The sequence below is a fragment of the Amycolatopsis sp. NPDC021455 genome (assembly GCF_040640995.1).
Classification (GTDB): domain Bacteria; phylum Actinomycetota; class Actinomycetes; order Mycobacteriales; family Pseudonocardiaceae; genus Amycolatopsis.
Map to the genome: position 1 here is coordinate 190,644 of NZ_JBFACT010000003.1, position 115,343 is coordinate 305,986.

Below are 115,343 nucleotides of genomic sequence, written 5' to 3' on the forward strand. Positions count from 1 at the left end.
ACACCGGAACGACGCTGTCCCGGTGCGGGCGTCTTTGCCGGCGACCGAATGGCTTCGCGCACCGGCTGGCGAACCGGTGTGCGCGATTTGGGATTCCCTGAGAGTAGCCGCATGACCGGCAAGTAACCGAGAGCTGACGTGTAGGTTCTCTCACAAGAACGATAAGGGAATCGATTCAGAAGTCACTTGATCGGTGTATTCGCTGAAAATCTTCCCGTGCGCTGCGACACAGCCGTGACCTGCTCGTTTTCATTGAAGACATGAAGAAAGCCCGGGACTCGCGTCCCGGGCTTTCAAACTATGACCTGGGTCACTTCAGTTCGGCGAAATCCACTGCCCGGTGCCGGAGTCGATGCGCGCGACGCCTTCCAGCACCTGCGTGCCCGCGCCGCCCCACTCGGCGTCGCCCGCCGGGTCGTTCTCGGTCCCGGAGTCCATCAGTCCACTGGAGACTTCGGTCCACTGGCCGTGTCCGGTGTGCTCGAACGTCGTGGTCGTGCCGTCCGCCTCGGTCTGGATCGCGACGTCCGCTTCGCCGTCGCCGTCCTTGTCGGTGAAGGCGATGGTGCCGCCGCTCTTCGTCTCGACGATGGCGGTGTCGTTGTGCCCGTCGTGGTCGGTGTCGATCGTCGCGACCCCCGCGTCGACCTCGCCGTCCGGCATGTCCGCGTGGATGTGGCCGCCGGAGTCGGCGTCCCGGCCGCCGGTGCCCGAGTCGTCGTGGCCACTGCCGTGCGACTCCACCCACTGCCCGCTGGCCTCGTCGTAGACGGCCTGGTCGACGACGTGCCCGGTCGAGTCCAGCACGGCGTACTGGTCGGCCTCGCCGTCGTGGTTCGTGTCGATGAAGGCCTGGGACGTCCCGTCGTCGTGCTCGATGATGGCGGTGTCGTTCACGCCGTCGTCGTTCACGTCGTAGTTGACCTCGGCCTGGTACTCCTGGCCGTCGACGTGGACGGTCATCGCGTCCGGGCTGGAGGCGTCGGTGTCGCTGCCGCCACTCTCGTCGACCCACATGGGAACTTCCCCCTTTGAACCGGGTAACACGCTCTGACCTGCTGTCGGAGGGTATGACTCACCGTAGGCCCGTTCGGTTCCGCTCCACAACCGGACGTGGGTCAGGCGGTCTTGTCCCGCAGGGCGCGGATGCGGGTCAGGAAGGCTTCGGCGCGCTCACGGCCGTCACTGACCTCTTTGAGCCGCTTCGACACGATCGCGATCTTCTTGGCGCGTTCCTGCGCGCCCATCTTGATCGTCTTGTCGACTTCCTTCAGCTCGCCCTCGATCGCGTCGATGCGGCGGCCCAGTGCCTCGTCGAGGGCCATCGACAGCTGCTGCTCGGCCTCGATGAGCTGCTCGGCGACGAGCTGGTCGAGCGTCGAACGGGCGTCCGCGATGGCCTCGACCAGCCACTGCTTCATGTGCTGCTTGTCGGCCGCGTGCTTGCGCGTGCGGGCCATCCACCAGCCGGCGCCGAGGCCGATGATGATCGTCGCGGGCAGCACGACGGGGTTCAGGATCGCGACACCGGCCAGCGGCAGCGCGGCCACCTTGCCGGCCCCGACGCCACCCGAGATGCCCATGAAGACGAGCAGCTTGTCCTCGGCCGTCGGCGGCTTCTTGTCCGGCGGGCGCAGCACCACCGGCGGGCCGCCGGCCCGGGCGAACTGCGCGCGGATGACGTCGAGCTCCTCGGGCGAGAACAGTTCCGCCAGCGAGACGTTGGTGACCTGGTTCAGCCGTTGCGAAAGCAGCATCGAGATCCGCTGCGACGTCGTCTGCAGCGCGATGTCGACCTGCTGCGGCAGCGCGGCCAGCTCGTCGCGCTTGGCCGCGTCGATCAGCTGGCGGAAGTGGGTCTGCGCGTCCCGCATCTGCCGGCTGCTCTCGTGCCCGACCTCGACGCGGGTGCGCTGCACCTCGCCGCGCAGCTTCAGCTGCCAGCCGCGGGTCGACGTCCGGCGCTCGGCCTGCAGCTGGTCACGGCGTTCGCGCAGCTGCTCGGCCTCGGCCTCGCCCGCCGACAGCGCCCGGCTCTCGGCCTGCAGCTTCGCCTTCAGCTCGCCCAGCGCGCTGGACAGCGCACGCAGGGTGTTCGCCTCGCCGAGCATGGCGGACCGGCCGACGAGCAGCTCCTGCAGCGCGGTCTGCACCGCCGCGATGCCGGACTTTTCCCGCAGCATGGCGGCCATCTGCTCGTTGGGCGCCTTCGCCGCCGTCTCGAACATCCGCGCCGACACCGGGTGGAACACCGCGTCCGCGAACCGCGGCGCGTGCTCGCGCAGCAGCTGCCGGTCGGCCTCCATGACCTCGCGCCAGCCGCGGAACATGTCGACCTTGGTCAGCGCGAAGACGACGGTCTCGACGCGCTCGCCGACCTCGCGCAGGAACCGCAGCTCGGTCGAGGTGAACGGCGCCGAGGCGTCGACGACGAACAGCAGCGCGGTCGCCCCCGCGGCGGCTTCCTTGGCGAGCTCACCGTGCATCGAGTCGAGCCCGCCGACGCCCGGCGTGTCCACCAGCGAAAGCCGTTCCAGCAGCGGCACGGGACCGGTGACCTCGACGTACCGCGGCGGGATCTGCCCCGGCGGCAGCTCGTGCGCGGCCGACACCCAGTGGATCAGCTGACCCAGGTCGATCGGCACGGGCGCGAGCTGGCCGGGGTAGCAGGCCTGCGCGCCCCAGGTGTCCGCGTGGTCGAACACCAGGTAGGTGGCGGTGGCGACGTCGGCGTCCACAGGGGACAGTCCCGGCATCGCGAGCAGCGCGTTGACCAGCGAACTCTTCCCGCGGTTCGTTTCGCCGACGACCACGACGGCCGGCTTCTTCGGCCGCGCCTTCCGGATGTCCTCGACCCACTTGGCGGCGTCCGGATCGGCGTCGCGGACGAGGGTCAGCAGCTGGTCTCGCGCGGCGGCGACCTGCGCGGGCAGGCTCGGCGCGGTCGGTGCGCTCACGGGTTCTTCTTCGCGTAGACGGTGACAATGGGGGCACGCAGCAGCCGGTCGTGGTCGGCGAAGCCGGTGACCTCGGTTTCCGCGACGATGCCGTCGAGCGCGGGATCTTCGGTCGGGACCGCGCCGCCGGCTTCGTGCCGGGCCGGGTCGAACCGCTCGCCGTCCGGCCGCAGGGCCTGGACGCCGATCGCGGCGAGCCCCTCTTCCAGGCGTTCGACGACGCCGCCGCTGCGGGCGCGGTCCAGCGCGTAGAGGCACATCCGGATCAGCGCCTGGCGGTCCGCGAGGGCCCGCTCCAGGTCGCTCACCTGCTGCAAGGGGTGCACATCGGTGTCCGACGCGACGGAGCCGCTGTCGGTTCCGTCCTTGCGAAACCAGCCCATGACGACAGTTTGGCGGACTCAGGCGCCGTCCGTTGGCGAAACCGGGCGAAGGAACCGGATCAGGATCGTCCGGAGGATCGCCTGCTCGGCGGCCAGATCGAGGTCGGGGTCGAGGCTCGCCCGCGAAATCATCGCGTCGATCAGCCCGGCGACCCAGCCGGCCGCCGCCCGCGGGGTGACGCCGGAGTCGATCAGCCCGGCGTCCTCGGCCCGCCCGATGAGGACGGCCAGCCCGTCGCGCAGCGCGCCGTCGTTGCGGTGGATCAGCTGGGCGAACTCGTCGTCGCGGGCGGCCTGGGCGGCGGCTTCCAGCACGAGCCGGACGACCGCGGGGTGCGCGAGCTGGCCGGCCAGCTCGGTGACGACGTCGAGCAGCGCCGCCAGGGGGTCGTCCGTCTTCGCCGCGGCTTCGAGGCGTTCGGCCGTCTCGGCGGCGTCGTCGGTGAAGATCGCCGTGAACACCGCGCGCTTGCTGGGGAAGTAGTGGAAGAGGCTGCCGGAGCTGATGCCCGCGGCCCGGCAGATGTCCGCCGTCGTCGTCCGCTCGAAGCCCTTCTCGGCGAAGCAGCCCGCGGCGGCGTCGACGATCGCGCGGCGCTTGGCCGCGTGCTTGGCCGGGTCGACGGTCCTCATCGCTCGACCGGCGGCTCGTCCCGCCAGGGGTAGCCGTGCTCGGCGAAGGCCGGCGCCAGCTCGCGGCCCGGGAGGTCGGTCTTCTCGCGCGCGATCTCCCGGCCGTCGGTCGTGCGCAGGACGAGCTCCTTGCCGTCGAGGTAGACGGCTTCGAGATCGGCCTCGATGCGCCGGGTCTTGTCACCGCGGACCAGCGTGACGCGGGTCGGGGACACCGTGACGACCAGCCGTTCGTGCGCCCAGATCGCGGCGAACACCAGGCCGAGCACGAGCCCGCCGGCGACCGCGGCCGGCGTCGCCCACGGCTGCGGCAGCTTCGTGAGCACCTTGAACACACCTTGGAAGGGGAACGCGGGCAGGTCGCTCACCCAGGCGGCGATGGCCCAGACGCCCACGCCGAGCGCGCCACCGATGAGCGGGCAGCCGACCCAGGACCCGGTGCGCAGCCACGACGGCTCGTCGACGGTCGTCTCCATGCGGTCCATTATTAGACCGCGTACTCGGTTTATGAAAGCGGGGTCAGACCAGCTGGTCGATCACCTCGCGAAGGACCGCCTCCAGGCCCGGGCCGTCCTCGGCCAGGCGGGAGGAGACGAGCAGCTGATCCTCGGCCGTGCGCAGCCAGATCGAGCCGGCGACCGAGATCTCGATGACGTTCAGGCGGAACGGGTACGCGTGCCGGCCCTGGCGCACCTCCGCCTCGCGGACCAGCTGCCGGAGCCGCTCGCCGGCCACGATCTGGCGCCGGTAGAAGCCGGGCGCCCACGGGGTGCCGCCCGACGGCTCGCCCGCGCCACGCAGGGCCGGACCGCGCGCGTTGGCGAAGTGCCGCGCCGCCGGGGCCCCGAAGAAGTCGACCGCCTGCCGCATCGCCGAGCCCTGGGCGAGCGCCGGCCTGCCGTAGCGGTTGCGCGGGCTGCGCGGGTCCGGGTCCTCGCGGTTGCGGAGGAAGGCCAGCAGGTCGACCCACCAGTCGGCCCACTGCTCCTGGACGGCCGCCCGGTCGATCGCGGGCGGGATGTGCACCGGGACCTGCGGCTCGACCGGCGGCAGCACCTGTCCTTCGGAAACGGACAGGGCCAGGGCGTCACGGATGTACAGCGCGACGTCGACCTCCGTCTCGCTGCCCCAACCCGCCCGCCAGGATGTCGTGTATTCCCGTTGCACGTTTCCACAGTACGCGGGAAGACGCGGCTACCAGGGAAAGTCGGCACGGAGCGACAAACTCACCCCTGCGGGTCGCGGACCTGTTGCCAGATCAGGAAGTACGCCCGGTGGACGACGTGCGCGACGCGGCTCTGCGCCGGCGTCGCGCCGAACGACGCGAAGGACCGCCACCAGCCGGCGCGTTCGAGGGCGTGCGCGGCCAGCTCCTGGCGCGGGGCGCCGGGCTTGCCGAGCTGGGCGCCGATGTCGGCGTTGCTGCCCACCCGCAGGACCTCTTCGGTGAGGTCGTCGGGCATGTCGACCGCACCGGAGGCGACCAGCGTCAGGGCTTCGAGCAGCCGCAGCTGGTGGGCCTCGGGCTTGGCGAGCAGGACCTCGATGGCGTCGTGGACGCGCTGGCGCTCGCCCGGGTCGGCCGAGGCGTGCGCGAGCGCGGTGACCGAGGCGAGAGCGGCGGCCGCCTTGATGCCGTCGGCGCGGGCGGCGAACACCACGGCCAGCCGCTGCCGCACCGCCTCCAGGCCCGACGCGTCGAGCAGCGAACGCCGCAGCGCGCCCGCGGTGATCTCCGGCTCCTTGCGGACGACCTCGACGGCGTGGGCGACGCCGAACAGGTCGAGCTTCTCCAGCAGCCGCAGCCGCGTGCCCGCCGGGACGTCGCACTCCCAGCTCGTGAAGATGTCGGCCGAGATCAGCATGGTCTGCAGGACGTCGTCGTCGAGCTCGGCGAGCTGCCGCAGGGCCTCGGCGTCGGCGGAGGTGAACCCGCCGGACTCGGCGGACTCGGCGATCAGCCCGATCACCGGCAGCACGTCGGCGACACGCGGCTTCAGCGTCGACGCCTGCTTCTCGGCGAGCAGGGTCGCGGCCTTCCAGACGTCGCCGCCGGAGCCTTCGACGGACTCGGGCGCGATGGTGTCGGCCTTGTTGAGGACGGCGATCGCGTTGACCGGGCCGGCCTCGCGGCTCGCCGTGGCGGCGGTGAACGCGGCGAGGGCCTGCTGGTCGTCCGCACGCACGCCCTGGGTGACGACGTACAGGACGGCTTCGGCGCCGGCGACGGCGTTGCGCGAAGTGTCGTCCAGCTCGTCGGAGCCTTCTTCCTCTTTACGGTGCTTCGCCGCCCCTAGCAGCTGCTCGGTGCGGGACACCGACGCGGCGTCGAGCGAGCCGAGGCCCGGGGTGTCGATCACCGTCATGCCCTGGAGGACGGCGTTGGTCAGGTACGCCTCGATGTGCGACACCTGGTCGATGTCGACGCCCAGCTCGGCGGGGATCATGCCGTCGGAGGCGAACGGGAGCACCTGCTTGCGGCCGTCGGTGAAGACGATCTCGACGCGGTCGACCGTGCCGTACTGGAACCGGGTCACCAGCCGCGTGCACTCGCCGATGTCCGTCGGTGCGACCCGGCGTCCGATCAGCGCGTTGACCAGCGTGGACTTGCCCGACTTGATCCGGCCGGCGACGGCCACCTGCAGCGGCGCGCCGAGCCGGCGCAGCACCTCGGCGAACCCGGCGGCGGTGCGTGCGGAGACCTGCGGCTGCAGGCGGTGACACAGGTTGGCCACCGACATCGACAGCGGACCCGCGAGCCGGCCCTGCTCCGGTGACGTCACGGCCCCCCTCCCCGTCATACGGACAACCCCTGAATCGTGCCATGCGGCTCATCCCCAGGTCGCACCGAAGGTGGTACCGCCGACCGACGCGCGATCTTCACGGCGCGACCTAGTGTTGTCTCGTGCGACGGCTGAGCCTCTGGATGCGTGCCCACCCCATGGCGGGCGACTCGGTGCTCGCCATCCTGCTCGGCCTGTTCGACCTGCTGCTGTTCGCCGCCGGCGGCCTGGACGAGGCCGTCGGGCTGCCGCCCTGGTACGTCAGCGTGCCGGTGGAACTCGCGATGGTGCTGCCGCTGGTGTTCCGGCGGCGGTCGCCGCTGTGGTCGGCCTACGTCGTGCTGGTGATCGGCGTCGTGCACTCGACGCTGGAGCTGGGCATCGCGAGCATCGCCGGGCTGGCGATGAGCATCTACTCGGTCGTCGTCTACGCCGGACGGCGGCAGGGACTCGTGTACGTCGGTGCCGTCGTCGCCGGGTCCGCCCTGCAGCTGGCGCTGGGTCCGGCGTCCGAGGTCATCCTGTCGGCGCTGTTCCTCGCGTTCGGCATCGCCCTGTGCTGGACCCTCGGCGAGTTCGTCGGGGCCCGGCGCGCCTACGACGTGGAAGTGGAGGCCAGGTTGCACCTGCTCGAGACCGAACGTGACCAGGCCACCCGGATCGCGGTGGCCGAAGAGCGCGGCCGGATCGCGCGCGAACTGCACGACGTCGTCGCGCACGCGGTGAGCGTCATGGTCGTGCAGGCCGACGGCGCGTCCTACGCGATCCAGAGCAACCCCGAGCTCGCTCATCGGGCCCTGCAAACGATTTCCGAGACCGGCCGGGGTGCCCTCGGCGAACTGCGGCGCCTGCTGGACGTCCTGCGCAGCGACGACGCGGACGGCGAACCCCGCGTCCCGCAGCCGGACGCGCACGCCCTCGCCGAGCTGGCCGACCGGATGCGCACGGCCGGGGTGCCGGTGGAGCTGGAGATCGGCGAGCTCGGCGAACTGCCCGCCGGCGTCTCGCTGGGCATCTACCGGATCGTGCAGGAGTCGCTGACCAACACGCTCAAGCACGCCGGGCATGGCGCGACCGCGGCGGTGCGGGTGCACCGCACCGGCGACCTGGTGGAGGTGCTGGTGTCCGACGACGGCGCCGGCCGCGTCCCGCAGCTGACGCCGGCCGGCGGACGGCGCGACCCGCGGCTCTCGGTGCCCGGCGGGAACGGCTTGATCGGCATGCGCGAACGCGCGCACGTGTACGGCGGGACCCTCGACGTGGGCCCGGCTCCCGGTGGTGGATGGCAGGTCCGCGCGGCCCTGCCGGTTAGGTTGGACCAGTGATCCGTGTGGTGGTCGTCGACGACCAGGAACTGATGCGCGTCGGCTTCCGGATGGTGCTCGGCGCACAAGCCGACATCGACGTCGTCGGCGAAGCGGGCGACGGCGCGCAGGCCATCAAGCTCGCCGAGGAACTGCGCCCCGACGTCGTGCTGATGGACGTCCGGATGCCGGTGCTCGACGGCGTCGAGGCGACCAAGCGGATCGTCGCCGCCGGCACCGCACGCGTGCTGGTGATGACGACGTTCGACCTCGACGAGTACGTCTATTCGGCACTGCAGGGCGGGGCCAGCGGGTTCCTGCTCAAGGACACCCAGCCGGACCACCTGGTGTCGGCGCTGCGCGCGGTCGCCTCGGGCGACGCGGTGGTGTCGCCGTCGGTGACCCGCCGGCTCCTGGACCGGTTCGTCGGCTCGGGCGGCTCGCCGATGCGCGACACCGCCGAGCTGGACGTCCTGACCGACCGCGAGCGCGAGGTGCTCGTGCTGATCGCGAAGGGCATGTCGAACCTGGAGATCGCGGAGGCGCTGTTCCTGTCCGAAGCGACGGTGAAGACGCACGTCGGGCGGATCCTGGCGAAGCTGGAGCTGCGGGACCGGGTGCAGGCGGTGGTGCTGGCCTACGAAACCGGCCTCGCCCGCCCCGGCCTCGGCTGACTCAGCGGAAGCCGTCCGGCGGGGTGGTCGCCGGGTCCTTGCCCGCGTGGCGGACTTCGGTGAGCCAGCGGCCGAAGTCCGGGCGGTCGCCGTCGATGTCCGTGTAGCCGTACTCCTTCATCAGGGTCCAGGACGCCAAAGTCCGGCCGGCGAAACGGGAGACCTCGGGGTCTTGAGCGAGGGCCGCGACGCCGCGGGCCAGCAGGTACGGCGTCTCGGAGATCTTGAAGTCGACCGGGGCGAGCTTGCCGACCGCGTCGCGCCAGTTGTCCTCGGTGACCTCGAAGTGGTCCAGCATCGACTCCGAGCGCAGGAAGCCCGGCGTCACCGCGAGGCCGACGCAGTCGTTCTTCTTCAGCTCGACGCCGAGGGCCCGGCCGAGCGCGCGGATGCCGCACTTGGCGAGGTAGTAAGGGAGGCCTGCGCCGACGTAGTCGTCGTTGTCACCGTCGGTCACCTCGAGGACCAGGCCACGGCGGGCGACCACCAGCGGCAGCAGCTTGTGCAACGCGATGAGGTGCGTGTCGAGCGCGTTGTGCGTCAGCTTCAGCGCGTCTTCCAGCGGTGTCTCCCAGAAGGGCGCGTCGAAATGGAAGTACATGTCGCCACCCCAGACGTCGTCGACCAGGATGTCGATTCCGTCCACTTCGGACTCGATGCGGGCTTTCAATGCGTCCACATCGGACACGGAGGTGAAGTCGCAGCGGACCACGACCGCCTTGCCGCCTGCCGCTTCGACCAGTTCGCCCGTCTCTTCGATCGTCTCCGGGCGCTTCATCGGCGACACCGTTTCGCGCGTCGTGCGGCCGGTGACGTACACCGTCGCGCCCGCACGGCCCAGCTCCACCGCGATCGCCCGGCCGCAGCCCCTCGTCGCCCCGGTGACCACCGCGACCTTGCCCTGCAAACTCATGCGTCCTCCCGTCCGCGCCACGCGGAAAGCACCGCGTCGACGTCCTCCGCCAGCCGGTCGGCCAGCCGCCCGTGCGGCCGGATCGACCAGTCGATCGACACCCCGTTGATCACGCCGAGCACCGCACGGGCCGCCCGCGGCACGCTCGGCGCGTTCGGCAGCGATCCAGCCGCCGCCCGCACCAGCCGCCGCAGTTCTTCCTCGACCGCCGTGAAGTGCTCGCCCAGCAATGCCCGCAGCACCGGGTCGCCGATGTCCACGCCGAGCTGACCCAGGTGGTTCGCCGCCTCTTCGGCGTCGCCGAGCACCGCGTAGACCGACACAGCCGCGGCGCGCAGGCCGTCGACCGGGTCGTCCGCCCGCTCGGCGCACTCCCGCATCTGCTCGACCGCCCGCCGCGTGGCCCGCCGGCTCATCGCCTGCAGCAGGCCGCTCTTCGAGCCGAAGCGCTGCGCAACCGTGCCGACCGAAACATTCGCCTCCGCGGCCACCTGCGCGAGCGTGAAACCGGGGCCACAGCGGCCGATCACGATCTCCGCCGCACCCAGCAGCCGCTCGTCGGTGATGCTCCTCGGCCGGGCCACCTCATTATTGAACCACAGTTCATTAATGACGTCGAATCAGGGTCGACTCAGGGTCATCACGGATCGCGCATCGGCCGAAGAGCCAGCAAGGTACTACTCAGGTAGGGGGAGGGGTTCGGCCTCCAGGGTGACGCGCGAACCGCCCCCGACCCGCGACGATGAACGCGTCGTAAGCGAGGGGCGGAAGAGGAGCAGTCATGATCGAGGCAACCGGCCTCACCAAACGGTACGGAAAAACGCTGGCGGTGAACAACCTGTCGTTCTCCGTGGCCGCGGGTCAGGTCACCGGCTTCCTCGGCCCGAACGGGGCGGGCAAGTCCACGACCATGCGCATGATCCTGGGCCTGGACAACCCGACGGGCGGCCAGGTCACCATCGGGGGCAAGAAGTACCACGACCTCAAGGAGCCGCTGCGCACCGTCGGCGCGCTGCTCGACGCGAAGTGGGTGCACCCGAACCGCTCGGCGCGCTCCCACCTGCTGTGGATGGCGAAGGCCAACCGCATCCCGGCGGCCCGGGTCGACGAGGTGCTCGAGATCGTGGGCCTGACCAGTGTCGCGAACAAGCGCGCCGGCGGGTTCTCGCTCGGCATGTCGCAGCGCCTCGGCATCGCCGCCGCCCTGCTCGGCGACCCCGAAGTGCTGCTGTTCGACGAGCCGGTGAACGGCCTCGACCCCGAGGGCATCCTCTGGATCCGGAAGTTCATGCACCGGCTGGCCGAGGAAGGCCGCACCGTTTTCGTCTCGAGCCACCTGCTTTCGGAGATGGCGCTGACCGCGACCAACCTCGTGGTGATCGGCCGGGGGCAGCTGATTTCGCAGTCGTCCACCGAAGACTTCGTCGCCCGCGCGGCGGAGAACACGGTCAAGGTGCGCTCGCCGCAGCTGGCCGAGCTCCGGGACGCCCTGCAGCGCGCCAGCGCCGGGGTCGTCGATGAAGCGAACGCGCTCGTGGTGTCCGGGATGGACAGCGACAAGATCGGCGAGATCGCCGCCGCCAACCGGATCGTGCTGCACGAGCTGAGCCCGCAGACCGGCTCGCTCGAGCAGGCCTTCATGCAGATCACCGGCGACTCCGTCGAGTACCACACCGGTCTCGACGCCGAGGCGCAGCACGTGCTCGAGTCCGCCAAGTAACCGGGGAAACCAAGATCATGAACCTGCTCGCGGTCGAACGCATCAAACTGTTCAGCACCCGCTCGCCGTGGTGGTGCGCGCTCATCACCCTGGCCCTGGCCATCGGCTTCGCCGCCATCTTCTCCGGCGCGTCGCCCGCCGACGAGCCGGTCTCGGTGGCCGCCACCCAGTTCGGCGGCTCCCAGTTCGGCATCGCCGTCGTCATGGTGCTCGCCGCGCTCGCGGTGACCACCGAATACCGCTTCAACACCATCCGGACGACCTTCCAGGCGGTGCCGCACCGCTCGCCGGCGCTGATCGCCAAGGCGATCGTCGTCGCGCTGGTCGCGCTGGTCATCGGCGAGATCGCCGCGTTCGGCGCCCTCGGCCTCAGCATGCTGATGCGGCCGAACGACGGCCTCGGCCTGCACACCACGCAGGACTGGATGAACGTCGCCGGGCTCGGGCCGGTGTTCGCGGTCGCCGCCGTGCTCGCCGTCGCGCTCGGGATCCTCATCCGGCACAGCGCCGGCGCGATCGCCCTGCTGCTCATCTACTACTTGGCCGTCGAAGAGCTGGTGCAGCTCATCCCGAAGGTCGGGCACCACATCCACGAGTGGCTGCCGTTCAACGTGGCGAACAAGTTCCTGCGCGGCTCCGCCGTCGGGGGTGACGGCCCGCCGGCGTCGGACTCGCCGCTGAGCCCGGGCTGGGCGCTGGCCTACTTCGCCGGCATCGCCATCGTGTTCCTGCTCGTCGCGCTCGGGGTCGCGAAGAAGCGGGACGCGTAACGGGGGAACAGGGAAAAAAGGGGAAAACACCGGATCCGGGTCGCGCTGTCGGGGGGCGACCCGGATCCGGTGTTTTCCCAGTAGGCTCGCCATCGAACGGACGGGGGAGCCCATGATCGAAGCGACCGCACTGACCAAGAGGTACGGCGCCACGACCGCGGTCAACGAGCTGACGTTCACCGCGCGGTCCGGGCGCGTCACCGGGTTCCTCGGCCCGAACGGCGCCGGCAAGTCCACGACGATGCGGCTGATCCTCGGTCTCGACACGCCGGACGCGGGCACGGTCCTCGTCGACGGGGTCCCGTACCGGCAGCTGAAAGATCCACTCAGGACGGTCGGCGCGATGCTGGACGCGACCTGGCGCCACCCCGGCCGCAGCGGGCGCGATCACCTGCGCTGGCTGGCCGCGACCAACGGCATTCCGGACAAGCGCGTCGAAGAGGTGCTGACGCTGGTCGGGCTGACGAGCGTCGCCAAGAACCGCGTCCTGCAGTACTCGCTCGGCATGCAGCAGCGGCTCGGCATCGCCGCGGCGATGCTGGGCGACCCGCGCGTGCTGCTGTTCGACGAACCGGTGAACGGCCTCGACCCCGAGGGCATGGCCTGGATCCGGCAGCTCCTGCACATGCTCGCCGGCGAGGGCCGGACCGTGTTCGTCTCCAGCCACCTGCTGCCGGAGATGGCGCAGACCGCGCAGGACCTCGTCGTCATCGGCCGCGGCCGGCTGATCTACCAGGGCACGATGGACGACTTCGTCGCGCGGACGAGCGAACACGGCGTCCGCGTGCGCACGCCCCACGCGGACCAGCTGCGCGCCGCGCTGACCGGACAGGCCGAGTTCACCGAGGACGGCGGCGCGTTCATCGTGTCCGGATTGGACAGTGACCGGATCGGGCAGCTCGCCTTCGACGCCGGCGCGACGCTGCACGAGCTGAAGCCGATCACCGGCTCGCTCGAGCAGGCCTACCTCGATCTCACCCGCGACGCCGTCGAGTTCCCCGCCTCGTCTTCCCCGGGAGCTGCCCGATGATCACCAACCTCCTCCGCGCCGAACGGATCAAGCTGTTCAGCACGCGTGCGCCGTGGTGGTGCCTGGCCATCGCGCTGATCGCCCCGCTCGGCTTCACCGCGCTGTTCTTCGGGCTGGCCGGGCCGGAAATCCCGGCGACCGTCGGCAACACCCAGATCGCCAGCGGCAACGGCCGGACCGTGCTGCTCGTCCTCGCGGTGCTCGCGACCGCGTCGGAGTTCAACTGGGGCACCATGCGGCTGACGTTCCAGGCGGTGCCGAGCCGGGTGCCCGCCCTCGTGGCGAAGGTGGTGGTCGTCGGCGCGGTCGGCACCGTGCTCGGCCTGGTCATCGGCTTCGGCTCGTGGGGCCTCGCGTCACTGATCCAGCCGGACGCCGATCTCGCGCTGCACTCGGCCGCGGCGTGGCGCTCGGTGCTCGGGCAGAGCCTGGCGTTCCTGTTCACCGCGGTGGCCGGCGTCGGCGTCGCGCTCCTGCTGCGCAGTGTCGCCTTCGCGCTGACGGTCGTCCTGGTGTGGACGCAGATCCTGGAAGGCGTACTGGTCCTGATCCCGGGCATCGGCAAGCACATCTACCAGTGGATGCCGTTCCACGCCGCCGACGAGTTCGTCGGCGCGGCCGGCTTCGCCACGGGCCCCCTGCAGCTGCCGTCCGCGCCGCTCGGGCCGTGGGGCTACCTCGGTTACTTCGCGGCGATCTGCGTCGCCCTGTTCGTCGCCGGCGTGCTCGTCACGGCACGACGTGACGCGTGAGGGTGACGGTCGTCTCAATACCTCAAAAAACTGTGTTAACAAAAGGTGAAACAGCTGTGGCTTCCCTCACAGCGACCGGACATACTGCTATGACCAGGCAAGATTCGTAAGAGAGCGCACCGGAACCGTCTGAACTCCCCCTGGAGGTGATCCTTGACGGTGGATACCGGGCAAGATTTGGGTGGCACCATTCCGCGAGCCCGCGTCGAAGACGACGCCCCCCGGCTCGAACCGATGTTGGACCTCGAGTGGTCGCGGGCGATCGAGCTCCCGCAGGCCGCCATGACGGCGGCGACGCCCGCCGAACTCCGCCGGGCGTGGGTGCACCGCGCGCCGGAAGACAGCGTCCTGGCTCTGTTCCGCGCCTCGGCCGGGATGGCGGGACCGATCCCCGCGCCGTGGTGGCTGCGCGCGGTCGCGGACGGCAAGCTCGATTCGCGGGAACAGGGTTTCCGCGTCGAGGACCGGATCGCGCAACTGCTCGGCAGGCGCCCGGGCTGGGAATTCGTCCCGTGGGCCGCGGACGGCGAATCCGGCTACTGGGAGTTCATGCCTTCCGAACGGGGCAAATCCGGTCATGCGATTCCCACGACGGTGATGAACACCGACCGGCACCCGGGCTGGATCGACGTCCTGCCCGCGCACACCGGGCCGACGCCGGACCCGATCCCGATCGCCGGGCTCGCCGGACTCCGGTCGCGTCTCGGGGTGATCGAAGCCGTTCGTTAACCTCGGCGGGTGGAAAACGAGGACGGACGTCGGCTGCGCAGCGTGGTCAGTTACGTCAAGCGCGGTGGCCGGATGACCGTCGGGCAGCAGCGGGCGTGGGAAGAACACTGGCCGCGGCTGGGCCGCACGGTGGGCGAGCTGCCCGAGGGGCCGCTCGACTTCACCGCGTGGTTCGGCCGCGAAGCGCCGGTCATGGTCGAGATCGGCTCCGGCATGGGCGAAACGACGTCGCAGCTGGCCGCCGCGGCGCCGGAGCTGAACTACGTCGCGGTCGAGGTCTACGACCCGGGCCTCGGCCAGCTGATGCTGCGCGCCGAAAAGCTGGGCGTCGAGAACCTGCGGCTGCTGCACGGCGACGCCGTCGTGCTGCTGACCGAGCACGTCGAGCCGGACTCGCTGCACGGCGTCCGCCTGTTCTTCCCCGACCCGTGGCCGAAGAAGAAGCACCACAAGCGGCGGATCGTGTCGCCGTCGTTCGCCGCGCTGGTGGCGTCGCGGCTCGCGCCGGGCGGCACCTTCCACATGGCGACCGACTGGGAGAACTACGCCGAGCAGATGCTCGAGGTCTGCTCGGCCGAGCCGGCCCTGCGGAACCGGTACGACGGCTGGGCGCCGCGGCCGGAGTGGCGCCCGGTGACCAAGTTCGAGCAGCGCGCGGACGTCGAAGGCCGCGTCTCGCACGACCTCATCTTCGAACGGCGCTGATTCAAGAGCGCTGAAGGGGACTTCCTCCGGATCCCCTACGGAGAAAGTCCCCTTCAGCTCACTACCCCCGGTATCCGCCCCTCCCCCGACCGGAGGGGCGAACGCCTTATTCGTCGGCCAGCGGTTCGGCCTGGACCCGCTTGAGGGCGGGCGTGCAGACCGACGCGCCGAGCAGGGCGACCCCGACCCCGAGCACCACCGGTGCCAGGAGCCACGGGCTGATGACGATGCCCCGCGGATCGACCAAGCTGTAGAGCCCAACGCCGACCAGTACCCCGACGATTCCCGCGCCGATGGTGGCGACCAATGCGGGCAGCGCGGCTTCCATCCGCAACGCCCTCGCCAGCACCCGCACCGGCGTGCCCGCGGCCATCAGCGCCCCGAAGGTGCGGCGGCGGTCCATCACCGAACCCGCGGTCGCGACCGCGGCACTGCAGCCGGCCAGGATCCCCGCCGCGACCAGTCCGATCACCGTGACCCGGCGCAGGTCACCCAGCTCGCTCTGCTGGTTGAACAGGCGTTGGTCCCGGCTGCCGATCTCCGCGCCCGCCGCCGGCCCGGCCAGGGCCGTCCGGACGATCTCGCGGTTCGCGTCGGTGGTCGGCGCGACGACGGTGACGTCCTTCAGCGCGAACCCGTCCGGCAGCGCGGCGGGGTCGACGATGAACGTGCCGGAGAGGTCGGAGTCGGGGTAGTGGACGGCTTCCACCCGCGTTCCCGACTTCGGGGCCACCGCCTCGCCCTCCCAGTTGGTGGCGAGCTTGTACTGCGCCAGGTCGAGCGCCGAGTCGCCCAAGACGGCCGGACCGCCCGTGCAGTTCTCGGGCTTGAGCCCGAAGCGGGTCAGCTTGACGGCGTCGGCGCAGGTCATCACCAGCGCCTTGTGGCCGTACCGGTTCGGGGCCGTGCCCCGGACCAGGTAGACCTCGCCGACGGCGACCGCCTTCTCGGCCTGGCCGTACTTCTGCAGGGCCGCGTTGGCCTGGTCGACGATCTTGCCCGCGTGCTGGCCGTCGGAGTCGACGTAGAGCACGGAGTCGGCGAAGGACCGTCCGCCACCGGCCATCGCTTCGAACGTCGGCAGCAGCGTCAGCGCCATCGACCCGGTGAACACCGCGAGCACGATCCCGGCGGACGCGCGGTAGGCGCCCTTCGGGTCGTCCCGCAGGCGGCGGCCGGCGAGCAGCGCGGACGGGCGCCGCCAGATCCGGACGAACGTGCCGCCGACCGCCGACGTCACCCACGGCCCGACGATCGCGGCCGAGCCGACCAGCAGGAACAGCCCCGCCATGACCATGCCGATGCCGCCGCTGTCGGAGTCCTTCGCCGTCGTCACCGCGACGAGGAAGAACAGCCCGGCCGCGGGCAGCGCCAGCAGCCGCCACCAGTGCAACGGCTTCTTCGTGTGGCCGCCCGTCGCGAACAGCGGGTTCTTGAGCACGCGGCGCAGGCCGAGCACCCCGGCCAGCACCACGAGGACCGGGATGGCCAGGACGATGAACACCGTCAGGCCGACCGGCAGCGCGAAGTCGGACGCGAGCCAGGTGCCGCCGGCCCACGGCACGAACGAGGCCAGGCCGTGCAGTGCCGGGCTGATCAGCAGGCCGAGGACGGCACCGATGCCGGCCGACAACGTCGTCTCGGCGGCCACCATGTTCGTGACCTGCCCCGGCGTCGCCCCGGCCAGCCGGATCGCGGCGAGCCGCCGTTCCCGCCGGGCCGCGGTCAGCCGGGCCGACGACGCGACCAGCACCAGGCTCGGCACCAGCAGCACGATGATCCCGACCCAGGACAGCAGCATGAGCAGGGAGTCCGGGCTCGCCTTCCCACTGGGGAAGGCCGCGATCTGGGAGGAGTTCTCCGGCATGGCGTCCGGCGTGTGCCCGGTCAGCGCGACGAGCTGCTCCGGGAACCGCAGGCCGTCCTCGCCGATGGCGCCGACGGGCTTGCCGAACCGGTCGCCGAGCTCCGCGGCCGGGTGGGCCTGCAGCAACCGGCCGAGCGCGGGCGACACGACGGTCTCGCCCGGCCCCGGCAGCTGCGGGACACCGGCGGGCAGCGGGATCCCGGCCGCGGTCGTGCCGGGCGTCAGCGCGACGTCGACCCGGATGATCTGCTGACCGTCGAAGAAGTCCTTGGAGCTGGCGTAGACGAGCTTGGCCGGGCCGTCGGAACCGCGGCTGTAGAACTGTTCGCCCTGCCAGAGGGCCCGCTGCTCGCGGTGCTGGGTGGCGAACGGCAGCGTCGCCAGCAGCAGCACCAGCCCGGTCGCGACGGCCACCCCGATCGCGGTGAGGATCGCCGACGTCCGGGTCCGCCGGTCGACCCGCAGCACCCGCAGGGCGATCTGGAGCGAGTTCACGCCGCCAACCTCGTCGCGATCAGGCCGTCGCGGATGGCGACGGTCTTCGGCATCGACTCGGCCAGCTCGCGGTCGTGGGTCACCACGATCACCGCCGCGCCGGTCTCGTGGGCGGCGCCGAGCAGGGCGTCCATCGTCTCGCGGCCGGTGCGCGTGTCGAGCGCACCGGTCGGCTCGTCGGCGAAGATCACCTTCGGCCGGTGGGTCAGCGCCCGCGCGATCGCGACGCGCTGGGCCTCGCCACCGGACAGCTCACCGGGACGGCGGCGTTCCTTGCCGGCCAGGCCGAGCCGCGAAAGCCAAACGCGGCCGGCCTCGATGGCCTCCTTGCGGCCCAGCCCGGCCAGCAGCGACGGCAGCGCGACGTTCTCCTCGGCCGAGAGCTCCGCGACGAGCATCCCCGACTGGAAGACGAACCCGAACTCGGTGCGCCGCAGCTCGCTGCGCTTCTTCTCGCCGAGGTGGTCGATCCGCTGTCCCGCCAGGAAGATCTGCCCGTCGTCGGCCCGGAGGATGCCGGCCAGGACGTGCAGCAGCGACGTCTTGCCCGAGCCGGACGGCCCGACGATGGCGACGGCGTCCCGCGGCTGGATGTCGATGTCGATGCCGGCCAAGGCGTACTGCGCGCCATAGCGCTTCACCAGGCCGCGGCCGGACAGCACCGAGCCGTGCGTCGCTTGTGGAGGGTTCGGGTCCACGAGGTTCTCCCTGTCGGTTCGGATCTTGGTGCCGATGAGCTTCGCCGAGACCGGGGGATGTCCACTTCGGGCAGAAGGCCAGTCACGCCGGGGCCCGCATCGGCCGATCGGCCGAGGGAGCGCGGGCCACTCGGCCAAGGTGCGGGTCGAGGGGAATCACGTAACGTCACGTTGTGCCCGCCGCGCCCTCACCGAAAACGCTCTACAGCCGCGCCACCGAACTCGTTCGGCGCGTCGGCGTGCCCGCGGCCGTGCTGTACGCCGCGCTGCTGTTCGACGTCATCTACACAACGCAGGCCGCGCTCGACGACACCGGCCCGCGCTTGGTCGACTTCGGCCTGCTGCCGGGCATCTTCGCGATGGCCGCCTGCGGGGTGTGGGCCCAGAAGCGGGCGGCGGTCGCCGGGGTGGCCGGTGGCGGGGTGCTCATCGTCTCCACCCTCTTCATCCACGCGGCCCGCATCCCGGCGTACTCCAGCGTGCTGCCGAAGGTGACCATCACCGAGGTCGTGGCCGGGGTCCTGATGGTCTACTTCGTGGTCCGCCGGGCGCGGGCGGGCGTGGCGTTCTGCGTGGTCGGCTTCCTGGTCGTCGCGGGTCTTGTCGCCGTCTTCGGCCGGTACGGGAGTGTCGCCGACATTTACACCGGCACGGCTTACCAGGCGCTGCTGTTCGGCCTGCTCCTGCTCGTCGCTCCGCTGGTGCCCGCCATCGCGGCGCGCGACCGCGGCCCGCGCGCCGATCCGCGGACCCGGCGGCTCGGCCGGATCAACGAGCTGGCGATGGGGCAGTGGCCGCTGATGGGGCTGCTCGCGTTCGCGCTGCTGTTCGAGTTCGGCTCCACGTATACGAACACCGCCCGCGGCGCCCCGATCCTGCTCTGCTCGATCGTCGCGGCGGTGATCGCGGTGCTGTCGCCGCGGCGGCCCGCGGACGCGCTCCTCGGCCTCGCCGGGGTCATGCTGCTGTCCGCCGTCGTGATGCCGTTCCTCTACCTGCGTTCCTACGACTTCCCGGTGCTGGGCGGCGTGCCACCCACGCAGATCGTCGCCGGCATGGGCGTGGTGGTCACCCTGACCCGGGCCCGGGGACTGAGCGAGTCCTGGCCGCGGGTGGCGGTGCTGTCGAGCGTCGTCGCGCTCGGCGCGATCCTCAACTCGAACGCGCGCGGCGGCCTGCAGACCGACCCTCAGGTGCTGTCGACCCTCGCCTTCGCCGCGACCTTGATGCTGGGCATCTCGATCGCCGTCGGCCTGCTGCTGCGCTCGCGGGACGCCCAGCGCACCCAGGCCGTGCGGTCGGCGGTGACCGACGCGCAGACCGCCGAGCGGATGGCGCTGGCCCGCGAGCTGCACGACGTCGTCGCCCACCACGTCACCGGGATCGTCGTGCAGGCACAGGCCGCGCGGCTGATGGCCGAACGGAACCCGCAGGTGGCGGTCGAGGCGATGGGCCGCATCGAGAACGCCGGCGTCGAAGCGCTCGCGGCGATGCGGCGGCTGGTCCGCTCGATGCGCGGCGACGCACCGGCCGGGTCGAGCGAGTTCAGCGAGCAGGCCACCACCGACCTCGGCGCCGACCTGCGGAAGCTGGTCGAGAGCGCCAACCACGGCGTGCCGACGTCGATGCACCTCGACCTGCCGCCGGACCTGCCGCACGAGGTCGGCCGCTCGGCACTGCGGCTGGTGCAGGAGTCGCTGACGAACGTCGGCAAGCACGCCTCCGACGCGACCGAGGCGTTCGTCGTCGCCGAAGTCGCGGGCGATGAACTGCACTTGCGGGTGACCGACAACGGCCGCGAGACGGTACGTCGTCCGGCCGGCGGATCGGGCGGCTACGGTCTGATCGGCATGCGCGAACGCGTCGCGCTGCTCAAGGGACGGCTGTCGGCCGGACGCGGCCCGGACGGCGGGTGGCGGGTCGAGGCGTGGCTGCCGCTGGCCGCCGGGGAAGGGGACGAGTGATCCGGGTACTGATCGCGGACGACCAGGAGATGGTGCGGATGGGCTTCCGCATGATCCTCGAGTCCCACGACGACATCGAGGTCGTCGCCGACGTCCCGGACGGCGTCTCGGCGGTTTCGAAGGCCCGCGAGCTGCGCCCGGACGTCTGTCTGCTCGACATCCGCATGCCCGGCCTCGACGGGCTGGAGGTCACCCGGCAGCTGGCCGGGCCGGACGTGGCCGACCCGCTGAAGGTCGTCGTGGTCACGACGTTCGACCTCGACGAGTACGTCCACACGGCGTTGCGCAACGGCGCGTCCGGGTTCCTGCTGAAGGACGCGGGCCCGGCGCTGCTGATCGAGGCCGTGCGCGCGGCCGAACGCGGTGACGCGCTCGTCTCGCCGCAGATCACCGTCCGGCTGCTCAAGCACTTCGACGGCAGTTCGGCCAAGGCGCGGGCCACCCCGCCGTCCGAGCCGCTGACCCCGCGCGAGATGGACGTCGTCAAGGCGGTGGCGCGCGGGCTGACGAACACCGAGATCGGCGCGGAGCTGTTCCTGTCGTTGTCGACGGTGAAGACGCACCTGGCGTCGGTGCAGGGGAAGATCGGCGCGCGGAACCGGGTGGAGACGGCGGCTTGGGCGTGGCGGAACGGGGTTGTCTCCTAGTCGGTGTCCCGCCGCCACACGAACAACAGCATGGCCATCAGCGCGAAGACCAGCCCGATGAGCAAGGCCGACAGCCACCCGGGCCAGTGCAGCGACATCCCGGTCAGGGCGACGCCGAGCGCGGCGAGGACCGAGATGCCGACGATGATCGCGGCCGCGCAGGCGTAGGCGATCCGGCCGCCGGCGTCACCCGCGTCGACTTCGCCCTCGGCCTCGCCGGACACCGGACCGAACGCGAACTTGACCCGGCCTCTCACCTTGACCCGCTCGACACGCACCTCGGCGCGCTCCGAGGGGTTCGGCTCAGCCTTGGACAGGTCCGTTTCGATCGCCTCGTCCACCGATCTCCCTCACCTTCCCTGACCGGTGCTGTCGGCGCACCGGACGGACGGTCCCTCTTGGTTGGTCGACACCGTACCACCGATGCGGTGAAGTGATGACCAAAGCAAGTACACAGAGTAATAGAAGATCAATACATCTAACTTGCCTTCCATGCGATTCGTCAGCTTTTTGTCAACTCTCCCTTCTGGATCCGACGGCGGACGGCAGATCCGGCGACACGGGCGATGACAACGTGGTCAGAGCCGTGCCACGCGCACTCCACAATGGACCTTGTAGCACTTTCGCGACCACGAACGTTCAATTGGCAAACAAGGCGAACAGAACCACCCGGTGGAATTGGTTCAGTCGATCACGAGGGGCGTTATGATTACGGACAGCTACCCACGGGTAGGGTGTCGCCATAACATGCATCGCAGATACATCTCTCATACGCACTTCAACTTGACAGCACACAAGCAGTACGCGGATGATGGGAAAGAACCTGGAGGTGCGGGCCTCCGGGTGACGCACTTGTCCGCCGAACGTCGCTTCCGGCGAGTACCGGCTGCGACGACGCAGCTGAGCTCGGCGAAGTGCTCCGAGGCCCGGCCCTTTCTGGGGTGGATGGGGGACTGGCCTCGGCCTACGAAAGGACGGTTGTCGTGACACCGAAGAGTGGGTCGGTAACGAGCGAACTCGGTGAATCGAAAACCGCTCCCGGAAAACCGCCACCGCGCAGCGGCGGTGGTGGCGGCGGCTTGGAGCGGGTGACCGTCAACCTGGTCCCTCGCGCGTCGCGGGCCTTGGACCGGGCCGTCGAACTCACCGGCGACTCGAAGACCGACACGATCAACCGGGCCCTGCAGGTGTACGCCGTGCTGGAAGAGGCGGTGAGCAAGGGCGGCGAGGTGGTGATCCGCCACAGCTCGGGTGAGCAGGAAGTGATCCGCTTCGTCTGAAGCCCGGGCCGGGTTTCCCGGTGCGTAGTATCCAAAGATGCAACGCCGTTTCCACGCCCCTGTCGTTCTTCCCGCCGACCCGTCCTGTTCGCTTCTCCGTGACGCGGTCGTCGATGTCGACGCCGACGGGCGCATCGCCTACTGCGGACCGGCGGCCACCGCCCCCGAGTCCGCCGCACCGGTCACCACCCTGACCGGCATCCTGCTGCCCGGCCTGGTCAACACGCACGCGCACAGCCCGATGACGCTGCTGCGCGGCATGGGCGGCGACCTGCCGCTGCTGCCGTGGCTCAACGAGATCATCTGGCCGGCCGAGGCGAAGCTGCGGCCGGAGGACGTCCGCACCGGCATGCTGCTCGGCTCGGTCGAGATGCTGCGCCACGGCGTCACGACGAGCGCGGAGATGTACTTCGAAGGCGAGCAGCTGGTCGACGCGGTCCTCGCGACCGGCGGCCGCGTGCTGGTCGCACCGCCGGTGATGGAGCTGCCGGGCCTCGACTGGCGGGCGCAGCTGAACGCGATCGAGCGCTGGATCGACACGGACGGCTTGCGCTTCGGCCACGGCGACCGCATCGAGCTGGGCTACGGCCCGCACTCGGCGTACATGCTCTCTTCGGAGGGCCTCCGGGCGACGGCGGAATCGGCTGCCGCGCGGGGTGCGCTGGTCCAGATCCACGTCGCGGAAGCGGCTGCGGAGGACACCGCCGTTCGCGAGACGCACGGCTCGGTGCCGGCGCTGCTTCGTGAGCTGGGCATGTTGGACGGCCGGGTGCTGGCGGCGCACGCGATCCACCTGTCGGACGAGGACATCGCACTCTTCGCGGCCCACGGCGTCGGCATGGCGCACTGCCCGGGATCGAACGCGAAGCTGGCTTCGGGCATCGCCCGCATCCCGGACCTGCGCGCGGCGGGCGTGGCGGTCGGCCTCGGCACCGACGGCCCGGCCTCCAACGACGACATAGACCTGTGGGAGGAACTCCAGCTGGCGGCGATGTTCGCCCGCCTGGCCACGGGCGACTCGACGGTGTTGACGGCGGCGGACGTGTTCTTGCTCGCCACCCGAGGCGGCGCGGCGGCCTTGGGCCGGTCCGACATCGGGGCCCTGGAAGCCGGCCGCTGGGCGGACCTGGTGCACATCGACCTGGACGACCCGGCGTTCGCGTGCGGCTTGGACGTCCCGGACGTGCAGCTGCTGTCGAACCTCGTGTGGGCGGCCGGGTCACGCCGGGTGCGGGACGTGTGGGTCGCGGGCGAGCAGGTCGTGGCGGCCGGGGAGTCGGTGAAGGTGGACCGGGCGAAGGTCCAGGCCGGAGTGGCCGAGACGGCGGCCCGCCTGCGCGCTTGAGTTCCGAGAAGGGCACTTTCACGTGAAAGTGCCCTTCTGCGGTCAGCGGGGGCGGAGGATGATCTCCGTCTGGTGGGCGTCCGGGGTGGCCGACACCGCCGTCACCACCGCCGTCGCCACCGAGTCCGCTTTCAGCAGGTGCGTTGTGTCGTACTCGCGGCCTTCGCCGGCGAAGATCTCCTGCTGCATCTCCGTGTCCGTGCGGCCAGGGTAGACCGACGTCACCCGGAGATCCGGTTCCTCCTCGCGCAACGCGTCGGCGAAGGCGCGGACCGCGAACTTGCTCGCCGCGTACGGGGACCAGCCGGGGCGGGCGTTGCGGCCCGCTCCCGAGTTGATCACCACCACGTGGCCGCGGGCCGTGCGCAGGGCCGGGAGCAACAGGCGGGTCAGCTCGACCACCGCCAGGGTGTTGACCTCGAAGTTGTCCCGCCACGCCGACGCGGGAGCGTCCTCGATGCGGCCCAGGCGTGCCACGCCCGCCGAGTGGACCAGCACGTCCAGCGACGTGATGTCCGCGACCGCCGAGGCGAGCGAAGCCGGGTCCGTCAGCTCCACCGGCCACGGCTTCGCGCCCGGGAGCTCCTTCGCCAGCGCCGCCAGCGCGTCGGCGTCGCGGCCGCCGAGCAGCAGGCGGTGCGTGGGGGCGAGCTGGTGGGCGACCGCCGCGCCGATGCCGCGCGACGCCCCGGTCACCAGGGCGAGGGGAAGATCCGTCATGCCCCCACCGTAATGGCGAACCCGGCGTCCACCGTGCGGTCCTCGCGCTTGCCCTGGCCCAGTTGCCGGACGTCGGTGCAGCCCGTCGCCGGGTCCGCGTCCGAGTCGAGCGCGTCGTCGGCCGCGTCCTTCGGCACCAGGTGCTCGCCCGGCGGCGGGGTGAAGCACACCTGGTACCCGCCGTCCTCCAGGCCGTCGAACGCGTACGCGCCGTCCTCGCCCGTGGCGACGCTCGCCACTTCCGCGTCGCCGCTCTTCAGCGTCACCTTGACGCCCGAGAGGCCGGGCTCGTCCTTGTCCTGTCGTCCGTTCCCGTCGGTGTCCGCCCAGGCGAAGTCGCCGATCCGGTTCGTCGGCGGGGCCAGTCCGAGGTCCACCGTGAAGTCTTCGCGCGCCTTGCCGCCCAGGGTCCGGGGCGCCGCGCAGCCGTCGGCGCCCGCGTCGGAGTCCTTGTCGTCGCTGCCCGCGTCCTGGCGCGTCACCGCGAAACCTTCCGGGAAGCCGTCGAAGCAGACCTGGTACGTGCCGTCCTTGAGCTTCTCGAAGCCGTACTTGCCCTTGTCGTCGGTCGTCGCGGTGCCGACCGTGCCGCCCGCGCCGTCCTTCAGCGTCACCTTGACGCCCGCGACGCCGGGCTCGCCCGGGTCCTGCAGGCCGTCGCGGTTGCGGTCCGCCCAGACGAAGTCGCCGATCTTCGCGATGGCCGGCGGCGGCAGGACGGTGATCGTCGCCGACGCCGTCTTGTCGCCGAGCGTGCCGCCCGCGTAGTGCACGCCGGTGACCTTCGCCGTGTTGACGTGCCCGTCGTCGGCCACCGTGAGGTCCGGGTGCTCGCAGGTCAGCTGCCGGTTCGCGCCCGCGGCCAGCCCGAACGGCTCGAACTTCTCCGCGCACCACGGGTCCTGCACCGCGATCCCCGTCAGGTCCTGCGTGCCCTCGTTGGTCACGGTGACGCGGTAGTGCGCGGTCTCGCCCGCGGTCACCGTCGCGAACGGGCCCCACGCGCCGGTCGCCGGGTTCTGCACTTCCATCTTCACCGAGTACGCGGCGAGCTGGAGGTCGACGCAGTCCCAGCGCAGCCGGTCGAGGCTGGTCGTCGCGAAGAACTTCACCGCGGTCGCCTTCGCCGGCGCGGTCGCCGCCGGGAAGTCCTGCTGTTCCAGGTGCCCGTCGCCGGCGTAATGGCCGGCGACCAGCTTGGTTTCCTGCACCTGGGCGCCCGACGCGTCGAAGAACCGCAGGCCGGTGGCGGGTTCGCTCCGGGGCGCGTGCGAAGCCGTCCAGACGCTGAGCGTGTAGACGCCGCCCGGGACGAACCGCTCGGCCTGGTAGGCGGTGCTGGTCTTGTGGTCCGGCGTCTGGATGACCGCCGACCGCTGCCCGTCGACGGCGTACGCCTGCTCGGTGAGCAGCTTCGGCGTCTTCGCCGCCGGGGTCCCGGGCGGGACCGGCGCGGCCGGGGTGAACACGTACCCGTCCGGGGCGCCGTTGCGCGCGGTGAGCTCGACGCTCGGGTTCGCCGCGACCCCGCCGCAGCCCGGCGGCGGATCCGCCGACGCGGACGCGGGCACCACCGCTCCCGCGATCGCCACCACCGCCACTGCCGCCGCCCGAGCCGAGAAGATCACCTCTCGACTATGACGCGCGGCACGGGCCCGCACCGGCCGAGAACCGTCCACTTAAGAGTGAACCTCGGCCGGGCGGACCCGTGGCCTCAGCGTTCGCCGATGCGGCCGGGCAGCCCGAAGCGGCCCTTCTTCCACACCGAGACGATGGCCGGGCGCGGCTGCGCGGTGCCGCCGTCCGGCCAGTGCGACGTCGGGTTCGCCGAGCTCGCCGCGTTCTCACCCGGGTGCTGGACGGCGACGAGCACCAGGTTGTCGGTCACGACCGGGCCGCACGTCTCGGCACCGACCGGCACCGACAGGAACTGCTTGACGTGGCCGCGCTCCGGGCCGGTGACCGGGACCGAGAACAGGCCGTCGTTCGCGCCGAGGGCGTTGCCGTCGGTGGCGACCCACAGGTTGCCGTGCCGGTCGAACGCGACGTTGTCCGGGCAGGAGATCGGGCTGACCTGGTCCTTCGGGAAGCCGCCGAAGTAGGTGTCCGCCGCCTTCGGGTCGCCGCAGACCAGCAGCAGCCGCCAGGAGAACCGGGTCGACGCCGCGTCGCCGCAGGACTCCTCCCACTCCAGGACGTGGCCGTTCTTGTTGCCGTTGCGCGGGTTGACCTCGTCGACGCCGGCCTTGCCCGCCGCGCCGCGGTCGCTGTTGTTCGTCAGCGCCGCGTAGATCCGGCCGTTGACCGGGTTCGGCTCGATGTCCTCCGGCCGGTCCATCTTCGTGGGGGCCACCTTGTCCGCGGCCTGGCGCGTGAAGACGTAGACCTCCTCGGCGGTGAATCCGTCCACAAAGGACTTGTCGCCGCTGGCCAGCGGGATCCACTCGCCGGTGCCGTCGAACTCGCCGTCGGCGGGCAGCGTGCCCTTGCCGTCGATCTCCGCCGCGGGGCTGTCGCCGGTGAACCGGGCGACGTACAGCGTGCCCTCGTCGAGCAGCGCCGAGTTGTGCCGACGCGCGTGCGCGCTGTTGCCGGGCTTGTACTTGCCCTTCGAGACGAACTTGTAGATGTACTCGAACCGGCTGTCGTCACCGGAGTACACCGCGACGCGGCCGTCGGCGGTGATCTTGATGTTCGCGGCCTCGTGCTTGAAGCGGCCCAGCGCGGTGTGCTTGATCGGCGTCGAGTTCGGGTCGTTGGGGTCGATCTCGACGACCCAGCCGAACCGGTTCGGCTCGTTGGGCTCCTGCGAGACGTCCCAGCGCTTGTCGAACCGCTCCCACTTGCGGGTGCTCGCGCCGCTGCCGATCGTGTAGCGCTTGAGGCGCGCCGCCGCGACCGGGTCGGTGACCTTGTCGGAGTTCGCGAAGTACTGGTCGAAGTTCTCCTCGCCGGAGAGGACCGTGCCCCACGGCGTCACGCCGCCGGAGCAGTTGTTCTGCGTGCCGCGGACCTTGCGCCCGCTCGGGTCGGCCGACGTCTTGAGGTACTTCGAGCCGGCGGCCGGGCCGCGGACCTCGAAGATCGTGTCGAGGGTGATCCGGCGGCCGTACCGGCTGGGGACCACCTCGAGCCCGCCGTGGACCGGGTCGCGGCGGGCCTGCAGCACCGAGAGGCCGTGCGCCGCCCAGGCGATCTTCGCCTGCTCCTCGGTCGGGTTGGCCGGGTCGTACTGGTCGGCCGGGAACATGTGGACCTCGGTCGTGTACTCGTGGTTGACCACGAGCAGGTTCGACAGGCCCAGCGGGTCCTGCGGGATCAGGCCGACGAAGTCGTTGTTGTAGCCGAACTGCTTGGCCTGCGCGGCCGCGGTCTGCTTGGTGAAGTCGAACTTCGGCGCGCCCGCGACGACCGGGTCGCCCCAGCGGACGACGACGCGCTGGGCGTAGCCGTCGGGGATGCTGACCACGTCGAGCTTGTTCGGCGGGACGGCGTCGAAGTCGGTGCCCGGGACGGGACGCGGCTTCGGGCCGTGACCGTTGGTGGTGACGTCGGCCGCGGCCGCGGTGCCGGCCAGGGCGGCGAACCCGCCCGCGGCGGCGGCCATCACCGCACCGGCCTTGAACACCCGGCGGCGGGAGATGTCCTTGACGACATCGCCGAAGTACTCGTTCCCGGAGTCGTTCGCCTCGGGGTGCGCGCACGCGTTGCCGCAGCGGTACTCGCAGGTGATCGAGGAACGGCCGCCCGGATGAGCGGGGAACAGCGGGAGCAGGCGGTCGGGCACAGCGCCTCCATGGTGGGGATTCGGGAACGAACCGAACCTAAGCGCCGAAAACCAGCCTTTCCGGACTTCTGGGTGAACAACGGGTGTACAGCACGATAGCCCCGGGACCGGGATCCCGGGGCTGTCACCGTGGGTGCGGAGGTCAGAACTCTTCGCCGACGAGGACCGCTTCCTTCGGCACGGTGTGCGGGTCCGCCTGCTTCTCCCGCAGCGAGAGCAGCGCACCCGCGACGACGCACAGCACGGCCGAGGCGACGAACGGCGCCTGCGGCGAGCCGAACCACTCGGCGACGTGCCCGACGAGCGTCGCGGCGACGGCGCCACCCAGCCAGCGGCAGAAGTTGTAGCCCGCGCTGGCGACCGGGCGCGGCGCGTCGCTGATCGACATCGCCGTGCCGGTGAACAGCGTGTTCAGCAGGCCGGACACCAGCCCCGAGACGATGATCCCGGCCACGAGCAACGGCTTGCTCGGCACGGCGAGCACCAGCATCAGGACGGCGTAGCCGAAGACGGCGGCCGCGGCGGCGTGCCGTTCACCCAGCTTGGCGGCCAGCCGCGGCGCCAGGGCGACACCGGCGACGGCGACGCACAGGCCCCAGCCGCAGAAGACCAGGCCGACGGCGATCGCGCTCCAGCCGAGGACGAACGGCGACCAGGCGAGCACCGCGAAGAACGCGGCGGTGTACAGCGCCGAAGCGACGGAAGTCCGCAGCAGGCCGGTGTGCTTCAGCGCGCGCAGCGGGTCGAGCAGCTTGATCGGGGTCCGCTGTTCGTGCTTGTCGCTCTTGAGGAACACCGCGCACAGCACGAGCGCGCCCGCCATCAGGATCGCGGTGCCGAGGAACGGGCCGCGCCACGAGATGCTGCCGAGCAGCGCGCCCAGCAGCGGGCCGACCGACAGGCCGACGCCGAGCGCGGCCTCGTAGAGCAGGATCGCGCCGGACTGGCCGCCGGTCGCGGCGCCGACGATCACCGAAAGCGCCGTCGCGATGAAGAAGGCGTTGCCGAGGCCCCAGACCGCGCGCAGCCCGACGAGCTGCTCGATCGACCCGGCGGCCGCACACAACGCGGTGGCCGCGACGATCAGCGTCAGCCCGACCAAGACGGTCCGCTTGGCGCCGAAGCGGGCGCTCGCCGCGCCGGTGACCAGCATCGCGACGACCTGGACGCCGAGGTACGACGAGAAGAGCAGGGTGACCTGCGACGGCGTCGCATCCAGGCCCTTGGCGATGGACAGCAGGATCGGGTCGACCAGCCCGATCCCCATGAAGGCGATGACCGCGGCGAACGCGGTGATCCACACCTGCTTGGGCTGGCCCTTGACGGCGTCCAGCAGGCTCGAGTGGTGTTCAGCGCTCATCGCTGATCAGTTCCTCCTTGTTGGTGTCCACGAGCAATTTGGCGAGGGCCGGGAGGGCGGCTTCGATCGCTGCGCGGTCGGCGTCGTCCATGGCGATGAGCCGCTCGCGGAGGAACTCCTCCCGCGCGGCCACCGTCTCGGCGTAGAAGCGACGGCCTTCGTCAGTGACGTCCACGAGCACCGCGCGGCCGTCGGCGGGATCCGGCGTGCGGGTCGCGAGGCCGAGCCGTTCGAGCCGGCCGACGACGTCGGTCATCGACGGCAGCTTGACCCGTTCGAACTCGGCGAGCGCGCTCATCCGGCGCGGACCGCCGTTGACCAGCTCACTCAGCACCGAGCCCTGCGTGAGGGTCAGCGACAGCCGCGGGGTCTGGCGGCGCACCTGGTGGTACAGCCGGAAGACCAGCGGCCGCAGCCGGTGGGCGAGGTCGGTGATCGCGGAAGTCACTTAGCTAGGCTAACAAAAATTAGTAAGGGTAGCTAAGTAAGTCCGCTCACAGGCTAGGCTCAGGGCATGGACGCGGTGATCTTCGACCTCGACGGCGTGCTGGTGGACTCCGAGCGGATCTGGGACGAAGTGCGGCGCGCGGTCGTCGCCGAGCACGGCGGCACCTGGCGCGAGGAGGCGACGCGCGCCCAGCAGGGGATGAGCACCCCCGAATGGGCCCGCTACCTGGTGGAAGAGCTCGGCGCGCGTACCACGCCGGCCGAGATCGCGACCCTCGTCGTCAAGCGCATGGCCGCCCGGTACGCCGCGGAACCGCCGCTGATCCCGGGTGCGGTGGAGGTCGTGCGCCAGGTGTCGAATCGGTGGCCGGTGGCGATCGCCAGCTCGTCGCCGGTCATCCTGATCAAGGGGTTCCTGGACGTGACGGGCCTGCCGGTGGGGGCGGCGGTGTCGTCCGAGCAGGTGGGGTCGGGAAAGCCGGCACCGGACGTGTACCTGCGGGCGGCCGAGCTGCTGGGCGTGCCGCCGTCGGACTGCGCGGCCGTGGAGGACACCACGAACGGGTTGCGGTCCGCGTTGGCAGCGGGGATGGCCGTGTACGCGGTGCCGAATCCGCACTTCCCGCCGGACCCGGAGGTGCTGAAGCGGGCCACGGCCGTGGTGGAGAAGATCACCGACCTGCCGGGCGCGCTGGGCCTCAGCTGACCTGGAAGCGCAGCGGCGGCGAACCGGCGTCCACTCCGGCCAGGAACACCCGGTCCCGGCCCACCACGGCGACCCGGCTTCCGTGGATCAGGTCACCTTCGGCGTTGTAGAGCAGGAGGTCTTCGTCCGTCGTCCGGACGAGGTAGACCGCTACCCACGGGGGCAACGGGCCGTCGGCCCGCCCCAGGTACCCGGCCCGCATGACCGCGTCCGTCATCGGGACGCAGTCCGGCGACCTCGAACCGAACTGGGGTGAAACGAGGTCGAGCGCCCGGTCCTCGGGTACCGCCGCGACGCAGAACAAGGCATCCCGCCGGCCCGCGATCGGCTCGGCGAGGAACGCGTGGGCGGTCCAGGTGCCGGTCGGGCCGGCGAAGTCCATGAGCCGGACCGGCGCGCTCGTCATCTTCAGCTCGGCCATGGCCCGGTGCCGCGGCGGCGAGAGGATCACCACCTGCTCCGGGTTCGCCGGGGGCGCGGGGGCCGACACCCGGTTCAACTCGGTGGCCAGCAGCACGCTCGTCAGCACCACCAGGACCGCGGCGAGCGGCGCGCTCCACACCGCCACCCGGCGCCGGCGCGGTGGCCGCCGCTGACGGCGTCGCTGCTCCGCCCAGGCCGCGTCGAGGTTCGGCGTGACCTCCCCGGCCTGTTCCCGCAGTGCTTCGGCCAGCTTGCGCTCGAGGTCTGTCATCGCTCGGCTCCCAGGTCGTCCCCCAGGTGCTTGCGCAGGTTCTCCATCGCGTGGTGCGTGGTCGCCTTGACCGTGCCGGGCGAGACACCGAGCGTCTCCGCGATGGCCGCCGTGCTCAGGTCCAGCCAGTACCTCAGCACGAGGACCTCGCGCTGCCGCCGAGACAGCCTGACCAGCACCGCGCGCAGCCGCTGGTGCTCCCAGTTGGTCACCGCCCTGACCTCGGCCGAAAGCTCGTCCGCCGGCCGCTCCTGGACGGCCCGCCGGACGACGCGCAGGTGCCGGGCCCGCGACCGCGACATGTTCACCACGGTCGAGCGGAGGTAACCGGCGACACGGGTGTGGTCCGACAGCGTGTCCCAGCGCTGGTGGAGCTTGACGAACGCCTCCTGCGCGACGTTCTCCGCGTCGTCCGCGCCGAGCAGGTGCGCCAGCCGTGTCATCTGACCGAAGTACTCCCGGAACAGCTCGTGGAAGGTCGGCGCGCCCAGGTCCCCCGGCGCGCTTTCCTCCACGGACGCCCCCACGCCCTCCCCACGCGCACCCCGCCCCACCGGTTTAGTGCAGCACGCGAAAAAGGCCGTCACCAGGGGTGACGGCCTTTTTCGAAGACAGCTTTTACCGCTCGACTTCGCCGCGGATGAACTTCTCGACGGCGTCGCGGGCGGTCGCGTCGTCGTACTGCTCCGGCGGCGACTTCATGAAGTAGGAGGAGGCCGACAGGATCGGACCGCCGATGCCGCGGTCCTTCGCGATCTTCGCGGCGCGCACGGCGTCGATGATGATGCCCGCCGAGTTCGGCGAGTCCCACACCTCGAGCTTGTACTCCAGGTTCAGCGGCACGTCACCGAACGCGCGGCCCTCGAGGCGGACGTAGGCCCACTTGCGGTCGTCGAGCCACTGCACGTAGTCCGACGGTCCGATGTGGACGTTGCCCTTGCCCAGGTCGCGGTCGACCTGCGAAGTCACCGACTGGGTCTTCGAGATCTTCTTCGACTCGAGGCGCTCGAGCTCCTTCATGTTCAGGAAGTCCATGTTCCCGCCCACGTTGAGCTGCATCGTCCGGTCGAGCTGGACGCCGCGGTCCTCGAACAGCTTCGCCAGCACGCGGTGCGTGATGGTGGCCCCGACCTGGGACTTGATGTCGTCGCCGACGATCGGGACGCCGGCGTCTTCGAACTTCTTGGCCCACTCCGGGTCGGAGGCGATGAACACCGGCAGCGCGTTGACGAACGCCACACCGGCGTCGATCGCGGCCTGGGCGTAGAACTTGTCGGCCACCTCGGAGCCCACCGGCAGGTACGACACGAGCACGTCGGCCTGCGCCTCGCGCAGCGCGGCGACGACGTCGACCGGGGTCTCGTCGGACTCCTCGATCGTCTCGCGGTAGAACCGGCCGAGCCCGTCGTGGGTGTGCCCGCGCTGGACGGTGACGCCGAGCGGCGGCACGTCGGCGATCTTGATGGTGTTGTTCTCCGAGGCGAAGATCGCCTCGGACAGGTCGCGGCTGACCTTCTTGGCGTCCACGTCGAACGCGGCGACGAACTCGATGTCGCGGACGTGGTACCCGCCGAAGTCGACGTGCATCAGACCGGGGACGCGGGTGGCCGGGTCCGCGTCGCGGTAGTACTGGACACCCTGGACCAGCGACGCCGCGCAGTTGCCGACGCCCACGATGGCCACCCGTACGCGGCGGTTCTCGCCCATGGGAGGTTTCTCCTTCAATCCGTCTGTCAGTAGGTCTGTGCCGCGACGCTGCGGCCCGGCTTCGCGGCTCAGGTCGTCTCCGGACCCTGCCGTTCGGCTTGTTCGTGCGCGATCAGCTCGTTGAGCCAGCGCACCTCCCGCTCGCTGGTCTCCAGCCCCAGCCGGTGCAGCTCGCGGGTGTAGCGATCGATCCTCTCCTCGGCCCTGGCCAGCGCCGCCCGCAAGCCCTCACGGCGTTCCTCGACGCGGCGGCGGCGGCCCTCGAGGATCCGCATCCGCACGTCGGCCGGGGTGCGCGAGAAGAAGGCCAGGTGGACGCCGAAACCTTCGTCGTCCCAGGTCTGCGGCCCGGCGTCGCCGAGCAGCTCGCCGAAGCGCTCCTTGCCCTCCGCGGTGAGCTTGTAGACCCGCCGTCCCCGCCTCGACCACGCCCGGTCGTCGGCCTCGTCCAGCTCTTCGACCAGGTACCCGGCCCTGAGCAGCTTCCGCAGGGTCGGGTACAGCGAGCCGTACGAGAACGTCCGGAACGTGCCGAGCGTCTCGTGCAGCCGCTTGCGCAGCACGTACCCGTGCATGGGCGCTTCGTGCAGAAGACCGAGGATCGCGAACTCCAGCACACCGCACCCCCTTTCGGGAACAAACCGAAGCGACCGGCGTTGCTCCGATCGATCGCCTCGATCCAACCTACTCAGCCACTATATCGCGCCGATACATCGAAGTGGCGAAGCTAACCCCGTCCGTGTACCCAATGAGGGCGAAATTCACCGGAGAGTTATCGAACGTCCGGCGTGTCCGGCCCGGTCAGCGGACCGGTCGCGCTAGGGGGCGTGGACGGCACAGCAAGAGCCCGTACTCTGTCCTGGTGATTAACCAGCGGCAGGTCGTGGACTACGCGTTGCAGCGCCGTGCGCTGCTCGCCGAAGTCCGCTCCGGGCGCGTCGGCACCTTCGAGGCGTGCGACGCGAGCCCGTACCTGCTGCGGGCGGCGAAGTTCCATGGCCGGGCCGGTGACCTGCCCTGCCCGATCTGCCGTCAGGAGCCGCTGACCCTGGTGTCCTGGGTCTACGGTGACGAACTCAAGCACGTCGCGGGCTCGGCGAGGTCCCCCGAAGAGCTGGCCAGGATGGCCGGCCTGTTCGCCGAGTTCACCGTGTACGACGTCGAGGTGTGCCGGGCGTGCCATTGGAACCACCTGGTGCGGTCATACGTCCTCGGCACGGGGGAACCGGCCGGTCCACGGAGGACCGCGGGCCGGTGAGCTGGAACACAACCGCTGCAGAGCGCAGAACGGCACCCCACCGGGCGCCGGTCTGGGAGGCCCATTCGTGAACGACGACCGCAACCGCTCCTGGCCGGGCCAGGAGCCAGATGCACCTCGCCGTGCCCAGTCAGGCCCGTGGCCGGGGGAGGACCCCGGACCGGCGTGGCCCGGCGATGAAGCCCCCCGCCGTCCGCAGCGCGGCACACCGCCCCGCGGCAATCCCAGCGCCAGTTCGCGCGGCGGGTCGCCGGAGTGGCCGTCCGGCGACGAAGGTGGTCCCCAGTGGCCCGCCGACGAGGCGCCCCGGCGTCCGCAGCGCACCCGCCAGCAGGGCGTGCCGCAGCGGCGCCCGGTCCCGCCGCCCGGCCAGCGCCCGGGACAGGGCGCGCCCGGATCGCCCCCGCAGGGCTTCCGCCAGCCGCCGCCGGGGCGCCGTCCGCCGGCCCCGCCGCCCGAGCGCGAACCGGACCTGATCACCCACCACGCGCACAACGGCACCGACGACTTCGGCCGTGACCCGTACGACGACGGCTACGATGACGCCGCGTTCAACGAGTTCGCCGACGACGTCGAGCCCCAGGAGGAGCTGGACGAAAACGGCAAGAAGGTCCTGACGCCGGCGCAGCGCAAGAAGCGCCGGTGGAAGATCATCCGGCGGGTGGCGTACGCCTTCGTCGGGCTGTTCTTCGTCGTGCCCGCGATCGCGTTCGTCATCACGTACTTCCTGGTCGACGTGCCGACGCCGGAGAGCATCAAGTCCCTGCAGAACCAGCCGATCACCTACTACGACGCGAACAACCAGGTGATGGGGCGGGAAACGCCGCCGAGCGGCGACCGCCAGCTGCTCAAGCCGGGCGAGGTGCCCGAGGTCGTCAAGCACGCGGTGTATTCGGCGGAAGACGCGACGTTCGAGACCAACTCGGGCTTCGACGTCACCGGCATCCTGCGCGCGGTCTTCAACCAGGTGACCGGCGGCCAGGGCGGTGGTTCGACCATCTCCCAGCAGTACATCAAGCAGGCGACGCAGAACGACGCCCCGACGCTGACCCGCAAGTGGACCGAGCTGGCCAAGTCGTTCAAGATGAACAACCAGCAGTCCAAGGAAGAGATCATCACTTCCTACCTGAACATCGTCTACTTCGGCCGCAGCTCCTACGGGATCCAGGCGGCCGCGAAGAACTACTTCAACAAGGACGCCAAGGACCTCAACGCGTCGGAGGCATCCCTGCTGGCCGGCCTGATCCAGGGTCCGGGGCGTTCGGAGAACCAGGCGTACGCGCAGAAACGCTGGACGTACGTGATGGACCAGATGGTCGCCAACCACTGGCTCCCCGCGGCCGAACGGGCGACCGCCCAGTTCCCGACGCCGATCCCGAAGAACTCCAACAAGGAGCAGAACTCCGGGAAGATGACCTACCAGCTCCAGCAGCGGATCAAGGACGAGCTGGCGGCGAAGGGTTACGACGAGAGCAAGCTGTTCTCCAGCGGCGCCAAGATCTACACCACGATCGACCCGGCGGCGCAGGACGCGGCCGAGCAGGCGGCCCAGGAGGGCATGAAGGGCCAGACGGACGAGAACCTGCTCAACGCGCTGGTCGCGGTCAACCCGAAGACCGGCGGCGTGCTCGCCTACTACGGGGGGCCGGAACTGGTGAAGGACGCCAACGGCAAGGACCAGATCGGCCAGGACCGGGCGAACCAGGCGAGAAACCCGGGTTCGTCGATGAAGCCGTTCGACCTCACGGCGTTCCTCAAGATGGGCAAGGGCCTCGGCGAGACGTTCGACGGCTCGAACAACCGGCAGCTCGGCGGCCGCACCGTCCGGAACGCCGGTGACAGCGCCAGCTGCGGCAAGGAGTGCACCGTCGCCACGGCGATGGAGATCTCGGCGAACACCGTGTTCTACGACATGGTCCTGAACGTGACGAAACCGTCGCGGGTGGCGGAAGCGGCGAAGCAGGCCGGGGTCAAGGTGGCGCCGGACGGCAAGAGCGTCCTGTACACCGACGACGCCAACATCTCCCTCGGTGGTGGTGGCACGGCGATCACGCCGGAGGACATGGCGGCCGCGTACGCGTCCTTCGCGAACGGCGGCGTCTACCGCGAGCAGCACTTCGTCGCGAAGCTGACGAACGCGCAGGACGAGGTCGAGTTCGACGAGAACAACGTCACGACCAAGCCGGCGTTCGACAGCGACGCCGGCAAGAGCCAGCAGATCGCGGGCAACGTCACCGAGGCGCTCGTGCCGGTCATCGACCACTCGAAGCTGAAGTGCCCGACGGGCCACGAGTGCGCCGGCAAGACGGGTACGCAGCAGTACACGACGAAGGACGGCGACCCGAAGGCGTACGGCGAACGCAACTCCCAGACGTGGATGGTCGGGTACACGCCGTCCGTGTCGGCCGCGGTCTGGGTCGGCGGCGACGGCAACAAGCCGCTGCACGACCCGAAGAACAAGCCCATCTACGGGGCGACCGTCGCCGGCCCGACGTGGCAGAACTTCATGAACCTCTACCTCAAGGGCAAGCCGGCGGAGAAGTTCGACAAGGTCGCGCCGATCGGCAAGGACGTCAACGACGTGACCACGACGCCGACCAAGCCGTCGGACACGCCGACGACCACGTCGACGCCGACCACGTCGGACACCCCGCCGAGCACCGAGACGTCGGACACGCCGACCGACACGACGTCGAGGTCCCGGACGAGCCGGCCCGGCCCGACGCCGCCGATCATCAACCCCGGCGAAGGCAACACCTCCGGTGGGGGTGGCGGCGGGCTCATCTCGAGACCCGGGCCAGGACCCGGCTAGCGGCTCCTTCGGGGCCCGTCGCGACCACGCGGCGGGCCCCGAACCGTTTCCGGGGTGATCATTCCGGCAACCCACCGGGGTCACGTGCGTCCCCTCCTCTAGAGGGACTGCGACCGTCGCCGTCCCTGCGTTCACTGGAGGACCCCGTGCCCGACGATCGATCCCGCTCCTGGCCCGGCCAGGGTCCCGATCCGCGCCGTCGTGGGCCGTCCGCGCCACAGGGTCCCCACGGCCAGGTGCCCCGCCGGCCGCTGCCGCCGCCACCCGGCCGGCCGCCGCAGCAACCACCGCAGCGTGGCTACCGGCCCGAGCCGCCGCCGATGAGCGGCGGTCCGGAGCTGATGACGCACCACGCGTACGAAGAGCCGTCCGGCTACGACGGCCCGTACGACGAAGACGGCGTCGAGGCGCCGGAGGACGGCAAGCCGGTTCTCACGCCGGAGCAGCGCAAGAAGAGACGCTGGAAGATCGTCCGGCGGGTCTCCTACGCCTTCGTCGGGCTGTTCTTCGTGCTGCCCGCGATCGCCTTCGTCATCACGTACTTCCTGGTCGACGTGCCGTCGCCGACGCAGGTCGCGCAGAACCAGAGCCAGGCGGTGACCTACCTCTATTCCGACGGCTCGCCGATGGGCAAGGACGTGCCGCGCGGCGGCAACCGGGTGCTGCTCACCCCGGAGCAGATTCCCGACATCATGAAGCACGCGGCGATCGCGACCGAGGACGACACGTTCGAGACCAACTCCGGTTTCGACATCACCGGCCTGCTGCGCGCGGCGTACAACCAGGCCACCGGCGGGGTCGGCGGTGGTTCGACGATTTCGCAGCAGTACATCAAGAAGGCCACCGACAACGACGCGCCCACGCTGACGCGCAAGTGGACCGAGCTGGCCAAGTCCTTCAAGATGAACCAGACGTACGAGAAGAAGGACATCATCACCGCGTACCTGAACATCATCTACTTCGGGCGCGGGGCGTACGGCGTCGGCGCGGCTTCGCAGGCCTTCTTCCACAAGGAAGCCAAGGACCTGAGCTTCTCGGAAGCCGCGCTGCTGGCCGGGCTGATCCAGCAGCCGGGCCGCTCGGAGAACCCGAAGGTCGCGCACGACCGCTGGAACACGGCGCTGGACCGGATGGTGAAGAACCACTACATCACCGCGGCCGACCGGGCGGCGGCGCAGTTCCCGACGCCGATCCCGGTGGAGGACAGCAAGCAGCAGGCCGGCGCGCCGCCCGCGTTCATCGTGCAGCAGGTGAAGGACGAGCTGGCCGCGCACGACATCCCCGAGGACCGCTACTACGCGGGCGGCTTCCAGGTGCAGACCACGATCGACCCGAAGGCGCAGCAGGCCGCGGAGCAGGTCGGCAGCGAGGCGCTCAAGGACCAGGTGGACGACAACCTCCTCAACGCGCTCGTCGCCGTGGACCCGAAGACCGGCGGTGTGCTCGCCTACTACGGCGGCAAGCCGATCGTGCAGGTCAACGGGCAGGACCAGGCCGGGCGCGACTGGGCGAACACCCCGCAGAACCCCGGCTCGTCGATGAAGCCGTTCGACCTCGTGGCGTTCCTCAAGATGGGCAAGGGCCTCGACGCGACCTTCGACGGCTCCAACAACCGTGTCTTCGACGGCCGCACCGTGCGCAACGCCGGCCCGAGCAGCAGCTGCTCGCAGCAGTGCACGGTCGCGGACGCGATGATGCGCTCGGCGAACACGGTGTTCTACGACATGGTGCTCAACCAGACCAAACAGGGACCGGTCAAGGAAGCCGCCCGCCAGGCCGGTGTGAAGACCAAGGACGACGGCGGCCAGTCGGTCATCTCGATCAAGGACAACAACATCTCCATCGGCGGTGGCGACACCCAGATCACGCCGCTGGACATGGCCGCCGCGTACGCGACCTTCGCGGGCAACGGCGAACGCCGTGACCGGCACTTCGTGCAGAAGGTGACCAACTCGCAGAAGGAGGTCGCCTACGAAGCTCCGGCGGACGGCAAGGCGGCCTTCGACAGCGACGCGGACAAGAGCAGGCAGATCGCCGGGAACGTCACCGAGGGCCTGAAGCCGGTCATCGACTTCTCGCACCTGCACTGCCCGAACGGCCACGAATGCGCCGGCAAGACCGGGACGCAGCAGCACACGAAGGTCGCGGGCGAGCCGTCGTGGGCGGGGAACATGAACTCGCAGACGTGGATGGTCGGGTACACGCCGTCGGTCTCGGTGGCGGCCTGGGTCGGCGGCGACGGCAACAAGCCGCTGCACGGCAAGAACAACTCGCCGATCTACGGCGCCACCATCGCCGGCCCGATGTGGGAGAAGTTCCTCTCCCTGTACCTGACGGGCAAGTCGGGCGAGCGGTTCGACAAGGTCGACCGCATCGGCGGCGAGGTGGCACCGCCGTCGACCAGCGACGTCGCGACGACCACGGGCTCGGCGCCGAGCACCGAGAACAACGGCGACGAAGGCGACGGCCGTGGTCACGACGGCCGCGGCCACGACGGCGACAACCCCAGCCAGTCGTCGACGTCGTCGTCGAACACGCCGAAACACCCGAAACCGACGACGTCTTCGAAGGAGACGCCGACCTCGGGCGACAACCCCGACAACTAGGGGTCGTGAACCACGGTGGGCCGCGGTACGTGTGCCCTCGGAGGGGACTGCGCCCGCAGCCCACCGTGGTACCCGAGGACGGCCCGTGAACAACGACCGCACCCGCACGTCGCCTGGCCGGCAATCCGATCCACGTCGTCGTGCCCGCCGTCCGGTGCCCCGCGCCGGGCTGCTGGGCGCCGAGCCGGAGCTGATCACCCACCACGCGCACAACGGCACCGAGCCGGACGAGCCGCCCACCGTGCCGATCGTGCGGCCCCGCGCGGGTCAGCCGCCCCGCCGTCCGCGCCCGTTGACCGCCCAGGACCTGCGACGACGCCGGTGGCGCCGGATCCGGCGGATCTCCTACGTCGTCGCCGGGTTGTTCTTCGCCGTCCCCGCGGTCGCGTTCGCGATCACCTACTTCGCCGTCGACGTCCCCTCGCCGGAGACGGTCGCACAGGCGCAGGGCCAAGCCGTGACGTACCTGTACAGCGACGGCACCGAGATGGGCAAGGACGTGCCCACCGGCGGCAACCGGCAGATCCTGTCGCCGAACCAGATTCCGGACGTCGTCAAGAAAGCCGTGATCGCCACCGAGGACGCGTCGTTCGAGACGAACTCCGGTTTCGACGTCGGCGGCATCCTCCGTGCGGCATACAACCAGGTCACCGGCGGTTCCGGCGGTGGGTCGACGATCTCGCAGCAGTACATCAAGAACTCCTCCGGCGACGACGACCCGACCCTGACGCGCAAGTGGCTCGAGCTCGCGAAGTCGTTCAAGATGAACCAGACCTACGACAAGGCGGACATCATCACCGCCTACCTCAACATCATCTACTTCGGCCGCGGCGCCTACGGGATCCAGGCCGCCGCGCAGGCCTACTTCGGCAAGGACGTCGGGCAGCTCGACTACTCCCAGGCCGCGCTGCTGGCCGGGCTGATCCAGCAGCCGGGCCGCTCGGAGAACCAGGCCGTCGCGACGAGCCGGTGGACGACGGCGCTGGACCGGATGCTGAAGAACGGCTACCTGACGCCGGCCCAGCGCGCCTCGGCGAAGTTCCCGACCCCGATCCCGCTGCGGGAGAGCAAGCAGGCCGGCGCGCTGAACCCGTTCCTCAAGAAGCAGGTCAAGGCCGAGCTCGCCGCGCAGGGCATCGACGAGAAGCAGTACTACTCCGGCGGGTTCCAGGTGTTCACCACGATCGACTCGCAGGCCCAGCAGGCGGCCGAGAAGGCCGTGGCCGAGGGGATGACCGACCAGACCGACGACCGGATCCTCAGCGCGATGGTCGCCGTCGACCCGAAGACCGGTGGCGTGCTGGCCTACTACGGCGGCGATCCGATCGTGAAGGGCCCGAACGGCGAGGACCAGGCCGGGCGCGACTGGGCCGACGAGCCGCACAACCCCGGGTCGTCGATGAAGCCGTTCGACCTGGCGGCGTTCCTCAAGCTCGGGCGCGGTCTCGACGCGCGGTTCGACGGCACGTCACCGCGGACGTTCCCCGACGTCCCCCAGCCGGTCCGCAACGCCGGCGACAGCAGCAGCTGCTCGCAGCAGTGCACCGTCGCCGAAGCGATGCAGCGGTCCACGAACACGGTGTTCTACGACATGGTGCTCAACGTGACGAAACCGTCCGGGGTGGCGGAGGCCGCGCGGGAGGCGGGCATCCGGACCACCGAGAACGGCGGCCGCAGCAAGCTGTTCACCGGGGACAACAACATTTCGCTCGGGGGTGGCGACACGGAGGTCACCACGGCCGACATGGCGTCCGGGTACGCGACCTTCGCCGCGGGCGGCGTCCAGCGGGACCGCCACTTCGTGCAGAAGGTGACCAACGCGAACGGCGAAACCGCCTACGAAGCGAAGATCGGCTCGACCGACGCCTTCGCGGACAACGACGCGCAGAAGAGCGCCCAGATCGCCGGGAACGTGACGGCGGCCCTGGCGCCGGTGATCCCGTTCTCGCGGCTGTCCTGCCCGGCCGGTCACGAATGCGCTGGCAAGACGGGAACGCAGCAGCACACCCCCCAGAACGACGAACCGCCGTCGGCGGCGAACGCGAACTCGCAGACCTGGATGGTCGGGTACACGCCGTCCGTGTCGGCCGCGGTCTGGGTGGGCAGTGATGGCGACAAGGCCCTCCGCGCCCCCGGTGGCGGCCCGCTGTTCGGCTCGACGCTCGCCGGACCGATCTGGGACCGCTTCATGCAGCTCTACCTGGGCGGCAGGCCGGCGGAACGCTTCAACCGCGTGGCGGCGATCAGCTCACCGCAGGACCGGGTGCAGGTCCAGGACCCGCCGGACGGAGACCAGCAGCAGCAACAGTTCCAGCAGCAACAGCAGCAGAACTCGGTCCAGTTCGGCGACGGCGGCAACCGGCAGCAGCAACAGCAGCAGCTCGATCAGCTGGAGCAGTTCCGCCAGTTCCAGCAGCGGTTGCAGGAGCTGCAGAACCAGCAGAACCAGCAGCGCGGCCGAAGGAGGCCGTGACCTCGGAGCTGGGGGTCACCGAGGTCACGGCCGGTCAGGGGGTCGTCAGGTCGACGACGGTGCCTTCGACGCCGGAGCGGTGCGCGGCCTCGATGACCCGGAGGGCCTCGACCGACGACGCGGGGTCGACCGGGAACTCGCCTTCGCCGCGCAGCGCGTCGCGGATCTGGGCGTAGAACTGCTCGTAGCGGCCGGTCTCGGTGGGAACGGTCTTGACGTCGGTGCCGACGCCGATCTTCCCGGCGTCCGCGGCGGGTTCCACGCCCCAGCTTTCGTCGCCGGGCCGCAGCCCCGCCTTGATCTGCGGTTCCTGCACGTCGAGGCCGTACTTGGTGAACGTCGCGCGGTCGCCGAGCACCCGGAACCGCGGGTTCTGCGTGCCCGCGAGGGCGGTCGCCCACAGGTGCGAGCGGACGCCGTTCGCGTGGTGCAGCGCGACGAAGACGTCGTCGTCGACCTGGACGCCGGCCCGGCGGCGGTCGACCTCCGCGTAGACCCGCGTGACCGGCCCGAACAGCTGCAGCGCCTGGTCGACGATGTGCGCCCCGAGGTCGTAGAGCAGGCCGCCGGCCTCGGCCTGGTCGCCGAACTCACGCCAGTTGTCCTTGGGCTTCGGCACCCAGCGGTCGTAGCGGGACTCGAAGCGGAACACCTCGCCGAGCTGCCCGGAGCCGAGGACCTTCCGCACGGTGAGGAAGTCGGAGTCGAGCCGCCGGTTCTGGAAGACCGTCAGGCCGACGCCTGCCGCCTTCGCCGCGTCGACGACCTGCTGGGCTTCGGCCGCAGTCGGCGCGAACGGCTTGTCGACGACCACCGGCAGGCCGGCTTCGATCGCCCGCAGCGCGAGCGGGACGTGCGTGCGGTTGGGCGTGCTGACCACGACGAGGTCGAGGTCACCGGCCCGCTCGAACAGCGCGTCGGCGCCCGGCACGACCTCCGCGCCGGGGTGGTCGACCCGTGCCTGGGCGGCGTTGCTCGACGTCGTGATGACCGCCGGGGTCAGCCCGGGCGTCGCCGCCACCAGGGGTACGTGGAAGACGCGGCCCCCGATGCCGTACCCCAGGATGCCCACGCGCAAGTCGTCCGCCATGCCGACATTAAACAACAGCGTTGCCTAACTGACCAGTCGTGCGAAGATCGGAGTCATGGCGGACACCGGGGTGAACCTGCGCGACGTGCGCGAGCACAACCGTGCCCTGCTGCTCACGCACATCCTGCGCGCCGGCGGCCTCAGCCGCGTCGAGCTCGCCGAACGCACCGGGCTCACGCAGCAGGCCGTCTCCAAGATCGTGCCCGAACTCCTCGACGCCGGCCTGCTGGACGAGCAGCGTCAGCCGTCCACGGGCGTCGGCAAGCCCCGCACCCGGCTGACCATCCGCGCCGGCGCCCGCCACGCGCTGGGCGCGCGCCTCGACCGCGACGAATACCGCGTGCTGCGCACCAACCTCATCGGCGAGGTCGAGGAGTCGGCCGGCGGCCCGCTCCCGGTCGGCTTCACGCCCGAGCAGGCCGTCGAAGCCATCGGCGCCACCGCGCTCGAGCTCGCCGACGGCTTCGACGTGCTCGGCCTCTGCCTCGGCGCGGTCGGCCCGCTCGACCACCTCGCGGGCCTGGTCCGCGACGCGACGAACATGCCCGGCTGGCACGACGTCCCCCTGCGTGACCTGCTGGAGAAGCGGACCGGGCTGCCCACAACGCTCGACAAGAACACCAACGCGGCCGCGTTCGCCCGGCTCTGGCCGCACGGCGAGCCGACGGCGACCGCGGTGGTGCTCGTCGGCACCGGCATCGGCGTCGGCCTGCTGATCGACGGACGGCTCTACCGGGGCCCGCGCACCAACGCGGGTGAGTTCGGGCACACCACGATCGCCTACGACGGCCCCCGCTGCGCCTGCGGGCGGCGCGGCTGCGTCGAGATCATGGCCAAGCAGGCAGCCGACACGCGGACCGCCGCCGGCTTCCTCGGCATCGGGCTCGCCGACCTCGTGCAGGTGCTCGACCTGGAGCGGATCGTGCTGGCCGGACGCGCGGTGCGGGACGAGCCGGACGTCCACCGCGAAGCCGTTTCGGAGCGGCTCGAGGAGCTGCTGCCGCTGCCGCATTGGCAGCGCATCGAGGTCGTCGAAGACGGCTCGGGCGAGGAGATCGTCACCCGGGGCGCCGCCGCGGAGGTCCTGGCCTCGTACTACGCGAATCCGGCATGATCACCGGCTTCACCACCGCGCACCCCGATCACCGATACGATCCGCCTCGTGCCAGAGGAGACCACGCGGGAGCCGGAGCCCGGACCCGTGACGCTGACCCCGGCGGAACGGATCGTCCCGAGCTGGAACGACCCCATGGTCGCGGCCGTCACCAGGCCCCTCGGCGGGCCGCTCGGTGAGCACGCGGCGGTCGGCAGGCACTGGTTCTGGTCCCCGCAGCGCGTCGGGCTGCTGCTGGCCACCCTGGCCCTGATGCTCTGCTGGTTCGGCAAGGGCTCGTGCATCCAGCAGTACCAGGACTCCAGCGGCGCGACCCAGCTCGACTGGCGCGCGGGCCGCCCGTTCGTCGCCATGTGCTACTCCGACATCGTGCCGCTCTACGGCGCCGAACGGCTCGACCGGCCGAGCACGTTCCCGTACTACACGTCGTGGAAGGAAAGCTCGCAGACCGCCGAGAACAACACCCGGTACATGGAGTACCCGGTGTTCACCGGCCTCTTCCAGTGGGCGAACGCGAAGCTCGCGGCGGGCTGGCTGAACGTCGCCGAGTCCGGCTGGCTGCCCGGCGCGCTGCCCGTGGCGATCTACTTCGACATCACGGCGTTCTTCCTGTCGGTCGCCTGGCTGGTGACCGTGTGGGCGACCGGCCGGACGCTGAAACGCCGTCCGTGGGACATGGTGCTGGTGGCGGTCTCGCCGCTGGTGCTGGTGCACGCGTTCACCAACTTCGACGCGATCGCGACCGCGTTCACCGCGACCGGCCTGCTCGCCTGGGCACGCAAACGGCCGCTGCTCGCCGGCCTGCTGCTCGGCCTCGGCGCCACCGCGAAGCTCTACCCGCTGTTCCTGCTCGGCGTGCTGTTCGTGCTGTGCCTGCGCGCGGGGAAGCTCACGCCGTTCTGGAAGACCGCGGGCGCCGCCGTCGTGACGTGGGTGGCGGTGAACGCGCCGTTCATCCTCACCGCGACCCGCGGCTGGTGGGAGTTCTTCCGGATGAGCACGCTGCGGCCGATGGACCCGGACTCGCTGTACAACGTGTTCTCGTACACCACCGGCTGGGCCGGGTTCGACGGCGTGCTGCAGAAGAACCAGACACCGACGTACCTGAACCTCACGGTGGCCGTGCTGTTCCTGACCTGCTGCGCGGGCATCGCCTACCTCGCGCTCGCCGCGCCGCGACGGCCGCGCGTCGGCCAGCTCGCGTTCCTCGTCGTGGCCGCGTTCCTGCTGACGAACAAGGTGTGGAGCCCGCAGTACTCACTGTGGCTGGTGCCGCTGGCGGTGCTGGCGATCCCGCGCTGGCGGCTGCTGCTCGGCTGGATGCTGATCGACGCCGTCGTGTGGGTGCCGCGGATGTTCTACTACCTCGGCGTCGACCACAAAGGCCTGCCCGAGGGCTGGTTCCTCGGCACGGTCGTGGTCCGCGACCTCGCCGTCGTCGGGCTGTGCGCGCTGGTGGTCCGCGAGGTCTGGCGCCCGGCCACCGACCTGGTCCGGGCCGACGGCGACGACGACCCGGCGGGCGGCTTCCTCGACGGCGCCCGGGACGTGATCATCCCGAACGCCGTCCGCCGCCGCCGCCGGAAAGCCGTCGCCGTCTAACCGAGCTTCTCCCGCAGGTAGGCGATGTCGGTGGCCTGGCCGTCCGCCGGCGTCTCGACGACGACCGGGGCGCCCGCCGCGCGGGCGACGCCGACCAGCACGTCGGGGTCGATCGTGCCTTCGCCCTCGACGACGTTCGCGTGCCGGTCGCGGGTCGAGCCGAACTCGTCGCGGGAGTTGTTGAGGTGTACCAGGTCGATCCGGCCGGTGATGGCCATGACCTTCTCGACGGCGGTCTCCAGCTCCCAGCCCGCGGCGAACGCGTGGCAGGTGTCCAGGCAGAACCCGGCGCCGAACTCGCCGACCTTGTCCCACAGCCGGGCGATCACGTCGAGGTCGCGGGTCATCGCGTTCTCGCCGCCGGCGGTGTTCTCGATGAGGATCGGGACCTTGAAGCCGCCCTTTTCCTGCTCGCGCTCGAACAGCTTGCGCCAGTTGTCCAGGCCGGCCTCGACGTCGTCGTTCGCGCCGACGTGCCCGCCGTGCACGATCAGGCCCTTCGCGCCGATCGCGGCGGCGCCGTCCGCGTGCTGCGTGACGTTCTTGCGCGACGGGATCCGGATCCGGTTGTTCAGCGAAGCCACGTTGATGAGGTACGGCGAGTGGATGAACACCTCGACCGGGTCGGCCGCGATGGCTTCGCCGTGCGGATGCGGCTTCGGGGCCTTCCAGCCCTGCGGGTCGGAGAGGAAGAACTGGACGACGTCGGCTTTGCGCTCGGCGACCGCGGTCAACGGGTCGTCGTCACGGACATGGGCGCCAATCAGCATGCCGAGCACGCTACTCCGGGCGGATTTCCGCCCGCTGGGACCGGTTGGTGACGCTCGTGGAGTACCGTGAGCGCGTTCCGTGATCCAGATTTGGTCCGACTGCCGGAGGGCATGATGGGGAAGCACGTCGCCCGGATCACCGCACTGGGGTTCACGATCGCCGCGTCCGTCGCGCTGGCGCCGGGCGTCGCGAGCGCCGACCCCACCCTCGGCGGAAGCTGCCAGGCCACGCTGCAGAACAGCGCCGCCCGCACCGGCTCGACCGGCCTCCTGCTGGACGCCGGTGCCCCGCTGAACGCCCCGAACCAGCTCACCATCGGCCTCGACTCGAGCTCGCGGAACACGAACGGCTCGGCACCGCTGCTCACGCTGCCGCTCGGCGACACGGTGAAGGCGCTCGGCATCGGCGAGGTCCCGGTGGTCGGCGACGTCGCGGCGCAGGGCGTCTGCCCGGCCGCGCAGGGCACGGTCAACGCGGTCGGCGACCTGACGCAGGGCGTGGCCGGCCAGCTGCCGCCGCTGCCCCTCCCGCCGAACCCGCCGCAGCCGGCTCCGCCCCAGCCCGTTCCGCCCGGCCCGAACCCGCCGCACCCGGGTCCGAACCCGCCGCCCGGCGACCACACCGGCCCGATCGTCACCGGCCCCGGCAACGCGGCCCTGCCCGGCGACTCGATCTCGGGCATCTTCAGCCACGCCTCCCTGGTGCCGGGCAGCCTGGTGCAGGCGCCGGTGATCGCCCAGGTCATCCCCGGCCAGCAGGTCCCGACGGTCGACGAGCAGAAATCGGGCACCGCGGAGGCACTGCCCGGCGTCACCCCGCCCGCGAAGCTGCCGATGCTGCTCGCGGTCCTGGCGCTGGCGATCGTCGCGGCCGCGCTCGTCCGCGCGTGGATCCGCCGCAAGCCCGCCTGACTTCACCCATCGTGACGCCCGCTTCCACTCGAATGCCGGACATTTCTGAGCGCGCGGGCGTCACCCGGCTGCCCTAACGTCGTTGTCCTGGGAAGAGGCGACGAGACCAGGGGCGGCGAGCATGCAGGATCGGACACGGAGGGCTACGGCGGTCGGAGCTACGGCGTTCGTGCTCGCCGGTTCGGCCGTGCTCGGCCTGCCCGGGACCGCGTCGGCCGAGACGAAGACCGTGCCCTGCGGCAGCACCGTGTCGGCGGCGCCGGGCGACCACATCCAGGGCTCCCTGCTCGGCCTGCCCCTCATCGACCTCGGCGTCGTCACCCAGGCGACCACCGTGCTGACCACCACCGTGGGTGGACTGCTCAAGACCGTCTGCTCGGTCACCGTGAAGGTGGTGAACACCGTCGTCTCGCCGGTCCCGGTGGTCGGCGCACCCGCGGCGAGCGCGATCAACCAGGGCGTCCAAGGCGTGACCAGCGGCGTCCAGCAGGGCTTGAGCGGCGGCGGCAAGCAGCAGTCCCCGCAGCCCGGCACGGGCGGCAACCCGCAGCAGCCGCCGTCGAACGGCGGGACCGGCGGCACGCCCCAGCAGGGCGGAACCCCGGCGGGCACCACGCCGATTCCCGACGCGAACAGCCCGCTCCTACCCGGTTTTTCGAGCGTCCCGGTGTTCGGCGGATTCCCGTTCTCCTTGGGCACGGGTTACGCGCCGATGCGCGACTACAGCGGTATCCCGTTCGCGACGGCCGGGCTGTTCACGCCGTCGCCGGCGATCCGGTACGGCAGCCAGATCCCGGGTTACGCGCCCCAGTACGGCCTCACTGGGCCGGAAGGCGCCTCCGGCGACAACTCCGGCGTCCAGACCGCCGGACGGGCCGAGGCGCTGCCGTCGGGGTCGGACGGCTTCCCGAACGGGTCGAATTTGCCGCTGCTGATCGCCGTCCTGGCACTCTCCGGAGTCAGCGCGGGCCTCGTCCGCACCTGGGTGCTCCGCCGAATGGCCGCTGCGAATTGATACAACTGCCGAGTATCTTTCGCGTATCCCCGTCGTTCATCCTGTTGTTCAGGAAGACGCCCCGATAACGCCACGGAGGAAGTGCTCGTGCGGAAGACCTGGCAGACGACTCGCCGAGCACTGACCGTCACCGCGATCGCGGCCTTCGTGACCGGCGGCGCGTTCCTCTCCGCGGGCTCGGCCGCCGCCGCGACGACCCTCGTCAGCAACAGCTGCACGGGCTCGGTCACCGGGCAGATGGGCGACCAGGTGGCGATCGACGGAGCCTCGGTCAGGACCCTCGTGACCGACGGCGCGAACAACGCCGGGACCCTCGCGATCGGCAGCTGGGCGGGCGATTCCATCGCCAAGAACCACTCGATCCCGGTCGGCCAGATCCCGAACTCCGCGGGCGGCGAGGCGAGCGGCGCCGCGATCGGCAAGGCGGTTCGTACCGCACTGGCGAATTCCGGCACGTGGGGCCTCGGGCTCGACTGGAACAAGACGCTGAACAGCGTGGAGAGCACGGTCGCCAAGGGCTGCGGCCTCACGCTGATCGCCGGCAACTACGTGGCGCCGAGCACGCCGACCCCGGGGAACGCGGGCACCCAGCAGCAGGGCGGCACCCCCGCCGGCGCGTCGGGCAACCTCTCGAACCTCAACCCGGGCACCACCGGCGGCACGGGCGGCAGCGCGCCGATGCGCGACTACAGCGGCATCCCGACGGCGACCGCCGGCACGGCCGTCGCCCCGGGCGTGCGCTACCCGGCGAACGGCATCCTCCCCGGTGACGCGTCGGCCCCGCAGGCGCAGGCCGGCGCGGGCGACCAGAGCGGCCAGGGCGCGGACATCCGCGACGCGGGCAACGCGCAGTCGCTCGCCTCGAACAGCGCGTCGAACGACGTCCAGCTGCCGATGCTCCTCGCGGTGATCGTGCTCGCCGGCGTCACGGCGGGTCTGGTCCGGACCTGGGTCCTCCGCCGGGCCGCCTGACCCCGCCGTCGGGGACTGTCGGTACCCCCAGGTAGCCTTACCTGGACAAACCCTCCTGCCACGGACAGCCCGTGGCCGCGAGCCCATAGGAGGTGAGTGGTTGTGTCACGCCATTACGAGGTAATGGTCATCCTGGACCCCACGCTCGACGAGCGCACGGTCGCCCCCACGCTGGACAACTTCCTCAACGTGATCCGCACTTCGGGCGGTTCCGTGGAGAAGGTCGACGTCTGGGGCCGTCGTCGCCTCTCGTACGAGATCAAGAAGCACGCCGAGGGCATCTACGCGCTGCTCGACCTGAACTCGTCTTCGGACGCGGTCAAGGAGCTCGACCGGCAGCTGTCGCTGCAGGAGACCGTGCTCCGCACCAAGGTCATGCGTCGCGAGGTCAAGCGCGCCGCGGCCAAGCCCGCCGCCAAGGCCTGAGCCCGAGGGGAATCCCGATGGCTGGAGACACCGTCATCACGGTGGTCGGCAACCTGACGTCCGACCCGGAGCTGCGCTTCACCCCGTCCGGTGCGGCGGTCGCGAACTTCACCGTCGCGTCCACCCCGCGCACCCTCGACCGGCAGTCCGGCGAGTGGAAGGACGGCGAGGCGCTGTTCCTGCGCTGCAACATCTGGCGGCAGGCGGCGGAGAACGTCGCCGAGTCCCTGACCCGCGGCGCCCGCGTCGTCGTGCAGGGCCGCCTGAAGCAGCGGTCGTTCGAGACGAAGGAAGGCGAGAAGCGGACCGTCGTCGAGCTCGAGGTCGACGAGATCGGCCCCTCGCTGCGCTACGCCACGGCCAAGGTCAACAAGGTCAGCCGCGGTGGCGGCGGTGACTTCGGCGGCGGCGGCGGTGGCGGCGGAAGCCGTGGCGGTGGCGGCGGCATGCCCGCCGACGACCCGTGGGGTTCGGCCCCGCCCGCCGGTGGCGGCGGTGGCGGCTTCAGCGACGAGCCCCCGTTCTGATCTCGTACACATCCACACAGATTTGAAATTCCAGGAGTAACCAGTGGCCAAGCCACCCATCCGCAAGCCCAAGAAGAAGGTCTGCGTGTTCTGCAAGGCCGAGAAGAAGGGCCGCCCGGAACTGATCGACTACAAGGACACCAACCTGCTGCGGAAGTACATCTCCGACCGCGGCAAGATCCGTGCCCGTCGCGTCACCGGCAACTGCAGCCAGCACCAGCGTGACATCGCCATCGCGGTCAAGAACTCCCGCGAAATGGCGCTGCTGCCCTACACCTCGACCGCGCGCTAAGGGAGGGCACTGACATGGCGAAGATCATCCTCACCACCGACGTGGCCAACCTGGGCGGCCCCGGCGACATCGTCGAGGTCAAGGACGGCTACGCGCGCAACTACCTGCTCCCGCGGGGCTACGCGATCGTGGCCTCCAAGGGCGCGGAGAAGAACGTGCGCACGATCCAGCGCGCGCAGGAGAGCCGTCGCATCCGCGACCTCGACCACGCCAAGGAGATCAAGGCGACGCTGGAGGGCCTCGGCGCCATCCAGCTGACCGGCAAGGCGGCCGAGGGCTCGAAGAAGCTCTTCGGTTCGATCACCGCGGCCGAGATCGTGGACGCGATCAAGGCGGCCGGTGGCCCGCTGCTCGACAAGCGCGTCATCGAGCTGCGCGACCACATCAAGACCGTCGGCAAGCACTCGGTCGGCGCCCGGCTGCACCCGGACGTGAAGGTCGACGTGCGGCTCGAGGTCAAGGCCGCGCAGTAAGGCAGTACCTCGTGGAAGGCGGGCCGCTCCCTGGTGGGCGGCCCGCCTTCACGCGTTTCGGGGGAACCCCGGACACGCGGGCGTCGTCGTAGGACAATGGAGCGGGACGCGAAGGGAGCGCACCGGGATGGGTAACGAGGTCAACATGTCCGCGCCGTCCGGCGGAGGGGGCTTCACGTTCGACGCCGACAAGATCGACGGCGTCATCAAGAAGTGGCAGGACCTGCAGACCGACCTGCAGAACGACGCCGCCGACGCGAACCTGATGGCCGACGTGAAGGCACCCGGCAAGGAGTTCGCCAGCGGCGACTGGGAGAAGCTCGCCAACCCGTCCGGCAAGGCGTTCCTCGAGCAGAACAAGAAGATGCAGGACTACGTGAAGAACTACATCCAGGCCCTGCTCGACGCGAAGAAGAAGATCACCGCCGCGGACGCCGGCCACACCGGTGACATCACGAAGGCGGGGACGCAGGCGTGAACCGTCGGCTCGTCCTGCCCGGCCTGGTCCTCGCGGCGCTCGCCCTCGCCGGCTGCAGCACCAAGACCGACGGCACGGCCAACCCCGTCGCGTCCGGCGGGCCCGGCACCTCGAGCAGCACGAACGGCGACGGCGGCAGCGGCAACGGCGCACCGAAGGTGTCCAGCCCGCTCGACCCGGCGAAGCTGAAGTCCGACCCCTGTTCGGTGCTCTCCGCTTCGCAGCGCTCGTCGCTGGGTGTCGAGGACGGCACATCGCGGACGACGTCCGCCGGCTCGAGCTGCGCCTGGGTGTACAAGGACGACGAAACGCGCAGCAGCCGCGTCGACGTCGCCGCCGACCCGAACACCGACGGCCTCGCCGGCATCTACGACCTCTACGCCAAGGGCGGCAAGGACCAGTACGAGTACTGGGAGCCGACCGAGGTCTCCGGCTACCCCGCGGTGTACGCCGCGACGAAGGACTTCCGCTCCCAGGGCCAGTGCAAGCTGCTGGTGGGCGTGACGGACAGCCAGGCCGTCCAGGTCTTCACGCAGATCGGCGCCGGCCCGGGGGCGACCGACCCGTGCCCGTACGCGCTGAAGACGGCCGAGGCGATGATCCAGACGTTGAAGGAGGGCTGAGATGCTGGAACTGGTGCTGCTCGGCGGTTTCGCCGCGTACAACCTGGCCACCACGCACTCGGACGACCACACTTCGCAGCAGGGCGACCGCAAGATCGACTGCTACGACATCTGGGACAAGATCACCCACGGGCCCGGCACCGGTTCGATCCAGGACGGGCAGGCGGCGGCCAGCCGGCTGAAGGGCGCATACGCGGAGCGGCTCACCACGATCGACGCGCTGGCCAAGGAGATGGACGCGGCCTGGACCGGCGGCGGTGCCGAAGCGGCGCAGAACGCCGGCGCGCACCCGCTGCGGGTGTGGATGGAGGACTCGGGCACCAAGCTGACCGACTCCGACAAGTACCTCGGCGAGCAGAACACCGCCTTCACCACGGTGCACGCGCAGGTGCAGGAGGTCCCTAAGGACCCGCCGAAGAACAATCTGCTCAACGCGATGACGCCGTGGACGACCGACACCGACCGGGCGATCCGCGACTACAACGCCAAGGGCCAGGCGAACGTCGACGCCTTCAACACCTACTTCAAGGCGAGCAACGACAACGGCCAGAAGATGCCGACGTACTCCGCGCTCAAGGGGCAGCAGGAGAACGTCAACGTCGACGGCGGTCAGGACGGCAAGAAGAAGCCGGGCGACGGGACCGGAAACGGCAACGGAAATGGGACCGGCACCGGCACGGGCACCGGGTCGATGCCCGGGGTGAACATCCCGGGTCCGGGCGGCATGCCGAACGTCCCCGGCGGCGGCTTCGACCCGTCCAAGGTGCCGGGCTACGACCCTTCGAAGCCACCGAACTTCGACCCGTCGAAGATTCCCGGCGGCGGTTACGACCCGTCCAAGATCCCCGGCCCCGGCACCTTCACCCCGCCGAACTTCAACGACGGCACGCACTCGTCGGGCTTCACGCCACCGAAGATCCCGGGGCCCGGCGGCTTCGGCCCCGGCGGGTCCGGCGGCGCGGGTGACTTCTCGATCCCGGGCGGTGGCTTCGGCCCCGGCGGGTCGGGCGGGATCGGCGATCCGTCGGGCTTCGGTCCGGGCGGGGCGGGCTTCGGGCCCGGCGGCTCGACCGGCGCGGCCACACCTGGCGGCGCGGGCGCGTCCGGCGCCGGCCGGGGCGGCGTGGGCGGAGCCATGGGCGCGGGTGGCGCGGCGGCGGGCCGGCCCGGCAGCACCGGGATGGGTGGCATGGGCGGGATGGGCCACGGCGCCAAGGGCCAGGGCGGCGGCGACGAGGAACGGACGTCGAAGTACCTGCTCGGCGACGACCCGAACGACATCTTCGGGACCGACGAGCTGACCGCGCCGCCGGTCATCGGCGAGTAGCCCACGCGGGACCGCCGGGCGCGTGCCAAGATGGGCGCGCCCGGTCTTCGAGCTGATCTTCACAAGGGGGAAATGCGGTGCTGGACAGGCAGGTCACGCTCTCGACCGGCACCCTGATCAACCTGATCCGGCGCCGGGGCGGCGAGCCGCACACGGTGCTCTCCGAAACGCCGACCTGGTACAGCGAAGAGGCCCAGCGCGCCGAGGACGAGCGCGTCAACGCCGAGCTCGCCAAGGCCGGGCTGTTCGGCACGCGCGGCATGCACCCCGGCTTCGTCGCGACGGTCGAGGCGATCGCCCGGCCGCAGCTGGAGTACTACGGCTGGGTCGACGGCGGGTTCCAGGGCAAGCCGGTGAGCTACCGGCTGCTGGCCGGCAGTGCCGGCGGCGAGGCGTTCGTGCTGGCCAAGCACGAGGAGCTGGACGTCGTCGTCATCGAGTCGACCCGGCCGGGGGAGCTGCTCGACGACTTCCTCGGCCAGATCCCTAAGCTGGCGCCCGGGCGCGGGACGCCGCTCGCGGTGCCGAAGAGCCAGATCGAGGGGACCGCCCGCCCGGACGAAGGCGGGTTCGCGGTGCTCCGCAACGACCGCCCGGCCGAGGGCTCGCAGGAGGTCGAGGAGCTCCGGCGGATCCTGGCGCTACGCCGAATGGGGAGTGGCAGCCTCTACGTCGCGGCCCGGAGCCGCACCGGCGCGTGGCACCGGATCGAACGCCCGGTGAACTACATCGATACCTCGGAAGGCCGATGGCTGACCGAGGAGATCCCGGGCCGCGGCGAGAACCGCGTCGCCTTCACCCCGGCCGACCAGCGCGTTCTCGCTGACCGGTTACGCAGCGCACAGGGCCGGCTCACCGTGGCCTGACCCCCGGGCCGTTCAGCCCACCGGGTTACCCACCTACCGTCCGTGATTTTCATCCACAGGTCCGGTGGCCCGACGCGCCCGCGTCCATCCACGACACGCCGAAGAACGGACTTCTCGCGACACGCCGGACGAGTTTTCCGAGAGTTCTCCACAGCTTTTACACAGGGGCTGACCTGCATCTTTACCGAAGCCGATCACGCTTGTCCCCAACTTGTCCACAGCTCTCGCGGCACCTGTGACTGGTTACCCCCATTCATCCCCAGGTTGTCCACAGAAGGGTCCCCACCCTGAATTGCCATCGGCCTTCCGGGGGATCTAGCGTGCCCGCTCGGGCCTGTACTCACGGTGGCGCCCGGCGTGCCTCCGAGAGTCGGACGGCGTTCTCGCCGATCATCGGGAGACGCGTCCGGGGGACGGGAGCACGAACCGAGCCGCGTGCTTCGAGAGCGAAGTTCCGGCATAATCGAACGAGTGTTCGACACGATGAGGAGGTGTCCGGAGCGGTGGCGCTGACCGACGACCGCGGTCCGATGTACGCGGAGTCCGACCCGGGTCCGAACGATCCGGGACCCGGCGGCTTCGACCGCCAGCCACCGCAGGACATCGCGGCCGAGCAGTCCGTCCTCGGCGGCATGCTGCTGTCCAAGGACGCGGTCGCCGACGTCATCGAAGCGCTCGGCCCCGACGACTTCTACCGGCCCGCGCACCAGGCGATCTACGACTGCATCCTCGACCTCTACGGCCGCGGCGAGCCCGCCGACCCGATCACGGTGTCGGCCGAGCTGGAGCGCCGCGGCGAACTGGGCCGCGTCGGCGGAGCGCCCTACCTGCACACGTTGATCGCGACGGTGCCGACGGCGGCGAACGCGGGCTACTACGCGGAGATCGTCTCGGAGAAGGCGGTGCTGCGCCGGCTCGTCGAGGCGGGCACCCGGATCGTGCAGTACGGCTACGGCGCGGCGGCGGGCGACGGCGCGAACATCGACGAGGTGGTCGACCGCGCGCAGGCCGCGATCTACGACGTCACCGAGCGGCGGACCAGCGAGGACTACGTCGCGCTGGAAGAGCTGCTGCAGCCGACGATGGACGAGATCGACGCGATCGCGTCGCGCGGCGGCCAGTCCCAGGGCATCCCGACCGGGTTCGCCGACTTCGACGAGCTGACCAACGGCCTGCACCCCGGGCAGATGATCATCGTCGCGGCCCGCCCCGGTGTCGGCAAGTCGACACTGGGCCTGGACTTCGCGCGCTCGGCGTCCATCCGGCACGGCATGACCAGCGTCATCTTCTCCCTCGAAATGAGCCGCACCGAGATCGTCATGCGCATGCTCTCGGCCGAGGCGAAGATCCGCCTCGCCGACATGCGCGGCGGCAAGATGTCCGACGACGACTGGACGCGCCTGGCCCGCCGGATGAGCGAGGTCTCCGAGGCACCGCTGTTCGTCGACGATTCGCCGAACATGACGATGATGGAGATCCGCGCGAAGGCGCGCCGGCTGAAGCAGCGGCACGATCTCAAGCTCGTCGTCCTCGACTACCTCCAGCTGATGACGTCCGGCAAGCGCGTCGAGTCGCGGCAGCAGGAAGTCTCGGAGTTCTCCCGGCAGATGAAGCTGCTGGCGAAGGAGATCGAGGTCCCGGTGATCGCGATCAGCCAGCTGAACCGTGGTCCGGAACAGCGCACGGACAAGCGCCCGATGCTGTCCGACCTGCGTGAGTCCGGCTCACTGGAGCAGGACGCCGACCTCGTCATCCTGGTCAACCGCCCGGACGCCTGGGAGCGGGACGACCCGCGCGCGGGCGAGGCGGACCTGATCATCGCGAAGCACCGCGCCGGGCCGACGGCGACGATCACCGTCGCGCACCAGCTGCACTACAGCCGGTTCGTCGACCTCTCGCACGACTAGCCGAGGGCGCTGTACCCGCGGACGAATGCGGTGAGGAGCCTGCCGAACGTTTCGCGGTCCTCGTCCGGCCAGTCCGCCATCACCTCCGCGAACACCCCGCGGCGGAACGCGTGCATCTCGTCGAGGTGCGCCTGGCCGGCTTCGGTCGGCACCAGCACCGCACGCCGTCCGTCGCGTTGATCGGCTTCGCGGCGGAGCAGGCCTTGCTCGACAGCGCGCGCCACGAGCCTGCTGGCGCGCGGCTGGTCGACGCCCATCGCCGCGCTCAGGGCCGTCACCGTGCTGGGCTCGCCGCGTTCGGTGAGCTCCTCGACGACGTCGAGCAGCTCGTACACCGGGTCGTGCGCGCCGCGGCCCCGCGCCTTGCCGATCCGGCTCAGAGCCCGGCGCTGCTGGCTGCGGCGGATCGCGATCATGGCGCGCTCGACGTCGGCCACCGCGTCCGTCATGGTTGCTCCACCTCCGAACTACATGTACTTTTACATGTAGTTGTTCATCGACATATCGGAGTCCTCATGAAACCCCTCGGCTGGTGGCTCCGCCACCTCCACGAGCTTCTCGAATCCTCCATGGCCCAGGTCCTCGAGACGGAATCGCTGACCCGCCGCCACTGGCAGGTACTCAACACGATCGCCCTCGGCGCCCGCACGCCGGAGGAGGTCGACACGGCCATGGCGCCGTTCGTCATCGCCGAAGGCCCGATGGCGCCGAAGGTCGCCGACCTGCGTGCCCGCGGCTGGGTTGCCGAAGACGGCGCCTTGACCGCCGACGGCCGCGAAGCCCACGCCCGCGTCGAAGCGCGCATCAAGGAGTTCCGCGCGAAAGCCATCGACGGCATCAGCGACGACGACTACCGCACTACGCTGCGAACGCTGGAGCGGTGCGCGGCGAACCTCGAAGCCGCCTGAGGAATATCCCGGGCGCCGGCGTCGTCTACTCTAGTAGTTGAACTTTCAAATACTGGAGCTGTCGATGACCCCCACCCCGGTCCTCTACCTCAGCCACGGAGCGCCGCCGCTCGCCGACGACGCCAAGTGGACCCGCCAGCTCGCCGCCTGGTCGGCCGACCTGCCGAAGCCCCGCGCGATCCTGGTCGTGTCGGCGCACTGGGAGGAGGCGCCGCTGACCATCGCGGCGACGACGACCGTGCCGCTCGTGTACGACTTCTGGGGCTTCCCCGAGCGCTACTACCAGGTGAAGTACGCGGCTCCGGGCGCGCCGGAGCTGGCGGAGAAGGTGCGGAAACTGCTTCGTTCGACCGAGACGCCGGTGCACGACGCACCGGAGCGCGGCCTCGACCACGGCGCCTACGTGCCGCTCGTCGAGATGTACCCGGACGCCGACATCCCGGTGCTGCAGGTCTCGATGCCTTCGCTCGACCCGCGGGAGCTGTTCGACCTCGGCCGCAAGCTCGCGCCGTTGCGCGACGAAGGCGTGCTGATCATCGGCAGCGGCTTCTTCACCCACAACCTGAGCGGCATGGGCCGGTCCACCGACGGGACGCCGCCGGCGTGGTCGGCCGAGTTCGACCACTGGGGTGACGAGGTCCTGCGTAGCGGCGACGTCGACACGCTGCTCGACTTCCAGCGCAAGGCGCCGGCGGCCACGCTCGCGCACCCGCGGATCGAGCACTTCGCGCCACTGTTCGTCTCCCTCGGCGCCTGCTCGGACGAAGGTTCCGGCCGCACGGTGATCGACGGTTTCTGGCACGGCCTGGCGAAGCGTTCCCTGCAGTTCTCCTGACCCCGCACACGAACGAGCCCCAGGAGCCGAGGTGGCTCCTGGGGCTCGTCGCCTCCAGGGAAGGAGAGCTACCGCGATCGCGTGGCCGGGGCGCTCCGTGCGAGGTCACCCTCGCGGCGCGTGGAGCGCCTGCCGCCGTGACAGCGGGGTTCGTGGGCCGGGCGGGTTCGCGCGGAACCCGCCCGGCTGCACTGCACTACTTGCGCTTGACCAGACCGAGCAGCTTCGCGATGAAGCCGGTCGAGTCCAGGCCCGACATCGCCGGCACCTGCGGGGTGCTGTCCAGCACCGGCAGCTTGGCGTTGACCGGGACGGCCGGAACCGACGGCACGTCCGCACGCTCGGTGTGACCCGGCAGGGCGCCACCCAGGGCCGGCAGGGCCGGGACCGCGGGCAGCTTCGGCAGCGCGGGAACGCCACCCAGGTTCGGCAGCGCCGGAACCGACGGGACGTCGGCACGCTCGGCGCCGTGACCCGGGAGACCGCCCAGCGCGGGCAGAGCCGGAGCCGCGGGCAGCTTCGGCAGCGCCGGGACGCCACCCAGGTTCGGCAGCGCCGGAACCGACGGGACGTCGGCACGCTCGGCGCCGTGACCCGGCAGGCCACCCAGCGCGGGCAGAGCCGGAGCCGCGGGCAGCTTCGGCAGCGCCGGGACGCCACCCACGGCGGCCAGCGCCGGCACGCCGGCCAGGGCCGGGAGCGCCGGAACCGACGGCACGTCCGCACGCTGGGTGTTGCCCGGCAGGGCCTCACCCACGGCGCCCAGCCCGGCCACCGTCGACAGCGCCGACTCGGTGGGGAGCGCCGGAACGCCGGCGGCCGGCAGCGGCAGGACCTTCGTCAGCCCGGCCAGCGGGTTGCCCACCGACGGCACGTCGGCGCGCTCGTCGACCGGCGTGGTGCCCGGCAGCGCGGGAATGCCGCGGGTGGGCAGGCCGTGCGCGGGCAGCCCGGCGACCGGCAGCGCGTTGGTCACCCCGTCGAAGGCCGGCAGGCCGCCGACCAGCCCGGCGACCGGGAGCTTGCCCAGCAGCCCGTCCACCGACGGCATCCCGCCCGGGGTGGGCAGGCCGCTCCGGAGCGCGGCCAGCGAGGGCAGCTCGTCGGCCGCCAGCTCGGAACCCTCGATGGGGTACGCGATCGGGTCGGCTTCCTCGTCGATGCTCGTCGCGTCGGTCGCGACCGCGGTGGCCTCGCCGAGCAGCTCGAGGGGCACGCCGAAGATCTGCACCGGCAGCACGAACGGGTGGTACAGGTTGAAGCCCGACAGGCTCTGCTGGTCGCCCGCGGTGACGGCCTTGCCGCCGTTCTCCGTGGTCAGCGTGTTGTGGCCGACGGCGTGCGCGATGCCGCCCACGGTCGCCGCGTCGCCGAACAGCTGCGCGATCGCGGTCACCGGCAGGTCGAGGATGTTGCCGGAGAGCGCGCCCTCGACACCCGAGGTGGTGTCGTCGCCCGCGTTCTCGACCTCGGTCATGTTGACGCCGGTGCCCTTGGCGACACCCGCGACGCTCACCGCGTCGCCGAAGACCTGCGCCACCGGCAGCGCGTCCACGCCGACGATGTTGCCGGCCACGCTGCCGCGGTCACCGCTGGTGGTGGCGTCGCCGCCCGCCTCCGACTCGACGTCGTTGGTGCCCGTGCCGGTGCCCAGCGCCGCCCCGGCGATCCCGTCGCCGAAGACCGAGCCGGCGCCCGCGAGCGGGGCCTTCACGATGTTGCCGGTCAGCGCACCGTCCTGGCCGTCGGTCACGGCGTCGCCGCCGGCCGAGGAGTCGGTGATGTTGTCGTTCTCGCCGGTGCCGATGCCGCCGAGGGCGCCACCGACGCCCATCGCCTGCAGCGGCAGCGAGACCGGGGCCTCGACGATGTTGCCCGCGCCGGCGCCCGCCGGGCCGTGGGCCTTGACGTCGCCGCCCGCGTGGGACGTCGTGTCGGTCGAGCCCTTGCCGTGGCCCTGGCCGATGAAGGCGCCACCGATGTTGGCGGCCTGCACCGGGAGCGACGCGGGCACGGTGCCCAGGTTGGAGCTCAGGAAGCCGCCGTCGTCCACGGTGCTGCCACCGCCGCCGCCGGAGACGACCTTGGTCTCGTCGGCCGCGCCGGAGCCCTGGCCGATGAACGAGCCGCCGATGCCGAAGACCTCGGCGGGGATGGCGACCGGCACCTGGACGACGTTGCCCGAGCCGGACGAGTCCGCGCCCTGCGTGCCGTCGTACGCCCCGGCGGTGACCGTCTTGTCCTCGGTCGCCGAACCGGTCGCGTTGCCGATGTGGCTGCCGCCGATGCCGAAGACCTCGGGCGCGCCCGCGGCCTGGGTGTTGACGATGTTGCCGCCGAGGACGGCGCCGTTGCCCTTGGTGTAGCTGCCGTTGCCGGCGTTGGCGTCGGTCGTGTTGTCGTGCGCGGCGTCGGCCTGGCCGATGTAGGTGCCACCGATGCCGAAGGCCTCGACCGGCAGCGCGACCGACGGGTTGAGGACGTTGCCCGACCCGGTCGAGTCGTCACCGGTCGTCTTGACGAAGCCACCCGAGTCGACAGTGCTGGAGGAACTGCCGGCACAGGGGATGCCCGCCGAGGCGTTGCCGATCCACGAGCCCGCGTTGCCCGCGACGTTCGCGATCGGGGACAGCGAGGCCGCTCCGCCGTTGCCGGACAGGAACGAGTCGTCGCCGCTCGTCTCGAGGTAGGTCGGGATGCCCAGGCTGCCCTTGCGGGTGGCCCCCGCCTTGGCGTCGGCGGAGGTGTCGCAGCCGTCGGAGTTCGACAGCGAGCCCCACACCGCACCGGAGTTGCAGTTGAACTTGACCGGCAGGGCGATCGGCGCGCCGACCACGTTGCCCGACCCGGAGGCCTGGTCGCCGGAGCTCAGCAGCGAGCCGCCGGAGGTGGCGACGGTGTCGGCCGTGTAGCCGTGGCTCTGCCCGTTGCCGAGCAGGTAGGAAGCGGCGTTGCCGGTCACCTGCACCGGGGTGGCGAACTGGCCCGCCACCACGTTGCCGGAGAGCGCGGAGCCGTCGCCGTCGGTGTCGACGTCGCCGGTCTCGGTGGTGCTCTGGCTGGCCGACCCACCGGTCACGCGGCCGGTGCCGCCGGCGACGCCGCCGCCGTTGCCGGCGATCTGGACGGGGAGCGCCCAGTCGAGGACGACGGCGTTGCCCGCGAGGCTGGAGTCCTGGCCCGTCGTCTTGACGTCCTGGTCGTGGCTCCAGGTCTGCGAGTGGTCGGTGCCCTGGACGTGCGCGTCGCCGATGACGCCGACGGCGTTGTCGACGATCTGGATCGGGACGACGACGTCGCCCGTGACCTTGTTGCCCTTGAGGTTGTTGTGGCTCGGGGTGAACTTCGCGCCGAAGGCGCTCTGGCTGATCGGGCTCGCCTCGTCGAACTGCCGGGCGGCCTCGTTCGCGGCCTGGGTGACCGGCTTGGTGCTCAGCTCCGTCTGCCCTTCGGGCAGGTCCAGCTGGCCGAACGGGGTGCCGACGGCGTTGTTGGCTTCCTGGACCGGAGCCGTCACGTTGAGGTCGAGCGGGGACGCCGGGGCGTCGGGGTTGACGTTTTCGTCAGCCGAGGCGATGCCGGTGCCCAGCATCAGCAACCCACCCGTGACCAGCGCGGTCTGGACGCCGCGCTTTGCCCACGTCTGCATGGGGTATTTCTCCTTTATTTCGGGTTCCCTTGCGGGTTCATGGAGGTGCGCGCGCTCGCCGAAGAGGGCCGCACCAGGGGAAGGAACTTCTTGCGGGCGCGACACAGTGTTTTCTGAAAAGCGCGCACCGCCGTGTCACGGGTATTGCGCGGACGCGAAGCCGTCAGAAGAAGACGGACGTGGGCGCGTCAGCGACCCGTGAAGGGAGGTGTTCAGTCAGGAGTGACGCCGGGCTGCTCGCCCGGGGTGCGCAGCGAGTGGCGCAGGCCGGCGCGGCTCATCGCCGCGACGGCGGTGTCGACGGCCTCGGTCGTCCAGAAGGGGACGCCGAAGTTGAAGCCGTCGAGGTGTCCACCGGGGGCCGTGGTGCCACCCGGGGCGGTGGGGACGGCCGGCGCGATCGGAAGCTGCGCCGGGGTCAGCGGCGACGGCAGGTCACGGTGCCCGTCGCGGGCGTGGCCCGCGGCACCGGTGACGTCGTCGTGCTGGAGACCCACCGGCATCGCGAGCGCATCGGCGCGCAACGCGGCGGGAAGTTCGAGAGGGGTGACGGCGGCCGTACCGGCCTGCTGCCCGGCACCCGGGGCCGACGGCTCCTGCCCGGCCGGGGCGAGGCCCGGGAGCAGGTCGCCGTGCGCGGCCGGGTCGAGCAGCTGCCACACCTGGCGGCCGAAGTCCTTGGCCGGCTCGGGGGCGATGGCCTGCTCGATGACCTGGCGGGTGTCCTCGGGCTTGCGGGCGATGTGCTCGACCGCGTCCAGGGTGCGCTCGGCCGGGCTCACCACCGCGTCGCCGGCGAGGTCGGAGACCGAGTCGCCGACGCGCCCGGAGACCTCGTGCCGGAGGGTGTGGCCGCACGCGGTCTGCGGCTCGCTCCACGTCGTCGCGTCCTGGTGGCAAGCCGTACCGGCGAGGTCACCCGCGAAGTGCGTGGCGCCGTGGTCCGCGTCGGCGATGCTGCCGTCGGCGGCCTCGGTGACGGCGCCGACCTCGACGGTGTCGGCGGACGCCGTCGCACCGGAGACCAGCCACGCGGCGGCGGTGCCGGCCACGGCCCCACCGAGCACGAGCAGCGCACGCGACACGAGACGGCCGACGCGCTTGGCGCCCTGCCCCTCGTTCGTCGCTGTGCTCGCCACTCGTCGTCTCCCGTTCGTGATCTCACCGTTGCGGAAGCGACCTAACCAAATCCGCGCCGCGGCGCGCATCCCTGGCACGCCTTGATGCCCCCATCGTGTGAAAGACACACGGTGTAGCCCGATCTGACGTTCGGTGATCATGCCTGGCCGTCGCGTGTGTCGGACGCGGCCGCGGGAAAGCGGCCGAATCGGGCGGTCCAGCCGCTACGGTGAGCCGGTGAGCCACGCGCGACGCGAAGACCCGTTCCTGCCGGAGCACGAGGACATCACCGGGCTGATTCCCCGGGGGCTGCGCATCAGCGCCGCGCTCGCGTGGCGGTTCATCGTGGTGGTCGCCGCGCTCTACGCGGTGGTGTGGGCGATCGGCTACCTGTCCGTCGTCGTCATCCCGCTGGGCATCGCCCTGCTGGTTTCGGCCCTGCTCGCCCCGGCGGTCCAGAAGCTGGTGGCGGTCCGCTTCCCGCGCGGGCTGGCGACGGCGATCGTGCTGATCGCCGGCCTGGCCGTGCTGGCCGGGTTGCTGACGTTCGTCGTCACGCAGTTCTCCAGCGGCCTGCCGCAGCTGCAGAAACAGCTCAACGAGAGCCTCAACCAGATCCGGGACTGGCTGATCAACGGCCCGGCACACCTGCGCCAGGAGCAGATCCAGGACTTCATCAACCAGGTCTTCGGGTTCCTGCAGAACAACCAGAAGTGGCTCACCGACACGGCGCTGACCACGGCGAGCACGGTCGGCGAGATCGTCACCGGCTTCCTGCTCACCCTGTTCATCACGATCTTCTTCCTCAGCGGCGGCGACGGGATCTGGACGTTCCTGGTCCACGGTGTGCCCGCCCGCGTGCGCAATCGCGTCGACGTCGCCGGGCGGCGCGGGTTCGCGTCGCTGGTCAGCTACGTGCGGGCGACGGCGGCCGTGGCGGTCGTCGACGCGGTCGGCATCGGCATCGGTCTGTGGATCGTCGGCGTGCCGCTGGTGATCCCGCTGGCCACGCTGGTGTTCCTCGGCGCGTTCATCCCGATCATCGGCGCGGTGATCACCGGCGGCGTCGCGGTGCTGATCGCGCTGGTCACCAACGGCTTCATCGGCGCGGTGATCGTGCTGGCCATCGTGATCGGCGTGATGCAGCTGGAAAGCCACGTGCTGCAGCCGCTGCTGCTCGGCCGCGCGGTGAAGCTGCACCCCCTCGCCGTCGTCCTGGCCATCACCGGCGGCCTCGTCGTCGGCGGGATCGCGGGGGCGCTGATGGCGGTGCCGATCCTGGCGGTGCTCAACGCGGGCATCCGGTCGCTGCTGCACGAGACCGACCCGGATCCGGCCGAGGTGAACGTCCTCAAGGACCAGGCCGCCCAGCCGAACGACGCCGAACCCGGGTCCGCCGCGGCGGAAGTGCCGACGCTCGGCGACGACGAGAAATGACCGCCGGGAGGACGCCCGACCCGATCACGCCCATGTGGCGGGGGGTGATCGCGTTCCGCGTGCTCACGTGGGCGTTCGCCTGCGGCACGGTGATCGTCCAAACGGGACACTACCGGCGCGAGGGGCTGGCCTGGGCGATCCTCGGCGTGATGGCGCTGTGGTCGGTCGTCAGCAGCTTCCTCTACCTGCGCGAGCGGACGCGGCCGCCGTCGCTGGTCGTCTTCGACCTCGTGTTCACCACCGGGCTGCTGCTCACTTCGCCGTGGGTGCTCAGCGACGCGCAGTTCGCGCTGAACGTCCCGCTCATCACCACGGTGTGGGCGGCCGTGCCGCCGGTCGCCGCGGGCGCGCGGTTCGGCGCGGTGGGCGGCGTGCTCTCCGGGCTGGTGGTCGGGGTGGCGACCGCGCTGGCGCGGGAGAAGTTCGACCTCGACGTGGCCCGCGACGCCGTCCTGCTCGCCGCGGCCGGCCTGCTGGTCGGCATGGCCGCGACGATGGGCCGCCGGTCCGCGGCCCGGCTGGAGCAGGCACTGCGGAAGGAAGCGGCGACGGCCGAGCGGGAACGGCTGGCCCGGTCGATCCACGACAGCGTGCTGCAGGTGCTGGCGCGGGTCCGCAAGCGCGGCAACGAGGTCGGCGGCGAAGCCGCGGAGCTCGCCCGGCTGGCCGGCGAGCAGGAGATCGCGCTGCGGTCGCTGGTGACGACCGAGCCGCTGAAGCCGAACGACCGCGGCACGACGAGCCTGCGTGCCGCGCTGCAGCTGCTCGCGAAGCCGTCGGTGCAGGTCTCGACCCCGGCGGACGACGTCGAGCTGCCCGCGCACGTCACCGGGGAGCTGCTCGCCGTCACCCGCGAAGCGCTGGCGAACGTCGAGAAGCACGCGGGGCCGGACGCCCACGCGTGGGTGCTGCTGGAGGACCTCGGCGACGAGGTCGTGGTGAGCGTTCGCGACGACGGACCGGGCATTCCGGACGGCGTTCTCGAGCGAGCGGCCGCGGAAGGGCACCTCGGCGTGGTGGAATCCATCCGGGGGAGGGTCCGCGACCTCGGGGGCAACGCGACCCTCGACACCGGGCCCGGCCGGGGCACGGAGTGGGAGGTCAGGGTGCCGAGCACGAGGGGTGCGGGATGAGCGAGCCGCGGATTTCGGTCATGGTGGTCGACGACCACCCGATCTGGCGCGACGGGGTGGCCCGTGACCTGACCGAACACGGCTTCGACGTGCGGGCGACCGCGCCCGACGCCGACGCGGCGCTGCGGATCGCGAGGACCGTGCAGCCGGACGTCGTGCTGATGGACCTGAACTTGGGCAGCACGTCGGGCGTGGACGCGACCCGCGAGATCACCTCGGCGCTGCCGTCGACGAAGGTGCTGGTGCTGTCGGCGAGCGGCGAGCACAAGGACGTCCTGGAAGCGGTGAAGGCCGGCGCGTCCGGCTACCTGGTCAAGTCGGCGTCCGCGGCCGAGCTGGTCGACGCCGTCCACCGGACCGCCGCCGGCGACCCGGTGTTCACCGCGGGACTGGCCGGGCTGGTGCTCGGCGAATACCGCCGGATGGCCGACGCGCCGGCGGAAGGGGCCGAGCCGCCCCGGCTGACCGAGCGCGAAACCGACGTCCTGCGCCTGGTCGCGAAGGGGCTGACCGCGCGGCAGATCGCCGAGCGGCTCGTGCTTTCGCACCGCACGGTGGAGAACCACGTGCAGTCGACGCTGCGGAAGCTGCAGCTCCACAACCGCGTCGAGTTGGCCAGGTACGCGATCGAGCACGGCCTCGACGAGGAGTAGCCGCTCAGGGGAGCACCGCGATGCCGTTCCACTGACCTTCCGGCAGCGCGGCCTTGCCCAGCCGCCACGCCGGTTCGCCCGGGTGCCAGGCCGCGAGGACGCCGTCGGCGAGCACGAGGTCGCCCGCGTCGCTCCAGTCCATCCCGCCGCCCTGCTTCAGGTGGTCGGTGACGAACGGCATCCCGGGTGCGTGGTCCCACGCCTGCGTGTCCGGGTGGAGCAGCCAGACGTCCCGGGTCTGCACCGGACCGCGGTAGGACGGGTCGGCGAAGTCGGCCGCGAAGACGGAGCCGTCCCGCGACGGGACGACGACGGGCGGGCCGCCGCCGCTCGCCGGCCGGGTCAGCGGCTTGGTGCTGCCGTCGCGCAGGTTGAGCAGGCTGAGGTCGGTGAAGCCGTCGAGCAGCAGCCAGTCGCCGGAAGCGCCGAGGATCCGCGGGTGCTGGCGGACGGTGCGGCCGGTCGCCGGGTCGATCAGCGCGTCGGTCGACTCGGCGGAACCGGAGTTGATGGTGATGAGCAGGCCGTGCGAGGTCTCGGCCCGGACCGCGGTGCGGCAGCTGGCGGACTGGCCGTGGCCGAACTCCCCGCCGGAGAGCGAGACGTGCTGGAGGCGGCAGTTGTCCGGCCCGTCCTGCCGGACCAGCCAGACGCCGTTGCCGGCGGCGTCCGGGGCGACCGACCAGGCGCGGCCGAGGGGACGCGGCGAGCTCGACGGGCCGGTGTACCCGAGGATCTCGAACGGCTCGGTGCTGTGGGTGTAGGGCGGGTAGACCGTCAGGACGACGTGCTTCCCGACTCGCAGCACGCTCAACCCCTTGTCGGCGGCCGGGTAGCCGGGCGGCGTGGCCGCGGGTCCGCGGTCGGCGTCGAAGAGGGTCGGTCCGGTGGGGAGCAGGGCCGTCACCCCGATTCCCCCGGTCGTCGGCGTGCCCATGAGACCTTGGGGAGGGTCGTGGACGGGATTCGGTGACGCGGTCGTCGACGGCGGTGGCGGTGGGGGCGTTTCGGCGGTGCACCCGCACAGCAGAACCAGTGCCGCGCCGAGCACGGCACCGCGGATTACGGGTCCGTTCAGGGTTTTCCCCCGATCTCCCTGGTGAAATCCGGTTCTACCATCGTGGGCATGGGCGAGGAAGAGACCACGGCGGCGGAACCGGTGACGGAAACCAAGCCGTTGAGCGAGCGCGATCTTCGGGTTTCCGACGACGAGCGCGAGCACGTCGTCGGCGTGCTGCAGAAGGCGATCGGCCGCGGCATGATCGACCTCGACGAGTTCACCGAGCGCACCGACCGCGCGCTCGCGTCGCGGACCCGCGGTGAGCTGAACGCCGTGCTGGCCGACCTCGCCGGCCTCTACCACCCGGCCGCGGCCGTGGCCGCCGCTCCGGCGTACGCGCCCCCGGTCGGCTACGGCGGCTACTCGCGCGGGCAGCGCTTCGAGCTCAACGCGAAGTACTCGTCGCTGGTGCGCAGCGGGCCGTGGGTCGTCCCGCCCGAGATGGTCGTGCGGAACAAGTACGGCTCGACGAAACTCGACTTCACCGAAGCCCAGGTGCAGTCGCCGGTGGTGCACATCGAGCTGGACGCCAAGTGGGGTTCGGTCGAGGTGATCATCCCGGAGCACGCGGCGGTCGACGTCAACTCGATCACCGACATCAAGTTCGGCTCGCTGGAGGACAAGACCCGCAGCAACGGGAGGATGGGCAACCCCCGGTTCGTGCTGACCGGCCGCGTCCACGGCGGCTCGCTGGTCGTCCGGCACCCGCGGCGCGGGCTGTTCGGCTAGCCGGGGCCCCTCTGCCCCCGGCGTCAAGAAGGCCTCCCCACTCAGGCATCGGGTGGGGAGGCCTTCGCCGTTTTCAGGCGGTCCGCAGGTTCTTCGCGACGAACCACACCAAGGCGGCGAACGCGACGGCGGCGAGCCCGGCGACGACGTGCAGCCCGTCGGCGAAGCCGTGGGCGCGGACGACGGCGTTGCCCAGCGTCCCGACGGTCGCGATGCCGAGGGAGTAGCCGAACTCGTTGACGGTCTGGGCCAGCGCGGAGGCAGCACCGGCCTTGCGCGGCGGCACGGATCCGACGACGAGGTCGGTGCCCAGCGCGACCATCGGGCCGACGCCCGCGGACGTCACGGCCAGGCCGATGGCGGGCCAGGCCGGCCCGGCCACGGGGTCGGCGAGGGCGAGGATGGCCATGCCGGCCGCGGCCAGGGCGACACCGCCGGCGATCAGGGCGCTGGGCTTCACCCGCCGGGCCAGGACGGGCGCGGCGAGGAAGCTGACGGTCGAGGTCGCCATGCCGGGCAGCAGGCCGAGCGCGGCCCCGACCGGCGAGAGGTGCTGCACGACCTGGAAGAACTGCGCGACGAACAGCATCGTGGTGCCGCCGAGCATGCTGAACAGGAGCATCCCGCCGAGCGTGGTGCGGAACGCCTTCGCGGCGAAGAGGCTGAAGTCGATCAGCGGGTCCTCGAGCGTCCGCTGCCGCTTCACGAAGACGTACCCGAAGGCGCCGCCGATGGCGAGTGCCGCGAGGGGAGCGAGGTGGACGCCGCCGCGGGCGAGTTCCTTGACGCCGTAGACGGCGGGCAGGATCGCGGCGAGCGACAGGGCGACACTGGGCAGGTCGAGGCGGCCGGCGGTCTCGTCGCGGTACTCGGGCAGCAGCTTCGGCCCGATGACCAGCAGCAGGACCATCGCGGGGACGCCGAGCAGGAAGACCGAGCCCCACCAGAAGTGCTCCAGCATGAAGCCGCCGACCATCGGGCCGATGATCGCGCCGACGGTGAAGCAGCCGGCCCAGATCCCGATCGCCTCGGCGCGCTGCCGCGGGTTCCGGAACATGGTCCCGATGAGCGAGAGCGTGGACGGCGCCAGCGTCGCCCCGGCGACACCGAGCACGGCCCGGGCGGCGATGAGCATGGCGGCGCTGGTGGAGAAGGCGGCGACCACGGAAGCGGCCCCGAAGGCGGTGGCCCCGGCGAGCAGCAGCTTCCGCCGTCCGATCCGGTCACCGAGGGTCCCCATGGTGACCATGAACCCGGCGATCATGAAGCCGTAGATGTCCATGATCCACAGCTGCTGGGTGCCGTCGGCGTGCAGGCCGGCGGAGAGCTTCGGCAGGGCGAGGACGAGGACGAAGACGTCCAGCGAGACGAGCAGGGCGGGCAGGGCCAGCACGGCCAGGCCGATCCACTCCCGGCGCCCGGCCCGGGCCGCTTCGGCCGGCGGCGCTTCGGCCGGGGCGGCGATGGTGGCGGTCATGGTGAGGTCCTCTCGACTCGGTGGCTTCGGTCTCACCACCGCGTCGAGCGACCGTCCCCCGGATCGACAAGGGCCCGCAGGATTTTTCGAGAACGCCGTGAAGGCCACCTCGAGGCCCTTCAAGGTGGCCTTCACGGACTTACGAGAGGTTGTCCACACCCCTCGATCAATGTGGACAACTCCGCCCGTCCAGACTGGCACAACCCGGCACTGTCGGTGATGACCGATAGACTGAAAGTGGGGGGGCGCCCCCAGGTTTCGAGCCGGGTCGAATCAAGCGGGCGGGTCTGCCGCGCAGGTCAGGGGCGGGCGGCCGCGCGGGCCGCCGCCGGGTCCGACGTCGCCAAGGCCGCTTCCGCCAGCGCTTCGCAGTCCGCCAGAGTCGCCGCGGCCAGGCTCGCGCCGACCGTGCGGATCGCCGGGGCGTTCATCGACAGGCTCGTCAGGCCCAGGCCGGCCAGCACCAGCGCCAGGCGCGGGTCCGCGGCCGCTTCGCCGCAGACGCCCGCCGGCTTGCCCGTGGCCTTGGCCGCGGCGCCGATCAGCTTCAGCAGGCGCAGGAGCCCCGGCTGCCAGGGGTCGTTGAGCTTCGCGACCGCGCCCAGCTGGCGGTCCGCCGCGAACGTGTACTGGGCCAGGTCGTTCGTGCCGACCGAGACGAAGTCGACGACCTCGAGGATCTCGCGGGCGCTCAGCGCCGCCGCCGGGATCTCGATCATCACGCCCGCGCGGGCGATGCCGGCGGCGCGGACGCGCTCGGCGAACCAGGCGGCCTCGTCGACCGTCGCGACCATCGGAGCCATCACCGAGACGTCGGCGCCGGAGTCCGCCGCCGCGCTCGCGATGGCCTCGAGCTGGCGGTCCAGCACCTCGGGGCGGTCGAAGGCCACGCGCAGCCCGCGGACGCCGAGTGCCGGGTTCGGCTCGGCTTCCGGGGAGAGGAAGGCCAGCGGCTTGTCGGCGCCCGCGTCCAGGGTCCGCACGATCACCGGCTTGCCGCGGAACGGCGAGAGCACCGCGGTGTACGCCGCGCGCTGCTCGGCCACCGACGGCTCGTCCGAGGCGTCCAGGTAGCAGAACTCGGTGCGGAACAGGCCGACACCTTCGGCACCCGCGTCGGCCGCGGCCCGCGCGTCGGCCGGGGAGCCGACGTTGCCGTAGACCTTCACGCGGTGGCCGTCGGCTGTCGCGCCGGTGCCGTTCCACTCGGCGACCTGCGCCGCCGTCGCCGCGACGACCGGCGCGGACGGGTCCGCGACCTCGACCGTGCCCGCGTCGCCGTCGACCGCAAGCGCTTGCGCGTCCAGCGCGAGCAGCCCGCGTACCGCGACGACGGCCGGGATGCCGAGCGCGCGCGCCAGGATCGCGGTGTGGCTGGTGGGGCCGCCTTCTTCGGTGACCAGGGCGAGGACCTTCGCCGGGTCGAGACCGGCGGTGTCGGCGGGCGCGAGGTCGCGAGCGACCAGCACGCTCGGCGTCGCCAGCTCGGGCACCCCCGGCGGCGCGATGCCGAGCAGCTCGGCGATCAGGCGGTCCCGCACGTCGCGGACGTCCCGGACGCGCTCGGCCATGTACCCGCCGGCCGCGGCCAGCGCTTCGGCGAAGCCTTCGGCGGCCTGGTAGACGGCCCGGGCGGCGGGCAGGCCCTGGGTCTTCACCAGCGTCTCGGCCTGGGAGGCGAGCGCCGGATCGGCGGCCATCGCGGCGGTCGTGATCAGGATCGTCGCCGCTTCGCCGGAGGCGGTCTCGGCCTGCTTCTCCAGCCGCGCGGCGACCGCGGCGGCGGCGGGCGCGATCCGGGCGGCCTCGGCGGCCGGATCGGCCGGGGCGGGGGTGGCGGCGGGCTCGCCCAGCGGCTCCGCGACACGGACGACGGGACCACTCGCGCGGCCGGGGCTGACGGCGACCCCGGAGAGAGACTCAGACGGCATGGTCTAGACCATAGCTCAGATAGGCCTGGATATCTCGTGGTGGCGGGCACAAACCGCGTCGCCTTACCTGCTCGAGCACCGGCCGGACCTCCTCGTGCCACCAGGCGTCGGCCAGTTCGTCGCGGCTGCGCACCGGCCGTCCGGCCAGCATACGGCGGAATCCCCAGGCCTCGGCCGAGTCGGCGAGCCGGAACCAGTCGGCCGGGTCGTCGAGCCACAGGCCGAGCCGGACGTCGTCGGGCAGCGGCACGCGCTCGAGGAACATCCGTTCGGCGGTCTTCGACGGCAGGTCGGCGAGCGTCAGGCAGCGCAGCGCGCAGGCGACCGTGCTGATCCACCGGACCCGTGCGCGGATCGTCCGGGCACCCCGCGCCCGCGCGATGGCGACGCGGTGGTGGCCGTCCTCGACGAAGAACATGTCGCTGAGCCGCACGAGCCGCACCGGCGGGAGGTCCGCCGACGTCCGCGTCAGGTGTTCCCAGCGGTCTCGCAGCGCCCGGTTGCGCGGCCGGAACTCGCGGTCGAAGTCCCCGGCGCGGGCGACCGTGCCGACGACGCCCTCCAGCGGCACGTCGTACACGCCTTCGTCGACCTCGGTCTGCTTGCCGAGCGCCTGGAGGGTTTCGTCGAGCGGCATGATCGCGAGGTGATCGGGACGGCGCGCCTCCGCGATCGCCTTCAGCTGCGCCGCGTAGCCCCGCCACCAGGCCGAACCGAACGAATCGCCCATGTGATGGGCAACCCGTCCGGCCGGGTGATCATTCCCCCAGATCGGCGGCGGTCGGGTAGGACGGCTGCGCCCCGGGCCGCGTCACGCTGAACGCCGCGACGCGAACGGCCCGCTTCGCCGCCGAGACGAGGTCTACACCGTCGGCCAGCGACGCGGCGAGCGCGCCCGCGAAGGCGTCCCCGGCCCCGGTCGTGTCGACGGCCTTCACCTGCGGTGACGCCACCTCGGTGACGCCGCCGGCTTCGACGACGACCGCACCGGCCGCGCCGAGCGTGACGACGGCCGCCTTCGGCCCGAGGTCGAGGAGCCGCCGGAAGTCCGCGCCGGGGCCGGTCAGCCAGGCGGCCTCGTGCTCGTTGACCAGCAGGACGTCGAGCTTGGCCAGCGTCTCCGGGGACAGCTTCGCCGCGGGCGAGAGGTTCAGCAGGACCTTGACGCCCCGCTCGGCAGCCCGTGCGACGGCGTGTTCGACGGTCGGCAGCGGCACCTCGAGCGAGACGACCACGATCTCGACCCCGTCGAAGACGGCGTCGACGTCGGCGGGCTCCAGGCTCGAGTTGGCGCCGGGGGAGACGAGGATCGAGTTCTCGCCGTCCGGGGTGACGGTGATGTAGGCGATCCCGGTCGGCCGGTCGCTGGTGCGCACGAGCCCGGTGTCGACGCCCGCGGCGCGCAGCGAATCGAGCAGCAGCCTGCCGTAGGGATCGTCACCGACCGCGCCGAGCAGTGCGACGTCCGCCCCGAGCCGGCCCGCCGCGACCGCCGTGTTGGCGCCCTTGCCGCCGGGCGCGAGCACCGTGTCGCCGCCCAGCACCGTCTCCCCGCCCGCCGGCCGCCGATCCACCGCGACGACGAGGTCGGCATTGGCGGATCCCACAACGAGCACGTCAGAGTTCATGCCCGCACTGTCCCACGACAGGCGTCCGGACCTGGTCAGCACGGGCCCGGAAGGGGAAAGTGAAGGTTTTTGTAACTTATCCGGGGCTGAGTGCGACAATCATGCGAGCAGCGGATGCCCGTCACTCGATCGGAGGATGTCCGTCCCCCGGCCGTCACTTCGTGGCCCGGTCCCGCTCTCCAGGTGCGTCATCACGGAAACGTGGTGATTTGCCCCAACCGGTGCGAGCCGGGCAGGGCATCGTGTCGCCGGCGCCGATCACGTAGCCCCCCGAGTGATCGGCGTCGGCGGCGCCCCGCTCGCCTCGACGGCGGCGGTGAACTCCCGATACCGATCCGGCCGGAACACGGCCATCGCCGACCGAACTTGCTGTGCGGCGGCGTCGGTGAACGCCTCCGGCAGGCGGTACGCGCCCTTCTCGCCCGGAAGCCGGTGGTCGCCCAGCTGGGCCCCGAGTTGCCACAGCCCCCGCAGCTCGCCGCGCCGGGCGGCGCCTTCCTCGGTGAGGAACAGGTCGATCACGCGCAGGACGAGACCGTCGTGCTCGATCGCGGTCAGCCGGATTTCGGCGACCTCCGCCCAGTCGAGCATGAACGTCGTCTCGCCACGGCGGTACCAGCCGATGCCCTCCGCCGAGATCGTCACCGCCGTCGCGTTGGAGTTCGACCGGTACGAGCGCGGTGTGAAGCAGAAGAGCCAGATCGGCGCGGCGAGGGCCATCAGGCCCAGGGTGGTGAGGATTTCCCGGGCATCGGCCGAGCCGGCGAGCGATCCGGCGATGGCGACGATCGCCCCGGGCACCATGATCGAGCCGGCCAGGCGCCAGTACCGCCGAGCCGACCAGTCGGTGGGGGCGATCTTCCGGCTCCCCCGCCCGGTACCCGGCCCGGCACCGGGGGCGAGCACGCAAACCGGCATCACGAGCCGGGTGGTCGGCTGCCACGGCGTCACGCGGTGACGCAGTTTCCGGCGCCGGCGCAGCGTCGACCAGACGGCGATGCCGAGGAAGAACGCGATGCCCGGCGCGACCGACCACCACACCACGGGTTCTTTGCCCGCGGCCCGCCGGAATCCATCCGAGCTTCTCCAGACCGGCACCGGCTTCCCGGCATCATCCGGCGTGAGTTCGTTCAACTGGAACCGCACCGACCGGATCACGCCTTCATCGGTCGTCAAGTCCGCCGTACAGGACCAGTAGAAACCGATCCCGCCGCGGCTGACCGGCCCGATCCGTTCGCAGGAAGTCTCGCGCGCGATCGCATACGCCCGGTCCGGCTGATCCGGCCCGTGCCGGTAAGTACCACGGGCAACCGCTGTCCAGACCCCGGCCAGCGACACGACGACGAGAGTGGCCGCCAGGACGATCCTTCCCCACTGGGGCCGGCGGACGACGGGAACTGACTCGAAGCCGCGCGACAGCGTTCCCGTGCTCACTCGAGGGATCCGGAGATGCGCTGGGCGCCGGGCTGCCCGGAGAACGGCTGCCCCTCGTTCGCGGTCACCGGGCCGGACCGGGGGACCTTGTCGACCGGGTAGTTCGTCGAGTGGTCTTCCGGGACGATCGAGGTCTGGTCGCGGTCGTGCAGTTTCTGCCCGGGCGACTGACCGGGGCCGGTCGCCATCTGCTCGAAGCTCTTCAAGAGCGCTTCCTGGCCCGCGGCCTTCCCGAAGCCCTTGAACATTTCCCCGGCCGCTTCCACCGCGGCCTCCGGCAGATGGCCGAGGCGGCTCGTCATTCGCTGGGCGATCGGCTCCAAGACACTGCAAATCGACCGCAGGAACTCCCTCGCTTTGGCGAAAGCCCTGGCCAGCTTGCCGCATTCCTCGACCATCTTGCCGCCTTGCTGCACGGCGAAAGGAATCCCCTCCGCGGCCAGTCCGGCCGGGTACGCCGGCGGCGGGTAGCGCAGCAGGATCTTGACGATCTTGGCGAGCGTGTCGGTGATGAGGTCGCGGATGAGCGTCCGGACCACGTCGAGGATCGTCTTGCAGATCCCGATGATCGACGCGACGTTGGTCGCCGCATCCGACAGGGCGGCATACGCGTCCAGCTGTCCCTGCACGTAGACCCGGTACTGGTCGGCGACCTTGCCCTGCCAGCCGAGGCAGTTCTTCCGGACTTCCTCGGTGAGCTTCTCGGCGGTCTCCTGGACGCGCTTGCCGATCGTCTCCCACTTCTTGCCCTCGAGATCGAGGGCGTCCTGGTCGCCAGTGACCCAGTCCAGCGGCTCCTTCAGGAAGTCGACGTGCTCGATCAGCCAGCCGAAACCCCAGCTCATCAGGGTTTCGAACGGGTCCTTGATGGCGTCCTTGATGCCGAACCCCGCGTTCGCGAGGGCGAAGAGCCCTTCGGTCCAGTCACCCTCGAGGATCTTTTCCGCTCCGCCGACGAGGTCCTGGAGCCCGCCCGCGCCCTCGAGGAAGCTGTCCACCTGGTACTTCTCGGCGTCGGTGTCTTCCTTCGCCTCGTCGAGCATGGATTCCTCAGCCACCACGCACCTCCGAAGCGCGCTTCACCAGCGCCGACGCCGACTCTTCGTCCACCCGGCGCGCCTTCGCCCAGGCCTGCACCGCCTGCACGTGGTATTCGGCGCCCTGCACGGCCGATTCCAGCGTCTCCCGGGCCTGCCCGGCCACGTTGCCGCACCACCGGTCGAGGAAGCAGAGCTGTCCGATCACGCCGAAGGCCTCGGAACCGATCGGCTGGTCGTTGCTCAGCGCGGCGGCTTCCTTCAGCACGTCGAACGTCGCTTCGATCTGCTTGGCGTGCTCGTCGATGGCTTCGGGGCTCTCCTCGAACCCCGGTCCGGCCTGTCCGGCCATGGTCTGGTCCCTCCCCGTTCCCGCGGCTCAGCGCAGGTAGCCGCCGTCGCCGAAGTAGTCGTCGTCCGTGCCGCCCTCGGCCGGTGGGCGGGGCGGGCGCGGCGGAGCAGCCGGTTTCGGCGGCTCCTCTTCGGCGATGAAGCGGGCCGCGTCGTCCACCCGGGCTTCGTAGCCTCCTTCGACGAAGCCTTCGGGCTCCGGCTCCGGGTATTCACGGTGCAGGTGGCCGACCAGCTCGGCCATCGTGTCGGTGCCGGCGATCGACGGCACCCCGGACTCGACGGCGGCGGCGAGCCTGCTCTGCGCTACCCGGACGGTGCGCAGGATCTGGTCGGCGAGGTCGGGTTTGTCACGGGCCGCTTGGCCGATCTCCAGCCCGACCAGGTTGCCGAGGTGGTTGACCTTGACGCCGATCTGTCCGTCCTTGCTGCGCTCGGCCACCGAGACGGTCGCCATCTCGGCCCGCATCCGGTCAGCCTTCCGCTGAGCTTCGGCCATCCTGGCTTCGAAGCCCGAGAAGAGCTGCTCAGGGTTCGTCACGCGAACCTCCCCTGTTCACGTCAGTAACCGTACGGCGACCGAGTGTGGCACACGGCACCGACAATTCCGGCCGGTATCGCCGAACTCGGGTTTTCCTCACACCGCCGGGTGGTCAACCGGGTGTTCCGGCTGTTCGGCCGCTCCTAGCGTTCGGTTCCATGAACATCTCCGACTGGAAGCGGACGATCTTCGCGGTCGTCGCGCTGCCCGCCTACCTGGCGGGTCCGGCGGCGCGGCGGCGGCTGACGCGGCGGTTGCTGGACGCCGAGCCGCGAGGCGGCCCCGCCTTCTTCGGCGCGCTCGCCGCCTTCCCGCTCGCGTTGCTGATCTGGTACCTCGTCGGCCGGATCGCGACCTTCGGATTCTTCTGGACCGAGGCCGGCGCCGCCGGGTCGTGGGGCGGCCCGTCGCTGATCGGGGCGTGGGCCGTGCACTTCTTCGGCGCGCTCGGCATGTCCGTGGTGGCCATGTGGCTGCTGCGGCCGTTGACCCGGTGGCAGGTGCGGGAGACCGCGTTAATGCAAGAACTGTCGTAGTAAGCACCTAGACTGTTCGGATGAGCCACCCCACGCGGAGGGGTCGCGCGCGTGCGGCTACCGAACAGGACATCCGGCGGACCGCCCGGAAACTGCTCGTCGAGCAGGGGCCCGAGGCGGTCACGCTGCGCGCCATCGCGCGGGAGCTGGGGATCACCGCGCCCGCGCTCTACCGATACTACGAATCTCGTGACGACCTCGTCGAGAACCTGCGGCTGGACGTCTGCGCCGACCTGGCCGATGAGCTCGCCGAGGAAATCGCCGAACTGCCCGACGACGGGGTGCTGCAGCTGTTCGCCATCTGCAAGGGCTTCCGGCGGTGGGCCCTCACCCACACGAAGGAATTCACGCTCGTTTTCGCGTCCCCGACCGGCGGAGTCGGCTCGACGGCGGGAAGCGCGCTGAGCCGGGTCGACGAGCCGTTCGGGCGGATCTTCCTCGCCGCGGCCGGGCGGGTGCTCGCGCGGCACGACATCGTCCTGCCCTCGGCCAGCGGCGTGCCCAGCGAGCTGCGTGACGACCTGAAGACGTTCCAGGAATCGCTGGTCGCGGTGCTCGTCGAGTCCGACCAGGACGTGCCGGTCGAGAAGATCGACCTCGGCGTGACGTACCTGATGATCCAGTTCTGGGCCCGGCTCTACGGGCACGTCACGCTCGAGGTCTTCGGCAACTACCCGATCCCGATGTCGAAGCCGGACGTCTTGTTCGAGTCCATGCTCATCGACCTCGCCCGGGAGATCGGGCTCTACTCCGGTTAGGCCGCGTGGCCGCCGTCGACCGACAGCGTCGCCGCCGTGATGTAGGCGCTGGCCGGCGCAGCCAGGTAGGAGACCGCCGAAGCGACCTCCGTGGGTGAGCCGTAGCGGTCGAACGCCGTCATCGCGGCCTGGTCGGCCGCATACGGGCCGTCGGCCGGGTTCATGTCCGTGTCCGTCGGGCCCGGGTGGACCAGGTTGACCGTGATGCCACGCGGCCCCAGCTCGCGCGCCAGCGCCTTGGTCAGGCCGACCATCGCCGCCTTGCTGGTGGCGTACAGGGCCATGCCCGGGCCGGGCACGCGGTCGGTGACGCAGCTGCCGATCGTGATCACGCGGCCGCCGTCGGCCAGGACGCCGGCCGCGGCCTGGGTCGCCGCGAACACGCCGCGGACGTTCACCGCCAGCACGCGGTCGACGTCCTCGATCGCGGTCTCGGTGAACGCGCCGACGAAGCCGACGCCCGCGTTGTTCACCAGGACGTCGAGCCGGCCGAACTCGGCGACCGTGGCCGAAACGGCCGCCGACACCGCGGCCGCGTCCGCCGAATCCGCCTGGATCGCCAGCGCGCGACGGCCGAGGTTCTTGATCTCGTCGACCACCTCGGCCGCCCGCGCGGCGTTGTTCTGGTACGTCAGCGCGACGTCCGCGCCGTCCTCGGCGAGCCGCAGTGCCGTGGCCGCGCCGATGCCCCGGCTGCCGCCCGTCACCAGCGCCACCTTGCCGTCGAGGGTCATCCCCGGTTCTCCTTTGATCGAGCCGTTTTCGTTGACTGCTCAATCAAATCGGGAGAACCGGGAAAGCACCGGCGGCTTTCGGCCCTCGCGCTACAGGACGATGTTGACCAGCCGCCCCGGCACCACGATCACCTTGCGCGGCGAGCCGTCGCCGACCATCGCCGCGACCTTCTCGTCCGCCAGCGCCGCCGCTTGCACCTCTTCCTGAGACGCCGAAGCCGGGACCGTCACCCGGGAGCGGACCTTGCCGTTGACCTGGATCGGGTACTCGACCGAGTCCTCCACCAGGTACTTCTCGTCCACCACCGGGAACGGGCCCTGCACCAGCGAGTCCGCGTGGCCCAGCCGGTGCCACAGCTCCTCCGCCATGTGCGGGGCCAGCGGCGCCAGCATCAGCACCAGCGGCTCGGCCAGCTCACGCGGCGTCGACGCGGCCCCGCCGTACACCTTGGTGACGTGGTTGTTCAGCTCGATCAGCTTCGCGCCGGCCGTGTTGAACCGCATCTCGGCGTAGTCCTCGCGGACGCCCGCGATGGTCTTGTGCAGCACCTTGCGGTCCGCTTCGGAAGCGTCCTCAGTGGACACTCGCAGCTCGCCGGTCGTCTCGTCGACGACCAGGCGCCACAGCCGCTGCAGGAACCGGTGCGCACCGACGACGTCCTTCGTCGCCCAGGGGCGCGACATGGCCAGCGGGCCCATCGCCATCTCGTAGAACCGGAACGTGTCGGCGCCGTAGTTCTCGGCCATCTCGTCCGGCGTGACGACGTTCTTCAGGCTCTTGCCCATCTTGCCGTACTCCTGGGTGACCTCTTCGCCGTTGAAGAAGTACTTCCCGTCGCGCTCCTCGACCTGCTCGGCCGGGACGTAGACGCCGCGCGAGTCGGTGTACGCGTACGCCTCGATGTAGCCCTGGTTGAACAGCTTCCGGTACGGCTCCTTGGACGTCACGTGGCCCAGGTCGAACAGCACCTTGTGCCAGAACCGCGAGTACAGCAGGTGCAGCACCGCGTGCTCGACGCCGCCGACGTACAGGTCGACGCCGCCGGTGTCGTCCGCGCCGTACTCGCCCGGCCGCGGGCCCATCCAGTACTGCTCGTTCTCCGGCGCGCAGAACGTGTCGGCGTTCGTCGGGTCCAGGTAGCGCAGCTGGTACCAGCACGAACCCGCCCAGTTCGGCATCGTGTTGATGTCGCGGCGGTACTTCTTCGGGCCGTCGCCCAGGTCCAGCTCGACCTCGACCCAGTCGGTCGCGCGCGCCAGCGGCGACGACGGCATCGAGTCGCGGTCCTCCGGGTCGAACGTCACCGGCGAGTAGTCGGCGACCTCGGGCAGCTCGATCGGCAGCATCGACTCGGGGACGGCGTGGACTTCGCCGGCCTCGTCGTAGACGACCGGGAACGGCTCGCCCCAGTAGCGCTGGCGCGAGAACAGCCAGTCACGCAGCTTGTACTGGACGGTCCCGGTGCCGGCGCCCTTTTCGGACAGCCAGTCGATGATCGTCTTCTTGGCCTCGGTGACGTCCATGCCGTCCAGGAAGCTCGAGTTGATCGCCGGCCCGTCACCGGTGTACGCCTTGCCGTCGAAGCCTTCGGACGGCTGCACGGTCCGGATGATCTCCAGGCCGAACTTCTCGGCGAACTCCCAGTCGCGGACGTCCTGGCCGGGGACGGCCATGATCGCGCCGGTGCCGTAGCCCATCAGCACGTAGTCGGCGACGAAGATCGGGATCTGCTTGTCGTTGACCGGGTTCGTCGCGTACGCGCCGGTGAAGACGCCGGTCTTCTCCTTGTTCTCCTGCCGGTCCAGCTCGGACTTGCGCGACGCGGCGACGCGGTACTCCTTGATCGCCTCGGCGGGCGTCGCCGCACCCCCGGTCCAGCGCTCGTCCACCTCCGAAGGCCACGACTCGGTGACCAGCTTGTCGACCAGCGGGTGCTCCGGCGCCAGGACCATGTAGGTGGCGCCGAACAGCGTGTCCGGCCGGGTCGTGAAGACCTCGATGGCCTCGTCACCGGACTTGAAGGTGACGCGGGCGCCGTGCGAGCGGCCGATCCAGTTCCGCTGCATGGACTTGACCTTCTCCGGCCAGTCCAGCAGGTCCAGGTCGTCGACCAGGCGATCGGCGTACGCGGTGATCCGCATCATCCACTGCCGCAGGTTGCGGCGGAAGACGGGGAAGTTGCCGCGCTCGCTGCGGCCGTCGGCGGTGACCTCTTCGTTCGACAGCACCGTGCCCAGGCCCGGGCACCAGTTGACCGGCGCTTCGGAGATGTACACCAGCCGGTGGTCGTCGATCACCTTCTTCCGCTCGGCGGCGCTCAGCGCCGCCCAGTCACGGCCGTCCGGCGTCGGCCGGGAGCCGTCCGCGAACGCGGCCTCCAGCTCGGCGATCGGACGCGCCTTGCCCGCCTCGGTGTCGTACCAGCTGTTGAAGATCTGCAGGAAGATCCACTGGGTCCAGCGGTAGTACTCGGGGTCGATCGTGGAGATGCGCCGGCGTTCGTCGTGGCCCAGGCCCAGGCGCCGGATCTGGCGCAGGTAGGTCCGGATGTTCTCCTCGGTCGTCTTGCGCGGGTGCTGCCCGGTCTGGACCGCGTACTGCTCGGCCGGCAGGCCGAACGCGTCGAAGCCCATCGTGTGCAGCACGTTGCGCCCGATCATCCGGTGGTAGCGGGCGAAGACGTCGGTGCTGATGAAGCCCAGCGGGTGCCCGACGTGCAGGCCGGAGCCCGACGGGTACGGGAACATGTCCTGGACGAACAGCTTGTCGCTGGGTACCGGCTGTCCCTCGACGGCGAGCGGCCCGACGGGGTTGGGCGCGTGGAAGGTGCCCTGGTCGGCCCAGTGGTCCTGCCAGCGCTGCTCGATCTGCCCCGCCAGCGCCGCCGTGTAGCGGTGCGCCGGGACGTCGGTCCCTGTCGCCTCAGTCATCGCCGTCATCCTTTGGTTTCGAGCCACTCCAGAAACAACTCGACCCCTCAGCCACCAGGGCATGAGGGGTCGCCGCGCCGGCCGGGCCGGGCCCGGTCAGCGCGGCAGGCTAAGGAGCAGCCGAGCCGTGTTCATGTGCACATCGTAACTTGCTGGTCAAAGCCGTTCGGAGGGGACCGCCAGTGCGACGAACTGGGTGACCTGGGTCGCGGAGAAGTTGTTGTCGCTGACCAAGATCAAGCTGCGCTCGCCGTTCGGCAGCTTCGGTCCCCACGTCATGCCTTCCAGGTTGTCCACAGTGGACAAGCCGAGGTCGGCCGCGTCGAAGAGGAACCGCTTCTTCACCGGCTTGACGTGCTTGGCGTCGGCCAGGGACGTGACGTTCAGGACGTTCGTCGCACCCTTCGTGTCGATCTCGTAGACGCGGACCTTGTTGCCGACGCCGGTGCTGAACGAGCGTTCCATCATGAGGAACTTCGTCGGGTCGGCCTGGTCGACGGCCAGCATCGAGGACACGCCGGTGGTGGCGAACGCCGTCGGCGGCACCGGGGCGGCGAACAGCGGCTCCTGGGGGTAGGCGTACTGCGCCAGGACCGGCCCGAACCGCGACTGGAGCGTGATCCGCGAGACCGCGCCGGTGGTCGTGGTCGCCTCCGGGCCGTCCTGCAGGAGGGGACCCTCGACCTCGCTGGCCAGCAGCGAGCCGAAGCCGGTGAAGGTGATGCCTTCGAGCACGAGGTTCTGCCGCGGACCCGCCGTCGGCGTCATCTTCTCGTTCGCGGGAATCGGCAGGTCACGGACGTACTGGCCGTCGCGGCGCGCCTCCCGGATCGACGGGTCGATCAACGTCGTCGCCGTCCGCTCGCCCTCCTGCGACCAGTAGTAGTCGCCGGTCCACGGGTCGACGCGCAGCTCTTCCGGGTCGATCGTCTGCTCGTTCTGCGGTTTCGACGGGTCGTTCTGCGTGAGCGGCGGGTACGGCGTCCCGTCGGGCCGCAGGAACGGCTTCGTGCCGGTGAACGTGACCGGGCCGACGCCGTCCGCGGACACCGGGAAGGTCGCGGTGTAGAAGCGGGCGGGGTTGATCGCCGACCGGTCGTCGCAGATCAGGGCGTAGCCACCGGTCCGCGGGTCGTAGTCGACGCTGGACAGTCCGCCGACCATCGTGCCCTGGAACTGCAGGGCGTTCGGGACGATCTGCTCGCCGAGCAGCCGGATCGGCCGCTGGTGACTCTCGGTGGCATCCGCCGGCGCCGCGGCGAGGATTCCTCCGATCAGGGCAGTGGCCAACACAGTGGGCAGTACGCGCGGTGACATGGCCTGTAGCACAGTCGATCAGGGTATCCGGCAGGTTGCCGGGACGTCACGCTTATCCTTGAGCTCGTGTTCGCTATCGCGCTGGTTCCGATCGTGCTGGGTGTGCTCGTCGGTTTTGGTGGGTTCCTCGGTTTCCGCGAGCGCTTGACGCGCGAGGGCGGGACCGGCGTGCGCACGGAAGCCGCGTTGCGCAGTGAAGAGGCGTTCAAGCTGGCCAACCGCGTCGCCGGCCTGCCGACCATGGCCGGGGGCGCGATCTCCGTCCTCGCCGGGCTGGCCGGGCTCGCGATGCCGACGACCGGCGGCCTGGTCTCCGCCGCGCTCGCCGGCGTGCTCGCCATGCTGGTGCTGGTCATGGGCGGTGGCGTGCTCGGCAACCGGGCCGCGCTGACCGTTCCGGCCCCGGCTCCGGCGGCACCGGCCGGGTGCAGCGGCTGCGCGTGCGGCGCCGGCGGCTGCGGGGTCTTCAAGAAGGACGAGGCCTAATTCCGCTGGAGGTCGCCCGGATGGGTGGCCAGCAGCGCCATCGGGATGCCCTGGCGGCGCAGCACCTGGCTCCACAGGTCGCCGTTCGGCGAGGCCAGGATGTCGCTCGGCAGCGCGGGCACGATGAGCCAGTCGTCCCGCTCGATCTCGCCCGCGAGCTGCCCGGAGTCCCACCCCGCGTAGCCGGCGAAGACGCGCACGCCGCGGACCTTCGGCACCAGCACCTCGGGGTCGGTGTCCAGGTCGACCAGCGCGACCGGGCCGCGGACCGCGATCACGCCCGGCACGCTCGCCGCCGTCTCCCCGGTGCGCAGCGCGGCCAGGCACAACGCCGTCTTCTTCTCGACCGGCCCCCCGACGAACACGGCCTGCGGCTCGGCGACGTGCCCGCCCCAGTTGGGCAGCACGTCGTGCACGGCGACGTCGCTCGGCCGGTTCAGGACCACGCCGAGCGTGCCTTCGTCGCGGTGGTCGATGACGAACACCACGGTCCGGCGGAAGTTGGGGTCGACCATCGTGGGGGCGGCGACCAGGAGCGTTCCCGGTTCAACCTCGGCGTCCGCTGGCACGCGACCCATGATCCCACCCCTGGCCCGGCGAATTACTTCGGCTCGGGAACAATCGCCCCAGCAGCCTCGTTTGAAACAGTGGTCGGCGCACTCCGTGTCCCCCGGGCTCACTGAAGAACCGCCTTTGTGGAATACCGTCCGGCTGGAGCCACACTGCGCATAGCCGCCGAGAGGCGACCTTAGTGCGTCGGCCACCTTCTCCTCAGGATTCCCTGACGTCAGTCGTACTCCCGGGCCTTACCCTGACTTCGTGACGATCAGCGCCCAGGCGGCGACAGAGCGAAGAGGGCCTCGGGAGCTGCTCAAGGACCCCGACTTCCGGCGTCTGCTCTTCACGCGCTTCGCCGCGAGCTGGGGTGACGGCGTCTTCCGCGCCGGGCTCGCCGGGGCCGTGCTGTTCAACCCCGAGCGCGGCGCCAACCCGCTCGCCATCGCCGGCGGGTTCGCCGCGCTGCTGCTGCCGTACTCCGTCGTCGGGCCGTTCGCCGGCGCCCTGCTGGACCGCTGGGACCGCCGGAAGGTCCTGATCTTCGCGAACCTGCTGCGCGGGCTGGCGATCGTCTGCGCGTCCGCCGCCGTCGGCTTCGGGCTCGGCGGCGTCGGCCTGTTTTCGCTGGCCCTGGCGGCGGAAGGGATCACCCGCTTCATCGGCTCCGGGCTTTCGGCGTCATTGCCGCACGTCGTGGAGGAAGAGAGCGTCGTGACGGCGAACGCCTTCTCCACGACGCTCGGCTCGGTGGTCGCCGTCCTCGGTGGCGGCTGCGCGATCGGCCTGCGGGCGCTCTTCGGTGCCGGCGACGTCGGATCCGCGGAAACCACGGCGTTCGCCGTCCTCGGCACCTTGGTCTCGGCCTTCCTCGCGCGCGGCTTCGCCCGCGGCGTGCTCGGCCCGTCGGTGGTCGACGAGCCGCCGAACGCCTTCCTGGCCGTCGCGCGCGGGCTGGCCGACGGCGCTCGCCACGCCTGGCGCGCGCCGAGTGTCACGGCCGGGTTCCTCGCGTTGTTCGCGCACCGGGCGTCGTTCGGGGTGTCGTTGCTGGTCACCGTGCTGCTGATGCGGAACTACTTCACCGACGACGGAGTCTTCCGCGCCGGCCTGCCCGGGCTCGGGCAGATGGCCGCGCTCGCCGGGGCGGGGCTGTTGCTGGCCGGGCTGCTGACCGCGCGGATCATCCGCGTCTTCGGCCGGGTGCGTGCCGTGCTGGGCGCGCTGCTGCTGGCGGCGATCGCGCAGTCCGCACTGGGCCTGCCGATAGTGCTGCCGCTGGCGCTGCTCGCGTCGTTCATCATCAGCGGTGCCGGGCAGGTGCTCAAGCTGTGCGTCGATTCGTCGATCCAGCTCGACGTCGCCGACGAAGCCCGCGGCCGCGTGTTCGCGCTCTACGACACGCTCTTCAACATCACGCAGGTGGCGGCGGTTTCGCTGGCCGCTCTTGTCGTCCCGGACGACGGCCGCGCGCCGGGCGTGCTCATCGCCGCGACGGTCTGCTACCTGGTCGGCGGAGCGGGGTACCTGGTGGCCCGCCGCCGCACGATTCGCTGACGCAAACACCCGAACCGGTCACGGCCACTGCTCCATTGGCATTAGGGTGACGAGCAAGTCATTAGTAGGTTCGAGGGACACCGGGGGCACCTGTGACCACCGCGGGCGACGACCGTGCACAGCTCGAAGCACGCAATGCCGCGATGAAGGACCGGATGGACACCCTCCTGGAGAACTTCGAGCGGCAGACCGCGCAGTTGCGCGACGCCCAGGCGGCGGCCGCCGAAACCACCGCTCAGGTGAGTTCGCCCGACGGGCTGGTCCGCGCCACCATCGACGCCGGCGGCAGCCTCGCGAAGCTCGAGTTCGCCCCGAACACGTTCGAACGCACCACTCCGGCACAGCTCGCGAACACCGTCCAGACGCTCGTGCGGCAGGGGTCGTTGCAGGTCAAGCAGAAGATCGCCGACCTGATGGCCCCGATCACCGAGGGCCTGCCCGACCTCGCCGACCTGGTCGAGGGCGCGCCGTCGCTGGCCGGGCTGGTGCCGCCGATCCCGGAGTTCCTGGACGAGGAGCCCCCGCCGGCGCCGCGTCCCGAGTCGTTCGAAGAGACCGGTTCGATCCTGCGCAACGAGCAGGTCCCGCCTCCGAAGCCCACGCCGAAGCGCGTCCGCCCGCCGCGTGACGATGACGAAGAGCTGCCGTCGTCCTGGATGACGAGGGGCGACTGATGCCGGGTGGGACCGGCTTCACCGCCGAACCGGACGCGGTACTGCGTGCGTCGAACGGCCTGGTCACCGCGGCGGACGGGCTGGAGAACGCGCTGAAGGCGTTGCAGGGCGCGCTCGACGCCCAGGGCGAGTGCTGGGGGAACGACGACTCCGGCAAGGAGTTCGCCAAGGACTACGTGCCCGGCGCGCAGGGTGCGACCGAAGGGTTCGCCAACCTCGTGCAAGGGCTGCGCGGCATGCAGCAGAACGTCGCGAAGTCGATGAAGGCGCTGTCGGGCGCCGACGAAGACGTGACGTCGCAGCTCAGCAAGGGGCAATGACGCGTGGGGATGGAGATGCCCGACGCGGTCAAGTGGCTGCTGCCGATCGTCGTCGGGGAGAGCTGGCCGGAGGGCGACGAGACCAAGCTGCGCGCGCTGCGCGACGCGTGGCACACGGCGTCTTCGGCGATCGGCCCGGCTTCCGACGCGGGCAACCAGGCCGCTCAGGGCATCGGCGACAACTGGACCGGAGACGGCGCGGACGCGTTCGCCGAGCAGTGGAAGAAGTTCGTCGAAGGCGACGAGGCGTACTTCAAGCAGCTGGCGGACGCGACGAAGGCCCTGGGCGACTCGTGCGACCAGACGGCGCTGGACGTCGAGTACACGAAGTACATGATCATCATTTCGCTGATCATCCTGGCGGCCCAGATCGCGGCGATGATCGCGGCGGCGGCGGTGACGTTCGGCGGCTCGACGGCGGGCATCGCGCCGGCCCAGATCGCCACCCGGATGACCGTGCAGATGCTGTTCCGGCAGCTGCTCGAGAAGCTCGCGCAGCAGGGGTTCAAGCAGGTCGCGAAGGAGCTGCTGGAGCGGCTGCTCAAGCAGGGCCTCAAGAAGATCGGCATGGAGGTCCTCAAGAACGAGGCCATCAACCTCGGCATGGACGCGGGCATCCAGGGCCTGCAGATGGCCAAGGGCGACCGCAAGAGCTGGGACTGGTCGAAAACATCGGACGCGGCGATCTCGGGCGCGGTCGGCGGGGTCGTGGGAGCGGCGTCCGGATCGATCGGGCGAGGCGCGACCGAAGGGCTGTCGCACAGCGCGGGCGGCCAGATCGCGGACGCGGCCATGCGCGCGGGGGCGCGCGGGGCGGTCGAGGGAGTCGCGCAGACGGTCGGGCAGGCGGCCGTCACCGGGGATTTGGGGTCGCTGACGCCGGAGCAGCTGCTGATGGGCGCTTCGAGCGGGGCGGTCGGGGGTGCCGTCGGGGGTGCCAAGGAGCAGCTGCACTCGATCCACGAGGCGAACATCCCGCGAACGGAGGCGGGCGGATCCGACGCGGGTGGGTCCGACGCCGGGGGTTCGTCGTCGGAGCCCGAGTCGCGTGGGGAAGGGGCTGGGCGGGAGCCTTCGTCGGAGGCTGAGTCGCGAGGTGAGGAGTCGCGGCGGGAGCCGTCTTCGGAGGCTGAGTCGCGAGGTGAGGAATCGCGGCGCGAGGCGCCCTCGGAGCCTGAGTCGCGCGGCGAGGAATCCTCGCGCGAGGCGCCGTCCGAAGCCGCATCGCGGGGCGAGACCTCCTCAGAGCCTGAATCGCGGGGGGAACAACCGCGGCATGAGGCGCCGTCCGAGACCGCGTCGCGAGGTGAAGAGCCCGAAGCGTCACCGGAACCCGAAGCGCGGCGGGAAGAGCCACGACCTGCGGCGGCGGCCGAGTCGGGGCGGGAGGCACCGTCTACGTCGGACACGCGGACGGAATCCGCGCCGGAGGTCCGGCAGGAGCAGCGCGCGGACAACACGCCGAGCCAGGGGCAGCCGGGCCCGGAACGGCAGTCCGTCGAGCCACGGCAGTCCGTCGAGCCACGGCAGGCACCCGAGCAAGCCGGCTCCGGATCGCCTCAGCAGGCAGAACGTCCGGCCGCGGCGACGAGTGGCGGATACGGCATGGCCCCGCCGCCGGGATTCGGCCCCGAGCCGGGACGGCAGAGCGGCGGACGTCCCCAGGACAACGTCGGAGCGGCCGGGTTCACGGCCGGTGCGAGCCAGCCGTTCGCGGCGGATGCCGGGCCGGCGGGGTTCCAGAACGGACCGTCGCCGCAGCAGGCGCCGCCGCCTCCGGGTGGGTTCGCGCCACCGCTGCCCGCGGGAATGCCGAACGGGGGTGGCCCAGGCCCGCGACCGGGCGGGCCGTCGCCACAGCAGCCGATGCCGCCGCGTGGCGGTGAGCAGCCGCGACGCGTCCCGCCGCAGGATCCACGCTGGATGCTGCAGGGTGGTCAGCCGCCGATGCCACCGGGTGGTCAGCCACCCCACGGCGCCCGTCGGCCGGGAACGCAACCCCCACACGGTGGGCCACCGCCGCTTCAGCCAGGTGAGCATCTCCCGCCGAGCCCGGGCGGACCACCGCCCCACGGCGCCCAAGTGCAGCCTGGCGGGCAACTACCGCACGGTGGACAGCCGCCGCACCCCGCACAACCACTCCACGGCGGCCAACCGCCGCTAGGTGGACAACCGCCGCACCCCACGCAACCACCTCACGGCGGCCAACCGCCGATCCAGCCCGGCGGACAGCCGCCACACCCCACGCAACCACTCCACGGCGGCCAACCGCCGCAGGGTGGCCACCCGTCGCATCAGCCGGGTGGACAACCGCCACACGGTGGGCAGCCGCCGCATGGGGCGCAGCCACCCGTTCAGCCTGGTGGGCAGCCTCCACGCGGTGCGCAGCCTCTGAGTGGGCAGCCTCGCCACCACCCGTCGGGTGGGCAGCCGCCGGTGGGGGGTCAGGCGCCGCAAGGTGGGGTGCACCCGCACGATCCGCGCCGGACGTCGCTTGGGGGGCCGCCCGGTGGGCCTGGGGCGCAGCGTCCCGGGGGGTACCCGAACCAGCCGCGGGGTCCGCAGGGGCCCGGCGGACGGCCACCCATGCCGCCCCCACCTGGTGGACGGCCGCCGATGCCGCCGCACGATCCGCGTGTGGGACCGCCGCAGGTGCCGCCGCCTCGGTTCGGTCCGCCGGCGGAGCACCTGCCGCGGAGCCCGTTCGATCCGCCGCGGCCGGTTGACCGTGCGCCGGAACAGGTGCGGCCTGCCGAGCGGCAGTCCACGCCTGCGCCGGAACACCCGGTGCGGCCGGACGAGCAGCCACTTCCCGGCGCCGAGCGCCCGGACCAGCCTGCGGCAGAACACGCCCCTGCCCAGGAACGCCCGGCCGAGCAACACCCGGCGCAACAGAACCAGCCGCCAGCCGAGCACGCCCCCGCGCAGGAGCAGCATGCCCAGCAAACGCAGGGCCCGCCCACCTCGGACCACGCCCCCGCGCAAGAACACCCTGCCGAGCAGCCCGCCGCAGAACACCACGAACACACCCGAGAACACCCCGGGGCACCCGACGGCGAGCCTGCCCGGCCCGACGAGCCCTACCTCGCCGACCACGCCTTCCACACCGATGATCCCGCCGGGGTCCGGCGGATCGAGGACACCTTCATGGACTCCGGGCGGCACAGCCCGGAGTCCGGCGAGTGGCGTCACGAGCAGGTCCGGCGCGAGGCGCTCGCCAAGCGTGACGAGTTCCACCCCGGCATGTCCGATGCCGGGGCGTTCGCCGTGCACGCCTACACGCGGTACGAGATGGTCGGGCCGCTCAACCGGGCGCTGCGGATGGGGGGTCCGGAGCTCGTCGATCTCGCTCCGCAGGCCGGGGCCCTCGCCTCCGGGCTGAACGAGCTGCCGCCGCACGTCGGGACCGTTTCGCGGCGGGTCGACTTCCACGGCGATCCCGCGCGGCTGCAGGCCTTCCTCGGGCGGTTCCACGAGGGCGCGCACATCACCGAACCGTCGTTCCTCAGCTCGTCGAAGGTCGACGCGGAGCACCCGCGCAGCAACTTCCCCGGCGAAGTCGAGATGCGGATCCAGTCCAGGACCGGCCGGGACGTCGAAGACCTGGCGAGCATCGGGCACGAACGCGAAGTCCTCTTCAAGGCCGGTACGCAGTTCCGGGTCACCGGTGTCGAGATGGGGCCCGGCCACCCCGAACACCCGAACCACAAGCGTGGCGAGCCGCAGTGGGTCGTGCACGCCGAAGAGGTCGCGCCCGGTGATCCGCGGCATCTCGGCGAGGCCGACGCGCGGGACGCGATCGAGCAGCGCCGTGCCGACGAGCGGGCCGAAGAGGACCGCTTCCAGCGCGAGGCCGACGCCGAGCTCGAGCAGTTCTACGCCGAGCACCCCCACCTCAAGCCGACCGGCGACCTGTCCAAGCTGCTCGGCTTCGACCCCGCGGACGCTCCGCCGCCGCCGGAACGGCGTGTGCCGGCCACCGGGGAGCCCGAAGGTGGCTGGTCACGGCTCGCCGAGCCGCTCACCCCTGGCGGTGTGCCCGTGCTGCACGCCGGGTCCGTCGAGACACCGCAGCAGCACGCGCGTCTCGTCCGCGACGCCGTTCCCGAGCTCGGTGCGGTCAACACGCGCAACCACTACGGCCCGGACGCCCTCGAGAACGGCTTCCGGACCAACGCCGCCGAGTCGATGGTCGCCTTCGAACGGCGGATGAACGGCGAGGACGTCGTCGCCGGGCCGGCGGGGGGCGAGCGGCTCGACGGGCCGTGGAGCCACCGGGGCGGCTTCGACGACGTCGCCCGTGACCTCGGCGAACGTCCCGTCGGCGCGCGGTCCGCCGTCGCCTTCGAACACGGTGGCGCGGAACGGCTGGTCGCCGCCGTGCACACCGAGCACGGGGTGCTGTTCGCCGATCCCGTCAGCGGACGGCTGGCCGAGCTGCCGCACGACGCCACCGGGATCCGCGAGCTCCCGCTCGGGGGACACCACGAAACAGCGCCGCACGAAACAACACCGGCGATCGCCGACCGCCTGAACCCCACGCCCGAGCGTGTCCCGCACGACGAGGGTTACCTCTTCGACGGCGAACACCGCGGCACCCCGGCCGACCACGAAAGCATCCGCCAAGCGGTCGGCGACGAGGGCGTCTACCAGCAGATCCACGACCGCGCGCTGGCCCGCCGGGACGCCGCCGGACTGCCTCTGACCGACGAAGGCGCCGTCGCGGTCCACGGCTACACGCGAGGCGAGTACGCCTACGACGTCAACGAGGCCCTGCGCCGCGGCCCCGGCCACCCCGGCTTCGACCTGGCGCAGGCGAACGCGCGTGCCATCACCGACGGCCTCAACCAGGTCCCGCGCACGTCCGGCGAGAGCATCCGCGCCTTCGACGTCGGGGGCGACCCGCGGCTGGCCGAGCTCGTCGCCGGGCCGTACGAGCCGGGCTCGGTCGTCGTCGAGCCGGCGTTCTCCAGCGCGTCGATCAAGACCGACGAGTTCTCCACCAGCAAGTTCGGCGACGACGTCGAGCTGCACGTCCGGTCCGACAACCTCCGCGACATCTCGAAGCTCGCCGAGAACCCGTCCGAGCGCGAGACGCTCTCGCCGCCCGGGACGCAGTTGCTGGTGCACGAGCGGCGGCTGGAGATCACGCCCGAGGGCCGCCGCAAGTGGGTGATCGAAGCCGAGGAGATCGGGCCCGGCCACCCGCGTTACCTCGACCCCGAGGCCGCGCAGCAGAAGATGGCCGAGCGGCGCGCCGAGAACGACCACAACGCGGCCGAGTTCGAACGGCGCCGGCAGGCCGCGCTGATGGAACGCCTCGGCGGCTTCGGCGAACCCGAGCCGGCGCAGCACCACCAGCCGGAGCACCCGTCGATCAGCGACGCCCTCGACGGTTCGGAACCGTCCGTGGTCCCCGAGCCGCAGCCGGACTACTCGCCGCTGGCGCGGGCGACGAACCCGCCGTCCGAGCCGGCCATCCACGCCGACACGGCGACACCGGCGGAGCGCGCGGCCTACATCCAGGACCGGCACCCGCACCTGCGCGACGTCAACCCGGGCTTCCACCAGCCCGGCGCGCTGGAGAACGGGTACATGTCGAACTGCACCCGCGGGCCCGAGGCGTACATGGACCGGCTGCGCGGCGGCGACATGACGGCCGAGCCGATCCTCTTCCACGAGATGGGCACCCGCGGCACGCTCGAGCACATCGAGGGCCGCTTCGGCGAGACGTTCTCCGCGCGCGGCAGCTACGACGACGTCATCCGCGAGATCCGGGACAAGCCGCTCGACCACCACGCCGTGGTCGCGGTGAAGTACGAAGGCCCGAACGGCGTCGTCTACGGGCACGTCGCGATGGTCGTGCACACCCGCGACGGCGTCGCGTTCATCGACCCGCAGTCCGGCGACCTCATGCACCTGCCGCAGCCGCCGAAGAGCATCAAGCTGATGCACATCGGCACGCCGGACGAGGTCCACATCCAGACCGAGCACACCGGCGGCGAGCACGGCGGTTACGGCGGTGCCCCGCAGTCCCGGCTCGACGAGCTCCTCGCGCAGCCGCGGGTCGCCGAAGCGCTCGCCGGCGCCACCACCGACCTCGTCGTCAAGGACCACGAGGGGAATCCGCAGAACCTCGGGCCGGTCGGTGAGTTCGTCCGGACGCGGCTGGCGGAGCACCCGGAGCTGGTCGACCTGCTCCACGACCCGGCCAACGAGTTCCTGACGCGGTCGCTGCTGCGCAAGCCGGAGACGATCGCGAGCCTGCTGGTGCACGACGAGGCCATCCCGATCCTGGCCGACGCCGTGCACGAGGTGCACCACCCGGCCCCGGACGCCGAGCCGGTGGGTCCCGACGCCGAGCCGACGCCACTCACGCCCGAACAGCACGAGGTCGCGGGCCGGGTCACCGAAGAGGCCCGCCAGCACCGGCAGGCGGATCGGGTGCAGGCGCCCTTCGACCCCGCCATGCGGGGCGACGAGGCCTACACGCGCGAGTACCTCGGGCACCGCTACGCAGAGGCGGCACACGCGCAGGAGGTGCTCCAGCGGACCTTGCCGCCGCTGGCGGAGGAGACCAACGGGACCCCGGGTTTCCGCCCCGGTCCCAAGTCGCTCGGCCGGGCCATGGACAAGATCGCCGACTACGGCGGTGACGCGTCCAGGCTGATCGACCTGGCCGGCGCGATGATCCAGTTCGAGCGGGTGCAGGACGCCTACGCGGCCCTCGAACGCGTCGCCGCGCACCCGGAGCTGGAGATCGTCAAGTTCGAGGACCGGTTCGCGAACCCCGCGGAGGCCGGTTATCGCGACTTGCAGATGAGCGTGCGCATCGACGGCCACGTCGCCGAGCTGCGCCTCCACGTCAAGGCACTCGACGAGGTGGCAGCGTACGAGCACGCGCTCTACGAAGTGCGCCGTGATCTCAAGGCGCTCCGGAAAGCCGAAGGCCGAGCGAACTACACCACCGAGGAACAGGCCCTGATCGACGGGCTGATCAAGCGCGAACGGGACCTGTTCTGGGACGCGCTGCAGGGGAGTCTCTAGATGGTCCAGACGCCGTCCTACTTCGAGTACTACGACCACACCTACGTGGTCGAGAGCACGCCCGACGGCGGGCTGACCGGTCGCATCCTGAACTGGGAGACCGGGGCGTTCGAAGAGAAGCCGGACCACGTTCCGGACGTGCTCCTGGGCCACGAAGCCGAGATCGTGAAGCTCGACCGGGAGCGGTTCGTCATCCGGACCGAGGAGGAGCGGCACAACTACCTCCGCGGTGACGGGCCGATCTTCGCGCTCTACCAGACCATCGACGCGATCTGGGCGGCGACCGAAGAGGAGCACCGCAAGATCACCAAGGAAGAGCGTGCGCTGATCGACTCGATCTACCGGCGGACCTTCGAGATGTGGGAGGACGAGTTCGCCCGCCGCGACGCCGGCGAAGCCCCGACCTTCACGTTCACCTCAGTACTGGCGCAATGATTCACGTGGAACATCGACTTTCGCCCGAAGAGCAGCGCGCCGTCCTGGTGCGGCTGGGAAAGCTCGTGCGGCAGCACCGGGCCGACGCCGACGTGCCGGCCGTCGTCGACTTCCGGCAGCTCGGGAAGCACACCGAGATCGCGGGCCACAACACGGCGACGCCGGACGAGCTGGCCGACGTCTTCACCGAGCTGCGGGCCGGGATGTACACCGAAGGCCGCGGGACGTGGCTGCAGGCGCGGTTCACGCTCAACCCCGACGGCACCTTCGACTTCGACTTCGCGCTCGACGACGATCCACTGTGGACGGATCCACCCGAGCCGGCGGCCTACCCGGAGGAGCTCGCGGAGTTCCCGCGCGCCGACGAGCACATCCCCGACTGGTGGCGGCTGCGCGCGCAGCTACCGCTGGGCCTGGTGTTCCGGCACGCCGACGTCGGCGGCCCCGACGTCGAGCGGCCGCCGCTGACCGACACCGAGGTGCCGCTCGTGCTGCAGTACCTCGAGCGCGAAGCCGTCGTCCACGAAGACGGCGACGAGCGCTTCCACACCGACGGCACCTGGATCTGGCACGCGGCGGTGCCGCACCTGCTGGCGGAGTACGGCGTGCCGCCCGAGCCGGACCTCGTCGCGCACATCCGCCGTCACCACTACCAGCCGCCGTACGTCGAGCCGCTGGTCCGGCGGACCGCCGAGGCGGACCTGCTGGGGCAGCCGCGGCCGAAGCCCAGCCGCCGGGACATGAAGCAGACCGTCGGCGACGTCGTCGCCGAGCTGGAGACCACGCCCGACCCGAAGCTCGGCGACGACGAACTGCTGATCGTGCTGGTGCAGCGGCTCGGCGAGCACGGGGTGTGGCCCGAGGCGTACCGGGTCGGGGAGCGGGCGGACGGCACGTGGTGCCTGAACTACACGTCCGACGGCTGGGAGGTCGCCGCGTACGCCGGCGGGGAACCCCGCGAGCCGAAGTACTTCGACCGGCTCGAGGACGCCGCGCAGCAGCTGCTCGGCGCACTCTTGCTGCACCCCGCCCGGATGACCGCCGGCCACGAAACCCCGCTGGAAACCGCGAAGGAACTCGACGACTGGCCGGTGCACCCGGCGCCGGGTGAGCCTCCCCTCACCCTGCTCCGCAACAAGCGCATCACCAGGCTGGTGGCGGGTACGGTCGTCCTGCGCTTCGGCGAGGAACCCGGCAACCTCGTCCACCACGGGGAGGTACGGTTCGCCACGACGTCGCTGCCGCTCGAACGCGAGCGGGTGCGGCGGAGCTACCGGCTCAGACGCCCGCTGCACGTGATCACCGGCATCACGGTTCCGTGGGCGAACCTGCCGGGTGGCGCGGTGGCCTTCGTGCTGCCGAAGACGATCGCCGAGCACGAGTCCGACGGAAGCCTGGAGAGGATCGAGTAGGTGGAAGCGGCGGAAGCGATTGCCAAGGTCGGCCAGTGGCTGCGCGCGGTGCACGGCCCGGACGTCTCCGGTCCCGCGGGCTTGCGGGTGGACACCGAGAGAGTCCTGCGCATCCCCGAGGGCTGGTCGGTGCCCTACAACACCATCGCGTTCCTCGACGAGGGCCGGCCGGAGAAGGAGATCTTCCCGCCGCCGTCGGTGGTGGTCCGCGAGCCGGACGGCGAGCTGCGGCAGGCGCACCCGCACCCGGGCGGGCTGTCGGTGCCGGTGGCGTTCCCCGGCCAGGAGAACTGGCGCGAGGTCGTCGACCCCGAGTACGTGAAGGCCGGGCTCGGTGAGCTGGGCGTGCCGCTGCAGGCCGTCGCGGGCTGGGTGAAGGTCGACGCCGAGGGCAACCAGACCGGCGAGGAGCGGGAGAACCCCGAGTACAAGGCGGGGCCGATCCGCCGCGGCTACCCCAAGCCCGAGAACACCATCGAGACGCTGCTGTCGTTCGCCAGCGTCGGCTGGCTGACCCGCGAACTGCTGCTCATCGGGCTGATCCGCTGCGAGGTGTTCGTCCCGTTGGACCTGGAGACCGGCAAGACCGACCGGTTCTACTTCGCCGAGGAGCGCAACGAGCTCAAGGTCTTCAGCTCGACCCGGAACCTGCCTTCGCGCGAGCACGGCTGGTGGAAGGTCGACGTCGCGACGCTGGCGGAGTTCGAGCACCCGCCGAACCTGGTGATCAACGGCGGCCCGACGACCATCGAGGACGTCTCCAGCGGCGAGCTCGCCGAGATCGTCCAGCGGTTCCCGCGGCACGAGCCGCGGATCGACGTGCACGGCCGCTGCCCGGAGGCCGAGGAGGACCTGCTCCGCGTCGCCGCCGAAACGGCGTCCCGGATGGGCCTGCCCGAGCCGGTCAAGCCGCCGCTCGTCGCGGCCGAGAAGGCCCGGCGGCGGGGCTTCGAGCTGACCGCCGAGGAGTGCGCGAAGACCATCCTGGGCGAGTCCTGGCTGAAGCGGCTGAGCATGCCGGAGCCGCCGCGCAGCAAGCCCAACGACCTGCGCGCGAACGGCTTGGCGCCGACCTACGACAACACCGGCCGCACGGTGCCGCGGCTGGACACGTTCGGCAAGTACTTCGAACGCGACCTCGACGGCTTCCGCTACGGCTGGCAGCGCGTCACGGGCGCGTACGTCGGCTTCGCGCTCGGGGAGGCCCTCGGTGCGGCCGTCGACCGGATGCCCCTGCACGACATCCACGCGAAGTACGGCATCGAAGGCGTCACGGACCTCCTCCCGGCGTACGACCAGCCGGGCCGGATCGGCTCGCTGACGCAGCGGCTGCTGTTCTACACCGAGGCCGTGATCCGCAGCCCGCACCGCGAGCGGCCGGAGTCCCGCGAAGCCGAGCAGCTCTTCCCGGACGTCGTCCGCGGCGCCCTGCAGCGCTGGCTGCGCACCCAGGGCGCGCCGATGGACGCGCTGGACGGCTGGCTCGTGCAGGTCCCGGACCTGCACGCCCGGCGGGACATCGACGACGCCGAGCTCAACGGCTACCACCAGCTCGCGACCGGCGCCGGGGGTGTGCCGATGACCGGGCCGGCCGCGCTGATCCCCGCGTTGCCCGCCGCGCTGACCATGGCCGGGCCCGGCAGCGGGTTCAGCGGCGGCGCGCGGCAGGCCGTGCGCGAGCTGGCCGGCGTCACTCACCCCACCGAGCCCGACCTGGCCGCCGCGACCTACCTGACCTGGCTGTTCGAGCACGCGCTGACCAAGGACCCGTTCAGCTTCCCGATCTGGAACCTCAGCCGCGAGGTGCTCAACCCGGACAACCAGTTCCAGCAGGGTCCCGAGTGGGTGGAGATCGGGGAGATGGTCGCCGAGGCCGTCCCCTTCTTCGGCGAGCACGGGCTGCCGGACCTGCGGATGGCCGAGCTGATCGGCGACGGCAAGACGACGCTGTCGGTGCTCGGACGCGCGTTCGCCGCGTTGTCGGGCTTCGAGAACTACCCGGAGCAGGCGCTGCTTCGCGCCGTCAACCACTCCGGCCGCAGCGCGCTGACCGGCGCGATCGCCGGTGCCCTGCTCGGCGCGCGCACCGGGATCCCGGGGCTGCCGCAGAAGTGGGTCGACCAGCTGGAGCTGCGGTACCTGGTCGAGAACGTCGCTTCGGACGCGTATTGGCACTTCGACCGGCACTCGGCGTTGAGCGCGCTCGGCGACCAGTGGATCGAGCGCTACCCGCGGCACTAGCCCGAGGATGGGGAGAATGACAGAAGAGGGCTTCGTCGAGTGGCGCCCCGATGTCGACCCGGAGTTCGACGAGAAGGCGTTCCCCGGCCTCGGCATCCCGGTGCGTGCCATCCGCGGCTGGGCGCAGTACACGGCGTTCGGCGAGCCGACGGGCCCGCGCCGGGTCAACGAGCAGTACCGCCCGGGTCCGGTGTGGAGCGGCTTCCCGGTGCCGACGTCCGACGCCGAAAAGCTGCTGAACTACCTGGGCGCGAACTGGATCAGCCGCGCCGAGTTCGCGCAGGCGTTGCTCGACTGCGAGGTGCTCGTTCCGTTGCCCGACGGCGAGCCGTTGCTGCGGCCGGTTCCCGGCACGGGCGGGCGAGAGGTCATCGCCTACAGCTCGTCGGCGAAGGTGCCCGGGCGGTACCCGCGCCGGTGGCGGGTCACCGTCCGCGAGCTGCTGGCCGACCGGCCGGGGATCGGGCTGACGCTGGATCCCGGCACCGGGCTCGTCCGCAGCCTCACGGCCGCCGAACTGGGCGTGGTCGAAGACGGTGAGCGCCGCCCGAAAGCCGAGGAGCCCGCGCCGGAAGCCGGGCCCGAAGTCGCCGAAGCCCTGCCCGCGCTGGTCGCGGAGTTCGGCGTCGAGCCGCCCGACCTGCTGGAACGGCACCTCCGGTACGCGGTGGACCACGCCCGCGACCACCACTTCGAGCTGACGCCGGCCGAGTGCGTCCGGTACCTGCGCGGGTTCGCCTGGCAGTACCGCAACGGCGTCCGGCGCCGGGCGGGCCAGGAGCCGGAATGGCCCGCCGACCTGGGTGCCGACGGCCTGATCGCGCACGTCGACGAGGACGCGCAGCCGCGTCCGGTGCCGTGGACGTTCGGGAAGTTCTCCGCCTACGGCACGCTCGCCGCGCGCTTCGCGTGGCACCGGATCGTCGGCGCGTACGTCGGTTTCGCGATCGGTGACGCGCTGGGCGGCGGCGCCACCGGCCCACTGCCGCTGGGCGGGCTGACGCGGAACCTGCTGTTCCACACCGACTCAGTGCTGCGCGGCCTGCCGCCGGTGCCGGCCGGCGAGGTGCCGGCCACCTTGCCCGGACCGGACCCGGACGGCTGGCTCGCCGTCGCGACGCGGCACGCGGGCCCGGCGCCCGCCGAGTTCTCCGCGCTGCTGGCCACGGCGTTGGCGGCGACACCGACCGCCGCGGCCGCCATGGCCGACCTCGACGGCGAGCAGTACGCGAAGGACGTCGCCCGGGAGCTGACCGGCAGCGCGGCGGGCGCGGAGGTCACCGAGGGCGTCGACCTCCTGGTCTCGCTGTTCCAGTCGCTGCTCACCCGGGACGCGTTCGCCGTGCCGGTGCACCTGCGGCTGCGCGAGGTGGGCGGCGATCTGGCGACGTCGGTCCTGGCGTTGCGCGAGGACCGCGACGCCGACGACGTCACGCAGCTGGAAAGCATCGGTGACGGCCGGAGCGTCCGGTCGGTGCTCGGCCGGGCGCTGTTCGCCGCGGCCAAGCGCGGTCACGACCCGGAAACGGCGATCACGCTGGCCGCCCGGTCCGGTCCGGTCGCCGGCGCGCTCGCCGGTGCCGTGGTCGGCGCGCGGCTCGGCGTCCCCGGCCTGCCCGCCGCGTGGGTCGCCGCCCTGCCCGACCTCGGCCTGCTCGACGACGTCGCGAGCGACGTCTTCTGGTACTTCAACCGCAACGGCCTCCAGACGGAGACCGCGGAACACGCCCGCTGGGAGCGCCGCTACCCGAGCGGCCGCTTCACCCCGAAACCGAAGGGACTCTCCTTGCGATCGCGACTGCGCGGCAGCCTGCTGGCCGGGGCGATCGGCGACGCACTGGGCGCGAAGACGGAGTTCGACTCGATCGACCGGATCCGCGACATCGCCGGGCCGGACGGCATCACCGACTTCATCCCCGCGTACGGCGGCGTCGGCCGGATCACCGACGACACGCAGATGACGCTGTTCACGCTCGAAGCGCTGATCCGGGCCCACGCCCAGCAGCGCAGGACCGGGTCCGCCGACGTCGTCCACTCGCTGCAGATGGCTTACCAGCGCTGGCTGCACACGCAGGGCGTCGCGTGGGACCGCGCGCGTGGGCCGCAGTCGGCCGTCGAGGCACCGGACGGCTGGCTGATCACGCACCAGGAGCTGTTCAGCCGTCGCGCGCCGGGCCTGACCTGCTTCGGGGAGCTGGAGGCGTACGGCCGCTCCGGCGTCCGGGGCACCATGGACCGGCCGGTGAACAACTCGAAGGGCTGCGGCGGCGTCATGCGGGCGGCGCCGATCGCGCTGTGGTCGGACGACCTCGCCGAAGTGTTCCGGCTCGGCGCCGAGAGCGCGGCGCTGACCCACGGTCACCCGAGCGGGTATTTGTCGTCCGGGTGTTTCGCGGTGATCATGCACGAGCTGCTGCACGGAAAGCCGCTGCTCGACGCGGTCGCGACCGCACGCGCCGAGCTCGTCAAGCACCCGGCGCACGAAGAGCAGAGCATGGCCCTCGAAGCAGCCCTGGCGATGCCGGGCCCGCCGACGCCGGAGAAGCTCGAGCAGCTCGGGCAGGGCAACGTCGGCGAGACGGCGTTGTCGATGTCGGTGTACGTCGCGCTGACGACGACCGACGCCGACTCGGCCTTGCTCGCGTCGGTCAACCACAGCGGCGACAGCGACTCCACCGGTTCGGTCTGCGGCAACCTCGTCGGCGCGATGTACGGCGAGGAAGCCCTGCGGAAGAGCTGGCTGGACCGGCTGGAGCTCCGCGATGTCATCGTCGGCCTGGCGGACGACGCGCTCACCGAGTTCGGCCCGGATGCGCCGGCCGACGACCGGTGGTTCGCTCGGTACCCGGTCGACTAGGTTCTTGGTTCACGGGGGACGGGGAGGACAAACGTGCGTTACCGGGTTGAAGTGGCCGAACGCCCGGACGGCCTGTACGCGACATGGGGTGAGGGGACCTTCCGCGCGCAGCGGTCGACCACGGACGGCACCGTGCTGCTGTCCGTGCTGCCGGAGGAAGAGGCGCCGGAGGGCTTCGACAAGGAGTTCGAGGGCCGTCCGGCGCGGGTAGTGCCCGCGAGCGAGGTGCCCGCCACGTTCACGCTGCGCACCTTCGCCGAGTACGACGGCGAGATCTTCGAGGTCGCGCCGGGCGACCGGCCGGAGCTGACGCTGCGCTGGGTCCGCGACGACGCCGCCCGCGCGGCGCAGCTGGGGCTGACCGACTTCTCGGTCACGGTGCCCGCCAAGCAGGTCAGCGCGCTCTGGCAGACGCGGCAGGACTTCACCGAGACGCCGGAAGCGCGGCCACAGCCGGGCACCGGCGACCAGAACGCGCTGCTGCGCGCCATCGGCCGGACGCTGCTGCACACCGTGCCCGGCGGCTGGGCGCGGGCCGCCGCACAGTTCCGCCAGGTCGGCGACTACGCGGAGATCGAGGTCCGCGCGGTCGGCGACGAGGACGGTCCGGTGTCGGTGTCGCTGCCCGCGGTGCCCCGCCTCGGCGGGCTCTTCGCGCGGTTGCGGGCGGCGATGTACCAGCCCGAAGCCGGCACCTGGTTCCAGGGCACCTTCACCCTCGACGCGCAGTCGCAGTTCGACTTCGACTTCGACGCCGACCGCGAGCCGGACTGGCGGGTGCCGCCCAACGACGGCGGCCGCCCGTCGACCGCCGCCTACGAGCTGGAGCTGGCGACCTTCCCGCGGACGCCCAAGCACATGCCGGCGTGGCTGACCGCGAAGGCCGGGCTGCCGCTGGACGTCGTGTTCCGGCACGCGCGGGTCGCCGACTCGCACGTCGAAGGCGAACGCCCGATCGTCAACCGGCCGCCGGTGCCGCCGGACCAGGTCCGCGGCGTGCTCGACTACCTGTTCCGAGCGCCGGTCGCCCTGCACCGGCCCGCGCCCCTGCCGGACATCTTCGGCGCGCCGGGCGCGCCGCCGGACGTGCCGAACGCGTTCCACACCGACGGCACCTGGATCTGGCCCGCCGCCGTGCCGCACTACCTGCGCAAGTACGGGGTGCCGCCGGAGCCGGAGCTGGTCGAGCACATCCGCGCGCTCGCGTTCCGGCCGCCGTTCGTCGGCGAGCTCGTCCGCGCGACGGCGGAGGCGGAGGTCCTCGGCCAGCCGAGGCCGCCGCAGACGACCGCCGACCTGCCGGACGACCGGGCGCTGACCCGCGTCGCCCGCGGCGAGCCGGTGCGGAACCTGCGGGGCGCGGAAACCCTGGAGCTGCTCCAGCAGCGGCTCGCCGAGCACGGCGTGCCGGCCGCGGCGTACCGGATCGGTGCCAACGAGATCCCCGCCGAAGGCGTCTGGACGCTGCGCCGCGCGGAGAACGGCTGGGAGGTTTCGCGGCCGCCGACCGACGAGCCGGTCGCGTTCGGCTCGCTCGGCGACGCGGCCCGGTTCCTCCTCGGCGTGCTGCTCATGCTGCCGCCGTGGCCGGCGGAAGAGTCCGACCAGCCCGCCGACTGGCCGGTCCTGCCGCTGCGCGGCGAACCACCGTTGAACTTCTACCGCGGCAAGCGCCTGGTCGTGCTCGCGCCGGGGACGACGGTCGTCCGGTTCGGCAACGAGACCGGCAACCTGGTGCACGCGGACGGGACGCGGTTCGTCGAGACGTCGCTGGCGTTCGAGCGCGAGCGGGAGAAGCGGCTCTACCGGGTGCAGCGGTCGCTGCGGGTGCTGACCGGCGTGATGGCGCCGTGGAGCGCGATGCCGGGCGGCGCGGTCGCCTACCTGCTGCCGCGCCCGCTCGCCCAGCACGTCGAAACGGGCGCCCTCAGCAGGCAGTGATCAGGACGGCGGGCGACCACCAGTAGTCGGCGAGCGGTTCGACGCCGACCTCGGTGAAGCCCGCCGTCTCGAGCTGCTCGGCCCACTCGGCGGCCGGGTGCTCCCAGTTCGTCCGCTGCTGCCCGTCGACGATCCCGAGCAGGACCGGCAGCAGGAAGCCCTGCGCGACGAGCGAGGCATCGTCTCCGTACTCGGCGACGCCGCGCTCGTAGCGCTCAACTAGCGAGCGAAGGTGCTCCGGCGAACCTTCTTCGAACTCGGGGACGTCGAACTCCGCGAGCACCAGCGTCCCGGTCCGCGGCTGCAGCGCGCGGAGGACCTCCGCCCGCTGCTCCGGCTCGATGGACTGCATCGCGAACGTCGACTGGACGAAGTCCCAGCCGAGGTCGTCGCGGGCCAGGAAGTCCTGCGCGGTCGACTGCCAGCACTGGGCCGTCGGCACCCGCTCGTGGACGCCTTCGAGCAACGCGGCCGACGGTTCGACCAGGTCGATCCGCGCCGGAAGGTGCGACGCCTGCTCCAGCGCGGGCACGACGGCGAGGCCGTCACCGCAGCCGAGGTCGAGCAGCGACTCCGGCTTCGCGGCGTCGTACCGGGAGGCCAGCTCGGCACTCAGCGCCCGGTACAGCTCGACGTTGCCGCCGCCGCGGATGAACGCCGTGAACGCGCTCGGCTGGTCGTACACCGGCGCCGAGCCGTCCCCGGCCAGGTAGGTCCGCAGTTCGTCGGCCAGCGTGGAGCCGGCGCGGCCGGCCTGGGCGGCGAGTTCGGCGGCCTGGTCACGGTCACCGGAGCGGTAGGCGGCGAGAGCGTCGGCGAGCAGCTCGATCGAGGTCATGGTCAGGACATATCAGAACGGCACCCAAAGCGTCACTCGAGTGCCCCCGCCGGGCAGTCCCGACTCCACCAGCGACGTCCCGCCGACCTCGGCGAGCCGCGCGGTGATCGACTCGCTGATGCCGAACCCGGCCGGGTGTTCGGCCTTGTCGAACCCCGCGCCGTGGTCGCGGGTGATCACGGCGATCCCGCCCTCGCGCTCCTCGACCCGGACCACGACCCGGTCGGTGCCGGAGTGCTTCATCGTGTTCCGCATCGCCTCGCGGACAGCGTCGCGGATCGCGATCTGCCGGACCTCCGACAGCGTGTCGTCGTCCAGCTCCGCCACCACGAGCTGGGCACGCAGACCGTCGCGCGCCATCTCGGCGGCGAGCGCGGCGAGCTTCTCACCCAGCGGCCGGGCACCCTCCTCGGCCCGCTCGGACGCCGCCGACTCGATCGTCTGCCGGATCTCGATCGCCTGCGCCCGCGCGAGGCGTTGCATCTCGACCAGCCGTTCCTCGGCACTCGAGGTGGCATTCACGGTGTCGGCGAGCGCCATCGCCTCCAGCGTCTGCAGCACGGTGTCGTGCAGCATCCGGTGCTGCTGGGCGCGCTCGGCGAGCCGTCCGTTGCGGGTGCCGTAGGCCAGGGCCAGGCGCGTGCCCAGCCCGGTCAGCAACAGGGCGGCCGTGGCCAGGAACATCTCCACGAGCAGCGCGGAGAACGTCGAGAGCGCCGGCCCGACGTGGAACCGGCCGGTGTTCAGCCAGTTCGCCAGCATCCGCAGCGGGAAGGCGGCCAGCCCGAACACCAGCCCGGTCGGGACGCCGAGCGCGAGCGTCAGCAGCCCGACCTCGCCGAACAGGTGCGCGCTGCTCACCGCGAGCGCGTCGAAGTACGCCTCCGCCGGCACGGCCAGCGCGAGGACCAGCGGCGAGAGCACCGTGAAGACCAGATCCACGGCCAGGAGCTTCCCGGCGTCCCGCCCGCGGAACGGGGCCGAGCGGAACATCCAGCGGAAGCCGACGAGGTTCAGCAGCACCGACAGCAGGGTGAACACCCCGACCGGCACGAGCCCGGTCGTGCCGTGCTGGAAGACGTAGACGCCGAACTGGCCGGGCACGGCGAGCAGCCGGAAGCCCAGCGGGATGAGCACGACGTACCGGGTCGCGCGCAGGAGCAGGGTGTCGCGCTCGGTCGGGTCGATCGGGCCCGACATGCGCGAGATGCGCCGCAGCGCGTGCATCGGGGCGGGGTCGGCGATCTCGTCCGGCAGCTCACTCGTGGCGGTGGCGATGGCGGGGGCGCCGCGCCGCAGCAGCGCGACCAGGAAGTTCCCCCCGCCCGCCACGGCTCACGCGTCCCCGACGCCGTTTTCCGCGGCCCACTTCTTCAGCTCGGCGACTGCTTCGTCGTGCTCCAGCGGGCCGCGGTCCAGGCGCAGCTCCTTGAGGAACTTCCACGCCTTCCCGACGTCCGGGCCCGGCTTGAGGCCGAGCAGCTCCATGATCTGCTCGCCGTTGAGGTCCGGCCGCACGCGGTCGAGATCCTCCTTGGCCTTGAGCGCGGCGATCCGGGCTTCGAGGTCGTCATAGGTCGCCTGCAGGGCGGCCGCCTTCCGGCGGTTGCGCGTGGTGCAGTCGGCACGGACCAACTTGTGCAGCCGGGTCAGCAGCGGCCCGGCGTCGGTGACGTACCGGCGCACCGCCGAGTCCGTCCACTCGCCCTTGCCGTAGCCGTGGAACCGCAGGTGGAGGAACACGAGCTGGGAGACGTCGTCGACGATCTCCTTCGAGAACTTCAGCGCCCGCAAACGCTTGCGGGCCATCCGCGCGCCGACCACCTCGTGGTGGTGGAAGCTCACGCCGCCGCCCGGCTGGAACTCCCGGGTCGCCGGCTTGCCGACGTCGTGCAGCAGCGCGGCGAGCCGCAGGATCAGGTCCGGTCCGGACGTCGGCTCGTGCGTCTTCTCCAGGTCGATCGCCTGGGCCAGCACGGTCAGCGAGTGCTGGTAGACGTCCTTGTGCTGGTGGTGCTCGTCGATGGCCAGCCGCATCCCGGGCACCTCGGGCAGCACCCGGTCGGCCAGCCCGGTGTCGACCAGCAGCTCCAGCCCCGGCCGCGGGTCGGGCGCGAGCAGCAGCTTCGACAGCTCGGCCTGGACGCGCTCGGCGGTGATCCGGTCGATCTCGCCCGCCATCGACGTCATCGCGTCGACCACGCGCGGCGCGGCGGTGAAGCCCAGTTGGGCGGCGAAGCGGGCGGCGCGCAGCATCCGCAGCGGGTCGTCGGCGAACGACTCCTGTGGCGTCGCCGGCGTGTCCAGGACCTGCTCCCGCAGCGCGCTCAGCCCGTCGTGCGGGTCGATGAACGTCTTCGACGTCAGCTCGACGGCCATCGCGTTGACCGTGAAGTCGCGGCGCAACAGGTCACCCTCGATGCTGTCGCCGAAGGTGACCTCGGGGTTGCGGCCGACGCGGTCGTAGCTGTCGGCGCGGAACGTCGTGATCTCGAGCTGCATGCCCTTCTTCGTCACGCCGACCGTGCCGAACGCGATCCCGACGTCCCAGACCGCGTCACCCCACTCGCTGACGATCTTCAGCACGCGGTCGGGACGCGCGTCCGTGGTGAAGTCGAGGTCGCCGGACCGGCGGCCGAGCAGCGCGTCGCGCACGCTGCCGCCCACCAGGTAGAGGCGGTGCCCCGCACTGGCGAACCGTTCCGCCAGCTCTTCCGCCAGGGGAGAGACCCGCATCAGCCCCACCACCTGCTCCTCGACCACGTCGTTCACGAAAATCCCACTACGTTCCAGGTGCGATTACCTCAGGCACCGCCGGACACGGACACGGAGAGCCAGCCTACCGGGGCAACCGTTTGCTCTAGCATCGCAGCATGTCTGGATCAGCCGGCCGCCCCGGCGCCTCGAAGCCGCGCAGGCGGCGCAGGCGTCAGCGCGGCAGGCGGCTGACCACGGTCGACGAGACGTCGGCCGGCGGTCTCGTGGTGGATCCGGGACGCGAACAGGCGGTGCTGATCGGCCGGCTCGACCGGCACGGCAGACTGCTGTGGTCGCTGCCCAAGGGCCACATCGAGGACGGGGAAACGGTGGAACAGACGGCCGTGCGCGAGGTGAAGGAGGAAACCGGCATCTCCGCACGCGTCCTGCACCCGCTGGGCACCATCGACTACTGGTTCGTGGCCGAGAAGCGGCGCATCCACAAGACCGTGCACCACTTCCTGCTCGAAGCGCTCGGCGGCGAGCTGTCGGACGAGGACGTCGAGGTCACCGAGGTGGCCTGGGTCCCGCTGACCGAGCTGGAGTCCAAGCTCGCCTACTCCGACGAGCGCAAGCTCGTCCGGAAGGCCAGTCAGATGATCGAGGAACTTTTCGCGCGCCCGGACGTCCACGGACGAGACGAGCACGCCCCTGAGGGAGCCCCCGAGTGAAGCGGTTCGCCGCAGCCTTCCTGTCCGTCCTCTTCCTGGCCGTCCCCGCCCTCGCCGGAGCCTCGGTGGCCCAGGCGGCGGAGGGTGCCCGCCTGCGGGTCGACCTGACCGAGCTGAGCCCGCGCGTGATCACCGCCTCGACGACGACGCTGACCGTCGCCGGCACGGTGACCAACACCGGTGACCGGAAGGTCACCCGGCCGCTGGTGCGCCTGCAGGTCGGCGAGCGGGCGACGGGCGAACGCGGGATCGGCGACGTGCTGTCCGGAGCGGTCCTCAAGGACAGCCCGCTGACCGACTTCACGCCGGTCGCGGACGCGCTGGAGCCCGGGCAGAGCGCCCCGCTGAACATCACCGTGAACCTGACCGGGACGCGCGCGGCGGCGCTCAGCCGTCCCGGCGTCTACCCGCTGCTGGTCAACGTCAACGGCACGCCGGAGTTCGGCGGCCCGGCCCGGCTCGGCGCGGTCAGCATGCTGATGCCCGTGCTGGCCGGCGCGGGCCGGACGTCCGGCGGTCACCCGGGCGCGCCGAGCATGACGCTGCTCTGGCCGCTGACGAGCAACGTCCCGCACGTCTACGCGGCGCCGTACGGGAGCCCGGTGGTCATGGCCGACGAACGGCTGGCCGCCGAGATCGGCCCCGGCGGCAGGCTGAACGCGCTGGTCACGGCGGCCGCGACGGCGTTGCCGGGCAACTCGGGCCTCGCCAAGTCGATGTGCTTCGCGCTCGACCCCGACCTGCTCACCACCGTCGCCGCGATGAGCCGCGGCTACCTCGTCCACACCGACGCGGGCAACGTCGACGGCAAGGGCGTCGACGCGGCGAAGACGTGGCTGTCCGCGCTGCGCTCGCTGGTCGGCGGCCGGTGCGTGGTGGCGCTGCCGTTCGCCGACGCCGACCTCGACGCGCTCACCCGGATCCGCCCGGGCGACGCCGGCCTCGTCACCCGGGCCGCCTCCGGCGCGGCGGCCATCCAGCAGCTGACCGGGGTCGCCCCGCAGACCGGCGTGCTGTGGCCGGCCGGCACGCCCAGCGCGTCGGTGCTCTCGGCGCTCGCCGAGGCCGGCGTCCACACGGTGCTCACCGACGCGGGCAAGCTCGCGGCCGCCGGCACCGGCGGCGGCGTCACCGTGCAGGGCAGCACCGTCCGCGTGCAGCCGACCGACTCGCTGATCGCCGCCGCGATGACGGGCGTCCCGACCGTGCCGGACTCGGTCACGGTGCCGGCCACGACCGAGCCGGCCGTCGCGAGCCAGAACGGTCTCGGCGCTCTCGCCTTCCGCGCCGGGCTGGGCCAGGCCGCCGGGCAGCAGCGGCCGGACCACCTGCTGGTCGCGCCGCCGCGGCGCTGGGACGCCTCGGCCGAGGAGTTCACCACCTACCTGCGGCAGGTCGCCGGCTTCCTCGACGCGGGCCTGGTCACCGCGACCGGGCTGCCGTCGCTGCTGGCCGACGACCCGGCGCAAGCCGGCGCGGCCGGCGACAGCGGGCAGGACACGGCCGGCATCGACGCCGGCGTCGTCTCGACGCTGTCGGACCTTGACGACCAGGCCGCGGGCTTGGCGGCCGCGATGCAGATCGATCCGACCAAACGGGTGAAACCCGACGACGTCGTGGAGCCGGTCCGGCTGGCCGAGCTGCGCGGCGCCTCCACGGCGTGGCGGGGGCTGCCGGCCGCGGCGGCGATCACGAACGCGCAGGCGGAGCTCGCGGCGATCAGCGGGCGGGTGAGCGTCACGCAGCCGAAGCAGACCATCGCGCTGGCGTCCGGCAACTCGCCGTTGCCGGTGTACGTCAGCAACGACCTGCCGGTCGGGATCAACGCCCGGTTCGCCCTCAACAACAACACCGGCCTGCGCCCGGAGGAGGCCAAGGACTGGTTCTTCCCGGCCAGCGGCGGCAAGAACTACTTCCTCCCGGTGGAGGCGCTGCGGGCCGGCCGGTTCAGCGTCGATGTGTCGTTGCGCACGCCCGCCGGTACCCCACTCGGGTCGTCCGCGCGGTTCGAGCTGACGTCCACCGAGTACGGCGCGATCACCATCATCGCGACCGTCGCCGCAGGTGTGGCGCTGCTTCTGCTCGCCTCCCGGCGGATCTACCGGAGGGTGAAGGACGCCCGCGCCGGACGCGACGTCGTGGACTGATCGCTCGGCCTTTGAGTGTTCCGGGCCGTTCCCGATTACCCTTGGTCCGCACGTGCGCGGCACCGGGCCGCGGCACGGGGGAAGAGCACCGAGGATTGGGCGCGCGTTGGAGAGAGAGCCGGGCTTACCACCCGAGCGTGCGAGTCGTCCTCGGCGCGAAGGCGCCCCACCCCCGAACCGGGGTGAGGGGGCCCCTCGAGCGTCGCAGCCGGTCCGCCGCCAGCCACCACCGCAGCAGCCGCCTCCGCCCCCGGAGCGCGGCCGCCGCCAGCCGCCCCGCAACGGCCACACGCGCCAGATGCCGACGCCGGAGGACGCCCCGGCGCGTGACCCGCGCCCCGCGCGCGGCGGCCGCCCGGCCAGGGACGAGGCGCCGCCGCGGCGACCGGTTCAGGACGACGGCACCGTTCGCGACGGCCGCCCCACCCGCGACGACGCACCGCCCCGGCGACCTCGCGACGACGGGCGTCCCCTCCACGACGACGCGCCGCCTCGGCGGCCGGTCCAGGACGACGGCCCGCGCCCCGTGCGCGACGAACCCCGCGACGGCCGCCCGCCCCGCCGGGTCCCGCCGCCGCAGGGTCCGCCGCCGCAAGGTCCGCCTCCACAAGGCCCCCCGCCGCGCGGCGGGCAGCCACCCCGGGCCGCCGGCGGTCCGGCGCCCACGCGCGTCCAGCCGGTGCCGCCGCCACCGGGCCAGCCGGGCCCGCAGTCGCTCCAGGGCCGGCTGCCCCAGCCCGCCCCGCCGGTCGTGCCCCCGCCGTCGACCCCGCCCCCGGGCAACCCGGTCCCCGGCACGCCGCCGCCCGGCACCCCCGTGCCGCCCCGCGGCCGCGGGTCTCGCCGTCCGGCCCCGGTCCGGCCGTGGCAGGAGGAGGCCCAGCAGGCTCCACGCGACCCGGAGGCGACGCGGTTCATCCCGCGCACCGCCGGCGTCCCGATGAACTCGCGCTGGCCGGTCGCCGACCCCGACGTCATGCGCCCGTACGACGCGCTGGCCACCCAGGTCATGCCGGCGCTCAAGGGCCCGCTGGTCAAGCCCCGGCCGGACGAAGAGGCCCCCGAAGCCCCGGCCAAGGCGCCGTCGCTGGCCAAGGCGTCCGGGCGGATGGCGATCGCGTCGCTGATCAGCCGCATCACCGGCTTCCTGTGGAAGCTGCTGCTGGTCGGCGCCATCGGCCAGGGCATCGCGAACGACTCGTTCAACGTCGCCAACACGATGCCGAACATCATCTTCGAGCTGCTGATGGGTGGCGTGCTCGCCAGCGTGGTCGTGCCCCTGCTGGTGCGTTCCCAGGACGATCCCGACGGTGGCGTGGCGTACACCCAGCGGCTCATCACCGTGGCGTTCGTGCTGCTGCTGGTCGGCACGGTCGTGGCGGTGATCGCGGCGCCGGCGTTCACCAGCCTCTACGTCGACTCGTCCGGCCGAGCCAGCCCGGCGCTGACCACGGCGTTCGCCTACCTGCTGCTGCCGGAGATCTTCTTCTACGGCGTCTTCGCGCTGCTCTCGGCGGTGCTGAACGCCAAGCAGATCTTCGGCCCCACGGCGTGGGCGCCGGTGATCAACAACCTGGTCGTCATCTTCACGATCCTGGTCGTCTGGATCATGCCGGGCGACATCGACACCGGACACGTCTCGATCACCGATCCCAAGGTGCTGACGCTGGGCATCGGCGTCACCAGCGGCATCGTCGCCCAGGCGCTGCTGCTGGTGCCCCCGCTGCTGCGCTCCGGCTTCCGCTTCAAGTGGCGCTGGGGCATCGACCGGCGGATGAAGGAGTTCGGCGGCCTGGCGCTGTGGATCCTCGGTTACGTCGCGGTGAGCCAGGTCGGCTACACGATCAACACCCGCGTGCTGACCAGCGGTTCCCCCGGTGGTGTGACGGCGTACAGCAACGCCTGGCTGCTCTTCCAGCTGCCGTACGGCGTCATCGGCGTCTCCCTGCTGACGGCGATCATGCCGCGGATGAGCCGCGCGGCCGCCGACGGCGACCACAAGAAGCTGATCGGCGACCTGTCGTACGCGTCCCGGATGTCGACGGTGATGCTGGTGCCGATCTCCGCGGTGATGACCGTGGTCGGCGGCTCGATCGGCATCGCGCTGTTCACCTTCGGCAAGGGCACGATCGACACCGCGGAACGACTCGGCGACGCGCTGGCCATCTCGGCGTTCGCGCTGCTGCCGTACGCGCTGGTCATGCTCCAGATGCGCGTGTTCTACGCGATGAAGGACGCCCGCACGCCGACGTTGATCATGATCGTGATGACGCTGGTGAAGGTGCCGCTGCTGTACCTGTGCCCGGTGCTGCTGTCGCCGGACAACGTCGTGCTCGGCGTCATGATGGTCAACGCGCTGACGTTCGTGGTCGGCGCGATCCTCGGCCAGGTTTGGCTCTGGGTGACGCTGGGCAATCTGCGCAGCAAACGGGTGATCGGCGTGATTCTCTTCACGGTCGTCGCGAGTGTGCTGGGCGTCGCCGCCGCGTGGGTCGCGGGCAAGCTCGTGCCGGACGCGTTCGGGCCCAGGTTCGGCGCCTGGGCGAAGCTGCTGCTGCAGAGCATCGTGGGCATCGTCGTCTCGTTCGGCGTGCTGATGGCCCTGAAGGTCGAGGAGCTGAAGCCGGCCACTTCGAGGTTCACCCGGTTGATCAAGCGCGGGTAACGATTGCGGTACGGAAGGCGACGACTCCCGCGTCGTATTCTGGGTAACCTTGGTGCGGGGAGCTAGCGGGAGAGTGCGGGTGGACACGAGGCGGAGCGAACAGGCGGGGGGTGCGAACCACGTGGGCAAGGCCCAGGTCGGATCGCTGGCCCCCGGGCGTGTGGTCGGCGACGGCCGCTACCGCCTCCTCGCGCAGTTCGGCGTGGACGAGCGGGGCGACGCGCACCTTTGGCGTGCGCGCGACGGGCAGCTGAAGCGGGACGTCGCGCTGACCTTGCTGGTCGGCGACCCGGCGGACCCCGAATCCGCCCGGCTGGCCCGGCGGACGCTGGAACGCGCCACACACGCGTCCAAGTTCGGCCACGGCGGCGTCGCCCGCGTGCTCGACGTGCTCGCGCTCGGCAGCGGCGTCACCTCGAGCGAAGGTCTCCTCGGCGTCGTCGTCGCGGAGTGGACCAAGGGCAGCGACCTGGTCGACCTCGTCGCGCAGCGGCCGGTGGCGCCCGCCGCGGCCGCGCGGATGGTGCAGGCGCTGGCCGAAGCCGTCGAACAGGCGCACCAGAACGGGCTCGTCCTCGGCCTCGACCACCCCCAGCGCCTGCGGCTGACGCCGAACGGCGCGCTCAAGCTCGCGTTCCCCGGCCCGCTGCCGGAGTCGACGCTGCGCGACGACGTCAAGGCGCTCGGCGCGGTCCTGTACCTGCTGCTGACCGGCCGCTGGGCGCTGCCCGGCGGCCCGCCCGCGATCCCGGCGGCCCCGATGACGCCGCAGGGCCGGATCGTCCCGCCGCGCCAGCTGGTGCCGACGGTCCCCGCGGACCTGTCGTCGCTGGCCGTCCGCACGATCGAGGACGGCGGCAACGGCGGCATCCGCACCAGCGCCGCCATCCTCCGCGTGCTCGACCAGGTGGCCGAGGAAGAGGAACGCACCCAGCTGATCAAGGCAGTCGGCGGCGATCCGGCCGAGGCCGACGGCACGGTGTGGACGACGAAGAAGCCGGTCAAGGACGTCGCCCGACGGCGCAAGCTCGCGCTCGGCGTCACCGTGCTGGTCGTCGCGACCGTCGTCATCCTCGCCTGGGGCGGGCTGATGCTGATCAACGCCTTCCAGGGTGACTCGAAGGTGAGCGGGCCGACCATCAACGTCGCCGACCCGCCGGCGTCGAGCCAGCCGGCCGGGCAGCCGCCCGCGAGCGCGCCGCCGCCGTCCTCCGCACAGCCCCCGGCCGTGGGCGCCCCGGTGGCACCGCAGTCCGTGGCCGTCTACAACCCCGACGGCCAGGGCGACTACCCCGGACGGGCGAAGTACGCGATCGACGGTAAGCCGGAAACGGTCTGGCGGACGGAGAAGTACAAGCAGCAGCTGCCAGCCGTGAAGCAGGGTGTCGGGCTGATCGTCGCCTTCAAGGACCCGATCACCCTCAGCCAGGTGAAGGTCTCCGGGGGCACTCCGGGCACGAAGGTCGAGATCCGTTCGGCGACCTCGAAGAACCCCGACTTCGCCGACACGAAGGTGGTCGGCAACGGCGACCTGAAGGACGGCGACACGACCATCCCGCTGGCCCAGCCGACGCAGGGCGAGTACTTCGTCCTCTGGATCACTCAGCTGGGCGACGCCGACGGGCAGTTCATGACCCAAATCGCGGACCTGGCCTTCCTGCCTGCGGGGTGACCCACCCGACAGGGTCAGTAGGCTCTCGCGGGTGACAGCTGCAGCTCCCACGGATGCGGATCTGATAGCGGCTCACGCCGCGGGGGACCCTCATGCGTTCAGCGAACTCGTCCAGCGACATCGCGACCGCATGTGGGCGGTCGCCCTGCGCACGGTCCGCGACCCGGAAGAGGCCGCCGACGCGTTGCAGGACGCGTTCATCTCGGCGTTCCGCGCCGCGGGGAACTTCAGAGCGGAGTCGCAGGTCACGACGTGGCTGCACCGGATCGTGGTGAACGCCTGCCTCGACCGGATCCGCCGCCGCCAGGCACGGCCGACCGTGCCGCTGCCGGAGACCGGCTTCAACGAGCCGGCCACCCCGCGTGACTCGATGGCCGAGCGCGAAACCAGCCTGCTGGTGCGCGAAGCCCTCGACCAGCTGCCCGAGGAGCAGCGGGCCCCGATCGTGTTGGTCGACGTCGAGGGATACTCCGTCGCCGAGACGGCGAAGATGCTCGGCATCGCCGAAGGCACGGTGAAGAGCCGGTGCGCGCGGGGCCGCGGGAAGCTCGCGAAGGTTCTCGGGCACCTGCGGAACCCCGATGCGATTGCGAACGTCCCAACTCACGAAAGCAAACGGGCCGGGCGTCAGCCGGGTAGCGGGGAGGGACGATGACGGACGAAAGCCGGGGGATCGGGGGGACCGTCGGTCCGCCCTGGTCTGTCGACGTGCTCGCCGACCTCCACGCCGGCGTCCTGGACGACGCGCGGGCGGCCGAGCTGTGGCCGCTCGTCAACGAGGACCCGGAGGCCAGGGCGATCCTGGACGCCCTCGACGCCACGCAGGCCGACCTGGCCTCGCTGGCGGCCGCGCCGGCTCCGCCGATGCCCGCGGAGTTCGCGGCCCGGCTCGACGCGGCGATCGCCGCCGAAGCAGCGGCCGCCTTTCCTTCCCCGCGCACGGCACCGGAGCAGGCCGGGCCCGGGAACGCCCCGGTGGTGGACCTCGCGGCGGCGCGGCGAAAGCGGAACAAGCGGCTCGGCTGGGCCGCCGGCGTCCTGACCGCGGCCGCGGCGGCGATCGTCGCCGTGACCGTCGCGATCCCGAACACGTCCCAGCAGAGCGGCACCCCGAACGTCGCGGCACCGCCGCCGTCCGGCCCGTCGGTGGGCAGCGACGGCAGTGGCGCCCAGGCCCTGGTCGGCAAGGCCGTCGGCGTCCGCGACTTCGGCCCGCTGCAGAACGAGGACCGCCTCGACGCCTGCATCGCGGCCGCCGGTCTCGACCCGAAGGTGCGTCCCGAGGGCATCCGGCCGGTGAACGTCGGCGGCAAGGCGGGCGTGATGATCGTCCTGACCACCGGCAAGCTCGCCCAGTTCCGGCTCGTCGCCTTCGGCGCCGACTGCGGGCCGGGAAATCCGGCGGTGCTGTTCGACAAGGTCGTCGGGGAGAAGTAGCGGCTGTCACGGCTGGGAACATGGCCACCTACGATCGTGTTGAGCCTGGCACACGGGTCACTACGAGCGGAGGTCACGGGTGGCTGCCGAGGAAATCAGGAACCTGATCATCGTCGGGTCGGGTCCTGCCGGATACACCGCTGCCGTTTACGCGGCGCGGGCCCAGCTTGAACCGCTGGTGTTCGAGGGCACGCAGTTCGGCGGCGCGCTGATGACGACGACCGAAGTCGAGAACTTCCCGGGGTTCCGCGACGGCATCATGGGTCCGGACCTGATGGAGGAGATGCGCAAGCAGGCCGAGCGCTTCGGCGCCGAGCTGCGCGCGGAGGACGTCGAGTCGCTGGAGCTGACCGGGGACGTCAAGTACGTCCACGCGAACGGCAAGCGCTACGCCGCCCGCGCGGTCATCCTCGCCATGGGTGCGGCGGCGCGGTACCTCAACGTGCCGGGCGAGCAGGAGCTGCTCGGCCGCGGCGTGTCGGCCTGTGCCACCTGTGACGGCTTCTTCTTCCGCGACCACGACATCGTGGTGGCCGGCGGTGGCGACTCGGCGATGGAGGAGGCGACCTTCCTGACGAAGTTCGCGAAGTCCGTCACGGTCGTCCACCGGCGCGACGAGTTCCGCGCGTCCAAGATCATGCTCGAGCGCGCCCGCGCGAACGAGAAGATCAAGTGGAAGCTGAACTCGCAGATCACCGGCGTGCTCGGCGACGGCAAGGTCGAAGGCCTGCAGCTCAAGGACACCAAGGACGGCTCCGAGTCGACCCTGGACGTCTCCGGCTTCTTCGTGGCGATCGGCCACGACCCGCGCAGCCAGCTC

General features: G+C 71.4%; 98 protein-coding genes (1 of these 98 only partly in view). 56 read left to right on the plus strand and 42 right to left on the minus strand.

Features of this window, described 5'->3' with window-relative positions:
- Positions 1 to 315: 315 nt before the first annotated feature.
- The 7 genes from AB0G28_RS06185 to AB0G28_RS06215 all read right to left on the minus strand — a co-directional run bounded on the left by AB0G28_RS06185 (position 316) and on the right by AB0G28_RS06215 (position 6,774).
- Positions 316 to 1,017: a hypothetical protein gene (locus AB0G28_RS06185; RefSeq protein WP_361083472.1), complete on the minus strand. Its 702-nt coding sequence runs from the start codon at positions 1,015 to 1,017 to the stop codon at positions 316 to 318.
- A gap of 101 nt (positions 1,018 to 1,118) precedes the next feature.
- On the minus strand, positions 1,119 to 2,957 hold the full coding sequence (locus AB0G28_RS06190) for a dynamin family protein (protein ID WP_361083473.1): 1,839 nt from the start codon (positions 2,955 to 2,957) through the stop codon (positions 1,119 to 1,121).
- Positions 2,954 to 3,340, minus strand: coding sequence for a nucleotide exchange factor GrpE (grpE, locus tag AB0G28_RS06195; RefSeq protein ID WP_361083475.1), 387 nt, complete (start codon positions 3,338 to 3,340; stop codon positions 2,954 to 2,956). Before grpE ends, AB0G28_RS06190 begins: the two co-directional genes overlap by 4 nt.
- Before the next feature lie 18 nt (positions 3,341 to 3,358).
- Positions 3,359 to 3,973 (minus strand): TetR/AcrR family transcriptional regulator, encoded by a 615-nt coding sequence (locus AB0G28_RS06200; protein WP_361083476.1) that lies wholly within the window; start codon positions 3,971 to 3,973, stop codon positions 3,359 to 3,361.
- Positions 3,970 to 4,449, minus strand: a complete 480-nt coding sequence (locus AB0G28_RS06205; protein WP_361083478.1) for a hypothetical protein — start codon at positions 4,447 to 4,449, stop codon at positions 3,970 to 3,972. The genes AB0G28_RS06200 and AB0G28_RS06205 overlap by 4 nt, the downstream gene beginning before the upstream one ends.
- A 43-nt stretch (positions 4,450 to 4,492) precedes the next feature.
- Entirely contained in the window at positions 4,493 to 5,140 is a 648-nt protein-coding gene (locus AB0G28_RS06210; protein ID WP_361083480.1) for a hypothetical protein, read from the minus strand.
- Between the two features lie 59 nt (positions 5,141 to 5,199).
- Positions 5,200 to 6,774 (minus strand): dynamin family protein, encoded by a 1,575-nt coding sequence (locus AB0G28_RS06215; RefSeq protein ID WP_361083482.1) that lies wholly within the window; start codon positions 6,772 to 6,774, stop codon positions 5,200 to 5,202.
- A 140-nt stretch (positions 6,775 to 6,914) separates the two neighbouring features.
- Here AB0G28_RS06215 and AB0G28_RS06220 point away from each other — a divergent pair, with 140 nt between their 5' ends.
- Together AB0G28_RS06220 and AB0G28_RS06225 are read left to right on the plus strand one after the other, a co-directional pair.
- Positions 6,915 to 8,081, plus strand: a complete 1,167-nt coding sequence (locus AB0G28_RS06220; protein ID WP_361084135.1) for a sensor histidine kinase — start codon at positions 6,915 to 6,917, stop codon at positions 8,079 to 8,081.
- Positions 8,078 to 8,734 carry a response regulator transcription factor gene (locus tag AB0G28_RS06225; RefSeq protein ID WP_361083484.1) on the plus strand — a complete coding sequence of 219 codons (657 nt, stop codon included), beginning with the start codon at positions 8,078 to 8,080 and terminating at the stop codon, positions 8,732 to 8,734. Before AB0G28_RS06220 ends, AB0G28_RS06225 begins: the two co-directional genes overlap by 4 nt.
- A 1-nt stretch (position 8,735) precedes the next feature.
- Here the strand turns inward: AB0G28_RS06225 and AB0G28_RS06230 are convergent, their stop codons facing one another.
- Together AB0G28_RS06230 and AB0G28_RS06235 are read right to left on the minus strand one after the other, a co-directional pair.
- On the minus strand, positions 8,736 to 9,647 hold the full coding sequence (locus AB0G28_RS06230; protein ID WP_361083486.1) for an SDR family NAD(P)-dependent oxidoreductase: 912 nt from the start codon (positions 9,645 to 9,647) through the stop codon (positions 8,736 to 8,738).
- Positions 9,644 to 10,231 carry a TetR/AcrR family transcriptional regulator gene (locus AB0G28_RS06235; protein WP_361083488.1) on the minus strand — a complete coding sequence of 196 codons (588 nt, stop codon included), beginning with the start codon at positions 10,229 to 10,231 and terminating at the stop codon, positions 9,644 to 9,646. Before AB0G28_RS06235 ends, AB0G28_RS06230 begins: the two co-directional genes overlap by 4 nt.
- Before the next feature lie 197 nt (positions 10,232 to 10,428).
- Between AB0G28_RS06235 and AB0G28_RS06240 the strand changes: the two genes are divergently transcribed.
- From AB0G28_RS06240 to trmB, 6 genes are all read left to right on the plus strand, one after another.
- The gene (locus tag AB0G28_RS06240; RefSeq protein WP_361083490.1) at positions 10,429 to 11,367 is read left to right on the plus strand and encodes an ABC transporter ATP-binding protein; all 939 of its coding nucleotides are present in this window, start codon (positions 10,429 to 10,431) and stop codon (positions 11,365 to 11,367) included.
- 17 nt (positions 11,368 to 11,384) lie between these two features.
- A complete protein-coding gene (locus tag AB0G28_RS06245) occupies positions 11,385 to 12,137 on the plus strand; it encodes an ABC transporter permease (RefSeq protein ID WP_361083492.1) in 753 nt (250 codons plus the stop codon).
- Positions 12,138 to 12,249: 112 nt separating this feature from the next.
- On the plus strand, positions 12,250 to 13,167 hold the full coding sequence (locus AB0G28_RS06250) for an ATP-binding cassette domain-containing protein (protein ID WP_361083495.1): 918 nt from the start codon (positions 12,250 to 12,252) through the stop codon (positions 13,165 to 13,167).
- Positions 13,164 to 13,919: a hypothetical protein gene (locus tag AB0G28_RS06255; RefSeq protein ID WP_361083498.1), complete on the plus strand. Its 756-nt coding sequence runs from the start codon at positions 13,164 to 13,166 to the stop codon at positions 13,917 to 13,919. Before AB0G28_RS06250 ends, AB0G28_RS06255 begins: the two co-directional genes overlap by 4 nt.
- Before the next feature lie 177 nt (positions 13,920 to 14,096).
- Entirely contained in the window at positions 14,097 to 14,648 is a 552-nt protein-coding gene (locus tag AB0G28_RS06260) for a hypothetical protein (protein WP_361083501.1), read from the plus strand.
- A 9-nt stretch (positions 14,649 to 14,657) separates the two neighbouring features.
- Positions 14,658 to 15,353 (plus strand): tRNA (guanosine(46)-N7)-methyltransferase TrmB, encoded by a 696-nt coding sequence (gene trmB, locus AB0G28_RS06265; protein WP_361083504.1) that lies wholly within the window; start codon positions 14,658 to 14,660, stop codon positions 15,351 to 15,353.
- A gap of 106 nt (positions 15,354 to 15,459) precedes the next feature.
- Here trmB and AB0G28_RS06270 read toward each other — a convergent pair whose 3' ends face one another.
- On the minus strand, positions 15,460 to 17,715 hold the full coding sequence (locus AB0G28_RS06270; RefSeq protein ID WP_361083506.1) for an ABC transporter permease: 2,256 nt from the start codon (positions 17,713 to 17,715) through the stop codon (positions 15,460 to 15,462).
- A complete protein-coding gene (locus AB0G28_RS06275; RefSeq protein WP_361083509.1) occupies positions 17,712 to 18,413 on the minus strand; it encodes an ABC transporter ATP-binding protein in 702 nt (233 codons plus the stop codon). Before AB0G28_RS06275 ends, AB0G28_RS06270 begins: the two co-directional genes overlap by 4 nt.
- Before the next feature lie 173 nt (positions 18,414 to 18,586).
- Here AB0G28_RS06275 and AB0G28_RS06280 point away from each other — a divergent pair, with 173 nt between their 5' ends.
- Together AB0G28_RS06280 and AB0G28_RS06285 are read left to right on the plus strand one after the other, a co-directional pair.
- Positions 18,587 to 20,377 carry a histidine kinase gene (locus tag AB0G28_RS06280; protein ID WP_361083512.1) on the plus strand — a complete coding sequence of 597 codons (1,791 nt, stop codon included), beginning with the start codon at positions 18,587 to 18,589 and terminating at the stop codon, positions 20,375 to 20,377.
- Positions 20,374 to 21,024 (plus strand): response regulator transcription factor, encoded by a 651-nt coding sequence (locus AB0G28_RS06285; RefSeq protein ID WP_361083515.1) that lies wholly within the window; start codon positions 20,374 to 20,376, stop codon positions 21,022 to 21,024. The genes AB0G28_RS06280 and AB0G28_RS06285 overlap by 4 nt, the downstream gene beginning before the upstream one ends.
- On the opposite strand, the gene AB0G28_RS06290 is transcribed toward AB0G28_RS06285, so the two are convergent.
- Positions 21,021 to 21,365 carry a hypothetical protein gene (locus AB0G28_RS06290; RefSeq protein WP_361083518.1) on the minus strand — a complete coding sequence of 115 codons (345 nt, stop codon included), beginning with the start codon at positions 21,363 to 21,365 and terminating at the stop codon, positions 21,021 to 21,023. The two genes, AB0G28_RS06285 and AB0G28_RS06290, sit on opposite strands and share 4 nt — an antisense overlap.
- A 747-nt stretch (positions 21,366 to 22,112) precedes the next feature.
- On the opposite strand from AB0G28_RS06290, the gene AB0G28_RS06295 reads away from it, so the two are divergent.
- Positions 22,113 to 22,304 carry a hypothetical protein gene (locus AB0G28_RS06295; protein ID WP_361084138.1) on the plus strand — a complete coding sequence of 64 codons (192 nt, stop codon included), beginning with the start codon at positions 22,113 to 22,115 and terminating at the stop codon, positions 22,302 to 22,304.
- 37 nt (positions 22,305 to 22,341) lie between these two features.
- Entirely contained in the window at positions 22,342 to 23,649 is a 1,308-nt protein-coding gene (locus AB0G28_RS06300; RefSeq protein WP_361083521.1) for an amidohydrolase, read from the plus strand.
- A 42-nt stretch (positions 23,650 to 23,691) separates the two neighbouring features.
- Here AB0G28_RS06300 and AB0G28_RS06305 read toward each other — a convergent pair whose 3' ends face one another.
- The 5 genes from AB0G28_RS06305 to AB0G28_RS06325 all read right to left on the minus strand — a co-directional run bounded on the left by AB0G28_RS06305 (position 23,692) and on the right by AB0G28_RS06325 (position 29,964).
- Positions 23,692 to 24,369 (minus strand): SDR family oxidoreductase, encoded by a 678-nt coding sequence (locus AB0G28_RS06305; RefSeq protein WP_361083524.1) that lies wholly within the window; start codon positions 24,367 to 24,369, stop codon positions 23,692 to 23,694.
- A complete protein-coding gene (locus tag AB0G28_RS06310; RefSeq protein ID WP_361083527.1) occupies positions 24,366 to 25,997 on the minus strand; it encodes an SdrD B-like domain-containing protein in 1,632 nt (543 codons plus the stop codon). The genes AB0G28_RS06305 and AB0G28_RS06310 overlap by 4 nt, the downstream gene beginning before the upstream one ends.
- A gap of 86 nt (positions 25,998 to 26,083) precedes the next feature.
- The gene (locus AB0G28_RS06315) at positions 26,084 to 28,156 is read right to left on the minus strand and encodes a PhoX family phosphatase (RefSeq protein WP_361083530.1); all 2,073 of its coding nucleotides are present in this window, start codon (positions 28,154 to 28,156) and stop codon (positions 26,084 to 26,086) included.
- A 142-nt stretch (positions 28,157 to 28,298) separates the two neighbouring features.
- Positions 28,299 to 29,516: an MFS transporter gene (locus AB0G28_RS06320; RefSeq protein ID WP_361083533.1), complete on the minus strand. Its 1,218-nt coding sequence runs from the start codon at positions 29,514 to 29,516 to the stop codon at positions 28,299 to 28,301.
- Positions 29,506 to 29,964 (minus strand): MarR family transcriptional regulator, encoded by a 459-nt coding sequence (locus tag AB0G28_RS06325; protein WP_361083536.1) that lies wholly within the window; start codon positions 29,962 to 29,964, stop codon positions 29,506 to 29,508. Before AB0G28_RS06325 ends, AB0G28_RS06320 begins: the two co-directional genes overlap by 11 nt.
- Before the next feature lie 66 nt (positions 29,965 to 30,030).
- Here AB0G28_RS06325 and AB0G28_RS06330 point away from each other — a divergent pair, with 66 nt between their 5' ends.
- A complete protein-coding gene (locus tag AB0G28_RS06330; RefSeq protein WP_361083539.1) occupies positions 30,031 to 30,669 on the plus strand; it encodes an HAD family phosphatase in 639 nt (212 codons plus the stop codon).
- Here AB0G28_RS06330 and AB0G28_RS06335 read toward each other — a convergent pair.
- The 4 genes from AB0G28_RS06335 to AB0G28_RS06350 all read right to left on the minus strand — a co-directional run bounded on the left by AB0G28_RS06335 (position 30,662) and on the right by AB0G28_RS06350 (position 33,687).
- Entirely contained in the window at positions 30,662 to 31,363 is a 702-nt protein-coding gene (locus tag AB0G28_RS06335) for a hypothetical protein (RefSeq protein WP_361083542.1), read from the minus strand. The two genes, AB0G28_RS06330 and AB0G28_RS06335, sit on opposite strands and share 8 nt — an antisense overlap.
- A complete protein-coding gene (locus AB0G28_RS06340; protein WP_361083545.1) occupies positions 31,360 to 31,890 on the minus strand; it encodes a SigE family RNA polymerase sigma factor in 531 nt (176 codons plus the stop codon). Before AB0G28_RS06340 ends, AB0G28_RS06335 begins: the two co-directional genes overlap by 4 nt.
- 91 nt (positions 31,891 to 31,981) lie before the next feature.
- Positions 31,982 to 33,070 carry an inositol-3-phosphate synthase gene (locus AB0G28_RS06345; RefSeq protein WP_361083548.1) on the minus strand — a complete coding sequence of 363 codons (1,089 nt, stop codon included), beginning with the start codon at positions 33,068 to 33,070 and terminating at the stop codon, positions 31,982 to 31,984.
- A 68-nt stretch (positions 33,071 to 33,138) separates the two neighbouring features.
- Positions 33,139 to 33,687, minus strand: coding sequence for a PadR family transcriptional regulator (locus AB0G28_RS06350; protein ID WP_020642474.1), 549 nt, complete (start codon positions 33,685 to 33,687; stop codon positions 33,139 to 33,141).
- Between the two features lie 245 nt (positions 33,688 to 33,932).
- Between AB0G28_RS06350 and AB0G28_RS06355 the strand changes: the two genes are divergently transcribed.
- The 4 genes from AB0G28_RS06355 (at position 33,933) to AB0G28_RS06370 (ending at position 42,219) form a co-directional block, all read left to right on the plus strand.
- Positions 33,933 to 34,328 (plus strand): DUF5318 domain-containing protein, encoded by a 396-nt coding sequence (locus AB0G28_RS06355; RefSeq protein ID WP_361083552.1) that lies wholly within the window; start codon positions 33,933 to 33,935, stop codon positions 34,326 to 34,328.
- 67 nt (positions 34,329 to 34,395) lie between these two features.
- Positions 34,396 to 37,140, plus strand: a complete 2,745-nt coding sequence (locus AB0G28_RS06360; RefSeq protein WP_361083555.1) for a transglycosylase domain-containing protein — start codon at positions 34,396 to 34,398, stop codon at positions 37,138 to 37,140.
- A gap of 320 nt (positions 37,141 to 37,460) precedes the next feature.
- The gene (locus AB0G28_RS06365; protein ID WP_361084141.1) at positions 37,461 to 39,746 is read left to right on the plus strand and encodes a transglycosylase domain-containing protein; all 2,286 of its coding nucleotides are present in this window, start codon (positions 37,461 to 37,463) and stop codon (positions 39,744 to 39,746) included.
- A gap of 85 nt (positions 39,747 to 39,831) precedes the next feature.
- Positions 39,832 to 42,219 carry a transglycosylase domain-containing protein gene (locus AB0G28_RS06370; RefSeq protein WP_361083558.1) on the plus strand — a complete coding sequence of 796 codons (2,388 nt, stop codon included), beginning with the start codon at positions 39,832 to 39,834 and terminating at the stop codon, positions 42,217 to 42,219.
- 34 nt (positions 42,220 to 42,253) lie between these two features.
- On the opposite strand, the gene AB0G28_RS06375 is transcribed toward AB0G28_RS06370, so the two are convergent.
- Positions 42,254 to 43,309, minus strand: coding sequence for a Gfo/Idh/MocA family oxidoreductase (locus AB0G28_RS06375; RefSeq protein WP_361083561.1), 1,056 nt, complete (start codon positions 43,307 to 43,309; stop codon positions 42,254 to 42,256).
- Between the two features lie 55 nt (positions 43,310 to 43,364).
- On the opposite strand from AB0G28_RS06375, the gene AB0G28_RS06380 reads away from it, so the two are divergent.
- Both AB0G28_RS06380 and AB0G28_RS06385 read left to right on the plus strand, forming a co-directional pair.
- Positions 43,365 to 44,423: an ROK family transcriptional regulator gene (locus AB0G28_RS06380; protein WP_361083564.1), complete on the plus strand. Its 1,059-nt coding sequence runs from the start codon at positions 43,365 to 43,367 to the stop codon at positions 44,421 to 44,423.
- A gap of 48 nt (positions 44,424 to 44,471) precedes the next feature.
- Positions 44,472 to 46,025, plus strand: coding sequence for a glycosyltransferase 87 family protein (locus AB0G28_RS06385; RefSeq protein ID WP_361083567.1), 1,554 nt, complete (start codon positions 44,472 to 44,474; stop codon positions 46,023 to 46,025).
- Here AB0G28_RS06385 and AB0G28_RS06390 read toward each other — a convergent pair.
- The gene (locus tag AB0G28_RS06390; protein ID WP_361083570.1) at positions 46,022 to 46,795 is read right to left on the minus strand and encodes a deoxyribonuclease IV; all 774 of its coding nucleotides are present in this window, start codon (positions 46,793 to 46,795) and stop codon (positions 46,022 to 46,024) included. The two genes, AB0G28_RS06385 and AB0G28_RS06390, sit on opposite strands and share 4 nt — an antisense overlap.
- A gap of 114 nt (positions 46,796 to 46,909) precedes the next feature.
- Between AB0G28_RS06390 and AB0G28_RS06395 the strand changes: the two genes are divergently transcribed.
- The 12 genes from AB0G28_RS06395 (at position 46,910) to dnaB (ending at position 56,613) form a co-directional block, all read left to right on the plus strand.
- Positions 46,910 to 47,707, plus strand: coding sequence for a hypothetical protein (locus AB0G28_RS06395; RefSeq protein WP_361083573.1), 798 nt, complete (start codon positions 46,910 to 46,912; stop codon positions 47,705 to 47,707).
- 121 nt (positions 47,708 to 47,828) lie between these two features.
- Complete coding sequence (locus AB0G28_RS06400) at positions 47,829 to 48,722, plus strand: hypothetical protein (protein WP_361083576.1); 894 nt, start codon at positions 47,829 to 47,831, stop codon at positions 48,720 to 48,722.
- An 81-nt stretch (positions 48,723 to 48,803) separates the two neighbouring features.
- Positions 48,804 to 49,694 (plus strand): hypothetical protein, encoded by an 891-nt coding sequence (locus AB0G28_RS06405; RefSeq protein ID WP_361083579.1) that lies wholly within the window; start codon positions 48,804 to 48,806, stop codon positions 49,692 to 49,694.
- A 102-nt stretch (positions 49,695 to 49,796) separates the two neighbouring features.
- Positions 49,797 to 50,120: a 30S ribosomal protein S6 gene (gene rpsF / locus AB0G28_RS06410; protein WP_191313494.1), complete on the plus strand. Its 324-nt coding sequence runs from the start codon at positions 49,797 to 49,799 to the stop codon at positions 50,118 to 50,120.
- A gap of 17 nt (positions 50,121 to 50,137) precedes the next feature.
- Positions 50,138 to 50,647 (plus strand): single-stranded DNA-binding protein, encoded by a 510-nt coding sequence (locus tag AB0G28_RS06415; protein ID WP_361083582.1) that lies wholly within the window; start codon positions 50,138 to 50,140, stop codon positions 50,645 to 50,647.
- A gap of 43 nt (positions 50,648 to 50,690) precedes the next feature.
- Positions 50,691 to 50,939 carry a 30S ribosomal protein S18 gene (gene rpsR / locus AB0G28_RS06420; protein WP_003098744.1) on the plus strand — a complete coding sequence of 83 codons (249 nt, stop codon included), beginning with the start codon at positions 50,691 to 50,693 and terminating at the stop codon, positions 50,937 to 50,939.
- Positions 50,940 to 50,953: 14 nt separating this feature from the next.
- The gene (rplI, locus tag AB0G28_RS06425; protein ID WP_361083585.1) at positions 50,954 to 51,412 is read left to right on the plus strand and encodes a 50S ribosomal protein L9; all 459 of its coding nucleotides are present in this window, start codon (positions 50,954 to 50,956) and stop codon (positions 51,410 to 51,412) included.
- Positions 51,413 to 51,539: 127 nt separating this feature from the next.
- The gene (locus AB0G28_RS06430; protein ID WP_361083587.1) at positions 51,540 to 51,890 is read left to right on the plus strand and encodes a hypothetical protein; all 351 of its coding nucleotides are present in this window, start codon (positions 51,540 to 51,542) and stop codon (positions 51,888 to 51,890) included.
- Positions 51,887 to 52,513: a DUF3558 domain-containing protein gene (locus AB0G28_RS06435; RefSeq protein WP_361083590.1), complete on the plus strand. Its 627-nt coding sequence runs from the start codon at positions 51,887 to 51,889 to the stop codon at positions 52,511 to 52,513. Before AB0G28_RS06430 ends, AB0G28_RS06435 begins: the two co-directional genes overlap by 4 nt.
- A gap of 1 nt (position 52,514) precedes the next feature.
- Complete coding sequence (locus AB0G28_RS06440; protein ID WP_361083593.1) at positions 52,515 to 53,840, plus strand: hypothetical protein; 1,326 nt, start codon at positions 52,515 to 52,517, stop codon at positions 53,838 to 53,840.
- A 77-nt stretch (positions 53,841 to 53,917) separates the two neighbouring features.
- Entirely contained in the window at positions 53,918 to 54,706 is a 789-nt protein-coding gene (locus tag AB0G28_RS06445; RefSeq protein ID WP_361083596.1) for an ESX secretion-associated protein EspG, read from the plus strand.
- A gap of 503 nt (positions 54,707 to 55,209) precedes the next feature.
- Positions 55,210 to 56,613: a replicative DNA helicase gene (dnaB, locus tag AB0G28_RS06450; protein ID WP_361084144.1), complete on the plus strand. Its 1,404-nt coding sequence runs from the start codon at positions 55,210 to 55,212 to the stop codon at positions 56,611 to 56,613.
- On the opposite strand, the gene AB0G28_RS06455 is transcribed toward dnaB, so the two are convergent.
- Positions 56,610 to 57,062, minus strand: coding sequence for a MarR family winged helix-turn-helix transcriptional regulator (locus AB0G28_RS06455; RefSeq protein WP_361083598.1), 453 nt, complete (start codon positions 57,060 to 57,062; stop codon positions 56,610 to 56,612). The genes dnaB and AB0G28_RS06455 overlap by 4 nt on opposite strands.
- 66 nt (positions 57,063 to 57,128) lie before the next feature.
- Here AB0G28_RS06455 and AB0G28_RS06460 point away from each other — a divergent pair, with 66 nt between their 5' ends.
- Positions 57,129 to 57,521, plus strand: a complete 393-nt coding sequence (locus AB0G28_RS06460) for a MarR family winged helix-turn-helix transcriptional regulator (RefSeq protein ID WP_361083601.1) — start codon at positions 57,129 to 57,131, stop codon at positions 57,519 to 57,521.
- A gap of 64 nt (positions 57,522 to 57,585) precedes the next feature.
- Positions 57,586 to 58,356, plus strand: a complete 771-nt coding sequence (locus AB0G28_RS06465) for a class III extradiol ring-cleavage dioxygenase (protein ID WP_361083604.1) — start codon at positions 57,586 to 57,588, stop codon at positions 58,354 to 58,356.
- 196 nt (positions 58,357 to 58,552) lie between these two features.
- Here the strand turns inward: AB0G28_RS06465 and AB0G28_RS06470 are convergent, their stop codons facing one another.
- Positions 58,553 to 62,005 (minus strand): PE-PGRS family protein, encoded by a 3,453-nt coding sequence (locus AB0G28_RS06470; protein WP_361083606.1) that lies wholly within the window; start codon positions 62,003 to 62,005, stop codon positions 58,553 to 58,555.
- A gap of 212 nt (positions 62,006 to 62,217) precedes the next feature.
- Positions 62,218 to 63,144, minus strand: a complete 927-nt coding sequence (locus AB0G28_RS06475; RefSeq protein WP_361083608.1) for a hypothetical protein — start codon at positions 63,142 to 63,144, stop codon at positions 62,218 to 62,220.
- Positions 63,145 to 63,361: 217 nt separating this feature from the next.
- On the opposite strand from AB0G28_RS06475, the gene AB0G28_RS06480 reads away from it, so the two are divergent.
- From AB0G28_RS06480 to AB0G28_RS06490, 3 genes are read left to right on the plus strand one after another with little or no spacing between them, the layout of a single operon-like run.
- Positions 63,362 to 64,561, plus strand: a complete 1,200-nt coding sequence (locus AB0G28_RS06480; protein WP_361083611.1) for an AI-2E family transporter — start codon at positions 63,362 to 63,364, stop codon at positions 64,559 to 64,561.
- A complete protein-coding gene (locus AB0G28_RS06485; protein WP_361083613.1) occupies positions 64,558 to 65,694 on the plus strand; it encodes a DUF5931 domain-containing protein in 1,137 nt (378 codons plus the stop codon). Before AB0G28_RS06480 ends, AB0G28_RS06485 begins: the two co-directional genes overlap by 4 nt.
- Positions 65,691 to 66,347, plus strand: a complete 657-nt coding sequence (locus AB0G28_RS06490; RefSeq protein WP_361083616.1) for a response regulator transcription factor — start codon at positions 65,691 to 65,693, stop codon at positions 66,345 to 66,347. Before AB0G28_RS06485 ends, AB0G28_RS06490 begins: the two co-directional genes overlap by 4 nt.
- A 4-nt stretch (positions 66,348 to 66,351) precedes the next feature.
- On the opposite strand, the gene AB0G28_RS06495 is transcribed toward AB0G28_RS06490, so the two are convergent.
- Entirely contained in the window at positions 66,352 to 67,284 is a 933-nt protein-coding gene (locus AB0G28_RS06495) for a hypothetical protein (RefSeq protein ID WP_361083619.1), read from the minus strand.
- Between the two features lie 189 nt (positions 67,285 to 67,473).
- On the opposite strand from AB0G28_RS06495, the gene AB0G28_RS06500 reads away from it, so the two are divergent.
- Positions 67,474 to 68,136 carry a DUF1707 domain-containing protein gene (locus tag AB0G28_RS06500; protein ID WP_361083622.1) on the plus strand — a complete coding sequence of 221 codons (663 nt, stop codon included), beginning with the start codon at positions 67,474 to 67,476 and terminating at the stop codon, positions 68,134 to 68,136.
- Positions 68,137 to 68,209: 73 nt separating this feature from the next.
- Here AB0G28_RS06500 and AB0G28_RS06505 read toward each other — a convergent pair whose 3' ends face one another.
- From AB0G28_RS06505 to AB0G28_RS06540, 8 genes are all read right to left on the minus strand, one after another.
- Positions 68,210 to 69,613, minus strand: coding sequence for an MFS transporter (locus tag AB0G28_RS06505; protein WP_361083625.1), 1,404 nt, complete (start codon positions 69,611 to 69,613; stop codon positions 68,210 to 68,212).
- A gap of 299 nt (positions 69,614 to 69,912) precedes the next feature.
- Complete coding sequence (gene ptsP / locus AB0G28_RS06510) at positions 69,913 to 71,544, minus strand: phosphoenolpyruvate--protein phosphotransferase (protein ID WP_361083628.1); 1,632 nt, start codon at positions 71,542 to 71,544, stop codon at positions 69,913 to 69,915.
- Positions 71,534 to 72,274 (minus strand): hypothetical protein, encoded by a 741-nt coding sequence (locus AB0G28_RS06515; RefSeq protein WP_361083630.1) that lies wholly within the window; start codon positions 72,272 to 72,274, stop codon positions 71,534 to 71,536. The genes ptsP and AB0G28_RS06515 overlap by 11 nt, the downstream gene beginning before the upstream one ends.
- A gap of 28 nt (positions 72,275 to 72,302) precedes the next feature.
- The gene (locus AB0G28_RS06520; RefSeq protein WP_361083633.1) at positions 72,303 to 73,172 is read right to left on the minus strand and encodes a ribokinase; all 870 of its coding nucleotides are present in this window, start codon (positions 73,170 to 73,172) and stop codon (positions 72,303 to 72,305) included.
- A gap of 258 nt (positions 73,173 to 73,430) precedes the next feature.
- Positions 73,431 to 74,606 (minus strand): DUF6346 domain-containing protein, encoded by a 1,176-nt coding sequence (locus tag AB0G28_RS06525; RefSeq protein WP_361083636.1) that lies wholly within the window; start codon positions 74,604 to 74,606, stop codon positions 73,431 to 73,433.
- Complete coding sequence (locus AB0G28_RS06530) at positions 74,603 to 75,664, minus strand: hypothetical protein (RefSeq protein ID WP_361083639.1); 1,062 nt, start codon at positions 75,662 to 75,664, stop codon at positions 74,603 to 74,605. Before AB0G28_RS06530 ends, AB0G28_RS06525 begins: the two co-directional genes overlap by 4 nt.
- Positions 75,657 to 75,995: a hypothetical protein gene (locus tag AB0G28_RS06535; RefSeq protein WP_361083642.1), complete on the minus strand. Its 339-nt coding sequence runs from the start codon at positions 75,993 to 75,995 to the stop codon at positions 75,657 to 75,659. The genes AB0G28_RS06530 and AB0G28_RS06535 overlap by 8 nt, the downstream gene beginning before the upstream one ends.
- 27 nt (positions 75,996 to 76,022) lie before the next feature.
- On the minus strand, positions 76,023 to 76,535 hold the full coding sequence (locus tag AB0G28_RS06540) for a YbaB/EbfC family nucleoid-associated protein (RefSeq protein ID WP_361083645.1): 513 nt from the start codon (positions 76,533 to 76,535) through the stop codon (positions 76,023 to 76,025).
- Between the two features lie 158 nt (positions 76,536 to 76,693).
- Here AB0G28_RS06540 and AB0G28_RS06545 point away from each other — a divergent pair, with 158 nt between their 5' ends.
- Together AB0G28_RS06545 and AB0G28_RS06550 are read left to right on the plus strand one after the other, a co-directional pair.
- Positions 76,694 to 77,071, plus strand: coding sequence for a hypothetical protein (locus AB0G28_RS06545; RefSeq protein WP_361083648.1), 378 nt, complete (start codon positions 76,694 to 76,696; stop codon positions 77,069 to 77,071).
- 20 nt (positions 77,072 to 77,091) lie between these two features.
- Positions 77,092 to 77,829: a TetR/AcrR family transcriptional regulator gene (locus tag AB0G28_RS06550; RefSeq protein ID WP_361083651.1), complete on the plus strand. Its 738-nt coding sequence runs from the start codon at positions 77,092 to 77,094 to the stop codon at positions 77,827 to 77,829.
- On the opposite strand, the gene AB0G28_RS06555 is transcribed toward AB0G28_RS06550, so the two are convergent.
- From AB0G28_RS06555 to AB0G28_RS06565, 3 genes are all read right to left on the minus strand, one after another.
- Positions 77,826 to 78,563: an SDR family oxidoreductase gene (locus AB0G28_RS06555; RefSeq protein ID WP_361083654.1), complete on the minus strand. Its 738-nt coding sequence runs from the start codon at positions 78,561 to 78,563 to the stop codon at positions 77,826 to 77,828. The two genes, AB0G28_RS06550 and AB0G28_RS06555, sit on opposite strands and share 4 nt — an antisense overlap.
- Positions 78,564 to 78,653: 90 nt before the next feature.
- On the minus strand, positions 78,654 to 81,494 hold the full coding sequence (gene leuS / locus AB0G28_RS06560; protein ID WP_361083657.1) for a leucine--tRNA ligase: 2,841 nt from the start codon (positions 81,492 to 81,494) through the stop codon (positions 78,654 to 78,656).
- 156 nt (positions 81,495 to 81,650) lie between these two features.
- Positions 81,651 to 82,811 carry an esterase-like activity of phytase family protein gene (locus AB0G28_RS06565; RefSeq protein WP_361083660.1) on the minus strand — a complete coding sequence of 387 codons (1,161 nt, stop codon included), beginning with the start codon at positions 82,809 to 82,811 and terminating at the stop codon, positions 81,651 to 81,653.
- Between the two features lie 66 nt (positions 82,812 to 82,877).
- Here AB0G28_RS06565 and AB0G28_RS06570 point away from each other — a divergent pair, with 66 nt between their 5' ends.
- Complete coding sequence (locus AB0G28_RS06570; protein ID WP_361083663.1) at positions 82,878 to 83,297, plus strand: SdpI family protein; 420 nt, start codon at positions 82,878 to 82,880, stop codon at positions 83,295 to 83,297.
- Here the strand turns inward: AB0G28_RS06570 and AB0G28_RS06575 are convergent.
- On the minus strand, positions 83,294 to 83,875 hold the full coding sequence (locus AB0G28_RS06575; protein WP_361083666.1) for a YqgE/AlgH family protein: 582 nt from the start codon (positions 83,873 to 83,875) through the stop codon (positions 83,294 to 83,296). The two genes, AB0G28_RS06570 and AB0G28_RS06575, sit on opposite strands and share 4 nt — an antisense overlap.
- Before the next feature lie 241 nt (positions 83,876 to 84,116).
- Between AB0G28_RS06575 and AB0G28_RS06580 the strand changes: the two genes are divergently transcribed.
- The 9 genes from AB0G28_RS06580 to AB0G28_RS06620 all read left to right on the plus strand — a co-directional run bounded on the left by AB0G28_RS06580 (position 84,117) and on the right by AB0G28_RS06620 (position 102,336).
- Positions 84,117 to 85,409 (plus strand): MFS transporter, encoded by a 1,293-nt coding sequence (locus AB0G28_RS06580; protein WP_361083669.1) that lies wholly within the window; start codon positions 84,117 to 84,119, stop codon positions 85,407 to 85,409.
- A 143-nt stretch (positions 85,410 to 85,552) separates the two neighbouring features.
- Positions 85,553 to 86,083 carry a YbaB/EbfC family nucleoid-associated protein gene (locus AB0G28_RS06585; RefSeq protein WP_361084147.1) on the plus strand — a complete coding sequence of 177 codons (531 nt, stop codon included), beginning with the start codon at positions 85,553 to 85,555 and terminating at the stop codon, positions 86,081 to 86,083.
- Entirely contained in the window at positions 86,083 to 86,403 is a 321-nt protein-coding gene (locus tag AB0G28_RS06590; RefSeq protein WP_361083672.1) for a WXG100 family type VII secretion target, read from the plus strand. The genes AB0G28_RS06585 and AB0G28_RS06590 overlap by 1 nt, the downstream gene beginning before the upstream one ends.
- Positions 86,404 to 86,412: 9 nt before the next feature.
- Positions 86,413 to 93,450 carry a toxin glutamine deamidase domain-containing protein gene (locus AB0G28_RS06595; protein WP_361083675.1) on the plus strand — a complete coding sequence of 2,346 codons (7,038 nt, stop codon included), beginning with the start codon at positions 86,413 to 86,415 and terminating at the stop codon, positions 93,448 to 93,450.
- Positions 93,451 to 93,885 (plus strand): hypothetical protein, encoded by a 435-nt coding sequence (locus tag AB0G28_RS06600; RefSeq protein WP_361083678.1) that lies wholly within the window; start codon positions 93,451 to 93,453, stop codon positions 93,883 to 93,885. It abuts the gene before it with no gap.
- The gene (locus AB0G28_RS06605; protein ID WP_361083681.1) at positions 93,882 to 95,297 is read left to right on the plus strand and encodes a TNT domain-containing protein; all 1,416 of its coding nucleotides are present in this window, start codon (positions 93,882 to 93,884) and stop codon (positions 95,295 to 95,297) included. The genes AB0G28_RS06600 and AB0G28_RS06605 overlap by 4 nt, the downstream gene beginning before the upstream one ends.
- Complete coding sequence (locus tag AB0G28_RS06610) at positions 95,298 to 97,538, plus strand: ADP-ribosylglycohydrolase family protein (RefSeq protein WP_361083684.1); 2,241 nt, start codon at positions 95,298 to 95,300, stop codon at positions 97,536 to 97,538. It begins immediately after the preceding gene.
- Positions 97,539 to 97,554: 16 nt separating this feature from the next.
- Positions 97,555 to 100,395 (plus strand): ADP-ribosylglycohydrolase family protein, encoded by a 2,841-nt coding sequence (locus tag AB0G28_RS06615; RefSeq protein ID WP_361083687.1) that lies wholly within the window; start codon positions 97,555 to 97,557, stop codon positions 100,393 to 100,395.
- A gap of 33 nt (positions 100,396 to 100,428) precedes the next feature.
- Positions 100,429 to 102,336 (plus strand): TNT domain-containing protein, encoded by a 1,908-nt coding sequence (locus AB0G28_RS06620; RefSeq protein WP_361083690.1) that lies wholly within the window; start codon positions 100,429 to 100,431, stop codon positions 102,334 to 102,336.
- On the opposite strand, the gene AB0G28_RS06625 is transcribed toward AB0G28_RS06620, so the two are convergent.
- From AB0G28_RS06625 to AB0G28_RS06635, 3 genes are read right to left on the minus strand one after another with little or no spacing between them, the layout of a single operon-like run.
- Positions 102,323 to 103,174 carry a class I SAM-dependent methyltransferase gene (locus AB0G28_RS06625; protein WP_361083693.1) on the minus strand — a complete coding sequence of 284 codons (852 nt, stop codon included), beginning with the start codon at positions 103,172 to 103,174 and terminating at the stop codon, positions 102,323 to 102,325. The genes AB0G28_RS06620 and AB0G28_RS06625 overlap by 14 nt on opposite strands.
- 12 nt (positions 103,175 to 103,186) lie before the next feature.
- Positions 103,187 to 104,506 (minus strand): ATP-binding protein, encoded by a 1,320-nt coding sequence (locus AB0G28_RS06630; protein ID WP_361083695.1) that lies wholly within the window; start codon positions 104,504 to 104,506, stop codon positions 103,187 to 103,189.
- 3 nt (positions 104,507 to 104,509) lie between these two features.
- The gene (locus tag AB0G28_RS06635; RefSeq protein ID WP_361083698.1) at positions 104,510 to 105,946 is read right to left on the minus strand and encodes a CCA tRNA nucleotidyltransferase; all 1,437 of its coding nucleotides are present in this window, start codon (positions 105,944 to 105,946) and stop codon (positions 104,510 to 104,512) included.
- A 101-nt stretch (positions 105,947 to 106,047) separates the two neighbouring features.
- Between AB0G28_RS06635 and AB0G28_RS06640 the strand changes: the two genes are divergently transcribed.
- From AB0G28_RS06640 to trxB, 7 genes are all read left to right on the plus strand, one after another.
- Positions 106,048 to 106,602 carry an NUDIX hydrolase gene (locus AB0G28_RS06640; protein ID WP_361083701.1) on the plus strand — a complete coding sequence of 185 codons (555 nt, stop codon included), beginning with the start codon at positions 106,048 to 106,050 and terminating at the stop codon, positions 106,600 to 106,602.
- Positions 106,599 to 108,749, plus strand: a complete 2,151-nt coding sequence (locus tag AB0G28_RS06645) for a DUF6049 family protein (protein ID WP_361083704.1) — start codon at positions 106,599 to 106,601, stop codon at positions 108,747 to 108,749. Before AB0G28_RS06640 ends, AB0G28_RS06645 begins: the two co-directional genes overlap by 4 nt.
- Positions 108,750 to 109,428: 679 nt before the next feature.
- Complete coding sequence (gene murJ, locus AB0G28_RS06650) at positions 109,429 to 111,414, plus strand: murein biosynthesis integral membrane protein MurJ (protein ID WP_361084150.1); 1,986 nt, start codon at positions 109,429 to 109,431, stop codon at positions 111,412 to 111,414.
- A 121-nt stretch (positions 111,415 to 111,535) separates the two neighbouring features.
- A complete protein-coding gene (locus AB0G28_RS06655) occupies positions 111,536 to 113,086 on the plus strand; it encodes a protein kinase family protein (RefSeq protein WP_361083706.1) in 1,551 nt (516 codons plus the stop codon).
- A 31-nt stretch (positions 113,087 to 113,117) separates the two neighbouring features.
- Positions 113,118 to 113,741 (plus strand): RNA polymerase sigma factor SigM, encoded by a 624-nt coding sequence (gene sigM / locus AB0G28_RS06660; RefSeq protein WP_086841008.1) that lies wholly within the window; start codon positions 113,118 to 113,120, stop codon positions 113,739 to 113,741.
- A complete protein-coding gene (locus AB0G28_RS06665; RefSeq protein WP_361083710.1) occupies positions 113,738 to 114,523 on the plus strand; it encodes a hypothetical protein in 786 nt (261 codons plus the stop codon). The genes sigM and AB0G28_RS06665 overlap by 4 nt, the downstream gene beginning before the upstream one ends.
- A 79-nt stretch (positions 114,524 to 114,602) precedes the next feature.
- On the plus strand, positions 114,603 to 115,343 hold the 5' portion of the coding sequence (trxB, locus tag AB0G28_RS06670; protein ID WP_361083713.1) for a thioredoxin-disulfide reductase. 252 nt of this gene lie beyond the right edge of the window; only the first 741 of its 993 coding nucleotides appear in the window; it begins with the start codon at positions 114,603 to 114,605; the stop codon falls past the right edge of the window.

What these genes read in the sequence shown, in the direction of transcription:
- AB0G28_RS06185 (WP_361083472.1), bottom strand. Translation starts at nt 1,017, where the DNA reads ATGTGGGTCGACGAGAGTGGCGGCAGCGACACCGACGCCTCCAGCCCG.
- AB0G28_RS06250 (WP_361083495.1), top strand. Translation starts at nt 12,250, where the DNA reads ATGATCGAAGCGACCGCACTGACCAAGAGGTACGGCGCCACGACCGCG.
- AB0G28_RS06495 (WP_361083619.1), bottom strand. Translation starts at nt 67,284, where the DNA reads ATGGGCACGCCGACGACCGGGGGAATCGGGGTGACGGCCCTGCTCCCC.
- AB0G28_RS06365 (WP_361084141.1), top strand. Translation starts at nt 37,461, where the DNA reads ATGAGCGGCGGTCCGGAGCTGATGACGCACCACGCGTACGAAGAGCCG.
- leuS (WP_361083657.1), bottom strand. Translation starts at nt 81,494, where the DNA reads ATGACTGAGGCGACAGGGACCGACGTCCCGGCGCACCGCTACACGGCG.
- AB0G28_RS06500 (WP_361083622.1), top strand. Translation starts at nt 67,474, where the DNA reads ATGGGCGAGGAAGAGACCACGGCGGCGGAACCGGTGACGGAAACCAAG.
- AB0G28_RS06550 (WP_361083651.1), top strand. Translation starts at nt 77,092, where the DNA reads ATGAGCCACCCCACGCGGAGGGGTCGCGCGCGTGCGGCTACCGAACAG.
- AB0G28_RS06605 (WP_361083681.1), top strand. Translation starts at nt 93,882, where the DNA reads ATGATTCACGTGGAACATCGACTTTCGCCCGAAGAGCAGCGCGCCGTC.
- AB0G28_RS06245 (WP_361083492.1), top strand. Translation starts at nt 11,385, where the DNA reads ATGAACCTGCTCGCGGTCGAACGCATCAAACTGTTCAGCACCCGCTCG.
- AB0G28_RS06255 (WP_361083498.1), top strand. Translation starts at nt 13,164, where the DNA reads ATGATCACCAACCTCCTCCGCGCCGAACGGATCAAGCTGTTCAGCACG.
- AB0G28_RS06215 (WP_361083482.1), bottom strand. Translation starts at nt 6,774, where the DNA reads ATGACGGGGAGGGGGGCCGTGACGTCACCGGAGCAGGGCCGGCTCGCG.
- AB0G28_RS06300 (WP_361083521.1), top strand. Translation starts at nt 22,342, where the DNA reads ATGCAACGCCGTTTCCACGCCCCTGTCGTTCTTCCCGCCGACCCGTCC.
- AB0G28_RS06380 (WP_361083564.1), top strand. Translation starts at nt 43,365, where the DNA reads ATGGCGGACACCGGGGTGAACCTGCGCGACGTGCGCGAGCACAACCGT.
- AB0G28_RS06520 (WP_361083633.1), bottom strand. Translation starts at nt 73,172, where the DNA reads ATGAACTCTGACGTGCTCGTTGTGGGATCCGCCAATGCCGACCTCGTC.
- AB0G28_RS06465 (WP_361083604.1), top strand. Translation starts at nt 57,586, where the DNA reads ATGACCCCCACCCCGGTCCTCTACCTCAGCCACGGAGCGCCGCCGCTC.
- AB0G28_RS06415 (WP_361083582.1), top strand. Translation starts at nt 50,138, where the DNA reads ATGGCTGGAGACACCGTCATCACGGTGGTCGGCAACCTGACGTCCGAC.
- AB0G28_RS06535 (WP_361083642.1), bottom strand. Translation starts at nt 75,995, where the DNA reads ATGGCCGGACAGGCCGGACCGGGGTTCGAGGAGAGCCCCGAAGCCATC.
- AB0G28_RS06330 (WP_361083539.1), top strand. Translation starts at nt 30,031, where the DNA reads ATGGACGCGGTGATCTTCGACCTCGACGGCGTGCTGGTGGACTCCGAG.
- AB0G28_RS06305 (WP_361083524.1), bottom strand. Translation starts at nt 24,369, where the DNA reads ATGACGGATCTTCCCCTCGCCCTGGTGACCGGGGCGTCGCGCGGCATC.
- AB0G28_RS06490 (WP_361083616.1), top strand. Translation starts at nt 65,691, where the DNA reads ATGAGCGAGCCGCGGATTTCGGTCATGGTGGTCGACGACCACCCGATC.
- AB0G28_RS06345 (WP_361083548.1), bottom strand. Translation starts at nt 33,070, where the DNA reads ATGGGCGAGAACCGCCGCGTACGGGTGGCCATCGTGGGCGTCGGCAAC.
- AB0G28_RS06240 (WP_361083490.1), top strand. Translation starts at nt 10,429, where the DNA reads ATGATCGAGGCAACCGGCCTCACCAAACGGTACGGAAAAACGCTGGCG.
- AB0G28_RS06440 (WP_361083593.1), top strand. Translation starts at nt 52,515, where the DNA reads ATGCTGGAACTGGTGCTGCTCGGCGGTTTCGCCGCGTACAACCTGGCC.
- AB0G28_RS06460 (WP_361083601.1), top strand. Translation starts at nt 57,129, where the DNA reads ATGAAACCCCTCGGCTGGTGGCTCCGCCACCTCCACGAGCTTCTCGAA.
- AB0G28_RS06430 (WP_361083587.1), top strand. Translation starts at nt 51,540, where the DNA reads ATGGGTAACGAGGTCAACATGTCCGCGCCGTCCGGCGGAGGGGGCTTC.
- AB0G28_RS06575 (WP_361083666.1), bottom strand. Translation starts at nt 83,875, where the DNA reads ATGGGTCGCGTGCCAGCGGACGCCGAGGTTGAACCGGGAACGCTCCTG.
- AB0G28_RS06335 (WP_361083542.1), bottom strand. Translation starts at nt 31,363, where the DNA reads ATGACAGACCTCGAGCGCAAGCTGGCCGAAGCACTGCGGGAACAGGCC.
- AB0G28_RS06455 (WP_361083598.1), bottom strand. Translation starts at nt 57,062, where the DNA reads ATGACGGACGCGGTGGCCGACGTCGAGCGCGCCATGATCGCGATCCGC.
- AB0G28_RS06600 (WP_361083678.1), top strand. Translation starts at nt 93,451, where the DNA reads ATGGTCCAGACGCCGTCCTACTTCGAGTACTACGACCACACCTACGTG.
- AB0G28_RS06220 (WP_361084135.1), top strand. Translation starts at nt 6,915, where the DNA reads ATGGCGGGCGACTCGGTGCTCGCCATCCTGCTCGGCCTGTTCGACCTG.
- AB0G28_RS06640 (WP_361083701.1), top strand. Translation starts at nt 106,048, where the DNA reads ATGTCTGGATCAGCCGGCCGCCCCGGCGCCTCGAAGCCGCGCAGGCGG.
- ptsP (WP_361083628.1), bottom strand. Translation starts at nt 71,544, where the DNA reads ATGCCGTCTGAGTCTCTCTCCGGGGTCGCCGTCAGCCCCGGCCGCGCG.
- AB0G28_RS06400 (WP_361083576.1), top strand. Translation starts at nt 47,829, where the DNA reads ATGCAGGATCGGACACGGAGGGCTACGGCGGTCGGAGCTACGGCGTTC.
- rplI (WP_361083585.1), top strand. Translation starts at nt 50,954, where the DNA reads ATGGCGAAGATCATCCTCACCACCGACGTGGCCAACCTGGGCGGCCCC.
- grpE (WP_361083475.1), bottom strand. Translation starts at nt 3,340, where the DNA reads ATGGGCTGGTTTCGCAAGGACGGAACCGACAGCGGCTCCGTCGCGTCG.
- AB0G28_RS06230 (WP_361083486.1), bottom strand. Translation starts at nt 9,647, where the DNA reads ATGAGTTTGCAGGGCAAGGTCGCGGTGGTCACCGGGGCGACGAGGGGC.
- AB0G28_RS06390 (WP_361083570.1), bottom strand. Translation starts at nt 46,795, where the DNA reads ATGCTGATTGGCGCCCATGTCCGTGACGACGACCCGTTGACCGCGGTC.
- AB0G28_RS06470 (WP_361083606.1), bottom strand. Translation starts at nt 62,005, where the DNA reads ATGCAGACGTGGGCAAAGCGCGGCGTCCAGACCGCGCTGGTCACGGGT.
- AB0G28_RS06505 (WP_361083625.1), bottom strand. Translation starts at nt 69,613, where the DNA reads ATGACCGCCACCATCGCCGCCCCGGCCGAAGCGCCGCCGGCCGAAGCG.
- AB0G28_RS06320 (WP_361083533.1), bottom strand. Translation starts at nt 29,516, where the DNA reads ATGAGCGCTGAACACCACTCGAGCCTGCTGGACGCCGTCAAGGGCCAG.
- AB0G28_RS06395 (WP_361083573.1), top strand. Translation starts at nt 46,910, where the DNA reads ATGGGGAAGCACGTCGCCCGGATCACCGCACTGGGGTTCACGATCGCC.
- AB0G28_RS06615 (WP_361083687.1), top strand. Translation starts at nt 97,555, where the DNA reads ATGACAGAAGAGGGCTTCGTCGAGTGGCGCCCCGATGTCGACCCGGAG.
- AB0G28_RS06200 (WP_361083476.1), bottom strand. Translation starts at nt 3,973, where the DNA reads ATGAGGACCGTCGACCCGGCCAAGCACGCGGCCAAGCGCCGCGCGATC.
- AB0G28_RS06590 (WP_361083672.1), top strand. Translation starts at nt 86,083, where the DNA reads ATGCCGGGTGGGACCGGCTTCACCGCCGAACCGGACGCGGTACTGCGT.
- AB0G28_RS06665 (WP_361083710.1), top strand. Translation starts at nt 113,738, where the DNA reads ATGACGGACGAAAGCCGGGGGATCGGGGGGACCGTCGGTCCGCCCTGG.
- AB0G28_RS06595 (WP_361083675.1), top strand. Translation starts at nt 86,413, where the DNA reads ATGGAGATGCCCGACGCGGTCAAGTGGCTGCTGCCGATCGTCGTCGGG.
- AB0G28_RS06485 (WP_361083613.1), top strand. Translation starts at nt 64,558, where the DNA reads ATGACCGCCGGGAGGACGCCCGACCCGATCACGCCCATGTGGCGGGGG.
- AB0G28_RS06205 (WP_361083478.1), bottom strand. Translation starts at nt 4,449, where the DNA reads ATGGAGACGACCGTCGACGAGCCGTCGTGGCTGCGCACCGGGTCCTGG.
- AB0G28_RS06625 (WP_361083693.1), bottom strand. Translation starts at nt 103,174, where the DNA reads ATGACCTCGATCGAGCTGCTCGCCGACGCTCTCGCCGCCTACCGCTCC.
- AB0G28_RS06545 (WP_361083648.1), top strand. Translation starts at nt 76,694, where the DNA reads ATGAACATCTCCGACTGGAAGCGGACGATCTTCGCGGTCGTCGCGCTG.
- AB0G28_RS06375 (WP_361083561.1), bottom strand. Translation starts at nt 43,309, where the DNA reads ATGGCGGACGACTTGCGCGTGGGCATCCTGGGGTACGGCATCGGGGGC.
- AB0G28_RS06515 (WP_361083630.1), bottom strand. Translation starts at nt 72,274, where the DNA reads ATGGGCGATTCGTTCGGTTCGGCCTGGTGGCGGGGCTACGCGGCGCAG.
- AB0G28_RS06565 (WP_361083660.1), bottom strand. Translation starts at nt 82,811, where the DNA reads ATGTCACCGCGCGTACTGCCCACTGTGTTGGCCACTGCCCTGATCGGA.
- AB0G28_RS06555 (WP_361083654.1), bottom strand. Translation starts at nt 78,563, where the DNA reads ATGACCCTCGACGGCAAGGTGGCGCTGGTGACGGGCGGCAGCCGGGGC.
- AB0G28_RS06585 (WP_361084147.1), top strand. Translation starts at nt 85,553, where the DNA reads ATGAAGGACCGGATGGACACCCTCCTGGAGAACTTCGAGCGGCAGACC.